General features: G+C 67.3%; 113 protein-coding genes and 1 pseudogene (2 of these 114 cut by a window edge). 81 read left to right on the forward strand and 33 right to left on the reverse strand.

The genetic code is table 11. From position 1 onward, the window contains the following. The 3 genes in view from rpsB to AC5Y39_RS06055 are tightly spaced (at most 11 nt apart) and all read left to right on the forward strand, a layout consistent with a single transcriptional unit that may run on beyond the window. On the forward strand, positions 1 to 845 hold the 3' portion of the coding sequence (gene rpsB, locus AC5Y39_RS06045) for a 30S ribosomal protein S2 (protein ID WP_500016484.1). It extends 7 nt beyond the left edge of the window; 845 of the gene's 852 nt are visible here — the last part of the coding sequence; the start codon falls outside the window, past its left edge; the stop codon is at positions 843 to 845. A gap of 11 nt (positions 846 to 856) precedes the next feature. Further along, on the forward strand, positions 857 to 1,672 hold the full coding sequence (tsf, locus tag AC5Y39_RS06050; RefSeq protein ID WP_500016342.1) for a translation elongation factor Ts: 816 nt from the start codon (positions 857 to 859) through the stop codon (positions 1,670 to 1,672). Between the two features lie 4 nt (positions 1,673 to 1,676). Then, the gene (locus tag AC5Y39_RS06055; protein WP_500016343.1) at positions 1,677 to 3,092 is read left to right on the forward strand and encodes an amidase; all 1,416 of its coding nucleotides are present in this window, start codon (positions 1,677 to 1,679) and stop codon (positions 3,090 to 3,092) included. A gap of 4 nt (positions 3,093 to 3,096) precedes the next feature. Here AC5Y39_RS06055 and AC5Y39_RS06060 read toward each other — a convergent pair whose 3' ends face one another. Next, entirely contained in the window at positions 3,097 to 3,453 is a 357-nt protein-coding gene (locus tag AC5Y39_RS06060; protein ID WP_500016344.1) for a hypothetical protein, read from the reverse strand. A 513-nt stretch (positions 3,454 to 3,966) separates the two neighbouring features. On the opposite strand from AC5Y39_RS06060, the gene pyrH reads away from it, so the two are divergent. From pyrH to AC5Y39_RS06075, 3 genes are read left to right on the forward strand one after another with little or no spacing between them, the layout of a single operon-like run. Further along, complete coding sequence (gene pyrH / locus AC5Y39_RS06065) at positions 3,967 to 4,794, forward strand: UMP kinase (protein ID WP_500016345.1); 828 nt, start codon at positions 3,967 to 3,969, stop codon at positions 4,792 to 4,794. A 37-nt stretch (positions 4,795 to 4,831) separates the two neighbouring features. After that, complete coding sequence (frr, locus tag AC5Y39_RS06070) at positions 4,832 to 5,389, forward strand: ribosome recycling factor (protein ID WP_500016346.1); 558 nt, start codon at positions 4,832 to 4,834, stop codon at positions 5,387 to 5,389. Between the two features lie 23 nt (positions 5,390 to 5,412). Then, positions 5,413 to 6,282, forward strand: a complete 870-nt coding sequence (locus AC5Y39_RS06075) for a phosphatidate cytidylyltransferase (RefSeq protein ID WP_500016347.1) — start codon at positions 5,413 to 5,415, stop codon at positions 6,280 to 6,282. Here AC5Y39_RS06075 and AC5Y39_RS06080 read toward each other — a convergent pair. After that, positions 6,193 to 7,122, reverse strand: coding sequence for a DMT family transporter (locus AC5Y39_RS06080; protein WP_500016348.1), 930 nt, complete (start codon positions 7,120 to 7,122; stop codon positions 6,193 to 6,195). The two genes, AC5Y39_RS06075 and AC5Y39_RS06080, sit on opposite strands and share 90 nt — an antisense overlap. An 86-nt stretch (positions 7,123 to 7,208) precedes the next feature. Here AC5Y39_RS06080 and rlmN point away from each other — a divergent pair, with 86 nt between their 5' ends. After that, complete coding sequence (gene rlmN, locus AC5Y39_RS06085) at positions 7,209 to 8,270, forward strand: dual-specificity RNA methyltransferase RlmN (protein WP_500016349.1); 1,062 nt, start codon at positions 7,209 to 7,211, stop codon at positions 8,268 to 8,270. Positions 8,271 to 8,277: 7 nt separating this feature from the next. Here rlmN and AC5Y39_RS06090 read toward each other — a convergent pair whose 3' ends face one another. Continuing rightward, positions 8,278 to 8,532 (reverse strand): DUF2631 domain-containing protein, encoded by a 255-nt coding sequence (locus AC5Y39_RS06090; RefSeq protein ID WP_500016350.1) that lies wholly within the window; start codon positions 8,530 to 8,532, stop codon positions 8,278 to 8,280. A gap of 79 nt (positions 8,533 to 8,611) precedes the next feature. Then, the gene (locus tag AC5Y39_RS06095; protein WP_500016351.1) at positions 8,612 to 9,907 is read right to left on the reverse strand and encodes a cryptochrome/photolyase family protein; all 1,296 of its coding nucleotides are present in this window, start codon (positions 9,905 to 9,907) and stop codon (positions 8,612 to 8,614) included. A 92-nt stretch (positions 9,908 to 9,999) separates the two neighbouring features. Here AC5Y39_RS06095 and dxr point away from each other — a divergent pair, with 92 nt between their 5' ends. The 10 genes from dxr to AC5Y39_RS06145 all read left to right on the forward strand — a co-directional run bounded on the left by dxr (position 10,000) and on the right by AC5Y39_RS06145 (position 20,713). Further along, the gene (dxr, locus tag AC5Y39_RS06100) at positions 10,000 to 11,199 is read left to right on the forward strand and encodes a 1-deoxy-D-xylulose-5-phosphate reductoisomerase (protein ID WP_500016485.1); all 1,200 of its coding nucleotides are present in this window, start codon (positions 10,000 to 10,002) and stop codon (positions 11,197 to 11,199) included. Continuing rightward, positions 11,196 to 12,407 (forward strand): M50 family metallopeptidase, encoded by a 1,212-nt coding sequence (locus tag AC5Y39_RS06105; protein WP_500016352.1) that lies wholly within the window; start codon positions 11,196 to 11,198, stop codon positions 12,405 to 12,407. Before dxr ends, AC5Y39_RS06105 begins: the two co-directional genes overlap by 4 nt. A gap of 17 nt (positions 12,408 to 12,424) precedes the next feature. Next, complete coding sequence (gene ispG, locus AC5Y39_RS06110) at positions 12,425 to 13,582, forward strand: flavodoxin-dependent (E)-4-hydroxy-3-methylbut-2-enyl-diphosphate synthase (protein ID WP_499910248.1); 1,158 nt, start codon at positions 12,425 to 12,427, stop codon at positions 13,580 to 13,582. Between the two features lie 41 nt (positions 13,583 to 13,623). Further along, positions 13,624 to 14,478: a GNAT family N-acetyltransferase gene (locus AC5Y39_RS06115; protein ID WP_500016353.1), complete on the forward strand. Its 855-nt coding sequence runs from the start codon at positions 13,624 to 13,626 to the stop codon at positions 14,476 to 14,478. Between the two features lie 112 nt (positions 14,479 to 14,590). Next, positions 14,591 to 16,390: a penicillin-binding transpeptidase domain-containing protein gene (locus AC5Y39_RS06120; RefSeq protein ID WP_500016354.1), complete on the forward strand. Its 1,800-nt coding sequence runs from the start codon at positions 14,591 to 14,593 to the stop codon at positions 16,388 to 16,390. 48 nt (positions 16,391 to 16,438) lie between these two features. Continuing rightward, positions 16,439 to 17,035 carry a DUF1707 SHOCT-like domain-containing protein gene (locus tag AC5Y39_RS06125; protein ID WP_500016355.1) on the forward strand — a complete coding sequence of 199 codons (597 nt, stop codon included), beginning with the start codon at positions 16,439 to 16,441 and terminating at the stop codon, positions 17,033 to 17,035. Positions 17,036 to 17,045: 10 nt separating this feature from the next. Continuing rightward, positions 17,046 to 17,906 (forward strand): type I methionyl aminopeptidase, encoded by an 861-nt coding sequence (map, locus tag AC5Y39_RS06130; protein ID WP_500016356.1) that lies wholly within the window; start codon positions 17,046 to 17,048, stop codon positions 17,904 to 17,906. Positions 17,907 to 17,916: 10 nt separating this feature from the next. Beyond that, positions 17,917 to 19,422: a cobyric acid synthase gene (locus AC5Y39_RS06135; protein WP_500016357.1), complete on the forward strand. Its 1,506-nt coding sequence runs from the start codon at positions 17,917 to 17,919 to the stop codon at positions 19,420 to 19,422. Next, positions 19,401 to 20,078 carry a hypothetical protein gene (locus AC5Y39_RS06140; RefSeq protein ID WP_500016358.1) on the forward strand — a complete coding sequence of 226 codons (678 nt, stop codon included), beginning with the start codon at positions 19,401 to 19,403 and terminating at the stop codon, positions 20,076 to 20,078. Before AC5Y39_RS06135 ends, AC5Y39_RS06140 begins: the two co-directional genes overlap by 22 nt. 83 nt (positions 20,079 to 20,161) lie before the next feature. Continuing rightward, positions 20,162 to 20,713, forward strand: a complete 552-nt coding sequence (locus tag AC5Y39_RS06145; RefSeq protein ID WP_500016486.1) for an alpha/beta fold hydrolase — start codon at positions 20,162 to 20,164, stop codon at positions 20,711 to 20,713. 3 nt (positions 20,714 to 20,716) lie between these two features. Here AC5Y39_RS06145 and ngg read toward each other — a convergent pair whose 3' ends face one another. Together ngg and nicT are read right to left on the reverse strand one after the other, a co-directional pair. Further along, complete coding sequence (gene ngg, locus AC5Y39_RS06150) at positions 20,717 to 22,477, reverse strand: N-acetylglutaminylglutamine synthetase (RefSeq protein WP_500016359.1); 1,761 nt, start codon at positions 22,475 to 22,477, stop codon at positions 20,717 to 20,719. A gap of 16 nt (positions 22,478 to 22,493) precedes the next feature. Continuing rightward, positions 22,494 to 23,603, reverse strand: a complete 1,110-nt coding sequence (gene nicT / locus AC5Y39_RS06155; RefSeq protein WP_500016360.1) for a Nickel transporter NicT — start codon at positions 23,601 to 23,603, stop codon at positions 22,494 to 22,496. Positions 23,604 to 23,688: 85 nt separating this feature from the next. On the opposite strand from nicT, the gene AC5Y39_RS06160 reads away from it, so the two are divergent. Genes AC5Y39_RS06160 through AC5Y39_RS06180 form a run of 5 tightly spaced genes read left to right on the forward strand, consistent with a single transcriptional unit; the run spans position 23,689 to position 28,352 of the window. Beyond that, the gene (locus AC5Y39_RS06160; protein ID WP_500016361.1) at positions 23,689 to 24,111 is read left to right on the forward strand and encodes a Fur family transcriptional regulator; all 423 of its coding nucleotides are present in this window, start codon (positions 23,689 to 23,691) and stop codon (positions 24,109 to 24,111) included. Between the two features lie 18 nt (positions 24,112 to 24,129). Continuing rightward, entirely contained in the window at positions 24,130 to 25,491 is a 1,362-nt protein-coding gene (locus tag AC5Y39_RS06165; RefSeq protein WP_500016362.1) for a glutamine synthetase family protein, read from the forward strand. Continuing rightward, the gene (locus AC5Y39_RS06170) at positions 25,478 to 26,209 is read left to right on the forward strand and encodes a gamma-glutamyl-gamma-aminobutyrate hydrolase family protein (RefSeq protein ID WP_500016363.1); all 732 of its coding nucleotides are present in this window, start codon (positions 25,478 to 25,480) and stop codon (positions 26,207 to 26,209) included. The genes AC5Y39_RS06165 and AC5Y39_RS06170 overlap by 14 nt, the downstream gene beginning before the upstream one ends. Then, entirely contained in the window at positions 26,206 to 27,579 is a 1,374-nt protein-coding gene (locus AC5Y39_RS06175; protein ID WP_500016364.1) for an aldehyde dehydrogenase family protein, read from the forward strand. Before AC5Y39_RS06170 ends, AC5Y39_RS06175 begins: the two co-directional genes overlap by 4 nt. Continuing rightward, the gene (locus tag AC5Y39_RS06180; RefSeq protein WP_500016365.1) at positions 27,576 to 28,352 is read left to right on the forward strand and encodes a 3-oxoacyl-ACP reductase; all 777 of its coding nucleotides are present in this window, start codon (positions 27,576 to 27,578) and stop codon (positions 28,350 to 28,352) included. Before AC5Y39_RS06175 ends, AC5Y39_RS06180 begins: the two co-directional genes overlap by 4 nt. Positions 28,353 to 28,439: 87 nt before the next feature. Here the strand turns inward: AC5Y39_RS06180 and mtr are convergent, their stop codons facing one another. Continuing rightward, positions 28,440 to 29,852, reverse strand: a complete 1,413-nt coding sequence (gene mtr, locus AC5Y39_RS06185) for a mycothione reductase (protein ID WP_500016366.1) — start codon at positions 29,850 to 29,852, stop codon at positions 28,440 to 28,442. After that, the gene (locus AC5Y39_RS06190) at positions 29,849 to 30,874 is read right to left on the reverse strand and encodes an alpha/beta hydrolase (RefSeq protein WP_500016367.1); all 1,026 of its coding nucleotides are present in this window, start codon (positions 30,872 to 30,874) and stop codon (positions 29,849 to 29,851) included. Before AC5Y39_RS06190 ends, mtr begins: the two co-directional genes overlap by 4 nt. Before the next feature lie 64 nt (positions 30,875 to 30,938). Between AC5Y39_RS06190 and mqo the strand changes: the two genes are divergently transcribed. The 9 genes from mqo to AC5Y39_RS06235 all read left to right on the forward strand — a co-directional run bounded on the left by mqo (position 30,939) and on the right by AC5Y39_RS06235 (position 42,862). Further along, positions 30,939 to 32,417: a malate dehydrogenase (quinone) gene (mqo, locus tag AC5Y39_RS06195; RefSeq protein WP_500016368.1), complete on the forward strand. Its 1,479-nt coding sequence runs from the start codon at positions 30,939 to 30,941 to the stop codon at positions 32,415 to 32,417. Further along, on the forward strand, positions 32,414 to 32,881 hold the full coding sequence (locus AC5Y39_RS06200; RefSeq protein ID WP_500016369.1) for a GNAT family N-acetyltransferase: 468 nt from the start codon (positions 32,414 to 32,416) through the stop codon (positions 32,879 to 32,881). The genes mqo and AC5Y39_RS06200 overlap by 4 nt, the downstream gene beginning before the upstream one ends. Beyond that, on the forward strand, positions 32,878 to 34,677 hold the full coding sequence (locus AC5Y39_RS06205; RefSeq protein WP_500016370.1) for a magnesium chelatase subunit D family protein: 1,800 nt from the start codon (positions 32,878 to 32,880) through the stop codon (positions 34,675 to 34,677). Before AC5Y39_RS06200 ends, AC5Y39_RS06205 begins: the two co-directional genes overlap by 4 nt. Before the next feature lie 13 nt (positions 34,678 to 34,690). Beyond that, a complete protein-coding gene (gene cobO / locus AC5Y39_RS06210) occupies positions 34,691 to 35,305 on the forward strand; it encodes a cob(I)yrinic acid a,c-diamide adenosyltransferase (RefSeq protein WP_500016371.1) in 615 nt (204 codons plus the stop codon). A 94-nt stretch (positions 35,306 to 35,399) separates the two neighbouring features. Continuing rightward, complete coding sequence (locus AC5Y39_RS06215) at positions 35,400 to 36,752, forward strand: cobyrinic acid a,c-diamide synthase CobB (RefSeq protein ID WP_500016372.1); 1,353 nt, start codon at positions 35,400 to 35,402, stop codon at positions 36,750 to 36,752. Then, positions 36,749 to 37,957 (forward strand): uroporphyrinogen-III C-methyltransferase, encoded by a 1,209-nt coding sequence (gene cobA, locus AC5Y39_RS06220; RefSeq protein WP_500016373.1) that lies wholly within the window; start codon positions 36,749 to 36,751, stop codon positions 37,955 to 37,957. Before AC5Y39_RS06215 ends, cobA begins: the two co-directional genes overlap by 4 nt. A 22-nt stretch (positions 37,958 to 37,979) precedes the next feature. Then, positions 37,980 to 39,533, forward strand: coding sequence for an MFS transporter (locus AC5Y39_RS06225; RefSeq protein WP_500016374.1), 1,554 nt, complete (start codon positions 37,980 to 37,982; stop codon positions 39,531 to 39,533). Between the two features lie 84 nt (positions 39,534 to 39,617). Further along, positions 39,618 to 41,108: an MFS transporter gene (locus tag AC5Y39_RS06230; RefSeq protein WP_500016375.1), complete on the forward strand. Its 1,491-nt coding sequence runs from the start codon at positions 39,618 to 39,620 to the stop codon at positions 41,106 to 41,108. Between the two features lie 11 nt (positions 41,109 to 41,119). Further along, positions 41,120 to 42,862 (forward strand): proline--tRNA ligase, encoded by a 1,743-nt coding sequence (locus AC5Y39_RS06235; RefSeq protein ID WP_500016376.1) that lies wholly within the window; start codon positions 41,120 to 41,122, stop codon positions 42,860 to 42,862. A 3-nt stretch (positions 42,863 to 42,865) separates the two neighbouring features. Here the strand turns inward: AC5Y39_RS06235 and AC5Y39_RS06240 are convergent, their stop codons facing one another. Beyond that, entirely contained in the window at positions 42,866 to 43,336 is a 471-nt protein-coding gene (locus AC5Y39_RS06240; RefSeq protein WP_500016377.1) for a ferritin-like domain-containing protein, read from the reverse strand. Continuing rightward, the gene (locus AC5Y39_RS06245; RefSeq protein ID WP_500016378.1) at positions 43,333 to 43,974 is read right to left on the reverse strand and encodes a hypothetical protein; all 642 of its coding nucleotides are present in this window, start codon (positions 43,972 to 43,974) and stop codon (positions 43,333 to 43,335) included. The genes AC5Y39_RS06240 and AC5Y39_RS06245 overlap by 4 nt, the downstream gene beginning before the upstream one ends. 44 nt (positions 43,975 to 44,018) lie before the next feature. Here AC5Y39_RS06245 and rimP point away from each other — a divergent pair, with 44 nt between their 5' ends. The 6 genes from rimP to AC5Y39_RS06275 all read left to right on the forward strand — a co-directional run bounded on the left by rimP (position 44,019) and on the right by AC5Y39_RS06275 (position 50,186). After that, positions 44,019 to 44,537 carry a ribosome maturation factor RimP gene (gene rimP / locus AC5Y39_RS06250; protein ID WP_500016379.1) on the forward strand — a complete coding sequence of 173 codons (519 nt, stop codon included), beginning with the start codon at positions 44,019 to 44,021 and terminating at the stop codon, positions 44,535 to 44,537. Next, positions 44,534 to 45,544: a transcription termination factor NusA gene (nusA, locus tag AC5Y39_RS06255; protein ID WP_500016380.1), complete on the forward strand. Its 1,011-nt coding sequence runs from the start codon at positions 44,534 to 44,536 to the stop codon at positions 45,542 to 45,544. The genes rimP and nusA overlap by 4 nt, the downstream gene beginning before the upstream one ends. Positions 45,545 to 45,692: 148 nt before the next feature. Next, positions 45,693 to 45,905, forward strand: coding sequence for a YlxR family protein (locus AC5Y39_RS06260; RefSeq protein WP_500016381.1), 213 nt, complete (start codon positions 45,693 to 45,695; stop codon positions 45,903 to 45,905). 101 nt (positions 45,906 to 46,006) lie between these two features. Further along, the gene (gene infB, locus AC5Y39_RS06265; RefSeq protein ID WP_500016382.1) at positions 46,007 to 48,688 is read left to right on the forward strand and encodes a translation initiation factor IF-2; all 2,682 of its coding nucleotides are present in this window, start codon (positions 46,007 to 46,009) and stop codon (positions 48,686 to 48,688) included. Positions 48,689 to 48,724: 36 nt separating this feature from the next. Then, the gene (rbfA, locus tag AC5Y39_RS06270; RefSeq protein ID WP_500016383.1) at positions 48,725 to 49,219 is read left to right on the forward strand and encodes a 30S ribosome-binding factor RbfA; all 495 of its coding nucleotides are present in this window, start codon (positions 48,725 to 48,727) and stop codon (positions 49,217 to 49,219) included. Beyond that, a complete protein-coding gene (locus tag AC5Y39_RS06275) occupies positions 49,197 to 50,186 on the forward strand; it encodes a DHH family phosphoesterase (RefSeq protein ID WP_500048191.1) in 990 nt (329 codons plus the stop codon). Before rbfA ends, AC5Y39_RS06275 begins: the two co-directional genes overlap by 23 nt. A 42-nt stretch (positions 50,187 to 50,228) precedes the next feature. Here the strand turns inward: AC5Y39_RS06275 and AC5Y39_RS06280 are convergent, their stop codons facing one another. Continuing rightward, positions 50,229 to 53,423 (reverse strand): adenylate/guanylate cyclase domain-containing protein, encoded by a 3,195-nt coding sequence (locus tag AC5Y39_RS06280; RefSeq protein WP_500016385.1) that lies wholly within the window; start codon positions 53,421 to 53,423, stop codon positions 50,229 to 50,231. Between the two features lie 155 nt (positions 53,424 to 53,578). Continuing rightward, the gene (locus AC5Y39_RS06285; protein WP_500016386.1) at positions 53,579 to 54,313 is read right to left on the reverse strand and encodes a TetR/AcrR family transcriptional regulator; all 735 of its coding nucleotides are present in this window, start codon (positions 54,311 to 54,313) and stop codon (positions 53,579 to 53,581) included. Between the two features lie 94 nt (positions 54,314 to 54,407). On the opposite strand from AC5Y39_RS06285, the gene AC5Y39_RS06290 reads away from it, so the two are divergent. From AC5Y39_RS06290 to AC5Y39_RS06300, 3 genes are all read left to right on the forward strand, one after another. Further along, a complete protein-coding gene (locus tag AC5Y39_RS06290; RefSeq protein ID WP_500016387.1) occupies positions 54,408 to 55,148 on the forward strand; it encodes an SDR family NAD(P)-dependent oxidoreductase in 741 nt (246 codons plus the stop codon). Then, positions 55,141 to 56,595, forward strand: a complete 1,455-nt coding sequence (locus AC5Y39_RS06295; protein WP_500016388.1) for an MFS transporter — start codon at positions 55,141 to 55,143, stop codon at positions 56,593 to 56,595. Before AC5Y39_RS06290 ends, AC5Y39_RS06295 begins: the two co-directional genes overlap by 8 nt. Before the next feature lie 137 nt (positions 56,596 to 56,732). Continuing rightward, positions 56,733 to 58,055 carry an MATE family efflux transporter gene (locus AC5Y39_RS06300; RefSeq protein WP_500016389.1) on the forward strand — a complete coding sequence of 441 codons (1,323 nt, stop codon included), beginning with the start codon at positions 56,733 to 56,735 and terminating at the stop codon, positions 58,053 to 58,055. Positions 58,056 to 58,072: 17 nt separating this feature from the next. Here the strand turns inward: AC5Y39_RS06300 and AC5Y39_RS06305 are convergent, their stop codons facing one another. The 5 genes from AC5Y39_RS06305 to AC5Y39_RS06325 form a co-directional block, all read right to left on the reverse strand. After that, positions 58,073 to 58,966 (reverse strand): M48 family metalloprotease, encoded by an 894-nt coding sequence (locus tag AC5Y39_RS06305; RefSeq protein WP_500016390.1) that lies wholly within the window; start codon positions 58,964 to 58,966, stop codon positions 58,073 to 58,075. 373 nt (positions 58,967 to 59,339) lie between these two features. Beyond that, positions 59,340 to 59,783, reverse strand: coding sequence for an Hsp20/alpha crystallin family protein (locus AC5Y39_RS06310; RefSeq protein WP_500016391.1), 444 nt, complete (start codon positions 59,781 to 59,783; stop codon positions 59,340 to 59,342). A gap of 83 nt (positions 59,784 to 59,866) precedes the next feature. After that, on the reverse strand, positions 59,867 to 60,166 hold the full coding sequence (locus AC5Y39_RS06315; RefSeq protein ID WP_500016392.1) for a DUF4193 domain-containing protein: 300 nt from the start codon (positions 60,164 to 60,166) through the stop codon (positions 59,867 to 59,869). A 115-nt stretch (positions 60,167 to 60,281) separates the two neighbouring features. Continuing rightward, positions 60,282 to 60,653: an STAS domain-containing protein gene (locus AC5Y39_RS06320; protein WP_500016393.1), complete on the reverse strand. Its 372-nt coding sequence runs from the start codon at positions 60,651 to 60,653 to the stop codon at positions 60,282 to 60,284. Positions 60,654 to 60,781: 128 nt separating this feature from the next. Continuing rightward, entirely contained in the window at positions 60,782 to 62,035 is a 1,254-nt protein-coding gene (locus tag AC5Y39_RS06325) for a PucR family transcriptional regulator (RefSeq protein ID WP_500016394.1), read from the reverse strand. Between the two features lie 497 nt (positions 62,036 to 62,532). Between AC5Y39_RS06325 and AC5Y39_RS06330 the strand changes: the two genes are divergently transcribed. The 7 genes from AC5Y39_RS06330 (at position 62,533) to AC5Y39_RS06360 (ending at position 69,830) form a co-directional block, all read left to right on the forward strand. Next, the gene (locus AC5Y39_RS06330) at positions 62,533 to 63,042 is read left to right on the forward strand and encodes a YflT domain-containing protein (protein ID WP_500016395.1); all 510 of its coding nucleotides are present in this window, start codon (positions 62,533 to 62,535) and stop codon (positions 63,040 to 63,042) included. After that, entirely contained in the window at positions 63,042 to 64,922 is a 1,881-nt protein-coding gene (dnaK, locus tag AC5Y39_RS06335) for a molecular chaperone DnaK (RefSeq protein ID WP_500016396.1), read from the forward strand. Before AC5Y39_RS06330 ends, dnaK begins: the two co-directional genes overlap by 1 nt. 8 nt (positions 64,923 to 64,930) lie before the next feature. Further along, positions 64,931 to 65,452 (forward strand): nucleotide exchange factor GrpE, encoded by a 522-nt coding sequence (locus AC5Y39_RS06340; protein WP_500016397.1) that lies wholly within the window; start codon positions 64,931 to 64,933, stop codon positions 65,450 to 65,452. Positions 65,453 to 65,458: 6 nt separating this feature from the next. Then, complete coding sequence (locus tag AC5Y39_RS06345) at positions 65,459 to 66,367, forward strand: DnaJ C-terminal domain-containing protein (RefSeq protein WP_500016398.1); 909 nt, start codon at positions 65,459 to 65,461, stop codon at positions 66,365 to 66,367. Next, positions 66,364 to 66,690 carry a chaperone modulator CbpM gene (locus AC5Y39_RS06350; RefSeq protein ID WP_500016399.1) on the forward strand — a complete coding sequence of 109 codons (327 nt, stop codon included), beginning with the start codon at positions 66,364 to 66,366 and terminating at the stop codon, positions 66,688 to 66,690. The genes AC5Y39_RS06345 and AC5Y39_RS06350 overlap by 4 nt, the downstream gene beginning before the upstream one ends. After that, positions 66,672 to 69,296 (forward strand): ATP-dependent chaperone ClpB, encoded by a 2,625-nt coding sequence (gene clpB / locus AC5Y39_RS06355; RefSeq protein ID WP_500016400.1) that lies wholly within the window; start codon positions 66,672 to 66,674, stop codon positions 69,294 to 69,296. The genes AC5Y39_RS06350 and clpB overlap by 19 nt, the downstream gene beginning before the upstream one ends. Positions 69,297 to 69,365: 69 nt before the next feature. Continuing rightward, a complete protein-coding gene (locus AC5Y39_RS06360; protein ID WP_500016401.1) occupies positions 69,366 to 69,830 on the forward strand; it encodes an Hsp20/alpha crystallin family protein in 465 nt (154 codons plus the stop codon). 1 nt (position 69,831) lies between these two features. On the opposite strand, the gene AC5Y39_RS06365 is transcribed toward AC5Y39_RS06360, so the two are convergent. Together AC5Y39_RS06365 and AC5Y39_RS06370 are read right to left on the reverse strand one after the other, a co-directional pair. Next, entirely contained in the window at positions 69,832 to 70,596 is a 765-nt protein-coding gene (locus AC5Y39_RS06365) for an ANTAR domain-containing protein (protein ID WP_500016402.1), read from the reverse strand. Between the two features lie 140 nt (positions 70,597 to 70,736). Continuing rightward, positions 70,737 to 71,507: an enoyl-CoA hydratase gene (locus AC5Y39_RS06370; RefSeq protein WP_500016403.1), complete on the reverse strand. Its 771-nt coding sequence runs from the start codon at positions 71,505 to 71,507 to the stop codon at positions 70,737 to 70,739. 23 nt (positions 71,508 to 71,530) lie between these two features. On the opposite strand from AC5Y39_RS06370, the gene AC5Y39_RS06375 reads away from it, so the two are divergent. Further along, on the forward strand, positions 71,531 to 71,794 hold the full coding sequence (locus AC5Y39_RS06375) for a DUF2277 domain-containing protein (protein ID WP_500016404.1): 264 nt from the start codon (positions 71,531 to 71,533) through the stop codon (positions 71,792 to 71,794). Next, positions 71,791 to 72,345 (forward strand): DUF1802 family protein, encoded by a 555-nt coding sequence (locus AC5Y39_RS06380; RefSeq protein ID WP_500016405.1) that lies wholly within the window; start codon positions 71,791 to 71,793, stop codon positions 72,343 to 72,345. The genes AC5Y39_RS06375 and AC5Y39_RS06380 overlap by 4 nt, the downstream gene beginning before the upstream one ends. 23 nt (positions 72,346 to 72,368) lie before the next feature. On the opposite strand, the gene AC5Y39_RS06385 is transcribed toward AC5Y39_RS06380, so the two are convergent. Beyond that, the gene (locus tag AC5Y39_RS06385) at positions 72,369 to 72,953 is read right to left on the reverse strand and encodes a DUF3558 domain-containing protein (RefSeq protein ID WP_499910343.1); all 585 of its coding nucleotides are present in this window, start codon (positions 72,951 to 72,953) and stop codon (positions 72,369 to 72,371) included. Positions 72,954 to 73,057: 104 nt separating this feature from the next. Here AC5Y39_RS06385 and pptH point away from each other — a divergent pair, with 104 nt between their 5' ends. Genes pptH through truB form a run of 3 tightly spaced genes read left to right on the forward strand, consistent with a single transcriptional unit; the run spans position 73,058 to position 75,521 of the window. Continuing rightward, on the forward strand, positions 73,058 to 73,990 hold the full coding sequence (gene pptH / locus AC5Y39_RS06390; protein WP_500016406.1) for an ACP phosphodiesterase PptH: 933 nt from the start codon (positions 73,058 to 73,060) through the stop codon (positions 73,988 to 73,990). Beyond that, on the forward strand, positions 73,987 to 74,646 hold the full coding sequence (pptT, locus tag AC5Y39_RS06395) for a 4'-phosphopantetheinyl transferase PptT (protein ID WP_500016407.1): 660 nt from the start codon (positions 73,987 to 73,989) through the stop codon (positions 74,644 to 74,646). The genes pptH and pptT overlap by 4 nt, the downstream gene beginning before the upstream one ends. Further along, on the forward strand, positions 74,643 to 75,521 hold the full coding sequence (gene truB / locus AC5Y39_RS06400; RefSeq protein WP_500016408.1) for a tRNA pseudouridine(55) synthase TruB: 879 nt from the start codon (positions 74,643 to 74,645) through the stop codon (positions 75,519 to 75,521). Before pptT ends, truB begins: the two co-directional genes overlap by 4 nt. Before the next feature lie 28 nt (positions 75,522 to 75,549). Here the strand turns inward: truB and AC5Y39_RS06405 are convergent, their stop codons facing one another. Next, complete coding sequence (locus AC5Y39_RS06405; RefSeq protein ID WP_499910353.1) at positions 75,550 to 76,254, reverse strand: metal-dependent transcriptional regulator; 705 nt, start codon at positions 76,252 to 76,254, stop codon at positions 75,550 to 75,552. A gap of 136 nt (positions 76,255 to 76,390) precedes the next feature. Here AC5Y39_RS06405 and AC5Y39_RS06410 point away from each other — a divergent pair, with 136 nt between their 5' ends. Then, complete coding sequence (locus AC5Y39_RS06410) at positions 76,391 to 77,365, forward strand: bifunctional riboflavin kinase/FAD synthetase (RefSeq protein ID WP_499910355.1); 975 nt, start codon at positions 76,391 to 76,393, stop codon at positions 77,363 to 77,365. 98 nt (positions 77,366 to 77,463) lie between these two features. Next, complete coding sequence (rpsO, locus tag AC5Y39_RS06415; RefSeq protein ID WP_500016409.1) at positions 77,464 to 77,733, forward strand: 30S ribosomal protein S15; 270 nt, start codon at positions 77,464 to 77,466, stop codon at positions 77,731 to 77,733. 12 nt (positions 77,734 to 77,745) lie between these two features. Here rpsO and AC5Y39_RS06420 read toward each other — a convergent pair whose 3' ends face one another. Together AC5Y39_RS06420 and AC5Y39_RS06425 are read right to left on the reverse strand one after the other, a co-directional pair. Beyond that, on the reverse strand, positions 77,746 to 78,141 hold the full coding sequence (locus tag AC5Y39_RS06420) for a type II toxin-antitoxin system VapC family toxin (RefSeq protein WP_500016410.1): 396 nt from the start codon (positions 78,139 to 78,141) through the stop codon (positions 77,746 to 77,748). Continuing rightward, entirely contained in the window at positions 78,138 to 78,365 is a 228-nt protein-coding gene (locus tag AC5Y39_RS06425) for a type II toxin-antitoxin system Phd/YefM family antitoxin (protein WP_500016411.1), read from the reverse strand. Before AC5Y39_RS06425 ends, AC5Y39_RS06420 begins: the two co-directional genes overlap by 4 nt. 310 nt (positions 78,366 to 78,675) lie before the next feature. On the opposite strand from AC5Y39_RS06425, the gene AC5Y39_RS06430 reads away from it, so the two are divergent. Genes AC5Y39_RS06430 through bla form a run of 4 tightly spaced genes read left to right on the forward strand, consistent with a single transcriptional unit; the run spans position 78,676 to position 83,900 of the window. Next, positions 78,676 to 80,925: a polyribonucleotide nucleotidyltransferase gene (locus AC5Y39_RS06430; RefSeq protein WP_500016412.1), complete on the forward strand. Its 2,250-nt coding sequence runs from the start codon at positions 78,676 to 78,678 to the stop codon at positions 80,923 to 80,925. Then, the gene (locus tag AC5Y39_RS06435; RefSeq protein WP_500016413.1) at positions 80,903 to 82,207 is read left to right on the forward strand and encodes a M16 family metallopeptidase; all 1,305 of its coding nucleotides are present in this window, start codon (positions 80,903 to 80,905) and stop codon (positions 82,205 to 82,207) included. Before AC5Y39_RS06430 ends, AC5Y39_RS06435 begins: the two co-directional genes overlap by 23 nt. Positions 82,208 to 82,210: 3 nt before the next feature. Continuing rightward, on the forward strand, positions 82,211 to 83,017 hold the full coding sequence (locus AC5Y39_RS06440; protein ID WP_500016414.1) for an SDR family oxidoreductase: 807 nt from the start codon (positions 82,211 to 82,213) through the stop codon (positions 83,015 to 83,017). Continuing rightward, the gene (gene bla, locus AC5Y39_RS06445) at positions 83,010 to 83,900 is read left to right on the forward strand and encodes a class A beta-lactamase (protein WP_500016415.1); all 891 of its coding nucleotides are present in this window, start codon (positions 83,010 to 83,012) and stop codon (positions 83,898 to 83,900) included. The genes AC5Y39_RS06440 and bla overlap by 8 nt, the downstream gene beginning before the upstream one ends. A gap of 6 nt (positions 83,901 to 83,906) precedes the next feature. Here bla and ald read toward each other — a convergent pair whose 3' ends face one another. Then, positions 83,907 to 85,022: an alanine dehydrogenase gene (gene ald / locus AC5Y39_RS06450; protein ID WP_500016416.1), complete on the reverse strand. Its 1,116-nt coding sequence runs from the start codon at positions 85,020 to 85,022 to the stop codon at positions 83,907 to 83,909. An 89-nt stretch (positions 85,023 to 85,111) separates the two neighbouring features. On the opposite strand from ald, the gene aldR reads away from it, so the two are divergent. From aldR to AC5Y39_RS06475, 5 genes are all read left to right on the forward strand, one after another. After that, positions 85,112 to 85,624 (forward strand): HTH-type transcriptional regulator AldR, encoded by a 513-nt coding sequence (gene aldR, locus AC5Y39_RS06455; protein ID WP_500016417.1) that lies wholly within the window; start codon positions 85,112 to 85,114, stop codon positions 85,622 to 85,624. Between the two features lie 95 nt (positions 85,625 to 85,719). After that, positions 85,720 to 86,454, forward strand: coding sequence for a 4-hydroxy-tetrahydrodipicolinate reductase (dapB, locus tag AC5Y39_RS06460; protein ID WP_500016418.1), 735 nt, complete (start codon positions 85,720 to 85,722; stop codon positions 86,452 to 86,454). Continuing rightward, on the forward strand, positions 86,451 to 86,915 hold the full coding sequence (locus AC5Y39_RS06465; RefSeq protein ID WP_500016419.1) for a hypothetical protein: 465 nt from the start codon (positions 86,451 to 86,453) through the stop codon (positions 86,913 to 86,915). Before dapB ends, AC5Y39_RS06465 begins: the two co-directional genes overlap by 4 nt. Further along, positions 86,912 to 87,367 (forward strand): flavodoxin family protein, encoded by a 456-nt coding sequence (locus AC5Y39_RS06470; RefSeq protein ID WP_500016420.1) that lies wholly within the window; start codon positions 86,912 to 86,914, stop codon positions 87,365 to 87,367. The genes AC5Y39_RS06465 and AC5Y39_RS06470 overlap by 4 nt, the downstream gene beginning before the upstream one ends. A gap of 15 nt (positions 87,368 to 87,382) precedes the next feature. Then, a complete protein-coding gene (locus tag AC5Y39_RS06475; protein ID WP_500016421.1) occupies positions 87,383 to 87,835 on the forward strand; it encodes a hypothetical protein in 453 nt (150 codons plus the stop codon). Here AC5Y39_RS06475 and AC5Y39_RS06480 read toward each other — a convergent pair. Beyond that, complete coding sequence (locus AC5Y39_RS06480) at positions 87,832 to 88,572, reverse strand: dienelactone hydrolase family protein (protein WP_500016422.1); 741 nt, start codon at positions 88,570 to 88,572, stop codon at positions 87,832 to 87,834. The genes AC5Y39_RS06475 and AC5Y39_RS06480 overlap by 4 nt on opposite strands. A gap of 42 nt (positions 88,573 to 88,614) precedes the next feature. On the opposite strand from AC5Y39_RS06480, the gene AC5Y39_RS06485 reads away from it, so the two are divergent. The 6 genes from AC5Y39_RS06485 to AC5Y39_RS06510 are packed head-to-tail and all read left to right on the forward strand — an operon-like array spanning position 88,615 to position 94,498. Further along, the gene (locus AC5Y39_RS06485) at positions 88,615 to 89,415 is read left to right on the forward strand and encodes a thymidylate synthase (RefSeq protein ID WP_500016423.1); all 801 of its coding nucleotides are present in this window, start codon (positions 88,615 to 88,617) and stop codon (positions 89,413 to 89,415) included. Further along, on the forward strand, positions 89,412 to 89,900 hold the full coding sequence (locus AC5Y39_RS06490; protein ID WP_500016424.1) for a dihydrofolate reductase: 489 nt from the start codon (positions 89,412 to 89,414) through the stop codon (positions 89,898 to 89,900). Before AC5Y39_RS06485 ends, AC5Y39_RS06490 begins: the two co-directional genes overlap by 4 nt. Then, a complete protein-coding gene (locus tag AC5Y39_RS06495; protein ID WP_500016487.1) occupies positions 89,897 to 91,108 on the forward strand; it encodes a winged helix-turn-helix domain-containing protein in 1,212 nt (403 codons plus the stop codon). The genes AC5Y39_RS06490 and AC5Y39_RS06495 overlap by 4 nt, the downstream gene beginning before the upstream one ends. Positions 91,109 to 91,151: 43 nt before the next feature. Beyond that, complete coding sequence (gene thyX, locus AC5Y39_RS06500) at positions 91,152 to 91,904, forward strand: FAD-dependent thymidylate synthase (RefSeq protein WP_500016425.1); 753 nt, start codon at positions 91,152 to 91,154, stop codon at positions 91,902 to 91,904. Positions 91,905 to 91,922: 18 nt separating this feature from the next. Next, complete coding sequence (gene dapA / locus AC5Y39_RS06505; protein ID WP_500016426.1) at positions 91,923 to 92,825, forward strand: 4-hydroxy-tetrahydrodipicolinate synthase; 903 nt, start codon at positions 91,923 to 91,925, stop codon at positions 92,823 to 92,825. Then, on the forward strand, positions 92,825 to 94,498 hold the full coding sequence (locus AC5Y39_RS06510) for a ribonuclease J (protein ID WP_500016427.1): 1,674 nt from the start codon (positions 92,825 to 92,827) through the stop codon (positions 94,496 to 94,498). The genes dapA and AC5Y39_RS06510 overlap by 1 nt, the downstream gene beginning before the upstream one ends. Positions 94,499 to 94,591: 93 nt before the next feature. On the opposite strand, the gene AC5Y39_RS06515 is transcribed toward AC5Y39_RS06510, so the two are convergent. Beyond that, the gene (locus AC5Y39_RS06515; RefSeq protein WP_500016428.1) at positions 94,592 to 95,404 is read right to left on the reverse strand and encodes a mycofactocin-coupled SDR family oxidoreductase; all 813 of its coding nucleotides are present in this window, start codon (positions 95,402 to 95,404) and stop codon (positions 94,592 to 94,594) included. Between the two features lie 3 nt (positions 95,405 to 95,407). After that, on the reverse strand, positions 95,408 to 95,722 hold the full coding sequence (locus AC5Y39_RS06520) for a putative quinol monooxygenase (RefSeq protein WP_500016429.1): 315 nt from the start codon (positions 95,720 to 95,722) through the stop codon (positions 95,408 to 95,410). A 249-nt stretch (positions 95,723 to 95,971) separates the two neighbouring features. Here AC5Y39_RS06520 and AC5Y39_RS06525 point away from each other — a divergent pair, with 249 nt between their 5' ends. Next, a complete protein-coding gene (locus AC5Y39_RS06525; protein WP_500016430.1) occupies positions 95,972 to 98,446 on the forward strand; it encodes an FtsK/SpoIIIE family DNA translocase in 2,475 nt (824 codons plus the stop codon). Positions 98,447 to 98,498: 52 nt separating this feature from the next. Here the strand turns inward: AC5Y39_RS06525 and AC5Y39_RS06530 are convergent, their stop codons facing one another. Beyond that, on the reverse strand, positions 98,499 to 99,011 hold the full coding sequence (locus tag AC5Y39_RS06530; protein ID WP_499948394.1) for an amino-acid N-acetyltransferase: 513 nt from the start codon (positions 99,009 to 99,011) through the stop codon (positions 98,499 to 98,501). Positions 99,012 to 99,053: 42 nt separating this feature from the next. Here AC5Y39_RS06530 and pgsA point away from each other — a divergent pair, with 42 nt between their 5' ends. The 4 genes from pgsA (at position 99,054) to pspM (ending at position 101,831) form a co-directional block, all read left to right on the forward strand. Beyond that, positions 99,054 to 99,686: a CDP-diacylglycerol--glycerol-3-phosphate 3-phosphatidyltransferase gene (gene pgsA, locus AC5Y39_RS06535; RefSeq protein WP_500016431.1), complete on the forward strand. Its 633-nt coding sequence runs from the start codon at positions 99,054 to 99,056 to the stop codon at positions 99,684 to 99,686. 52 nt (positions 99,687 to 99,738) lie between these two features. After that, positions 99,739 to 100,104 (forward strand): transcriptional regulator ClgR, encoded by a 366-nt coding sequence (gene clgR, locus AC5Y39_RS06540; RefSeq protein ID WP_500016432.1) that lies wholly within the window; start codon positions 99,739 to 99,741, stop codon positions 100,102 to 100,104. Between the two features lie 102 nt (positions 100,105 to 100,206). Next, positions 100,207 to 101,019 (forward strand): phage shock protein PspA, encoded by an 813-nt coding sequence (pspA, locus tag AC5Y39_RS06545; protein ID WP_500016433.1) that lies wholly within the window; start codon positions 100,207 to 100,209, stop codon positions 101,017 to 101,019. An 11-nt stretch (positions 101,020 to 101,030) separates the two neighbouring features. After that, on the forward strand, positions 101,031 to 101,831 hold the full coding sequence (gene pspM / locus AC5Y39_RS06550) for a phage shock envelope stress response protein PspM (RefSeq protein WP_500016434.1): 801 nt from the start codon (positions 101,031 to 101,033) through the stop codon (positions 101,829 to 101,831). Here pspM and AC5Y39_RS06555 read toward each other — a convergent pair whose 3' ends face one another. After that, a complete protein-coding gene (locus AC5Y39_RS06555; RefSeq protein WP_500016488.1) occupies positions 101,832 to 102,284 on the reverse strand; it encodes a limonene-1,2-epoxide hydrolase family protein in 453 nt (150 codons plus the stop codon). A gap of 32 nt (positions 102,285 to 102,316) precedes the next feature. Between AC5Y39_RS06555 and AC5Y39_RS06560 the strand changes: the two genes are divergently transcribed. From AC5Y39_RS06560 to AC5Y39_RS06590, 7 genes are all read left to right on the forward strand, one after another. After that, positions 102,317 to 103,480: a glycosyltransferase gene (locus AC5Y39_RS06560; protein ID WP_500016435.1), complete on the forward strand. Its 1,164-nt coding sequence runs from the start codon at positions 102,317 to 102,319 to the stop codon at positions 103,478 to 103,480. A gap of 11 nt (positions 103,481 to 103,491) precedes the next feature. Next, on the forward strand, positions 103,492 to 103,686 hold the full coding sequence (locus tag AC5Y39_RS06565; protein ID WP_500016436.1) for a DUF3046 domain-containing protein: 195 nt from the start codon (positions 103,492 to 103,494) through the stop codon (positions 103,684 to 103,686). 153 nt (positions 103,687 to 103,839) lie between these two features. Next, positions 103,840 to 105,969, forward strand: coding sequence for an intein-containing recombinase RecA (gene recA, locus AC5Y39_RS06570; protein ID WP_500016437.1), 2,130 nt, complete (start codon positions 103,840 to 103,842; stop codon positions 105,967 to 105,969). After that, positions 105,938 to 106,453, forward strand: a complete 516-nt coding sequence (gene recX / locus AC5Y39_RS06575; RefSeq protein WP_500016438.1) for a recombination regulator RecX — start codon at positions 105,938 to 105,940, stop codon at positions 106,451 to 106,453. The genes recA and recX overlap by 32 nt, the downstream gene beginning before the upstream one ends. 48 nt (positions 106,454 to 106,501) lie before the next feature. After that, positions 106,502 to 107,287 (forward strand): SDR family NAD(P)-dependent oxidoreductase, encoded by a 786-nt coding sequence (locus AC5Y39_RS06580; RefSeq protein ID WP_500016439.1) that lies wholly within the window; start codon positions 106,502 to 106,504, stop codon positions 107,285 to 107,287. 11 nt (positions 107,288 to 107,298) lie between these two features. Beyond that, positions 107,299 to 107,769 carry an SRPBCC family protein gene (locus AC5Y39_RS06585; RefSeq protein WP_499948402.1) on the forward strand — a complete coding sequence of 157 codons (471 nt, stop codon included), beginning with the start codon at positions 107,299 to 107,301 and terminating at the stop codon, positions 107,767 to 107,769. Beyond that, complete coding sequence (locus AC5Y39_RS06590; protein WP_500016440.1) at positions 107,766 to 109,391, forward strand: phytoene desaturase family protein; 1,626 nt, start codon at positions 107,766 to 107,768, stop codon at positions 109,389 to 109,391. Before AC5Y39_RS06585 ends, AC5Y39_RS06590 begins: the two co-directional genes overlap by 4 nt. On the opposite strand, the gene AC5Y39_RS06595 is transcribed toward AC5Y39_RS06590, so the two are convergent. The 4 genes and pseudogenes from AC5Y39_RS06595 to AC5Y39_RS06610 form a co-directional block, all read right to left on the reverse strand. Next, a complete protein-coding gene (locus tag AC5Y39_RS06595; protein ID WP_500016489.1) occupies positions 109,352 to 110,125 on the reverse strand; it encodes a glutamate ABC transporter substrate-binding protein in 774 nt (257 codons plus the stop codon). The two genes, AC5Y39_RS06590 and AC5Y39_RS06595, sit on opposite strands and share 40 nt — an antisense overlap. 70 nt (positions 110,126 to 110,195) lie before the next feature. Beyond that, positions 110,196 to 111,071: an amino acid ABC transporter permease gene (locus AC5Y39_RS06600; RefSeq protein WP_500016441.1), complete on the reverse strand. Its 876-nt coding sequence runs from the start codon at positions 111,069 to 111,071 to the stop codon at positions 110,196 to 110,198. Continuing rightward, entirely contained in the window at positions 111,068 to 111,739 is a 672-nt protein-coding gene (locus AC5Y39_RS06605) for an amino acid ABC transporter permease (RefSeq protein WP_500016490.1), read from the reverse strand. Before AC5Y39_RS06605 ends, AC5Y39_RS06600 begins: the two co-directional genes overlap by 4 nt. 39 nt (positions 111,740 to 111,778) lie before the next feature. Further along, positions 111,779 to 112,227 (reverse strand): annotated as a pseudogene (locus AC5Y39_RS06610) (glutamate ABC transporter substrate-binding protein); its annotated part runs 349 nt beyond the window's last position; the annotation flags it as partial.

Here is a 112,227-nt window from a genome sequence, read left to right on the forward strand (position 1 = left end):
TAGTGACCATGAAGCAGCTGCTCGACAGCGGCGCCCACTTCGGGCACCAGACCCGTCGCTGGAATCCCAAGATGAAGCGGTTCATCTTCACCGACCGCAACGGCATCTACATCATCGACCTGCAGCAGACGCTGACCTACATCGATAAGGCGTACGAATTCGTCAAGGAGACGGTCGCGCACGGCGGCACGATCCTGTTCGTCGGCACCAAGAAGCAGGCGCAGGAATCGATCGCCGCCGAGGCCACCCGCGTCGGCATGCCGTACGTGAACCAGCGCTGGCTGGGCGGCATGCTCACCAATTTCTCGACCGTGCACAAGCGGCTGCAGCGGCTCAAGGAGCTCGAGGCGATGGAGCAGACCGGCGGCTTCGGGGGTCGCACCAAAAAGGAAATCCTGATGCTGACCCGCGAGAAGAACAAGCTCGAGCGCAGCCTCGGCGGTATCCGCGACATGAACAAGGTGCCGTCGGCGATCTGGGTCGTCGACACCAACAAGGAGCACATCGCGGTCGGCGAGGCCCGCAAGCTGGGCATCCCGGTGATCGCGATCCTGGACACCAACTGCGATCCGGACCTTGTCGACTACCCGATTCCGGGCAACGACGATGCGATCCGCTCTGCGGCGCTGCTGACCAAGGTGATCGCCGCGGCGGTCGCCGAGGGCTTGCAGGCCCGCGCCGGGTTGGGTAACGGCGACAAGGCGGAGGTCCAAGCTGAGCCGCTGGCCGAATGGGAGCAGGAGCTTCTCGCCAGCGCCACGGCCGCCGCAGCCGAAAACGCACCGCAAGACGCTCCGACGAACCCGGGGCCGACTGCCACCGAAACCAAGACCGAGACCTCCTAGGGAAGGCTGACATGGCGAACTTCTCCGCTGCCGACGTCAAGCGACTGCGGGAGCTGACCGGCGCCGGCATGCTTGCGTGCAAGAACGCGCTGACCGAAAGTGACGGCGACTTCGACAAAGCCGTCGAACTGCTGCGGATCAAGGGCGCGAAGGACGTCGGTAAGCGCGCCGAGCGGTCGACTGCCGAAGGGCTTGTCGCCGCCAAAGACGGCGCGATGATCGAACTCAACTGCGAGACCGACTTCGTCGCCAAGAATGACGAGTTCCAGAAGTTGGCCAACGACATCGTCTCTGCGGCGGTGTCGTCCGGTGCTGCCGATGTGGACGCATTGAAGGCCGCGTCGGTGGGCGACAAGACCGTCGAGCAGGCGATCGCGGACCTGTCGGCGAAGATCGGCGAGAAGCTCGAATTGCGCAGAGTCGCTGCATTCGACGGCAAGGTCGAGACCTACCTGCACCGCCGGTCGGCGGACTTGCCGCCGGCTGTGGGCGTGCTCGTCGAATACGAGGGCAGCGATTCGAACGCAGCGCATGCGGTGGCCCTGCAGATCGCCGCTCTGAAGGCCAAGTATCTGACGCGTGACGACGTGCCCGAGGACGTGGTGGCCAACGAGCGCCGCATCGCCGAGGAGACCGCCCGCAACGAGGGCAAGCCGGAGCAGGCGCTGCCCAAGATCGTCGAGGGCCGGTTGACCGGCTTCTTCAAAGACGTTGTGCTGCTTGACCAACCGTCGGTGTCCGACAACAAGAAGACGGTCAAGGCGCTGCTCGACGAGGCCGGCATCACCGTGACGCGATTCGCCCGATTCGAGGTGGGACAGGCTTAGTCGGGTGCGTGTCCATGCCTTCCGCGACGACGCGTTAGGCGACGACGACGCCCTCGGGCTCGTCTCCCGGCTGCGGGCCGGTGACGTGTCCGCGGTGGAGTTGGTGGACGCGGCCATCGCCCGCGCCGAGGCGGTCAATCCGGCGCTCAACGGCCTTGCGCACGAAGCGTTTTCGCAGGCGCGCCAGCAGGCGGCGGCGGCGTCGCTGTCCGGCTTTTTCGCGGGCGTCCCCACGTTCGTGAAGGACAACGTCGACGTTGCCGGATGGCCGACCATGCAGGGCACGGATGCATGGTCGCCCACGCCCGCCCCAGCGCACGGCGATTTCGCGCGGATGTTCTTGGCGACGGGTTTGATCCCGCTCGGCAAGACGCAGCTCTCGGAGTTCGGGTTCAGCGCCGCCGCAGAACATCCGCGGATCGGGCCGGTCCGCAACCCGTGGAACACCGAGCACACCGCGGGCGCGTCGTCCTCAGGCTCGGGTGCGTTCGTCGCCGCGGGTGTGGTGCCTATCGCGCACGCCAACGACGGCGGCGGCTCGATCCGAATTCCAGCCTCTTGCAACGGTCTAGTGGGACTCAAGCCCAGCCGTGGACGCCTACCGCTGGACAAGCACACCCGCCAGATGCCGCTGCGCGTCGTCCACAACGGGGTGCTAACCCGCTCCGTGCGCGACACCGCAGCGTTCTACCGTGAAGCAGAACGGATCTGGCGTAACCGAAGACTGCCGCCGGTCGGCGACGTCACGCGATCCGGCGTCGAGCGGCTGACCATTGCGGTGGTCACCCGGTCGCTGTTCCGGGAGTCCTCGCCGGAGGTGCGGGAGCTGACCTTGAAGACCGCGAATCTGCTGGAGGAGTTGGGGCATCGCATCCATCACCTTGAAAGTCCGCCGGTACCACCGTTTTTCGCTGACGATTTCCTTCTGTACTACGGCTTCTTGAGTTTCGCACTGGTGCGCAACGGGCGTCGGATGTTCGGGTCGAGCTTCGATCGCACCAAGCTGGACAACCTGACACTGGGTTTCGAGCGGCACGCCGCTCGAAACCTGCACAAACTGCCGCTGGCCATTGCTCGGTTGTCTGCGATGCGACGACGAACCGCCAGGTTGTTTCGCACCTACGACGCGGTGCTGACGCCCACTGTCGCCGATCCGCCGCCACCCGTCGGGCATTTCGACCCCCGCGCCGACTACGAGCAGATCATCACCCGGCTGGTCGACTGGGTTGCGTTCACCCCGCTGCAGAATGCCACCGGCGATCCGGCGATCTCACTGCCGCTCGCGGAATCGTCGGGCGGGCTACCCGTCGGGATGATGTTCAGCGCGGCTCGCGGTCGCGAACGCCGGCTGCTGGAGTTGGCTTACGAGCTCGAAGAGGCGCGGCCGTGGCGACGCATACAGGACTTCCCGCCCACGTGAGCGCCTACCGCGTGGCTGAACGAGACGACCCTGCCTGAGCGTCGGATTCGTGGCCCTCGGACGCGTCGTGCCCGTCGTCAGAATCCGAATCGGAGCTGCCTATCCCCGTGTATTGGCGGATCGTCTCAGCGATCGCTTCCTGATAGCCGTGAATGGTGTCGCCCGGCAAGTTGGCGTAGTTGTTGAGAGTCTTCGGCACGAACTTCGCGTAGTTCGACGGAGTGTCCAGCCAGAACGGGCCCTCGGTCTGGTAGCAGGGTTCGTGACCCCCCTCGTCGCACGACGGGTGCGCCCCGGCCGGCGCGGCCGAAACTATACCGGCGGCTCCGAGGGCTGCAGCGACGACGAACGCACGGATCATGGTTCTCTCCTGGTGTGTGGTTTCACGAATTGGGTCTGCTACTGGCTCGGGGTTGGCTGCAGCGGCTGAGATCCCACCTTCGACGTGGGGCGGACCGTACATGCCCCGGTGCTTCCCACGCAGGGGGTCGGGGCGTCGTTGCCCTTTTTCGATCCGGACGGTCCGCTGCTGTCGCCGCTGCCTGAATCAGAACCGTGGTCGTGGCCTGGATGAGCGATTGCGGTTCCCGTTCCCGGGCCGGCCAGCAGTAAAGATCCAGCGGTCAACACGGCGCTCAGCGCGACAAGCGCCTTGGTGCGAAAGTTCCGTGCCTTCATGCCGGGCCTTCAACCTCCTTCAAACCGATCCGACGCTCGATCCTGAGCACCATCTGACAGCGAGCTGTGAACTACGCGCCGTAGTGGAAGTTAGCATGCCCTAATCGGGGCGCCGTCTTGAGCGGCCGTCGCCGGATCGAGAATCCATGAGTCCGTAGTCGGGAATCGGCGCACCCCGGCCCACCGGCCGGCGCCGATGAGGCAGGATAAGGGTGCCATCGGAACGACCCAGCCGGGCGGGAGCTTCCGGTGGCGCTCTCATGCGGGGCGTGAAGGAGGGGTGATCACGGAGTTCGACGGCACGTCATCCCCCCAGCGCCCGCCGTACCGCCGGGTGCTGCTCAAGCTGGGCGGCGAGATGTTCGGCGGCGGCCAGGTGGGCCTGGACCCCGACGTGGTGCACCTTGTGGCCCGCCAGATCGCCGAGGTCGTCCGCAGTGGTGTGCAGGTGGCCGTCGTGATCGGCGGCGGCAATTTCTTCCGCGGTGCCCAGCTTCAGCAGCGCGGCATGGAACGCACCCGCAGCGACTACATGGGCATGCTCGGCACGGTGATGAACAGCCTTGCGCTGCAAGACTTTCTGGAGAAGGAGGGTATCGCCACCCGGGTGCAGACGGCGATCACCATGGGTCAGGTGGCCGAGCCGTACATTCCGCTGCGCGCCCGTCGTCACCTCGAGAAGGGCCGCGTCGTGATTTTCGGCGCCGGCATGGGTCTGCCGTACTTCTCCACCGACACCACCGCTGCGCAACGGGCGCTGGAGATCGGCGCGGACGTGGTGCTGATGGCCAAGGCCGTCGACGGCGTTTTCACCGACGACCCGCGCGACAACCCGGAAGCCGAATTGCTCACCACCATCACTCACCGCGAAGTCATCGACCGCGGGCTGCGAGTGGCCGACGCCACCGCGTTCAGCCTCTGTATGGACAACGGCATGCCGATCCTGGTCTTCAACCTGCTCATCGACGGAAATATCGCGCGCGCGGTCGCAGGTGAGAAGATCGGAACACTGGTCACCACGTGAGGCCGCGGACCCGAGGAGCGAGACGGAGGATGGCACCGTGATCGACGAAACCCTCTTCGATGCCGAAGAGAAGATGGAGAAGGCCGTCGCCGTGGCCCGCGACGACTTGGCGTCGATTCGCACCGGCCGCGCCAACCCCGGCATGTTCGCCCGCATCTCGATCGACTACTACGGCGCGATGACGCCGATCACCCAACTGTCCAGCATCAACGTCCCGGAGGCGCGGCTCGTCGTCATCAAGCCCTACGAGCAGTCACAACTCGGGGCGATCGAGAAGGCGATCCGCGACTCCGACCTCGGCGTCAACCCCACCAACGACGGCAACGTGATTCGCGTCGCGATCCCGCAGCTCACCGAGGAGCGCCGCCGCGAGCTCGTCAAGCAAGCCAAGGCCAAGGGGGAGGACGCCCGGGTGTCCGTCCGCAACATCCGTCGCAAGGCGATGGAGGAACTGCACCGCATCCGCAAAGACGGCGAGGCCGGTGAGGACGAGGTCAAGCACGCCGAGAAGGAACTCGAGAAGACCACCCATCAGTACGTCGCGCAGATCGACGATCTCGTGAAACACAAAGAGGGCGAGCTGCTCGAGGTCTGACCGACCAGCAGCGACCGAGATCCGTGGCCGAAACCGATCCGTCGACAGGCGCCGACGCGCAGACGAAGCAGAAGAAATCGCGCACCGGGCGCAACCTCCCGGCGGCGATCGCCGTCGGCGCCACCCTCGGCGCTCTGGCCATCGGGGTGCTGCTGTTCGCGCCGACGGGCTGGCTGGTCATGCTGGCCGTCGCGATCCCGATCGCCACGCACGAGGTGATCCGCCGACTGCGCGAGGCGGGCTACGTCATACCGATGGTGCCGCTGCTCCTCGGCGGCCAGGCCATCCTGTGGCTCACGTGGCCGCTCGGCCCCGAAGGCTTGCTCGTCGGCTACGGCGCTACCGTCGTCGTCTGCATGGTGTGGCGGCTAGTCGGTCAGGGCCTGTCCCAGCAGCCGGTGAACTATCTGCGTGACATCTCGGCGACGATACTGCTCGCGACGTGGGTGCCGGTGTTCGCCAGCTGCAGCGCGCTGCTGATCCCGCAGGATCACGGCGGCGAACGGGTGTTCACAGTGATCGCGACCGTAGTGTTCGCCGACATCGGCGGCTACGTCGCCGGCGTCCTGTTCGGCAGGCACCTGATGGTGCCCGCGATCAGCCCGAAGAAGTCCTGGGAGGGACTCGGCGGCTCACTGCTCTTCGGTGTCACCGCCTCGGTGCTGTCGGTGACGTTCCTGCTGGACCGGCCGTGGTGGGTCGGGTTGCCGCTCGGCCTGCTGCTGGTGATCACCGGCGTGCTCGGCGACCTGGTCGAGTCCCAGGTCAAACGTGACCTCGGGATCAAGGACATGGGCGCGCTGCTACCTGGTCACGGCGGTTTGATGGACCGCATCGACGCGATGCTGCCCTCGGCCGTCGCCGGCTGGATCGTGCTGACGCTGCTGGCGTGATCCCCGGGCGTTCAGCCAGCACGCCACCGCTCCGAGCACCAGGCCGACGCCCACGCCGACGTCCGGTCGCTGACCCAGCATCAGCCACGACAACAGGCCCGCGACGGCCGGGATCACACAGAACAGCATCGACACCGTCGCCGCCCCGTACAGGGTGATGGCGCGCACGTACATCGTCATGCACAGCGTCGCGTTGAGCAGCACCACCGCGGCCACCGCAGCCGCGGCATGCCACACGTCGTGAACCACCACCGGCGACACCGACGCGAGCACCAGCACCGGGCCCACGCACGCCGCGTTCTGCAGCGTCGCCGTCGCCCGGAAATCAACGCCGGCGCAGAACCTCTGCTGGTACACACCGCCGGCAGCGATGCCCACCAGCGCCGCTAGCAGCAGCCCGACCGCCGCATCCACACCAGTGGCCTCCAGCCGGCCCGCGCACGCGGCCAGCACCGCCGCGACGCCGAGCAGCAGCGCCACCACGCGCGTCACCGTCAGCGCCTCGCCGAGAAACATCGCCGCCAGCAGCGCCGTGACAACGGGGTTCATCGACACCACCACGGCTCCCAGCACGGCGGGAGCCCCGTGCTGCAGCGCGAGGTACAGACCGACGAACAAAACTCCTTGGGCCAGCAAGCCGCTGACCACGACGTGAACCAGCGCCACACCCGTGGGCCAACTCACACGCGCCACCAGTGCCCACGCGCCCAGAATCGCCGCGGCCAACCCGAACCGGAACACCAGCACCACCATCGGTGACACGGCGGAAACGGCAAGCGCCCCAATGGGATAGCCAAGGGCATAGACGAACGTCAGCGCGGCGGCCGAACGCAGCGGCATGGCAGACACGTTCGCCATGCTGGCGTCGGCAACCCGGCTCGTCCACCGAATTTCGGCCATCGTGCGATGAGATACTGACAATCGTCATGCCCAAATCCTCACCACCGCGGCACTTGGCCGACCTCGACGACGCCGGCCGGGTTGAGGCTGTCATCGACCTCGGGCTGCCGGCGTTTCGCGCCAAGCAACTGGCACGCCAGTACTACGGCCGGCTGATCGCCGACCCGCACCAGATGACCGATCTGCCCGCCGCGGTGCGCGACACAGTGGCCGATGCGATGTTCCCGCCGCTGCTCACCGCGGTGCGCGAGGTCGAATGCGACGGCGGTCAGACGCGAAAGACGGTGTGGCGCACACCAGATGGCACGACATTCGAATCGGTGCTGATGCGCTACCCGCAGCGCAACACGGTATGCATATCGTCGCAGGCGGGTTGCGGCATGGCATGCCCGTTCTGTGCTACCGGGCAGGGCGGGTTGACGCGCAACCTGTCGACCGCCGAAATCGTGGAACAAGTGCGGGCCGCCGCCGTGCACCTGCGCGAGCAGGGTGACCGGTTGTCCAACATCGTGTTCATGGGCATGGGCGAGCCGCTGGCCAACTACAACCGCGTGCTGGCCGCGGTGCGGCGCATCGTCGATCCGCCGCCGGACGGGTTCGGTATCTCGCAACGGTCGGTCACGGTGTCCACCGTCGGTCTGGTGCCGGCGATCCGCAGGCTTGCCGACGAACAGTTGGGCGTGACGCTCGCGCTGTCACTGCACGCGCCTGACGACGAGCTGCGCGACACCTTGGTCCCGGTGAACACGCGCTGGAAGATCGACGAGGCGCTGGACGCCGCCCGGTACTACGCCGATACGACGGGTCGGCGCGTCTCGGTGGAGTATGCGCTGATCCGCGACGTCAACGACCAGCCGTGGCGCGCAGACCTGCTGGGCAAGCGGCTGCACGCGGCGCTCGGCGCGTTGGTGCACGTGAACCTGATTCCGCTGAACCCGACTCCGGGCAGCCGTTGGGACGCCAGCCCCAAGCCCGTCGAGCGGGAATTCGTCCGGCGTGTCCGCGCCCAGGGAGTGTCGTGCACAGTCAGAGACACCCGCGGCCGCGAAATCGCGGCGGCGTGCGGCCAGCTGGCGGCCGAGACCTGACGCGGACCTAACGCGTCAAGCCGCGCCGGCGCAGATACCAATCGCGCCCGACCGCCACCAGGATCAGGGCAGCGAACACGATCAGATACCAGTTCTCCACCCAGCCGACGTGGTTGCCGCGCATCATCAGCAGCAGAAAGCCCGCAATGAAAATGCCGACCCAGTGCCACAGCCTGGGGGCGTCGCCGCTCCAACCCCATTCGGCGGAGGGCACTTCCGCGACGTCGACTCTGGTGCGTCGTTCAACCTCGGTGCTGGCCATGGCCGACATTCTGGCACAGCCCCGCAGGCGTAACGTCTGCTCACCGGCGTCACGTTGCCGGTGGACGCCGGGCTCGTGCTCAAGTGATCTGTCCGTAGCGGCGCAGCGCCTCCTTACGCTCGCGGGCGTGGTCGACGATCGGGTCGGGGTAGTCGGCGCTGCCCAGCTCGGGCACCCACCGGGCGATGTAAGCACCTGCGGGATCGAACTTCTCGGCCTGTGTGGTCGGATTGAACACGCGGAAGTACGGCGCGGCGTCGGTGCCGCAGCCGGCAGACCACTGCCAGCCGTGCTGGTTGCTGGCCATGTCGCCGTCCACCAGCTGCTCCAGAAACCACCGCGCCCCCCACTGCCATGGCAGGTGGAGGTCCTTGACCAGAAACGACGCGGTGATCATCCGCAGTCGATTCGGCATGAAGCCGGTTCGACTCAGCTGCCGCATGCCGGCGTCGACGATCGGGAACCCGGTCTGCCCGGCCTTCCACGCCTCGAACTTGCGCTGCGCGTCCGGGCCGGTGTCGACCTCGATCGCGTCGAAGTTGCGGTTCCAGTTCCACCACGCGCTGTGCGGCCAGTGGAAAAGCACCGCGGCGTAGAATTCACGAAAAGCCAACTCCCGCAAGTACGCAGCATGTCCCTTGCGGCGCGCGTCCAGATCCGCGGCCATGGTGCGCGGATGAATCGTGCCGAACTTCAGGTGCGCCGACATGCGGCTGGTGCCGTCGCGGTCGGGCCGGTTGCGGTTCTCGGCGTAGCCGTCGAGTGCGCCGTCGCGGAACCGCTGCCACTGCCGCAGGGCGGCGCTCTCCCCGGCCGCCACGTCGATCTCGACGCCCGGATCTTCGATCTTCACCGCACCGGTCAGCCCGGCGGGGTCGAGCCAGCGCGCCGAATTCGCGCCGGAGCCGGCCGGTGCACGCCAGCCGATATCGCGCCACCGGTCGAAGTATGAGGTGAAGACCTTGTACGGACTCCCGTCGTCCTTAGTCACCCTGCCCGGTGACACCAGATACGGCGAGCCCGCCGCCTGCAACGGGGTGTCGCCGAGCGCGTCGCGCACCTTCGCGTCACGCCGGCGCCCGAACGGCGCGAAGTCCTCCGAGATGTGCACCGCCGAGGCGCCAATCTCGTTGGCAACAGCGGGGATTCGCTCTTCGGGACGGCCTCGCGTGACGTACAGCCGGCCGTCGAGCCCCTCGCGAAGTTCACGCAGCGAGTCGCACAGGAACTGCAACCGACGTGGGCCCGACGAGTCCTCCAGTCGCGGGTCGAGCACGAAGCAGGCGAGCACGTCGTCGCTGTCGCCCGCGGCGGCGAGCAGGCACGGCAGGTCTTGGAGCCGCAGGTCGCGGCGAAACCACAACAGCGTCGGCACCAGACCCATGCTGCCTGTCGCCCGAGCCTCGTGGGGCGCCGTTGGGTGTTACGAGTTCGGGACGCGTTGTGGCCGGAGCCGACGGCGTGGGCATGGCTCGGCCGGCGGCGCCCCGGGGGCACAATAGGCAGGTGAGCAAGCTGACGCGAGTGCTCATCCTGGGCAGCACCGGCTCGATCGGCACCCAGGCGTTAGAGGTGATCGCAGCCAATCCCGACCGGTTCCAGGTGGTCGGTCTGGCGGCCGGCGGGACCAACGCCCAACTGCTGGCCGAGCAGCGCCACGCCACCGGCGTCACCAACGTCGCCGTCGCGGACCCGGCCGCCGCCGAGGCCGTCGGCGACGTCACCTACAGCGGGCCCGACGCCGCCACCGAACTGGTCCGCAATACCGAGGCGGACGTGGTTCTCAACGCTTTGGTGGGTGCGCTCGGCTTGGAGCCCACCCTGGCCGCGCTGCAGTCCGGCGCACGGCTGGCGCTGGCCAACAAGGAGTCGCTGGTCGCCGGCGGCCCGCTGGTGCTGAAGGCGGCCCGGCCGGGCCAGATCGTGCCCGTCGACTCCGAGCACTCAGCGCTGGCGCAATGCCTGCGGGCGGGACAGGCGCGCGAGGTGGCGAGGCTGGTGCTGACCGCCTCGGGCGGACCGTTCCGCGGCTGGTCGGCGGCCGACCTCGAGAACGTGACGCCCGAGCAGGCCGGGGCGCACCCCACCTGGTCGATGGGGCCGATGAACACGCTGAATTCGGCGTCGCTGGTGAACAAGGGACTCGAGCTCATCGAGACGCACCTGCTGTTCGGCGTGCGCTACGAGGACATCGACGTCGTGGTGCACCCCCAGTCGATCGTGCATTCGATGGTCACGTTCACCGACGGTTCGACGATCGCGCAGGCCAGCCCGCCCGACATGAAGCTGCCGATCTCGCTGGCACTGGGCTGGCCCGACCGCGTGCCCGGGGCGGCCTCTGCCTGCGATTTCTCGACCGCGAGCAGCTGGGAGTTCGAGCCGCTGGACCGCAGCGTTTTTCCGGCCGTCGACCTGGCCCGCGAGGCGGGCAAGCGGGGTGGCTGCCTGACCGCGGTCTACAACGCGGCCAACGAAGAGGCCGCCGCCGCGTTCCTGGCCGGGCGGATCCGCTTCCCGGCGATCGTGCGGACCATCGCCGACGTGCTCGCCAGCGCCGACCAGTGGGCCGCCGAACCCGCTACCGTGGAAGACGTACTCGACGCGCAGCACTGGGCACGGGCCCAGACACGTCGCGTCTTCGCGCAGGAGGTCATACCCGCCCGATGATTTTCGTGATCGGCATCGTGCTGTTCGCAGCCTTCATCCTGGTGTCCGTCGCGCTGCACGAGTGCGGCCACATGTGGGCCGCGCGCGCGACGGGAATGAAGGTGCGGCGGTACTTCGTCGGGTTCGGTCCGACGCTGTGGTCGACGCGGCGAGCCAACAAGCTGGGTTCGACGGAGTACGGCGTGAAGGCCATTCCGCTCGGCGGCTTCTGCGACATCGCGGGCATGACGTCGGTCGAGGAGCTCAAGCCCGACGAAGAGCCCTACGCGATGTACAAGCAGAAGGCGTGGAAGCGGGTGGCGGTGTTATTCGCCGGCCCCGCGATGAACTTCCTCGTCGGGCTCGTGGTGGTCTACGGGATCGCAGTGGTGTGGGGACTGCCGAACCTGAACCCCGACACCCGCGCGGTCGTCGGCGAAACCACATGTGTGCAGCCCGAAATAGCGAAGGGCAAGCTCGGCCAATGCGCCGGCGCCGGCCCCGCCGCCGCCGCGGACATCCGCGCCGGCGACGTGATCGTCAAGATCGGCGACAAGGACGTGCACAGCTTCGAAGACGTCGTCGCCGCGGTCCAGCCGCTGTCGGGGCCGACGCCGGTGGTCGTCGAACGTGGCGGTCAGCGCATCGACACCGTCGTGAACGTCACCCGCACGCAGCGGTTCGTCGGCGACACGGCGTCGCAGGTCGGGGCCATCGGCATCAAGGCTGCGCCCCAACCCGGCCCGACGCAGTACAACGCACTGACCGCGGTGCCCGCGACGTTCGCGTTCACCGGCGATCTCGGGGTGCGGCTCGGTCAGGCGCTGCTGGCGATCCCCACCAAGGTCGGTGCGCTGCTGCACGCGATCGGCGGCGGTGAGCGCGACATGGACACGCCGATCAGCGTGGTGGGTGCCTCCATCATCGGCGGCGACACCGTCGACCATGGCCTGTGGGTGATGTTCTGGTTCCTGCTGGCCCAGCTGAACTTCGTGCTGGGCGCGGTGAACCTGATCCCGCTGTTGCCGTTCGACGGCGGCCACATCGCGATCGCGGTGTTCGAGAAGGTGCGCAACATGATCCGTTCGGTGCGCGGCAAAGCCGCCGCGGCGCCGGTCAACTACCTGAAGTTGATGCCCGCGACATACGTGGTCCTGATCGTGGTGGTCGGCTACATGCTGCTGACCGTGACCGCTGACGTGGTCAACCCGATCCGGCTGTTCCAATAGCTTTCTAGGAGATAGAGATGACCGTCGGCAGCGTTGGCCTCGGCATGCCGAACCTGCCCGCTCCCACGCTGGCGCCCCGGCGCAAAACCCGTCAGCTGATGGTGGGCAATGTCGGCATCGGCAGCGACTACCCGATCGCCGTGCAGTCCATGACCACGACGAAGACCCATGACGTCAACGCCACCCTGCAGCAGATCGCGGAGCTGACGGCGTCCGGTTGCGACATCGTGCGGGTGGCGTGCCCGCGGCAAGAGGACGCCGACGCGCTGGCCGAAATCGCGCGGCACAGCCAGATCCCGGTGATCGCCGACATCCACTTCCAGCCGAAGTACATCTTCGCCGCGATCGACGCCGGCTGCGCGGCGGTGCGGGTGAACCCCGGCAACATCAAGGAATTCGACGGCAGGGTCAAGGAGGTTGCCAAGGCGGCCGGTGACGCCGGTATCCCGATCCGTATCGGCGTCAACGCCGGCTCGCTGGACAAGCGTTTCTTGGCCAAATACGGCAAGGCCACTCCGGAGGCGCTGGTCGAGTCGGCGCTGTGGGAGGCGTCGCTGTTCGAAGAACACGGGTTCGGCGACATCAAGATCAGCGTCAAGCACAACGACCCGGTCATCATGGTGGCCGCCTACGAACTGCTCGCGTCGCAGTGCGACTACCCGCTGCACCTCGGCGTGACGGAGGCCGGGCCGGCATTCCAGGGCACGATCAAGTCCGCGGTCGCGTTCGGGGCGCTGCTGTCGCGCGGCATCGGCGACACGATCCGGGTTTCGCTGTCCGCGCCGCCGGTCGAAGAGGTCAAGGTCGGCAATCAGATCCTCGAGTCACTGAACCTGCGGCCGCGCTCGCTGGAGATCGTCTCGTGCCCGTCGTGTGGCCGCGCGCAAGTCGACGTCTACACGCTGGCCAACGAGGTCACCGCCGGGCTCGAGGGCCTCGACGTGCCGCTGCGGGTCGCGGTGATGGGCTGTGTGGTCAACGGGCCGGGGGAGGCCCGTGAAGCCGACCTCGGCGTGGCTTCCGGAAACGGCAAGGGCCAGATCTTCGTCAAGGGCGAGGTGATCAAGACCGTGCCGGAATCGCAGATCGTCGAGACGCTGATCGAAGAGGCCATGCGAATCGCAGAAGAGCGTGGCTCAGATGCCAGCGGTTCACCGGTGGTGACCGTAAGCTGATGGCGTAGCTTCCGGCCGGAAAGAGCGGCAGAAAGAATCCCATGTCGGCTCCACCGATCCTTCGTCTGGTCGACGAACGGCGTGTCTCGGTGGCGCGCGACGGGGCAGCGGTACAGCGGGTGCTGGACGCCGACCCGGTGGGCAGCTGCATGGTGGCGGCGCGGGTCGCCGAGTACGGCGTCGATCCGGTGGCGATCGGCGGCGAACTGTGGACGCGCCGCGGACCCGACGAATCCCTTTGCTACGCAGGCGCAAACCTGATCCCGCTGCGCGGCACGACGGCCGACCTGCACGCGTTCGCCGACAAGGCGATGGGCGTGGCGCGGCGGTGTTCGTCAGTGGTGGGCCGAGCGGAGTTGGTGCTGCCGATGTGGGGTCGGCTGGAGCACGCGTGGGGGCCGGCGCGCGACGTGCGTGCCCATCAGCCGCTGATGGCGATGGCGACGCGGCCGTCGTGTCTGATCGACGCCGGGGTGCGGCGGGTGCGCGTCGACGAGCTCGAGCCATATCTGGTTGCGGCGATCGACATGTTCATCGGCGAGGTCGGCATCGACCCGCGGCTCGGCGACGGCGGCCGCGGCTACCGGAGGCGCGTCGCGGGCCTGATCGCGGCGGGCCGGGCCTGGGCCCGCTTCGAGCACGGCCAAGTGATCTTCAAGGCCGAGGTGGGCTCGCAATCCCCGGCCGTGGGGCAGATCCAGGGTGTCTGGGTGCATCCGGAGTACCGGGGCCGGGGCCTGGGTATCGCGGGGACGGCAGCGGTGGTCGCGGCTGTCGTCGACAGCGGCCGGATCGCCAGCCTGTACGTCAACGACTTCAACACCGTTGCCCGCGCGGCCTACGCGCATGTCGGCTTCGCCGAGGTCGGCACGTTCGCGACCGTGCTTCTCGACTGAGCCGCGATTTCGGCGCGCGCACGTGCGCTGAGGTCCGGTTTGCGCACCGAAATCGCTGTCGGTCGGTGCGCCTCCGCCGCGGCCGCGTGACCAGTTCGTAACATCAGCCTCAATGGCAACACGAGTAACAACCGTCCTGGCGATCGCCGCCCTGGTAGCGGGCGCACTCGTCGGCTGCACCCCCCGGCCTGACGGACCCGCCCCGGCCGCCCAGCAGTTCTTCGCCGCGCTGGCCACCGGCAACACCAGCGCAGCCGCCGCGCTGTCCGACCGCCCCGACGACGCCCGCGCGGCGCTCAATGCCGCGTGGGCGGGTCTGCAGGCCACCAGCCTGGACGCGCAGGTACTGGCCGCGAGCTTCTACGAGGACACCGGCACCGTCGACTACCGCTACACCTGGCATCTGCCGAAGAACCGGACGTGGACCTACGACGGCCGGCTCTCGATGATCCGCGAGGAAGGCCGCTGGCAGGTGCGGTGGACGCCTGCCGGGTTGCACCCCAAACTCGGCGAGCACCAGACACTTGCCCTGCGCGCCGACGCGCCGACCCGCGCGTCCGTCAACGAAGTCGGCGGCTCGGACGTGCTCAAGCCCGGCTACCTCTACCACTACGAGCTCGACGCGAAACAGGCTGGGCTGCAACTGATGCCGACGGCGCGGGCGGTCGTCGACGCGTTGCGGCCATTCGACAACACGCTGGACCCGCAGCGGCTGGCCGAGCAGGCCAGCTCGACAACCGAGCGGGTGGACCTGGTCACGCTGCGGCCCGACGACAACAACCGCGTCTCGCCCGCGATCGGGCAGCTGCCCGGGGTGGTGGTCACGCCGCAACCGGAGATGTTGCCCACCGACGACGGGTTCGCGCCGGCATTGGTCGCGCAGGTGAAGAAGGCGGTGACAGCCCAGCTCGACGGCGAAGCCGGGTGGCGGGTGGTCAGCGTCAACCAGAACGGTGTCGACGTGGGCGTGCTCAGCGAGGTGCCCGGTAAGCCCGCCCCGTCGGTGTCGATCACGCTGGACCGCTCGATCCAGAACGCGGCTCAGCGCGCGGTCGGCAACGTCGGCAAGCAGGCGATGATCGTCGTGATCAGGCCGTCGACGGGCGCGATCTTGGCGGTCGCGCAGAACGCCGCGGCCGACGCCCAAGGTCCGCTGGCCACGACGGGCCTTTTTCCGCCCGGCTCGACGTTCAAGATGATCACCGCGGGCGCCGCCATAGAACGTGACATGGCCACGCCCAACACCCTGCTGGGCTGCCCCGGCACGCTGGACATCGGGCACCGCACGGTGCCGAACTACGGGAAGTTCGATCTGGGTGTGGTGCCGATGTCGCGGGCGTTCGCCAGTTCGTGCAATACCACGTTCGCCGAGTTGGCCAGCCGGATGCCGCCGCGGGCATTGAGCGACGCGGCCGCGCAGTACGGCATCGGTCTGGATTACGACGTGGCCGGCATCCCGACCGTGACGGGATCGGTGCCGCCGACGGTGAACCTCGCTGAACGGACCGAGGACGGCTTCGGGCAGGGCAAGGTCCTGGTCAGCCCGTTCGGGATGGCACTGGCCGCGGCCACGGTTGCCGCCGGGAAAACCCCTGTGCCCCAACTGATCATGGGCCGGCCCACCGGGGTCACCGGCAAGCGCACCGAGGTGACGCCGCAGATGCTGGACGGTCTGCGACCGATGATGCGGCTGGTGGTCACCAACGGCACTGCCAAAGACATCGCCGACGCGGGGGAGGTCTACGGCAAGACCGGGGAAGCGGAGTTCCAGGGTGGCTCGCACTCGTGGTTCTCCGGCTACCGCGGCGACATGGCGTTCGCGGCGCTGATCGTCGGGGGCGGCAGCTCCGAGTATGCGGTGCGGATGGTCAAGTACATGCTCTCGCAGCTGCCGCCGGACTATCTGGCCTGATCTCGCGCCCGCGAGAGCTGGGCCACCCCGCGGTAACTTGGAGGGGTCATGACCAGTGAACAGCCCCTGGAACTGCGCATCAGCGACGCCGACCGCAACGGCACGCTGCGGCGGCTGGCCAACGCGCTGGCGCTCGGGCTGATCGACATCGACGAGTTCGACGAGCGCTCGTCACAGGTCTCACGGGCACGCACCCGCGGTGAGCTCGACGGCGTGGTGGGCGACCTGCCCGCGCCCGGCGCCATCGTCACGTCGGCCGCCGATCGGGTGGAGCTGCGCGGCTGGGCCGGCTCGCTGCGGCGCCACGGGGAATGGGTGGTGCCCACCCGGCTCGCCCTGGTCCGCCGCTTCGGCTCGATCGAACTCGACTTGACCAAGGCCCGCTTCGCCGGGCCGGTCGTCGTCATCGAACTCGACATGGTCCGCGGCTCGGTCGACATCCGGCTGCCCGACGGCGCGAGCGCGTCCATCGACGACGTGACGGTCTACGGCGGCAGCGCACGCGACCGTCGCAAAGAACCGCCGGCTGAAGGCACGCCACATGTCGCGTTCACCGGCCGCCTGATCCTCGGCTCGTTGACCATCCGTGGGCCGCGGCAGCGGCGTCCGAAGCTGCCGACGCTGCGCGGCCTCGGTAATCGTTAGGCTGGTGGACATGCCTGTTCGTGCTGCCCTGCGCTCCGGCGTGCTCTCACCCACCCGCTCGGTGCCGCCGTCGATTCCGCGGCCCGAGTACGCCTGGAAACCGACCGTGAACGAAGGCAGCGAGCCGTGGGTGCAAAGCCCTGAGGTGATCGAGAACATGCGCATCGCGGGCCGCATCGCCGCGGGCGCACTCGCCGAGGCCGGCAAGGCCGTCGCGCCCGGCGTCACCACCGACGAGCTCGATCGCATCGCCCACGAGTACATGGTCGACCACGGCGCTTATCCGTCGACGTTGGGCTACAAGGGCTTTCCGAAATCGTGCTGCACCTCCCTGAACGAGATCATCTGCCACGGCATCCCCGATTCCACGGTGATCGAGGACGGCGACATCGTGAACATCGACGTGACCGCCTACATCAACGGCGTGCACGGTGACACCAACGCGACGTTCCTGGCCGGCGACGTCTCCGAAGAGCACCGGCTGCTGGTCGAGCGCACTCACGAGGCGATGATGCGCGCGATCAAGGCCGTCAAGCCCGGCCGGTCGCTGTCGGTGGTCGGGCGGGTCATCGAGTCGTACGCAAACCGCTTCGGCTACAACGTCGTTCGCGACTTCACCGGACACGGCATCGGCACCACCTTCCACAACGGCCTGGTGGTGCTGCACTACGACCAGCCGTCGGTCACCACGATCATCGAGCCCGGCATGACGTTCACCATCGAGCCGATGATCAACCTCGGCTCATTGGATTACGAGATCTGGGACGACGGCTGGACCGTGGCCACCAAGGACCGCAAGTGGAGCGCGCAGTTCGAGCACACACTGGTGGTCACCGACGACGGCGCCGAGATCCTGACGCTCGCCGAATGACGCGGCCGCGGTGACCGGGGCGTTGCTGATCGCGGGCACCAGCTCTGATGCCGGCAAGTCGATGGTCGTTGCCGGGCTGTGCCGGCTGCTGGCCCGCAAAGGCGTGAAGGTCGCCCCGTTCAAAGCGCAGAACATGTCCAACAACTCGGCGGTGACCGTCGACGGCGGCGAGATCGGCCGCGCGCAGGCCATGCAAGCCCGTGCATGCGGGCTGGAGCCGAGTGTCCGCTTCAACCCGATCCTGTTGAAGCCCGGCGGCGACCGGTCGTCGCAACTGGTGGTGCGTGGCCGGGTGACGGGCACGGTGAGCGCCGGCGACTACGTCCAGCATCGCGAGCGGCTTGCTGCCGTGGTGGCCGAGGATCTTCAGGCGCTGCGCGACGAGTTCGACGCGGTGATTTGCGAAGGGGCCGGCTCGCCTGCCGAAATCAACCTGCGCGCAACGGATCTCGCGAACATGGGGCTGGCCAGAGCCGCGAACCTGCCGGTGCTGCTGGTCGGCGACATCGACCGCGGCGGGCTGCTCGCGCACCTGTTCGGCACGCTCGCCGTGCTGGATCCGGACGACCAGAAGCTGATCGCCGGCTTCGTGGTCAACAAGTTCCGCGGCGATCCGGCTCTGCTCGAGCCGGGACTGCGGCAGCTCGAAAAGCTCACGGGCCGGCCCACCTACGGCGTGCTGCCCTACGTCGACGAGCTCTGGCTGGACACCGAGGATTCGCTTTCTGTCCTGGCGGACCGGATCGTCGCCAAGCCTCAGCCACCATGCGGTACGCAGTGGCTGACGGTCGTCGCGATCCGTCTGCCCCGCATCTCCAACTCCACCGACGTCGAGGCCCTGGCCTGCGAACCCGGTGTGCGGGTCCAGTGGAGCACCGACCCTGCCACGGTCGCCGGCGCCGACGTCGTGGTGATCCCCGGCACCAAAGCCACGGTGGCAGACCTGGATTGGCTGCGGTCGCGTGGTCTGGCCGAAGCCGTGCGACGCCACGCCGACGCCGGCAAGCCGGTGCTCGGCATCTGCGGCGGTCTGCAAATGCTGTGCAGCACAATCGACGACCGCGTCGAGTCCCGCGCGGGCAGCGTCGCCGGGCTTGGCCTGCTGGACGCCGACGTGCAGTTCTGCCCGGACAAGACCCTGCTGCGCCACCACGCGCCGCTCGCCGGCTACGAGATCCACCACGGGCAGCTGCGCAGGTGCGCCGAAGAAAACTGGTCGGACGTCGGGATCCGGCGCGACAACGTGTACGGCACGCATTGGCACGGGCTGTTCGACAACGACGCGTTCCGGCGCGACTGGCTGACCCTGGCGGCGGCCGCCGCGGGCCGCGACGGGTTCGTCGTGGCTGACGACGTCGACGTGGCCGCCCGGCGCGACGCGCAACTCGATATCCTCGCCGACCTGCTCGGCGCACACGTCGACGTCGATGCCGTATGCGAACTCCTCGCCAGCGGACCACCGGCGCGGCCCGTCGTCACCAGTACTCTGTCAGCGTGTCCAAGCCCCTCGCCCTGATCGCGGCCGTCGCCTTGGCGGTGTCGGTCGCCGGATGCGCCACCACGGTCAGCGGCACCCCGACGTGGCCGGGGGCCAAGCTCGCCAAGGTGTTGCTGACTCCGGCGGACTTCCCGCCGGGTGTCGGCTACGGACGCATCGTCGAGCAGCCCGGCGAGTCCGGCAATGCCGGCGCTCCGCCGCCGATGCTCTCGCGGCCGCAAGGTTGCTCCAACGGCCTCACCGACGTGATCACGTCGCACGCCGAACGCGGTCCCGGCAGCGCGGCGAAGTACAACCTGATCTACGACGGCGCCCGCATCGTGATCACGGTGCTCACCTCGCCGATGAACCTCGACGCAATCGCGGCGGAGGCCGACCGCTGCCAACGGTTCGACACCTATTTCGACCGCGGCTCGCCGCCAATTCCGATCACCACCACCAAGCTGGCGTCGTCGCGGCCGAATCAGCTGGTGTACCAGCAGACAATGGCCCTGCACGGTCTCGACAGCAGCGTCTACGAGTCGTTCGAGAACGTCGGCTCGATGGCGGTGTTCGGAATGGCTTTTCCCACAATGAGACTCGGCTCCGGCCAGTCGTCAGCGCCGAAAGCGTCTCTGCCGCAGACGTTCATCGAGATCGCCGACCGGCAAGCCCAGCGAATGCAAGACGCCTGAGTAGCTGACCGTCTGCTGTCAGACGCGCCAAAACGGCCCGGCGGCGCAGTGAAAACTGTAGCGTCCAACAAGTGCCTTCGACGATGCTCACCGTCGACGGATTCCCGATAACGGTCAGCGCGACCGGTCCTGAGAAAGGACCTGTCGTGACGCTGCTCGGCGGGACGCAGCAAGCGCCCGCGGCTTACGACCCGGTCTGCCACCGGCTGCACACCGCGTCGCTGCGCACCGTCGTCATCGCGCCGGATCGTCGGCTGACGCCGAAATCGGTGGTGGGCATCCTCGACTCGCTGGACGTGAAGTGGGCGGTGCTGGTCGGCGATCGCGTCGGCGGTGAACTCGCGTGGGAGCTGGCCGCGAGCCGGCTCGACCGGTTCACCGGTCTCATCGTGATCGACCGGGGGCATCCGCGCGTCCCCGACTTGACCGGCGTGGTGCGCGACGAGCACTGCCCGCCCGTCGAGGTCAACACCACGGCGATGGTCAGCACGCCGGCCGCACGGGCGGTCGCGGTGGCCAGCCAGCGCTACGTCTACGGCGACTACCGGATCGTCGAGATGTTGGGGCGGCGCCACGCGCAGCAGTCGACAGCGCAGCTGGCCGCCGAGATCGTGTTGCGCACCAGCACCTGGTGACCGTCAGGGCTGCGGCGCTTCCGGAGTCCAGGCCTGCGGCAGCCGGGGGTGCCCGGGGAACAGGAAGTCGATGAATGCCGCGGCGGTCGGCTGTGGCTCGTGGTTGGCCAGCCCCGGGCGTTCGTTGGCCTCGATGAACACGTACTCCTCGCCGCTCACGTCGGGCACCAGCAGGTCGATGCCGGTCACGGGGATGCCGATGGCCTCGGCCATCTTCACCGCCACGCGGCACAACTCGGGACTGACCTTGGCGGTGACGTCGTGGATGGTGCCGCCCTGGTGCAGGTTGGCGGTCCGGCGCACCCGCAGCCGGGTGCCTTCCGGCAGCACGTCGTCGTAGGACCAGCCCGCGTCGCGGACCGTGCCTTCGGTCACCGCGTCGAGCGGGATGCGCGACTCTCCGCCGGTCGCGGCGGACCGGCGCCGGCTCTCGGCTTCGATGAGGTCACGCACGCTGTGCCGCCCGGTGCCGATGATCTCCGCAGGCTTGCGGATCGCCGCGGCGACGACCTTGCCGTCGATCACGACCAGGCGCAGATCTTCGCCGCGGGCGCGCTGCTCGATCAGCACCTCAGGACAGTGCTCGTGCGCTCGTGCCAGTGCCGCGTCGAGTTCGTCGTGACCGTCGACACCGACCGTGATGCCCTTGCCCTGCTCGCCGCGGGTGGGTTTGACGACGACGTCGCCGACCTCGTCGTAGAACTTGTGGTCCTGTTCGTCGAATGTGGCCAGACGCCCGCGTGACACCGTGATGCCGGCCTCCACGGCGATCCGGCGGGTGCGGCGCTTGTCGTCGCAGCGGCTCATCGCGACCGCGGAGGTGAACTCCGACAGCGATTCGCGGGTGACGACGCTGCGGCCGCCGTGGGTGAGGCGTAGCTCGCCGGTCTCGGCGTCGAGCACTTCCACCTGGATGCCCCGACGCAGGGCTTCGTCGGCGATGATGCGAGCGTACGGGTTCAGGTCGTCGACGGTCTCGGGCGTGATCGCGGTGAACAACGGCTCGTTGATCGCGTTCTTGCGCTTGATGCACAGCACCGGCACACGGTGAAAGCCGAGCTTCTCGTAGAGCGCGATCGCGGCGTGGTTGTCGTGCACCACCGACAGGTCCATGTAGGAGCGGCCCAGCCGGCGGTAGTGCTCGGCGAGCGCGCGGGTGAGCGCCTCGCCGACGCCGGGCAGCCCGGCGGCCGGGTCGACGGCAAGCGTCCACAGGCTGGTGCCGTGCTCGGGATCGTCGAAAAGCAGCCAATGGTCCACACCGGTGACGGTGCCGACGATCGCGCCGTCGTTGTCGCGCACGGCGAGAAGATAGGTGACCGCCTCACAGTTGAGGTGGTTGTCCCAGATGACGTCCACCCGGGCCGGCACCATCCCGCAGCGAACGTACACCCGGTTCATCTCGTCGGCGTCGTCGCGAGAATCCAAGGGCCGCACCGTGATTCCGGTGGGCGTCCAATCCAGCGACTCGTCGGTGAACCGCAACCGGTAGGTGTGGCTGGGGTCGATGAACAGCTCGTGCGGACTGCGGGCGACGACGACGTGCGCTTCGCGGGCGTACATGCAGATGTCGCGGCGACCGGGGCCTTCGCGGCGCAGCACCTCGGCGAGTTCGTCGGGATCGGAGAATGTCTGCCCGAACACCAGCCGGCCCCAGCCCAGATCCAGCACCACGTTGTTGGGCATCGCGTCCACCAGGTGTGCTGGCGGCACGTCGTGCAACCCGAGCGTGATGGCCTCGGGGTACTCGTCACCTGCGGCCACCTGACTGACCCTACCGTCAGTGCTCGGTCGCCACCGCCCAACGTTCCTCGATGCGGCCGAAGCGCCAGACCGACACGGCCACCGCCCATGTCAACAGGAACAGCCCGACGATGACGAAGCCCACGACGTTGAGGTCGACACCGGCGACCCAGTCCCAGACTCCGCCGGACAGGCCCAGCTGCTCAGCCAGCAGGCCCAGCAGTTCCACGCTGCCGATCACGAACGCCACCGCAACCGACAGCCCGGTGATCGCGAGGTTGTAGTACACCTTGCGCAGCGGTTTGGAGAACGCCCAGCCGTAGGCGAAGTTCATGAACGTGCCGTCGACGGTGTCCAGCAGGCTCATGCCCGCGGCGAACAGCACCGGCAGGCACATGATCGCGTACCACGGCACCCCGGCGACAGCGCTGGTGCCGGCAAGCACCAGCAGCGCGATCTCGGTGGCGGTGTCGAAGCCCAGCCCGAACAGCAGCCCGAGCGGGTACATGTGCCACGACTTGGTGATCGACCGGGTGAAACGGCCGAACAGTCTGTTCAGCAGGCCGCGACCGTTGAGCTGCTCTTCCAGTGCGGCGTCGTCGCAGGTGCCGCCGCGCATCCGCAAGAAGACCCGCACGATGCCGACCAGGATCACGAGGTTGATCGCCGCGATCACGTACAGGAACAGCCCGGACACGCTGGTGCCGATCAGCCCGGTGTAGTGGTGCAGCGCCGACGAATCGTCTTCCACCGGCCCGACGATCGCCTTGACGCCCAGCGACAGCAGCACGGCCAGGCCGAAGACCACCGTCGAATGACCGAGCGAGAAGAAGAACCCGACCCCCAGCGGGCGCTGGCCGTCGCTCATCAGCTTGCGGGTGGTGTTGTCGATGGCGGCGATGTGGTCGGCGTCGAACGCGTGCCGAAGGCCCAGCGTGTATGCGGTCAGCCCGACGCCGATGCCCAGCGCCTTGTCACCGACCCCGAGGTGCTCCGGGGCCACGAACCCGACGAGCGTGATCCAGCCGACGAGGTGCAGCAGCGCGATGACGCCGAACATCGAGGCCAGCGCGAACCATTCGCGGCGGGTCAGTGCGGCCCGCGCGCGGGCCAGCCAAGAAGGGGGCTGCGGCGGTGCATCGGTCACCACTGTCCGACGGTAAGTCTTCTTGCAAGCGATTCGCAAGAGCGGTTGTCAGTGCCTGGCTTGTCGGCGGTGAGACACTGATCTGGTGAACGGGATCGGCGAGGTGCTGCGGGCGCACGGGCTGCGCCGGACCGCGCCGAGGATCGCGGTGCTGGCCACCCTGCAGCCGGTACACGGGCACCTGTCAGTCGCCGAAATCCATGCGCGCCTTGCCGATTCGGGCCAAGCCGAGGTGCCGGACCTTGCGACGGTGTACCGGACGGTGACCACACTGGTCGACGCGGGCGTGCTGCACGCGCTGACCGTCGAGGGTGGCGTCACCACGTACGGGATCGCGGAGAGTCCGCACCACCACGCTGTCTGCACGCGCTGCGGCACGATCATCGAGGTGCCGGCGCAGCGGCTGACCTCGGCGCTGGAGCACGCGATCGAGGGCAGCTCGTTCACGCTGTCCGATCGGGCCGGCCTGACCCTGCACGGCTTGTGCCCCGAGTGCCAACGGCGCTGAAATGGTTGACTTCCCGACATGGTGAGTGCGCCGTTGAGCCTGCGCGAGCTCGAAGAGCTGATCGAAGACGACGCGATCGACACGGTAATCGTCGCGTTCGCCGACATGCAAGGCCGACTGACCGGCAAGCGAGTTTCGGCGCGGCTGTTCACCGAAGAGGTGGCCGGCCACGGCGCCGAGTGCTGTAACTATCTGCTGGCCGTCGACGTCGACATGAACACCGTCGACGGCTATGCGATGAGCAGCTGGGAGACCGGTTACGGCGACATGGTGATGACCCCGGACTTCGCCACGTTGCGCCTGATCCCGTGGCTGCCCGGCACGGCGCTGGTGCTGGCGGACCTGTCGTGGCACGACGGTCGTCCGGTCACCGCGGCGCCGCGCAGCATCCTCGCCCGCCAGATCGGCCGGCTATCGGAGCGTGGCCTGGTGCCCTACGTGGGCACCGAACTGGAATTCATGGTGTTCGACAACAGCTACCGCGATGCGTGGGCGCGCGGCTACCGCGGTCTGACACCGGCGTCCGACTACAACGTCGACTACGCCATGCTGGCGTCGTCACGGATCGAGCCGCTGTTGCGCGACATTCGCCGCGGCATGGTGGGCGCCGGCATGTATTGCGAAGGCGTCAAAGGAGAATGCAACCGCGGCCAGCAGGAGATCGCGTTTCGCTTCGACCAGGCGATGGTCACCTGCGACAACCACACCGTGTACAAGAACGGCGCGAAGGAGATCGCCGACCAGCACGGCATGAGCCTGACGTTCATGGCCAAGTTCGACGAACGCGAAGGAAACAGCTGCCACATCCACATCTCGCTGCGTGGCGACGACGGGTCCGCGGTGTTCGCCGACTCCGACGACGAACATGGCATGTCGGCGTTGTTCCGCAGTTTCGTCGCCGGGCAACTGGCGACGCTGCGCGAGCTGACCCTGTGCTACGCGCCGAACATCAACTCCTACAAGCGCTTTGCCGACGGGAGCTTCGCGCCGACCGCTATCGCGTGGGGCATCGACAACCGGACGTGCGCACTGCGGGTGGTGGGCCGCGGCGCTGCGATGCGGGTGGAGTGCCGCGTGCCGGGCGGCGACGTGAACCAGTACCTGGCAGTGGCGGCGCTGATCGCCGGTGGCCTGCACGGCATCGAGCATGAGCTGGCATTGCCAGAACCGTTGCGGGGCAACGCCTATCACAGCGACGCGCAACGGCTGCCGAAAACGCTGGGTGAGGCCACGGACCTGTTCGCGGACTCCGCGGTCGCGCGGGCGGCGTTCGGCGACGACGTCGTCGAGCACTACCTCAACAACGCGCGCGTCGAACTCGCCGCGTTCAACGCCGCGGTGACGGACTGGGAGAGGGTGCGGGGCTTTGAGCGGCTCTAGGCCCGTGTTGGGGCTGACGACCTATCTCGAGCAGGCGCAGACCGGCGTCTGGGATGTGCGGGCCAGTTTTCTGCCGCACATCTACCTGGAGGGCGTGACGCAGGCCGGCGCAATTGCGCTGCTGCTGCCGCCTCAGCCGGTCAGCGCCCAGATCACCGACCGGGTGCTCGACCGCCTCGACGGGCTGGTGATCACCGGCGGCAAGGACGTCGACCCAGCCCGGTACGGACAGCCGCGCCACCCGCAGACCGACGAGCCACGGCCCGACCGCGACGCATGGGAATTCGCGCTGCTTCACGGCGCGCTGAGCCGGCGGATGCCGGTGCTGGGCATTTGCCGCGGCGCACAGGTGCTCAACGTGGCTCTGGGGGGCAGCCTGCATCAGCATCTGCCCGACGTCCTCGGGCACTCGCGCCATCAGCAAGGCAACGCGGTGTTCTCCACGTCCAGAATCCGCACCGTGCCCGGAACCCGGCTGGCCGCGCTGATCGGCGAGCAGTCGCAGGAGCAGTGCTATCACCACCAGGCCATCGCCGAACTGGGCGACGGATTGGTGGTCAGCGCGCGCGACGACGACGGTGTGATCGAAGCCGTCGAAATGCCCGGCGACGCTTTCGTCCTCGCGGTGCAATGGCATCCCGAAGAGCGGCTCAACGACCTGCGGCTGTTCGCGGCTGTCGTCGACGCGGCGAGGACGTACGCGGGAGTGCACTCGTGACGGAGGTGATCAACCCGGCCACCGAGGAAGTGCTGTGCACGGTCGAGCCGACCGATGTCGCCGGCGTCGACGACGCGGTGGCCAGGGCGCTCGGTGCCCAAAGGCGCTGGGCTGCAACACCTCCCGCGGATCGGGCGGCAGTGTTGCGTGCGTTCGCGGCCACGGTGGACGCACACGTCGACGAACTCGCAGCGCTCGAGGTCGCCAACTCCGGGCATCCGATCGCGTCGGCCGAGTGGGAAGCCCGCCATGTCCGCGACGTGCTGCAGTACTACGCCGCGAGCCCGGAACGGTTGACGGGCAGGCAAATCCCCGTCGCCGGCGGCCTTGACGTCACGTTCCACGAACCGCTGGGTGTCGTCGGCGTGATCACACCGTGGAACTTCCCGATGACGATCGCGTCGTGGGGGTTTGCCCCCGCGCTGGCCGCCGGGAACGCAGTTGTCGTCAAGCCGGCCGAATGGACTCCGCTGACCACGATCCGGCTGGGCGAGCTTGCGGCAGAGGCCGGGTTGCCTGACGGTCTTTTGCAGGTGTTGCCCGGGGCGGGCGCCGTGGTGGGCGAGCGGTTCGTCACCCATCCCGACGTCCGCAAAATCGTGTTCACCGGCTCCACCGAAGTCGGCACCCGGGTGATGGCCGGGGCTGCCGCACAGGTCAAGCGGGTCACACTCGAGCTCGGCGGCAAAAGTGCCAACATCCTGTTCGACGACTGCGACCTGGAACAAGCCGCCGCGACCGCCCCGTACGGCGTGTTCGACAACGCCGGGCAGGACTGCTGCGCGCGTAGTCGAATCCTGGTGCAGCGCAACGTCTTCGACCGTTTCATGCAGTTGCTGGAGCCGGCCGTCAAGGGCGTCGTCGTCGGCGACCCGACGTCGCGGGCCACCGAGATGGGCCCCCTGGTGTCGCGGGCGCACCGCGACAGGGTCGCCTCCTACGTGCCCGACGACGCGCCCGTGGCGTTTCGCGGCAGTGCCCCGTCCGGCCCCGGCTACTGGTTTCCGCCCACGGTGCTGACGCCGCAGCGGTCGGATCGCGCGGTGCGCGAGGAGATCTTCGGTCCGGTGGTCGCGGTGTTGCCGTTCGACGACGAGGCCGACGCGATCAGGCTGGCCAACGACACTGCCTATGGGCTGTCGGGATCGATCTGGACCGACAACCTGTCTCGGGCGCTGCGCGTCGCGCGGGCGGTGGAATCGGGCAATCTGTCGGTGAACTCGCATTCGTCGGTGCGCTACAGCACGCCGTTCGGCGGCTTCAAGCAGTCGGGTCTGGGCCGCGAGCTGGGCCCTGATGCACCGCTGTCGTTCACCGAGACCAAGAACGTGTTCATCGCTGTAGCAGAGGCGCCGGGGGAGGCCCGATGATCGACCTGACGCAGCGGCTGGCCGGCAAGGTCGCCGTGATCACCGGCGGCGCAAGCGGAATCGGGCTGGCCACCGGACGGCGCCTGCGTGACGAGGGCGCGACCATCGTCGTGGCCGACATCGACCGCGTCGGCGGCCGGGAAGCCGCCGATGAGCTCGGCGGGTTGTTCGTGCCGGTCGACGTCACCGAGGAGTCCGGCGTCAACGCGCTGTTCGACACCGCCGCAACCACTTTCGGCTCAGTCGACATTGCGTTCAACAACGCCGGCATCTCGCCGCCCGACGACGACCTGATCGAAAACACCGCGCCGGCCGCATGGCAGCGCGTGCAAGACGTCAACCTGACGTCGGTGTATCTGTGCTGCCGCGCGGCGCTTCGCCACATGAGCGCCGCAGGGAAAGGATCGATCGTCAACGTGGCGTCGTTCGTCGCGGTGATGGGCTCGGCCACGTCGCAGATCTCCTACACCGCGTCGAAAGGCGGCGTACTGGCGATGTCGCGTGAGCTCGGTGTGCAGTACGCGCGCAGCGGAATACGCGTGAACGCACTGTGCCCGGGTCCGGTCAACACCCCGCTGCTCAAAGAGCTGTTCGCGAAGGATCCCGAGCGGGCGGCGCGCCGGCTGGTCCACGTGCCGGTGGGCCGGTTCGCCGAACCGGAGGAGATCGCCGCCGCGGTGGCGTTCTTGGCCAGCGACGACGCGTCGTTCATCACCGCGTCGACGTTTCTGGTCGACGGCGGCATCAGCGCTGCCTATGTCACGCCGCTGTAGCACCGCCGCGCCGAGCGTGAACGCACGGCGATTTTTCGGCGGTTTTTTCGCCGTGAGCTCACGTTCGGCGAGCCGCCGCGCCCGGCGCTAGTGCCTGCGCGACGGCGGCCACGGCGGCTCACCGCACAGCGCCAGCAGTGCATTCTCGATCACCTCGGGCAATGCCGGGTGAATCCAGTACTGGCCGCGCGCCATGTCTTGTGCGGGCAGACCGAAACTCATCGCCTGCACCACCGGCTGGATCAATGACGATGCCTGGTAACCCATGATGTGCGCGCCGAGAATCAGGCCGGTGTCGTTGTCGACGATCAGCTTCGCGAACCCGGTGGTGTCCTCCATCGCCCAGCCGTAGGCGACGTCGCTGTAGTCCTGCACCTTGACCCTGATGCGGTAACCGGCTGCCCTGGCCTGGTTTTCGGTGAGCCCGACGCTGGCGATCTGCGGGTCGGTGAACACCGCGGACGGCACGTAGCGGTGGTCGGAGGCCACCATCGCATCGGTGTCGTCCCAGTCCTGCAGCAGGTTGTGCCGCACCACCCGCGCTTCGTGGTTCGCGACGTGCTTGAGCTGATACGCGGAGCTGACGTCGCCGAGCGCGAAAATGCCGCGGGCCGTAGTGCGTTGATATTCGTCGACCACCACGCGCCCGCCCGGCTGCACCTCGACGCCGGCCTGCTCGGCGTCCAGCAGGTCGCCGTTGGGTACGCGGCCGGTGGCCACCAGCAGCGCGTCCGCGCGGATGGTCGACCCCTCGTCGCACGTCAGCACCACTTCGCCGCCGTCTTGGCGGGCGTCCACGATCTCGCGGCGCGCGTGGATCTCCCACTTCTTGGCGGCGATGTCGGTGAACCGCATCATGATCGTGTCGTCGTGGCCGCGCAGCAGCGTGCTGCCACGGATCACCAGCGAGACATGGGTGCCCAACGACGAGAAGATGTGCGCGAACTCGGTGGCGACGTATCCGCCGCCGAGGATCACCAGATGCCGCGGAAGCTCGGGGATCCGCATGATCGTGTCGCTGGTGTAGTACGTCACGCCGCGGTCGGCCACCGCCTGGGGAACCACGACGCGTGAGCCGGCGGCGATCACCACCTTGTCGGCGGTGAACTCCTCGCCGCCGTCGACGCGCAGCGTGTGCCGGCCGTTGCGGCTGGGGCCGAACCGGGTGTGCCGGTCGAAGACGGTGACGTTGGGTGACGCTCGCCGATAGTTCTCACCGCCCACGGACAGTGGGTCGATGCGACCGAAGATCCGGGACACGATGTCGGGCCAGCGGACCGCGTCGACGCGTGCGTCGACACCGAAACGTGTTGAGTTGCGCGCGCTTTCGGCGATTTCGGCGGTGTAGACGAACATCTTGGTCGGGATGCAGCCCACGTTGAGGCACGTGCCGCCGAAGATGTTCTGCTCGCAGATCGCGACGCTGAAGTCGTCGTAGCGTTCGTCGAGAATCGTGTTGCCCGAGCCGGTTCCGATGATGGCCAGGTCGAAATGCGTCATGAGCTCCGCCTCGCATCGCTTCGTTCGGGCGACACCGCCGCCGTGTACCAGTCCAGCCAGGCCGCCAGCTCGCGGTAGGCCTGCTCACGCGCGTACGGCAGCGACAAGAACACGTCGTGCTTCGCGTCGGCTACCGGCACCACATTGGTCCGGTTGCCCACGCACCCTGCCCACCGCGCGATCTGCGACACGTCCAGCACCGCGTCACCGCGCTGCATGGACTGCGGGTCATTGGTCTCCGGGACGCTGCGGTCCGACCGCAGGATCAGGTTGGGCACCCCGACGTCGAGGCCGCGGTGCAGCTGCGTCTGCCCGCGACGCACCGCGTTGATCCACCCGGCGGTGACGGGAAAACCGCCCAACGGTTTCCACGCCAGGTTGTAGTCGAACTCACCGCCGTAGTCGCGGTGCAGGCTGGTGCCGTAGCCGCCCTCGCCGGCAGCCCGCAGCACCCGCTTGCTGTCGAACCGCGCCGCCGCCCGGATCGCCGCTGAGGTGATTGCGGCGCGCAGTATCGGCGGGCCGTGCAGGTCGAAGAACGGGCTGTTGAGCACCAGACCGCCGACGCCCAGCCTCGCGATCTCGGCGCGCTGACGCAGCCGGTCCAGCCACAGCGTGACGACCAGCCCGCCGGCCGAGTGGCCGTAGACGAGGATGCGGGCACCGGCCGTCTCGCGTGCGATCACCGCGGCAGCACGCTCGAGTTCTACGTCGTACCGCGACAGGTCGGTGGTGAAGTGCGGGGTCTGCCCGGCGCGCCAGGACCGCCCGCACTTGCGCAAGTCGATGGCATAGAACGCGAAGCCCGCGGCGGCGAACCGGTCAGCCAGCTCGGTGTGGAAGAAATAGTCGGTGTAGCCGTGCACCGCGAGCACGGCGTGCGTCGCCGGCGCCGGGCCGCCGCGGCGGATCAGCGTGGCCACGACCTCGCCCTCGCCGTCGGGGTCGGCGCCCAGTGGCAACGTGCTCTGCCAGCATCCGTTCAGGACGTCAGGCTCCCACACAGCCGCCACGCTGCTCACCTTAATCGCCGCGCACCCTGCTGCCTGGTACGACGCCGCGGCGCCGAGTCGATAACCTTGGACGATGCCGTCAGACGCTAGGGCCAGGACAGACGTCGTGCTGGTGGGGGCCGGGATCATGAGCGCCACGCTGGGCACGCTGCTGCGGCTGGTCGAACCGGACTGGTCGATCACCTTGGTGGAACGCCTCGACGGAGCGGCCGCCGAGAGCAGCGACCCCTGGAACAACGCCGGCACCGGCCACTCGGCGCTGTGCGAATTGAACTACACGCCGCAACAGGCCGACGGGTCGATCGACATCACCAAGGCCGTCAACGTCAACGAGCAATTCCAGCTGTCGAGGCAGTTCTGGGCCTACGCCGTGGAAAACGGTGTGCTCAGCGACGTGCGCAGTTTCTTGAACCCAACTCCGCATGCGAGCTGGGTGATGGGCGCCGACCAGGTGGAGTTCATGCGCCGCCGCCGCGAGGCGCTGGTGCACAACCCGCTGTTCGAGGGAATCGAACTGATCGAAGATCCCGACGAGTTCGCCCGCCGGCTGCCGCTGATGGCCGCCGGCCGCACGTTCCGCGAACCGATCGCGCTGAACTGGGCGTGCAACGGCACCGACGTCGACTTCGGCAGCCTGACCAGAAAGCTGATCGCCTACAGCGTCCAGCACGGCACCGAAGCGCTGTTCGGCCACGAGGTGCGCGACCTGTCTCGTGAGTCCGACGGCACCTGGACCGTGGCCGTGCGCAACAACCGCACCGGAGCCAAGCGCAAGATCAACGCCAAGTTCGTGTTCGTCGGCGCCGGCGGTGCCGCGCTGCGGCTGATGCAGAAGTCGAACATCCCGGAGATCAAGGGCTACGGCGGTTTTCCGGTGAGCGGCAAGTTCTTGCGCACCGACAACCCAGAGCTGACCGAGCAACACCGCGCCAAGGTGTACGGCTTCCCGGCGGTCGGTGCGCCGCCGATGTCGGCGCCGCACCTGGACGCCCGGATCATCAGCGGCAAGTCGTGGCTGCTGTTCGGGCCGTTCGCGGGGTGGTCGCCGAAGTTCCTCAAGCGCGGCCACGTCACCGACCTGCCGTTCTCGATCAAGCCGGGCAACCTGACGCAGCTGCTCAGCGTCGGCGTGAGCGAGCTGAGTCTGGTGCGGTACCTGGTCGGCCAGCTGCTGCTGTCGGAGGAGGACCGCATCGAGGCGCTGCGCGACTTCGTGCCGTCGGCGAAGTCGTCGGACTGGGAGACCATCGTCGCCGGGCAGCGCGTGCAGGTGATCAAACCGAAGGGTGGCAAACGCGGCGTGCTGGGTTTCGACACCACCGTGATCGCGTCGGCGGACGGCAGCATCGCCGGTCTGCTCGGTGCTTCGCCGGGCGCGTCGACGGCCGTGCACGACATGCTCGAGGTGCTCGAGCAGTGCTTCGAGGACCGGTACCAGTCGTGGTTGCCCAAGCTCAAGGAGATGGTGCCGTCGCTGGGCACCAGGCTGTCCGACGAGCCGCGGCTGCGCGCCGAAGTATGGGAGTGGACCCGAAAGGCGTTGGGTGCATGACGGTCACGCTGCACCGCACCTGGGCCAAGGACCTGGACACCGCGACGCTGTACGAGCTGTTGAAGCTTCGGGTCGAGGTGTTCGTCGTCGAGCAGGCCTGCGCGTACCCGGAGCTCGACGGTCGCGACCTTCTGCCCGAAACCCGCCACTTCTGGCTCGAAGGCGCACGCGGTGAGGTGATCTGCACGCTGCGGCTGCTGGAGGAACACACCGGAGGGCACAAGGCTTTTCGGATCGGCCGGCTGTGTACCCGCAGGGAAGCGCGCGGCCACGGTCACACCACCCGCGTGCTGCAGGCCGCGCTCGCCGATGTCGGCGACTTTCCGTGCCGCATCGACGCGCAGACCTACCTCGAAGAGATGTACGCCCAGCACGGATTCGTCCGGGACGGAGACGAATTCGTCGAGGACGGCATTCCGCACGTGCCGATGGTTCGGCCAGGCGCGCGTGGTGTCGCGTCGTGATCTACCCGTTCAGCGCGATTGTCGGCCAGGATCTGCTGCGGTTGGCGCTGGTGCTGTGCGCGGTGCGCCCCGAGATCGGTGGGGTGCTGATCCGCGGTGAGAAGGGCACCGCGAAATCGACTGCGGTGCGCGGGCTCTCGACGGTGCTCGCCGAGGCAGGCTTTGGGTGTCTCGTCGAGCTGCCGATCGGCGCCACCGAAGATCGGGTGATCGGGTCACTGGATCTGCAGCGGGTCCTGCGCGACGGCGAGCACGCCTTCACGCCGGGGCTCTTGGCCCGGGCGCACGGCGGTGTGTTGTACGTCGACGAGGTGAACCTGCTGCCGGACCATCTCGTGGACGTGCTGCTGGACGCTGCGGCGATGGGCCGCGTGCACATCGAGCGCGACGGCGTGTCGTACACCCACGAGGCGAAGTTCATGCTCGTCGGCACCATGAACCCGGAGGAGGGCGAGCTCCGCCCGCAGCTGCTGGACCGCTTCGGCTTGACCGTCGATGTGCGCGCTTCCCGCGACGTCGACGAGCGCGCCGAAGTGATCCGCCAGCGCATGGCGTTCGAGGCGGACCCGGCTGGCTTCGGCCGCCGCTACGCCGAGCAGGACGCGGCGTTGGCACGCCGGATTGCCAAGGCACGCAAGGCGGTTGGCGATGTCGTGCTGCCGGAACGCGAACTGCGGCGGATCGCGGCGCTGTGCGCGGCGTTCGGCGTCGACGGGATGCGCGCAGACCTGGTGGTGGCGCGCACCGCGGTGGCGCACGCCGCCTGGCGCGGCGCCGACGCCGTGGAGGAGCAGGACATTCGGGTGGCCGCGCAGCTGGCGCTGCCGCACCGGCGCCGCCGCGACCCGTTCGACGAGCCGGATCTGGACCCGCAGGCGCTCGACGAGGCGCTGGCTCAGGCGGACGACGAACCCGATCCTGAACCAGACCCGCCTGGCGGTGGAGTAACGAATAACGGAGAGCCACAAGCTGATTCGCATGCTGGGCCATCGCAACCGCGGTCCAGCGCCCCGCCGATCCCGCCGTTTCGCACCCGGCTGCTGACGGTGCCGGGCCTCGGCGACGGTGCGCCCGGGCGCCGGTCGCGCGCCCGCAATAGTTCCGGCGCGGTGATGTCGGCTCATCCGCGTGACGGTTTCGGCATCCACCTTTTCGGCACAGTGCTCTCGGCCGCACGCCGCACGCATCGGCCGGGGCCGCCACGGGTGCATCCTGACGACCTGCACCGCGCGATCCGCGAAGGGCGCGAGGCCAACCTGGTGATTTTTCTCGTCGACGCGTCCGGTTCGATGGCCGCACGCGACCGGATGTCCGCGGTCAGCGGCGCCACGCTGTCGCTGCTGCGCGACGCCTACCAGCGCCGCGACAAGGTCGCCGTGATCACGTTCCGCGGCAACGGCGCAGACGTGCTGCTGCCACCGACGTCTTCGGTGCACATCGCGTCGCGGCGGCTCACCCGCTTCGCCACCGGCGGGAGAACGCCGCTGGCGCAAGGACTTCTGGCCGCGCGTGCGATGGTCGCCAGAGAGCGGGTGCGCGACCCGGCGCGGCGCAGCCTGGTCGTCGTGCTCACCGACGGGCGTGCGACCGGCGGCCCCGACCCGGTCGGCCGGGCCGGTGCGGCCGCGGACCTGCTCGTGGCCGAAGGCGCGTCCGCGGTCGTCGTCGACTGCGAAACCTCGTGGGTGCGCTTGGGTTTGGCCGAACAGCTCGCAGCGCGGCTCGGTGCGCCGACGGTGCGGTTGGCACACTTGCGTGCCGAGGCCCTCACCCACGTCGTCCGCGGCGCTGCCTGAGAAGGAGGTCACCATGCCGCAGGGCCGTCCGATCGCGGTACCCGACGACGGGCTGACCACCCGGGCTCGCCGTCAGGCCCCACTGCTTGCGGTGCACACCGGCGACGGAAAGGGCAAGTCGACCGCGGCCTTCGGCATGGCGCTGCGCGCTTGGAACGCGGGGCTTTCGGTGGCGGTGTTCCAGTTCGTCAAGAGCGCAAAGTGGAAAGTCGGGGAGGAGAACGTGTTCGGCGAGCTGGGCCGGCTCCACGACGAGCGCGGGGTCGGCGCGCCGGTCGAGTGGCACAAGATGGGTGCCGGCTGGTCCTGGGCCCGCAAACACGGCAGCCCCGACGACCACGCGGCCGCGGCCGCGGACGGTTGGGCCGAAATCGCGCGCCGGCTGTCCGAACAGCGCCACGACTTCTATCTGCTCGACGAATTCACCTATCCGCTGAAGTGGGGGTGGGTCGACGTCGACGACGTGGTCGCCACCCTCGCCGGCCGCCCCGGCACGCAGCATGTAGTGATCACCGGCCGTGGCGCGCCCGCAGCGTTGCTCGACGCCGCCGACCTGGTGACCGAGATGACCAAGGTCAAGCACCCCATGGATGCCGGCCGCAAAGGCCAGAAAGGCATCGAGTGGTGACGGCCACCCTTCCCGCGAGCGTGCGTGTCTGCTCATCTTTTGACGGCGTGTCCCGTACCTCGGCGCACGCTCGCGCTGGGCGGTGAGTGACCCGATGACCCCAGCCGTCGTCGTCGCCGCGCCCGCATCGGGAAGCGGAAAGACCACTGTCGCAACCGGTTTGATCGGTGCGCTCCGTCGCGCCGGCCACGCCGTCGCTCCATTCAAAGTCGGCCCCGACTACATCGACCCCGGCTACCACACGCTCGCCGCCGGCAGACCCGGCCGCAACCTCGACCCCGTGCTATGCGGCGAGCAGCTCATCGGGCCGCTGTACCGGCACGGCACCGCGGGTGCCGACATCGCGGTGGTGGAGGGCGTGATGGGGCTGTTCGACGGACGCCTCGACGGCGCGCTCGTCGCAACGGGATCCACGGCCCACGTGGCGAAACTGCTGGGCGCGCCGGTGGTGTTGGTTGTCGACGCCCGTGGCCAGAGCCACAGCATCGCCGCGCTGCTGCATGGGTTTTCGACGTTCGACCCTGCCATCCGGATCGCCGGCGTGATCCTCAACCGCGTCGGCTCGACCCGCCACGAAGAGGTGCTGCGCCAAGCCTGCGGCCACGCCGGTGTCACTGTTCTCGGCGCGATTCCTCGCCACGTCGACTTAGCAGTTCCCTCAAGGCATCTCGGCCTGGTCACCGCCGCAGAACACGGCACATTGGCCGGGAACGCGGTCGACGCGATGACCGAACTCGTCGGCGCACACGTGGACCTGGATGCGGTAGTCCGGTTGGCCGGCAGCACCGTCACCGCCGCCGCCTGGGAACCGGCGGTCGAGCGCGTCGCCGCAGGGGTCACCGTCGCTATCGCCGCCGGCAAGGCGTTCACGTTCGGCTATGCCGAACACGTCGAACTCCTGCGAGCCGCCGGAGCGGACGTGGTCGGCTTCGACCCGCTCATCGACGCGCTTCCCGCCGACGCGGACGCGCTCGTCATCCCGGGCGGGTTCCCGGAGCAGTTCGGTGCTGAGCTGGCCGCCAATGACGTTGCGCGCCAACAGGTCAATGCGCTGGCTGCTCGCGGCGCCCCAGTCCACGCCGAGTGCGCCGGACTGACCTACCTGATGGCGGAGCTCGACGGGCACCCGATGTGCGGCGCGCTGTCCGGCTCGGCGCGCTTCACCGACCATCTGACCCTTGGTTACCGAGACGCGGTCGCCGTCGCGGACTCGTCCCTGCACGCCGCCGGGCACCGTGTCACAGGCCACGAATTCCACCGCACCACAGTGGAATTCGCCGACGCATACCAGCCGGCATGGGTATACCGGGGCCGCAACGGCCCGGTCCGCGACGGCGCAGTGCACCGCGGCGTCCACGCCTCCTACCTGCACACCCACCCGGCGGCCGCACCACAGTCGGTGGCGCGCTTCGTCGCTGCGGCCGCGAGCTCTAGGGTCAACCGGTGACCGAGAACCCGTACCTGGTCGGGCTGCGGCTGGCCGGCAGGAAGGTCGTGGTCGTCGGCGGCGGCAGCGTCGCGCAACGGCGCCTGCCGCTGCTGATCGCCAGCGGGGCCGACGTGCACGTCGTCACCCGGTCCGCCACCCCGGCGGTCGAAGCCATGACCGGAATCACATTGCAGCTCAGAAAGTATCGCGAGGGCGACCTCGCCGACGCCTGGTACGCGATCGCCGCCACCGACGACCCCGATGTCAACGCGGCTGTCGTCGCCGAAGCCGAATCGCGACACATCTTCTGCGTCCGCGCCGACATCGCCCGCGAGGGCACCGCCGTCACACCCGCGTCGTTCGAGTACGAAGGCTTGGAGGTCGGGGTGCTGGCCGGCGGCGAGCACCGGCGCTCCGCGGCGATCCGGTCGGCGATCCGCGAAGCCCTACAGCGCGGTGTCATCACCACGGAGACGCCTGACGTGGTGCACACCGGCGTCGCGCTCGTGGGCGGGGGTCCCGGTGATCCCGAGCTGATCACCGTGCGGGGCCGGCGCTTGCTGGCGCACGCGGACGTGGTGGTCGCCGACAGGCTGGCGCCTGCCGAGTTGCTCGCGGAGCTGCCGCCGCACGTCGAAGTGATCGACGCCGCGAAGATTCCGTACGGCCGCGCGATGGCTCAAGACGCGATCAACGACGTGATGATCGAGCGGGCCAAGGCGGGTCAGTTCGTCGTGCGCCTCAAAGGCGGCGACCCGTTCGTGTTCGCCCGCGGCTACGAAGAAGTGCTGGCCTGCGTCGACGCGGGCGTGCCGGTCACTGTGGTGCCCGGTGTCACCAGCGCAATCGCGGTCCCGGCCCTGGCCGGTGTGCCGGTCACGCACCGCTCCGTGACGCACGAGTTCGTGGTGGTCAGCGGTCACGTCGCACCGGACGACCCGGATTCGTTAGTCAATTGGAATGCGCTGGCCGCGATGTCGGGCACGATCGTGCTGATGATGGCGGTCGAGCGGATCGAGCTCTTCGCCGACGCGCTGCTCAAAGGTGGCCGACCTGCGCAAACCCCGGTGCTCGTGGTGCAGCAGGGCACCACTGCGGCGCAGCGGACCGTCCGGGCGACGCTTGCTGACGCGCCGAAAAAGATTCGGGAAGAAGGCATCCGACCTCCCGCGATCATCGTCATCGGGGCCGTCGCGGGATTCGCGGAATTAAAGAAAAGCTAAGAGTACTGTAAGGTAACTCTCCATGACGGCTCTCAATGACGCGGAGCGGATGTCTCTGGATCGCGCCAATCAGGCCGCCCTCGAGGTGGCCCGGCAGACGAGCTGGTCTCGCCCGGCGTGGTTGCCGTCGCGCCGGTTCATCGCCGCGGTGGTCGCGATCGGCGGCATGCAGCTGCTGGCCACGATGGACAGCACGGTCGCGATCGTCGCGCTGCCCCGGATCCAGGACGAGCTCAATTTGTCCGACGCCGGACGCAGCTGGGTGATCACGGCTTACGTGCTGACGTTCGGCGGTCTGATGCTGCTGGGCGGCCGCCTCGGCGACACCATCGGGCGCAAGCGCACGTTCATCGCCGGCGTCGCGATGTTCACCATCGCTTCGATCCTGTGCGGACTCGCCTGGAACGAGGCCACCATGGTGGTCGCGCGGCTGGCGCAGGGCGTGGGTGCGGCGATCGCGTCGCCCACCGCGCTCGCGCTGATCGCCACCACGTTCCCAAAGGGCCCGGCCCGTAACGCCGCGACCGCCATCTTCGCCGCGATGACCGGCATCGGCTCGGTGATGGGCCTGATAGTCGGCGGCGCGCTCACCGAGGTGTCGTGGCGGCTGGCGTTCCTGGTGAACGTGCCGATCGGGCTGCTGATGCTGTACCTGGCTTATACGACGCTGACCGAGACGCACCGCGAGCCGATGAAGCTCGACGCCACCGGCGCGCTTCTGGCCACGCTGGGCTGCACGGCGGCGGTGTTCGGCTTCTCGATGGGGCCGGAGGCCGGGTGGCTGTCCCCGCTGACCGTTGGCTCCGGCATCGCGGCGGTGGTGTTCCTCGGGGCTTTTGCGCTGGTGGAGCGCACCGCCGACAGCCCGCTGGTGCCGTTCGACCTGTTCCGCGATCGCAACCGCCTGGCGACGTTCGCCGCGATCTTCCTGGCCGGTGGCGTGATGTTCACGCTGACCGTGCTGATCGGCCTGTACGTGCAAGACATCATGGGCTACAGCGCGCTTCGCGCCGGCGTCGGCTTCATCCCGTTCGTCATCGCCCTTGGCATCGGTCTGGGCGTGTCGTCGCAGCTGGTGTCGCAGTTTCCGCCACGGGTGCTGGTGATCGCCGGCGGCGTGCTGGTGCTCGGCGCCATGCTCTACGGGTCGACGCTCAACCGCGGCATTCCGTACTTCCCCAACCTCGTCTTGCCGATCGCCGTCGGGGGCGTGGGCATCGGCATGATCGTGGTGCCGCTGACGGTGTCGGCGATCGCTGGCGTCGGCTTCGACCGGATCGGGCCGGTGTCGGCGATCGCGTTGATGCTGCAAAACCTCGGCGGCCCGGTGATCCTGGCGATCATCCAGGCCGTAATCACCTCGCGCACGCTGTACCTGGGCGGCACAACGGGCCCGGTGAAGAACATGAATGCCGCCCAGTTGCACGCGCTCGACCACGGCTACACCTACGGGCTGCTGTGGGTGGCGGGCGTGGCCGTGATCGTCGGCGGCGCCGCGCTGCTGATCGGCTACACCTCCGAAGAGGTGGCGCATGCGCAGGAAGTCAAGGACGCGCTGGACGCCGGAGAGCTGTAGAGCTCGACATTGGACGCCGGAGAGCTGTAAAGCGCGACAGCGCGTCTCGGCGCGCCAACAGGGCCCTCGGTAGGGTAGGCAGCCATGTTTGCGGCGCGGCGGACCCAGCGTTCGTCGCCGCTCGCCGCCAGCGTCATCGGGATCGCGATCATCGCGATCACCGGCATGCAACTGATGTCGACACTCGACGGCACCATCGTCGTGGTGGCGCTGCCCCGCATGCAGGCCGACCTGGCGTTATCCGACGCCGCTAAAAGCTGGGTCATCACCGCGTATGTGCTGACGTTCGGGGGCCTGCTGCTGTTGGGCGGGCGCGTCGGCGACGCGGTCGGTCACAAGCGCGCATTCGTCGGCGGAGTCGCGGTGTTCACCGTGGCGTCGCTGATCTGCGGGCTGGCGTTCGACCCGGCGATGTTGATCGTCGCCCGTGCCGTGCAGGGCATGGGGGCAGCCGTCGCCGCACCCACCGGGCTGGCGCTGATCGCGTCGACGTACGCCGCCGGTCAGGCGCGCAATCAGGCGATGGCGGTGTCGGCGGCGATGATGGGCCTCGGCTCGGTGCTCGGCCTCGTCCTCGGCGGCGCGTTCACGGTGATCTCGTGGCGGCTGGCTTTCCTGATCAATCTGCCGATCGGCATTGTGATCATTGCGATTGCGCTCACCCGGCTGCTTGAGACACATCGCGAACGGCTCCGGCTCGACGCGGCCGGGGCGGCGCTGGCCACGCTGGCGTGCACGACGGCGGTGCTGATCTTCACCCAAGGGCCGCCGCTGGGCTGGATCAACCCGTGGATCTTCGGCGCGGCGATCGCCACTGTGCTGTTGTTCGGCGGCTTCCTGGTGGTCGAACGCACCGCCGAGCACCCGATCGTGCCGCTCTCGCTGTTCGCCGACCGCAACCGGGTGATGACGTTCGTGTCGCTGTTTCTGGCCGGCGGCGTCCTGTTGACGCTGACAGTGATGATCGGGCTGTACGTCCAGGACGTGATGGGCTACTCGGCATTGCGCGCGGGAACGTCGTTCATCCCGTTCGCCGTTGCGCTCGGGCTCGGCAACGTGGCAGCGGCCCGGGTGGCTCCGCTGATCGCCCCGCGCTGGCTGATCATCGGCGGCGGATCGTTTGTCCTCGGCGCCATGCTGTACGGCTCGACGCTGAACCGCACCATCCCGTACTTCCCGGATCTCTTTGTGCCGATCATTGTCGGCGGCTTCGGCATCGGCGTGATCTCGGTGGTGCTGCCGCTGTGCGCGCTGGCCGACGTGGGCCCGCGAGAGATCGGCCCGGTGTCGGCGATCACGCTGATGGTGCAAAATCTCGGCGGTCCGCTGGTGCTGGTCGTCATCCAGGCCGTGCAGACGTCGCGCACGTTGTATCTGGGCGGCACCACCGGGGCCGTGCGCAACATGACGCCGGCGCAGCTCGACGCGCTCGACCGCGGCTACACCTACTCGCTGCTGTGGGTCGCCGCGGTCGCGGTATTGGTGGGCGTCACCGCGTTCTTCATCGGGTTCTCCGCCAGGCAGATCGCGGCCGCGCAGCATACCCGTGAAGCAGTAGAGGCCGGCGAGCTCTAAGGTTGTCGGCTGTGATCACCCGCATGTCCGAGTTGTTCTTGCGCACACTGCGCGAGAACCCCGCTGATGCCGAGGTGCCCAGCCACAAGCTGCTGATCCGCGGGGGCTACGTCCGGCCCGCCGGGCCTGGCCTGTACACCTGGCTGCCGGTCGGACTGCGGGTGCTGCGCAAGATCGAGCGCATAGTCCGCGAAGAGATGAATGCCATTGGCGGGCAAGAGATTTTGTTCCCCGCGCTGCTGCCGCGTGCGCCGTACGAGACGACGAATCGCTGGACAGAGTACGGCGACAGCGTGTTTCGGCTGAAGGACCGCCGTGGCAACGACTACTTGCTGGGCCCCACGCACGAGGAGTTGTTCACGCTCACCGTGAAAGGGGAGTACAGCTCTTACAAGGACTTCCCACTACTGCTCTACCAGATCCAGACGAAATACCGCGACGAGGCGCGGCCCCGCGCGGGGATCCTGCGGGTGCGCGAGTTCGTGATGAAGGACTCGTACTCGTTCGACGTCGACGAGGCGGGGCTCAAGGCCCAGTACCACGCGCATCGCGAAGCGTACCAACGGATCTTCGACCGGTTGGGTGTGCGCTACGTGATCGTCTCCGCGGTGTCCGGGGCCATGGGCGGCAGCGCGTCCGAGGAGTTCCTGGCCGAAAGTCCGGTCGGCGAAGACACTTTCGTGCGCTGCGTGGAGTCCGGCTATGCGGCCAATGTCGAGGCGGTCACCACACCGGCACCGGATCCACTGCCGTACGAGGACCTGCCCGAGCCGGTGGTGCACGACACCGGTGACACGCCGACCATCGCCACGCTGGTCGACTGGGCCAACTCGGCGTTGGACCGTGCGGTGAGCGCCGCGGACACGCTGAAGAACGTGCTGCTCAAGGTCCGCCAGCCTGGCGGCGACTGGGAATTGTTGGGAATCGGCATCCCCGGCGACCGCGAGATCGACGACAAGCGGTTGGGCGCGGCGTTGGAGCCGGCCGAGTACGCGATGCTCGACGATGCGGACTTCGCCAAGTACCCGTTCTTGGTGAAGGGCTATATCGGTCCGAAAGGCTTGCAGCAGAACGGTGTTCGCTATCTCGTCGACCCCCGCGTTGTCGACGGCACCAGCTGGATCACCGGAGCCGACGCACCCGGCAAGCACGTCGTCGGGCTGGTCGCCGGACGAGATTTCGTGCCCGACGGCACCATCGAGGCCGCCGAGGTACGCGACGGCGACATGTCGCCGGACGGCGCGGGCCCGTTGGTGTCGGCGCGCGGCATCGAGATCGGCCACATCTTCCAACTGGGGCGCAAATACACCGACGCATTTTCGGCCGATGTGCTCGGCGAGGACGGCAAACCGGTGCGGCTCACCATGGGCTCCTACGGGATCGGGGTGTCGCGGCTCGTCGCCGTGATCGCCGAGCAGCACCACGACGAGCTCGGGCTGCGGTGGCCGTCATCGGTGTCGCCGTTCGACGTGCACCTGGTGATCGCCAACAAGGACCCGGCGGCCCGCGACGGCGCAATCGAGCTGGCCCGCGAATTGGACCGCTTGGGCGTCGACGTGTTGCTCGACGACCGCGGCGCGTCACCGGGCGTCAAGTTCAAAGACGCCGAGCTGCTGGGGGTGCCGTGGATTGTGGTGGTCGGCCGGGGATGGGCCGGTGGCATGGTCGAGCTGCGCAACCGGTTCAGCGGCGAAACACGCGAGGTGCCAGTCGACGCTGCGGCGACCGAGATCGTCGACGCGATCTCGGGCTGAGTCTTATTCGGTGCCGCCGGGGAACGGCACGGTGAGCGGCCAGGCACCCACCACCTGTCGCCAATGTGCGGCGCGCACAGCGCATTGGGTCAGTGCCGTGATCGCGAAAGCGCGGTCCTCGGACGACTTCGCATGTTCGAGCACCGCTCGCCATGCCACCGCGTCGTCGGATTCCATCCGAAGGGCGAGGTTCGCCGCGTCCTTCCAGTTCTTGACTGCGATCGGCAGTTGATAGCCGACGGCGGCCACCGGTGCGGCCACGGATCGCGACGCGAGCATCTCGATGGCCGCCTCCCGCCGGGCGCGGTGTTCGGCCAGGGAATCCGACACCAGCTCGTTCATGTCCGGCATCGAATGGGCCGACACGAAGCCGTAGCCATAGATCGTCGCGTGCTCGGCCGCGATCGCGTCGGCGACGGCTTTGTCGTCGGGGGAGTCCGGCTTGTTGGTCGGGGTGGGGTGGGGCGTGGTCATTGCGCTGGCTCCTTCAGTGCCAGCGGCACGGCCAGCGATGCGGCGCACGCGGCCGCGATCGAGCCCACCAGGCCGGACCGGTAGCCGGACAGATCAGCGGCGAGTTTTGTTGCGCTGTCGGCGGATTCGCGGAGAGCTGCGATCACGTCGTCGCGTGACGGCGGCGGCCCGGCAGATGCGGCTGGAGTGGGATTCGGTGGCGACGGCGTCGTCGACGTCTCTTTGGCCACGCGGGCGATCTCTTGGCTCAGCGCCTTGGCGTGTGCGGCGCGTTCGTCGGCGACGACCGTGAGCACCGGGGCGTAGAACGGTCCGGCTGCGGCGGCGGCTGCGCGGGCCATCTGGCTGTCGCGTTGGGCAAGGCCGAGTTGAGATTCCAGTGGGTCGGGCTGGGGCGGCTCAGGCGCGCCGCTGCAGGCGGATGCTGTCGCGCCGAGCGCCGCCAAAGCGGCCGCGCCGATCAGCACGCGTCGCCGACTCAGGTGCGGTGCGGCGCCGGGCATGGCGACATATTGCCATTTCGGCTTGCCAGCACCGGCGAGCGCATGCAGGCAGCGCGTCGAGACCGACCGCGATCGTCGGACCTCGATCGCCGTTTCGAGCCGCGGTTCTGGCGTATCGTTGATGGCTGGCTCCATCTGTTCGGAGCCTGAGCCGGACAACTCAAGATGAGGAGCTCGCCGTGACTGAGCGATCCACCGGGTTGCCGTCGCAGGAACAGGTGATCGAGCTACTCGATAACGAGTTCGCGCGCGCCGGCTACGAGATCGAAGACGTGGTCGTCGACACCAGAACCCGTCCGCCGCGCATCACCGTGATCGCCGACGGCGACGAACCACTGGACCTCGACACCATCGCCGATCTTTCCCGCCGCGCCTCGACTCTGCTCGATGACGTGGACGACGCCGCGACCAGTTACGTCCTCGAGGTCAGCTCGCCGGGCGTCGACCGCCCGCTGACCACGCACAAGCACTTCCGCCGCGCCCGCGGACGCAAGGCCAAGCTCACGCTGGCCGACGGATCGTCGGTCACCGGCCGCATCGGCGAGACCGACGGCGCCGTGCTGCGGCTCGTCGTGCGCGAGAAGGCAGACTGGACTGTGCACGACATCCCGCTTGTCGACATCGCGAAAGCCGTTGTGGAGGTGGAGTTTTCGACGCCGCACCCACGCGAGCTGGCATTGGCCGGGGTGGCCTCATGAACATCGACATGGCCGCGCTGCACGCGATCGAAGTCGACAGGGGCATGTCGGTCGGCGAACTGCTCGAGACCATCAAGTCGGCGCTGCTGACCGCATACCGGCACACCCCCGGTCATCACCCGGACGCGCGGATCGACATCGACCGCAAGACCGGCGAGGTGAAGGTTATCGCCTGGGAAGCCGACGCCGACGGCAACGTCATCACGGAATGGGACGACACCCCCGAGGGATTCGGGCGTGTCGCCGCCACCACCGCTCGCCAGGTGATGCTGCAACGGCTTCGAGACGCCGAGAACGAGAAAACCTACGGCGAGTTCTCTGCCCGGGAGGGCGACGTCGTCGCCGGCGTCATCCAGCGCGACGCGCGGGCCAACGCGCGCGGGCTGGTGGTGGTGCGCATGGGCAGCGAGATCAAGGGCTCCGAGGGTGTCATTCCGGCCGCCGAACAGGTCCCTGGCGAGCGCTACGAACACGGCGACCGGCTGCGCTGCTACGTCGTCGGGGTCAGCCGCGGCGCCCGCGAGCCGGTGATCACACTGTCGCGCACGCACCCGAACCTCGTGCGCAAACTCTTCAGCCTGGAAGTCCCCGAAATCGCCGACGGCTCCGTCGAGATCGTCGCCGTCGCGCGCGAGGCCGGCCACCGCTCCAAGATCGCCGTACGGTCGAAGGTGCCCGGGCTCAACGCGAAGGGGGCCTGCATCGGTCCGATGGGCCAGCGGGTGCGCAACGTGATGAGCGAGCTGTCCGGCGAGAAGATCGACATCATCGACTACGACGAGGATCCCGCGCGGTTCGTCGCCAACGCGCTGTCGCCGGCCAAAGTGGTGTCCGTGTCCGTCGTCGACCCCAACGCGCGCGCCGCGCGTGTTGTCGTGCCTGACTTCCAGCTGTCGCTGGCCATCGGCAAGGAAGGGCAAAACGCCAGGCTGGCGGCCCGGCTCACCGGCTGGCGGATCGACATCCGCAGCGACAACGAGGCCACGCAGGGTCAACCCACGGCGTAGTCAACACTCTGGTGAAACTCCGGCCCGGGTGCCGCTAAACTAGGCCGTGATCCAGCGCGAGACTTCGACTTCCCGACCGGGGCCGGTACGGACCTGCATCGGGTGCCGAAGACGAGAGCTGGCCGCCGAACTACTTCGCGTGGTTGCTGTGTCGATGGGGAATGGCGAGTTCGTCGTGACCGTTGACACCGCAGGTAATCTGCCGGGGCGGGGTGCCTGGCTGCACCCCAACCAGCAGTGCCTTCGCGCAGCGGTCCGACGGCGAGCCTTCGGCCGAGCGCTGCGCATCACCGGTCCACCGGACATATCCGCGGCCGTCGAGCACATCACCACGCTCGAGACCCGGCAACAGAACAGGTAGCGAAGAACATGAGCACACCGTGAAGTCCCGATGACCATGTGTCGTAGCTAAACCCGAGGCGCTGGCCTTTCACAGCCGTCGCCTCGAGAGATGGAGAGGTAGTGGCAGGTAAGGCCCGCGTACACGAGTTGGCGAAGGAACTCGGTGTCACCAGCAAAGAAGTTCTCGCCCGGCTGAGCGAACAAGGCGAATTCGTCAAGTCGGCATCCTCGACCGTGGAAGCGCCGGTCGCCCGGCGGTTGCGGGAGTCGTTCGGCGGCGGCAAAGCAGCTCAAGCTGCCGCCAAGGACGGCAACGGCGCCGCGGCCAAGGCGGTCGCCGACGGCGGTACCGCCGTCAAAGCGGCGCCCGCGAAGGCCGCGCCCACCCCAGCCGCGCCAGCGCCGCCTGCCGTCCCGGCCCCTCCCACCCCGAAGCCGCAGGCGCAACCGTCGGCACCCGCGGCCAGCGCACCGCCGGCCAGCCCGCCGCGTCCGGCGCCCACTCCCGGCGCACCGCGGCCCGGGCCAACCCCCAAGCCGGCCCCGCGCACCCCGCGCGTCGGCAACAACCCGTTCTCGACCGCACAGCCGGTCGATCGGCCGATCCCTCGACCGCAAGCACCTCGCCCCGGCATGCCGCGGCCCGGCCCGCGTCCGGGCGCATCGCCGGGCAACATGCCTCCGCGTCCCGGCGGCGGCGTTCCCGGCCGCGCGCCGCGGCCCGGCGCGCCCCGGCCCGGCACCGGCGGACGCCCCGGCGCGCCGAGCGGCGGGCGGCCCGGTGGTGGTGGTAACTACCGCGGCGGTGCACCCGGCGGCGCACCCGCGGGCGGTGGCTTCCGCGGCCGTCCCGGTGGCGGCGGTCGGCCTGGTCAGCGCGGCGGAGCAGCCGGCGCGTTCGGCCGTCCCGGCGGCGCGCCCAAGCGCGGTCGCAAGAGCAAGCGGGCGAAACGTGCCGAATACGAAAACATGCAGGCCCCGGTTGTCGGTGGCGTGCGGTTGCCCAAGGGCAACGGCGAAACCATCCGGCTGGCCCGCGGCGCGTCGCTGAGTGACTTCGCCGAGAAGATCGACGCCAACCCGGCGGCGCTGGTTCAGGCGCTGTTCAACCTCGGCGAGATGGTCACTGCAACCCAGTCGGTGGGCGACGAGACGCTCGAGCTGCTGGGCAGCGAGATGAACTACAACGTCCAGGTGGTCAGCCCGGAGGACGAGGACCGCGAACTGCTCGAGTCGTTCGACCTCACCTACGGCGAAGACGAAGGCGGCGAAGAGGACCTGCAGACCCGGCCGCCGGTGGTCACGGTCATGGGCCACGTCGACCACGGCAAAACCCGACTCCTGGACACGATCCGCCAGGCCAACGTCCGCGAAGGCGAGGCGGGTGGCATCACCCAGCACATCGGCGCATATCAGGTATCGGTCAACCTCGACGGCAACGAACGGCTGATCACGTTCATCGACACCCCGGGTCACGAAGCGTTCACCGCGATGCGTGCCCGCGGCGCGAAGGCCACCGACATCGCGGTGCTGGTGGTCGCCGCCGACGACGGCGTGATGCCCCAAACGGTGGAAGCCATCAACCACGCGCAGGCCGCCGACGTGCCGATCGTCGTCGCGGTGAACAAGATCGACAAGGAAGGCGCCGACCCGCAGAAGATCCGCGGTCAGCTCACCGAATACGGGCTCATTCCCGAGGAGTTCGGCGGCGACACCATGTTCGTCGACATCTCGGCTAAGCAGGGCACCAACATCGAGCAGCTGCTCGAAGCGGTGCTGCTGACCGCCGACGCCGCGCTGGACCTGCGGGCGAACCCCGACATGGAAGCCCAGGGCGTGGTCATCGAGGCGCACCTGGACCGCGGCCGCGGTCCGGTGGCCACCGTGCTGGTGCAGCGCGGCACGCTGCACATCGGCGACTCGGTGGTGGCCGGCGACGCGTACGGCCGCGTGCGGCGCATGGTCGACGAGCACGGCGAGGACGTCGATCAGGCACTGCCGTCGCGGCCGGTTCAGGTCATCGGCTTCACGTCGGTGCCTGGCGCCGGCGACAACTTCCTCGTCGTCGAGGAGGACCGCATCGCCCGCCAGATCGCCGAGCGCCGCAGTGCCCGCAAGCGCAACGCGATGGCTGCCCGTGCCCGCAAGCGGATCAGCCTCGAGGACCTGGATTCGGCGCTGAAGGAAACCAGCCAGCTGAACCTGATCCTCAAGGGCGACAACGCAGGCACCGTCGAAGCGCTGGAAGAGGCGTTGCTCGGCATCCAGGTGGACGACGAAGTGGAGCTGCGCGTCATCGACCGCGGCGTCGGCGGTGTCACGGAGACCAACGTCAACCTGGCATCGGCGTCGGACGCAATCATCATCGGCTTCAACGTGGGCGCCGAAGGCAAGGCCACGGAGCTGGCCAACCGCGAGGGTGTGGAGATCCGCTACTACTCGGTGATCTACCAGGCCATCGACGACATCGAGAAGGCGCTGCGGGGGCTGCTCAAGCCGGTTTACGAGGAGCGCGAGCTGGGCCGCGCCGAGGTGCGGGCACTGTTCCGCAGCAGCAAGGTCGGCGTGATCGCCGGTTGCCTGGTCACTTCGGGCATCATCCGGCGCAACGCCAAGGCCCGGCTGCTGCGTGACAACGTCGTGGTGGCCGAGAACCTCACGGTGCAGTCACTGCGCCGGGAGAAGGACGACGTCACCGAAGTCCGCGACGGCTACGAGTGCGGTCTGACGATCGGCTACTCCGACCTCAAGGAGGGCGACGTGATCGAGACGTACGAGCTGGTCGAGAAGCAGCGCGGATGAGCCGCTTGCGCGAAGACCAAAAGGCGCGGATCGGCCATGGCTGATCCGGCGCGCGCGCGTCGGCTGGCCAAGCGGATCTCGATGATCGTCGCATCGGCAATCGAATACGAGATAAAAGACCCGCGGCTGGCCGGCGTGACGATCACAGACGCGAAGGTGACCAACGACCTGCACGACGCGACGCTGTACTACACGGTCATGGGGCGCACCCTCGAGGACGATCCCGACTACGCCGGTGCGGCGGCCGCGCTGGAGCGGGCCAAGGGCGTACTGCGCACGAAAGTCGGTGCAGGAACTGGGGTTCGGTTCACTCCGACGCTGACATTCGTGCGCGACACCGTGCCTGACGCGGCCGTTCGGATGGAGGAGCTGCTCGAACGGGCTCGTCAGGCCGACGCCGATCTGGCGAGGGTGAGGCAGGGCGCGAAGCCGGCGGGTGACGCGCAGCCGTACCGTGTGGTAGGAGATAACGGGGGCGGCACAACCGACACGGACGAGCGAGACGACGGTGACCGCGATCGAGACGACTGAAGTATCGAGTACTCGCGTCGACGCGCACGGCGCGGCCGACGCGCTGGCCGGGGTTCGCACAGTCAACATCGTGTGCCACGTACACCCCGATGCGGACAGCGTCGGTGCAGGCTTGGCGCTGGCGCTGGTGCTCGACCGGGAAGGCGTCGACGTGGAGGTCAGCTTCGCGACGCCTCCGGTCCTTCCCGAATCACTGCGAACGCTGCCCGGGTGCGAGTTTCTGGTGCCGCCGGCGGACATGCGCCGCGACGCGGATCTGGTGGTCACGGTCGACGCGCCCAGCCTGCACCGGTTGGGCACGCTGGCCGAGCTGACCGCTTCTGGCAACGCGGTGCTGGTGATCGATCATCACAAGTCGAACGCGATGTTCGGAAACTTGAATTACGTTGATCCGCAAGCGGATTCGACCACCCTGCTGGTCGCCGAGTTGCTCGACGCGTGGGGCAGGCCGATCGACCGCGATGTGGCCACGTGCCTGTATGCCGGGCTGACGACAGACACCGGATCGTTCCGGTGGGCCAGTCCGCGCGCATTGCGGCTGGCGGCCCGGCTCGTCGAAGCCGGCGCGGATAACGCCGCGATATCGCGGGCGCTTCTCGACACGCACCCCTTTGCCTGGCTGCCGATGCTGTCGCGCGTGTTGTCGACGGCGCGGCTGCTGCCGGACGCCGTCGCCGGGCGCGGCCTGGTGTATGTGGTGGTCGACCACGACGAGTGGAAAGCAAGCCGGCCCGAAGAGGTCGAAAGCATCGTCGACATCGTCCGGACCACTCAGCAGGCCGAGGTCGCCGTGGTGTTCAAGGAGATCGAGCCGCAGCACTGGTCGGTGTCGATGCGCGCCAAGTCATTCGATCTGACGCCGGTGGCGGCGCAGTTCGGTGGCGGAGGGCATCAGTTGGCGGCCGGGTACTCGATCGACGGCTCGATCGACGACGTCGTTGCCGCGTTGCTGCACGCTGTCGGCTGACACGTCACGCGCATCTTCGACGATGCAATCTCGCCCGCTCGACTACTCCATGGCGCGAGCCAGTGCGATGTGGCCCGCAAACCCGCAGGATTCGGCGCGCAGGCGATACCGGTCACGGAAATCGCGATAGCGATTCTCTTCGCCACGAGCTTTGGCAAGCATTGCGTTCAACCGCAGTAATGGCAGCTCGTGGTAGACGAACCCGGGTTCCGTCGGCGTCGCCGCCAGGGCGTCGATCGCTTCTTGCGCTTCGTCGAGGTCGCCACCGCGACCCCGATTGAGCAAGGCTTCGACGAGAACGCTGGTGCACCAACCGCGGTTGGTCAGTTCGCCAGATTGAATTTCGTTCTGCAGCACGGCGCGACACAAGCCGACGGCACCGTCGTAGTCGCCGGTACGGATTTTCTCCACTGCGAAATCGATATCGACGCACCACGCGGCAACGATGAGGTTCCGATGTTCGAGCGCTGCTCGACGAGCCCTCTCCAACAGCTGAAAGCCCGACTTGCGGTCGGCGTTCTCGTGGCGCACCGATATCAGCCCGTGGGTGAACTCTGCGTTGGTGAGCGTGAAATCGTCGCCGAATTGCTTGGCAATCTCTAAGGCTTCAGCGGTGTCATGCAGCGCCTGGTCATCGGCTAGCAGCGCTCCGCTCTGCGCCGCAATGTATTTGAACATGACAACGGCGCAGAACGTGAACTTGTCGGTTCTGCGGGCAAGCGCGACGGCGTTGTCGAAGTCCTCGCGCCAACCGGCGATGCCCAACGCACACCGCGCTGACGCACGCATCACGAGTGCGAACGCCAGGGGTGAGCCCACGATCAAGTCGCCCATCGTGGGGTCGCCTCGGGATTCGTCGATTGCACGCTGGCTCAACTCGATGGCCTTGTTCACTTCGCCCACTGCCCACTTGATGATCATCGGCGTCATTAACAGACCGACGGTCAACTCGGAATCACCAATGGAATCAAGCAGTTCGACATGGTAGGAAGCCAAGCGCGAAGCCTCTTTGTACTCGCCGAAGAACTGCATCAAGGTGACGAGTCCGGTCATCCCGATGACCAGGGACCGTTTATCCCCTGCAGCGGTGGCCAATTCGCGTAATTCGTCGAAGCCGGTGTCGTCGAGGCTGCCACTGACCCGCCAGACCGTCGCGCACAACAACGTACGCGGGGCGATGCGCATGCTCATGCGACGGGCATCCTCGGGAGGCAACCGGTCGGCCACCTGACGAGCACGCTCCCAGCTCATCCGCGCACCTAGGATGTCGCGATGGGTGAGGAAGTGTCCGGCCCGCATGTGCCAGTCGAAGGCTGCGTGCAAATCGCCTGCAGCTTCAAGGTGCTCGGCGATCAACGCCGCGTGCTCGTCAGTCGATTCCGGTCTGCGCGCTTGGAGAGCGGCTGCGACCCGCTGGTGCAACTTGGCGCGAGCGGATCTGAGCTGTGATTCATACGCCACTGCCCGGATCAGCGGATGATGGAAGAGATACTCCGGATCATCGGTGAACCCGACTTGATCGATCAGCCGGCCCGCGATCAGGTCGTCGACGGCCGGTTCGACACCCAATGCTCTAACGAGTCCCGAGCTGAATCTGGCGCCGATCACTGAAGCTGCGCTCAACGTGCGTTTGGCCGCCTGATCAAGACGGTCGATGCGAGCGGCGATGGTGGCCTGCAACGTCGGCGGCACAACGACTTCGGCTACCTGTGCTGTCGATTTGTACGCGCCTGGCTTGCCGTGCAGCACACCTCGCTCCGCCAATTCGCGTACGATCTCCTCGGTGAAAAGTGGAGTGCCGCAGGATCTTTCGGCGATCAGCTTGCCCAGCGGCGCCGTCGACGTATCCGGCCCAAGCAACTCGATGATCAACTGAGCCGCGTCCTGATCACTCAGTGGCGCCAGCGTTATGGCTTCAGCGCCACGCGGTTGCGCCAGCGCTCCACAGTACTCAGGGCGGTAGGTGACGATCGTCAGCGAAGGCGTCTGAGCGAACACCTCGAGGACATCGGCAATCATCGACTCACTGACTGCGTCAATCCAATGCGCGTCTTCCACCACGTACACCGCCGGGTTTTTCCGCGCCAACAAGGTGGCTTTCACCAGAGCCGTCAACCGCCGTCGACGTGCATCCGGATCGATCCGATGACGGGGCTCTTCGGCGCCGGCAATCCCCAAGAGGTCCTCGAACAGCAACAGATCGTCTCGGTCCGCGTCACAGAGCAACCGGCGAAGATGATTCCGGGCAGCGTGCGCGTCCAATCCCTCCACTCCGGTTACCGCACGCAGCAATCCTGCGACGGCTTGAAAGGGGATCTGGCTGGTGTGTGACTCGCAGAAGGTTGTGAACACCGCGACACCACGCAGCGCGGCCTTGGCCGAAACCTCCCGCAGCAGACGACTTTTGCCGATACCGGCAGGTCCCACCACGCCGACGACCTCGCCATGTCCGCCGACGGCGCGATCCAACAGGCCCTCGATGACAGACATCTCCTGTCGGCGACCCACGAAGCTCGACTCAGTGCGCCTGATCGGGCGGTCCCGGCGCATGCCGACGAGCCGGTGCGCGGGTATCGACGCGTCAACACCTTTGACGCGAACCAACTCTCGCGGACCGAGAGCCGCGATGTGCTCGACCAGTCGTGCCGTTGATGCGCTGAGCATGACTCCGCCCGCCGGCGCCACCGATTCCATCCGCTGGGCCATCCCCACCTGCTCGCCGACGGTGGTGTAGCCGAACGATCCGGACCCCATCTCACCGGCGATCACCTGCCCGGAGTTCAGTCCGACCCGCAGGAACAACTCCACGCCATCGCGCCTTCGCACGTCGACGGCCAGTTTCTTGGCTTCGTCTTGGATCGCCAGAGCGGCCACGCACGCGCGTACCGCATGATCCTCCAGCGCGACCGGTGCCCCGAACACGGCCATGATCCCGTCGCCGGTGAAACTGTTCACCGTGCCGCCGTAACGCTGCACGACCGCGGCACAACGGCTGGTGAGCTCACCCATGATCTCGCGCAGCCGCTCCGGCCCCACCGCGGCTGCGATATCCATCGAATGGACGACGTCGGCGAACACCACCGTGACTTGCTTGTACTCGGCCGCGTGGGTGGCTGGGGTCAGCCGAGCACCGCACTCGCTGCAGAACTTGGCCGTTGAACTGCAGCGCGCATTGCAAGAACTGCAGATCCGGCCTGCCGGTGCGAGACGACTGTCGCCGTCCCCGCTGGCGCCCACGTCAATATCGTGCATCGCCGGTCAACCGGTGTCTGTCAGATTGCGGTGAAATTCGGCGCCCATTGCGACACGCGGCCGCGGTCGAGAAGTAGGCCCGCTCAAGGGTGGTTCGGATTAGCTCCCCGGCGTCGGCGCACTGCTTGTTGCTGGGTTGACTAATCGCGTGACGTCTGTGGAACGAGGTTGTCGACGATCAATCCGATGGTGAAGTCGAAGCGTTCGTGTTCGACTCCGGATGTAAGTTCGTTGGCGTAGCGGCGCGTGTTGGGGAAGGCGTTCTCGGGCAGCGCCTGCAGACGGCCGATGAGGTCCACGTGGCTCACCACCCACGTGTCATTGGGGTCCTTTTGACGCTGGCGGACTATGGAACGTTCCAGGGCGTAGCCGGCGACGTATAGCGACAGCGCGTCGATCGTCCACGCTGCGACCTGCGGCTCGATGCCTCCAGCCAGCAGGATGCTGAGCATCGTCTCGTTGACCCGAGCGGTATGGAGGTTGCCTGGAACCATTGCGAGCGCGGCGCGGGAGATGCCCGGGTAGGCCAGATACTGATCCCTGATCTGCGCGCACACATCGCGAATCTGTTCACGCCAGCGGCCAGGATCGGGTGCGGGCAGTACCAGCCGGGAACACAGGTAGCCGATCAGCAGGTCGTCGAGGTCGGCCTTGGTGGAGATGTGGGCATACAGCGAAGACGGACCCGTGTTGAGCACGTTGGCTACGCGCCGGATCGTCAAGGCGTCATAACCCTGCCTGCCGACGACCTGCAAAGCGGCAGCGGTGATCCGCTCGAGGGTGATCGGCGGCTTTCGCGGCGCGGCGGCACCGCCCGCCTTGCCCCTGGCCGGGAGGCGCCGCTGTGCATCGCGGCGCTCAGATCGGGAGGCCATTGCGCCATTCTAGATTGACACGAACTTAGTTCGTCGCGTACAAACGGTTCCACATCGACGAACTAAGTTCGTCAAGCGCCTTAGAGGATGTGCCATGTCCCGGAACGTTGCCTTGATCACCGGCGCGAGCCGTCCGCTCGGGCTTGGCTTCGCCGTTGCGAGACAGCTTGCCGGACTGGGCTATCACGTCGTGCTGACAGCCCGCGACGCCACCCGCGCGGAACCGTTGGCTCAACAGTTGCGCCACGACGGGTATAGAGCTACAGCGCTGGCCCTTGATCTGGCCGATCAAACCAGCATCTGCGAGGCCGCCGGTTATCTCACTGCGACCTTCGACCGACTCGACGCTTTGATCAACAACGCCAGCGTCATGCCCGATTTCGCAACACTTTCCGCGCTAGACGCCGACCTCGATGCCGTGCGCTCAGCGCTGGAGGTCGACGTGATCGGCCCGTGGGCGCTGGTGCAGGCGCTGCTGCCGTTATTGGTCGCTGCGCCCGCGGCCCGGATCGTCAACGTGTCCAGTGTTTCTGCGCTGCAGCTCGAGACCGGACTCGATTTAGGCGCCAGCCTTCGCGCGCCGGCCTACTCAATGGCCAAGCACATGCTCAACGCGTTGACCGTTGCCCTGTCCCGTGCCTTTCGCGACACCCCGATCCTTGTCAACGCCGTCGATCCCGGTGAAACCGCCACCCACCCCGAACGCGGCGACGACGCCGACCGGCCCGCGGCCGACAGTGCCCGCGGCATCGTCTGGGCTGCCACGCTCGGGGCTGGCGGACCATCCGGAGAACTCTTCCGCGACCAACAACCACTTCTTCGGCGCCATGAGTGAAGGGACGCACCCGGCACGCCGGTGGTGGATTTTGGCCGTGATCTGCCTGGCCCAGCTGCTGGACGTGCTCGACGTCACGATCGTCACCATCGCGCTGCCCGACGCGCAGAAAGATCTAAGCTTTTCCCTCGGCGACCGACAGTGGATCGTCACGGCCTACTCGTTGGCCTTCGGCGCCCTGCTATTGCCTTTCGGCCGGGTCAGTGACCTGCTCGGACGCCGAGCGATGCTGCTGATCGGCCTGACGGTCTTCGCCGGGGCGTCGGCACTTGGGGGTGCCGCACCGGGATTTGCGGTGCTCGTCGCTGCGCGCGCCGCCCAGGGTGCGGCCGCGGCGATGATCGCCCCGGCCGCACTTGCGCTGCTGTCGACAACCTTCACTCGTCCCACAGAGCGCGCCACCGCTTTCGCCGTTTTTGGCGGCGTGTCGGGATCCGGAGCGGCCATCGGCATGCTGCTCGGCGGTGTGCTCACCAACTATCTCGGCTGGCGCTCGACACTTTTCGTCAACGTCGCAATCAGCCTCGTTGCACTCACCGGCGCCGCCGCCCTAATCACACGCCCACCCAAGACCTTTCACCGCCCCAGCGTCGACCTACCCGACACCGTCATCGCCTCGGCGGGGCTGTTCGCCATCGTCTACGGCCTCTCCAACGCGGAATCACACTCCTGGACGGCGCCGAACACCTGGGCATTCCTAGCCGGCGGCACCCTCCTGGTCGCAATCTTCATGTGGCGCCAGACCCGCGCCGCACACCCGCTACTGCCACCACACGTCATCATCGACCCCACCCGCGGCGGCGCCTACCTCGCAATCTTCATCGGCGGCATCGGCCTGTTCGGCACGTTTTTGTTCCTGAACTACTACATGCAACAGACCCTGCACTATTCGCCCATCACCACCGGGTTCGCATTCCTGCCGATGGTCGCCACCCTCGCGATTACCGGGGGTGTGTGCACCACGCAGCTCTACCCCCGCATCGGCGCGAGGCCCACCGTCGTCGTGGGCATGCTCACCGCCGCCAGTGCGATGCTGTGGCTCACCCGCATCAGCGCCCAAAGCACCTACAGCGCGAACCTTCTGCTACCTCTGATGCTTTTCGGTATCGGCATCGGCGCCATCATCGCCCCCGCCATGAACGCGGGCACCACCGAAATCGAACCGCGTGACGCCGGTATCGCCTCGGCCACCATGAACGTCGCCCAGCAGCTCGGCGGGTCCATCGGTACCGCATTCTTGAACTCGATCGCCGCCTCGGCGCTCGCGCGTCACGCGGCCAGCACCGACGCCACAAACATGGCAGTGCGCGCCTACGGCGTCATTCACAGCTACACCGTCGCGTTCTGGGCCTCAAGTGCCATCCTCGCCACTGGCGCCATAGCCTGCGGCCTCATCATGCCGAGCGGCAAACCGAGCCATGAGCCGACCGTCGCGACACCGACTTAACACGGCGTCCACAACTCTGTTAACGATTCGTGGGGGGCTGAACAGAGATGCCGCCACCCCAGACGGGGCAGCCGTTGCCACGCGCACAGAATGTCACACAGCGCGGTTGCGCATTCGCCGGTTCAGTGAGGGAGAGCATGACGGCGTCGGAGGACTCGACCGCGAGCGCGGGCCGGATCGCGGCGCTGGCCGTGCCGGCACTCGGCGTGCTGGCAGCCGAGCCGCTGTATCTGCTTTTCGACACCGCGGTCGTCGGCCGTCTCGGGGCGTTGGCGCTGGCGGGTCTGGCGATCGGTGGACTGATCGTCAACATGGTGGGTTCGGGCCTGGTCTTTCTGTCCTACGGCACCACGGCAAGGTCAGCCCGCTATTTCGGTGCCGCAGACCGGGCGGCGGCGGTCCGCGAAGGCGTGCAGGCCACCTGGCTGGCCTTGGCACTGGGCGTGTTGTTCGTGGCTGCGGTGCAGGCGGCCGCGGTGCCGGTCGTGTCCGCGATTGCGTCGAAGCCGCCCATCGCCGACGAAGCGCTGTCGTGGCTGCGGATCGCCGTACTGGCCGCCCCGGCGATGCTGATGTCGCTGGCCGGCAACGGCTGGATGCGGGGCGTGCAGGACACTGTGCGGCCGCTGCGGTACGTCGTGATCGGATTCGCGGTGTCGGCGGTGCTGTGCCCGCTGCTGGTGTTTGGCTGGGTGGGCCTGCCCCGCTTGGAGCTGGCCGGCTCGGCCGTCGCGAACCTGGTCGGGCAGTGGGTTGCCGCGCTCTTGTTCGCTCGGGCGTTGCTGGTCGAACGAGTACCGCTCGGGGTCGACTGGCGGGTATTGCGAGCCCAGGTGGTCATGGGCCGCGACCTGTTGGTGCGCACACTGGCATTTCAGGTGTGCTTCGTGTCGGCCGCTGCGGTGGCGGCCCGGTTCGGAGCGGTGGCGGTGGCCGCGCACCAGGTGGCGCTGCAGTTGTGGAATTTCCTTGCGCTCGTGCTGGATTCGCTTGCCATCGCGGCGCAGTCACTGGTCGGCGCCGCGCTGGGGGCGGGACGGGCAAAGCACGCCAAGTCGGTGGCGTGGCAAGTGACGACGTTCTCCGCGGTCGCAGCCACAGTGCTGGCGGTGGTGCTGGCGGCGGGTGTTGCGGTGGTGCCGAAGCTGTTCACTGACGATCGGGCCGTGCTCGACGCCGTCGGCGTGCCGTGGTGGTTCCTCGTGGCTCAGCTACCGGTCGCCGGAGTGGTGTTCGGCCTCGACGGTGTGTTGTTGGGCGCCGGCGATGCGAAATTCATGCGCAATGCAACAGTGCTCAGCGCGCTGCTCGGCTTCCTGCCGCTGATCTGGCTGTCGCTGGTCTTCGGCTGGGGCTTGGCCGGTATCTGGGCCGGGTTGTCGGCGTTCATCGTGCTGCGATTGATGTTCGTGGGTTGGCGGGCGCTTTCCGGCCGCTGGGCCGTCCCCGGCACCGGTTGACACTGCGACGCCGCCGGTCACCACCTCACGGCGTACGCCGGAGCGGCGGCGGACATCTGGTCCGCCAGCCGCTCGAGGCGGGCGATGCGCTCGCGCATCGGCGGATGTGTGGAAAACAATGCTTCCAATCCCTCGCCGCGCAGTGGGTTCGCGATCATCAGATGTGCGGTGCTGGCCAACTGCCCTTCTGCCGGCAACGGCATCAGTCGAGTTCCGGCGTGGATCTTCTTCAGCGCGCTGGCCAGCGCGCCCGGATCGTGGCTCAGCATCGCGCCGTCGGCGTCCGCGGCGAGTTCTCGGCTCCTGCTCACGGCCAATTGGATCAGGGTGGCCGCCACGGGCGCCAGGATCAGCGTCAGCACGCTTCCGAGCAAGCCCGGCCCGTCGTCGTCGTCGCTGGACCCGATCGGCATGAACCACGCCAGATCGGCCAGCATCGTCACCATGCCGGCAAGGGCAGCCGCAATGGTCGACGTCAAGATGTCGCGGTTGTACACGTGCGCCAGCTCGTGGCCCAGCACCGCCCGAAGCTCACGGGCGCTCAGCAGCTCGAGGATGCCCTCGGTGACGCACACCGCCGCATGCCTGGGGTTTCGCCCGGTCGCGAAAGCGTTGGGCTGCCGGATCGGGCTGATGTACAGCCTCGGCATGGGTTGGCCTGCCTGCGTCGACAATTCAGCCACCATGGCGTGAAGCTGGGGAGCCTCGGCCCTGCTCAACGGCCGCGCCCGCATCGCCCGCAGGGCGACGGTGTCGCCGCGGAAGTAGAGGACGAGGTTGATGGCGATGGAGATCGCGGCGGCGATCACGAGCCCCGTGCCACCACCCAGCCAGTGCCCGGCCAGCAAGATCAGCCCGGTGAGCAAGCCCAGCAAGGCGGCTGTCTTCACTCCGTTGGTGTAACGGTGCACGTGCGATACCTCCTTCACGGTCTTCTCGCATACATCAACGCCAGCCGCCCGATGCTGCATTTCCTCCGGAAGCCGTTGCCGCGCAGTCTAATTCGCACAAAAAAAGGGGCCGGCTGCTGCCGGCACCTTGTGTGAACACACTGAGGCGCTGATCGACTCGGCCGCGGACTTCGTCACCGTGTCGCCGGGCGGGCGGATGCGCACGCGAGGCGCGTCCTCGCGGATGGCGCCGTAACCGGTCTGGCCGCGTCCGGTTGCCATTGCGTTTGATCGCCGTCCCCAACCTCCCGCAGCGTCTCAGCACGGACTTCGGGCGGTGACCGCTCCAGCGGGCGGCTGTGGGCGGTCACCCACACACTGGCACCCGTAGAGATCAGGCGCTGATGGCTTGCTTTTCCTTCAGGCCGGTAGCCACCTCGATCTTGCGCGGCTTGGCCTGTTCGGCCACCGGGATCGTCAGCCGCAGCACGCCCTCGGTGTAGTCGGCCTTGATGTTGTCGACATCGAGACCGCTGCCGAGGTAGATCTGTCGGCTGAACACGCCGTGCGGGCGTTCGGAGGCCAGCCACTGTCGGTTGTCCTCCGCGGCGGGCCGTTGCGCGCGCACCGTCAGCACGTCGTTCTCGACATTGATATCGATTGAATCGGCATGTGCGCCGGGCAGATCGAGTTCCACGACGAACTGCTCGTTGTCGCGCCAAATGTCCATCGGCATGACCGCGGGACGAGCCGGTGCGCCTACCGCGCCGCCGAGTAGCTGCTGGGTCAGACGGTCGACGTCACGGAAGAACGGGTCCAACTTCAGCATGATTACCACCTCCTTCGAGCGTCTCGTTCGTTTCTCGTTCTTTCGCCATCGATAACCTGTATCTGCCGCAACATATTCCGATCCGGACTTGTCTAGGCGAGGCAGTCTGCACAGACCGGCTTGTCGTTCGACATCCGGGCGAGCCGGCTGCGGTGCTGCACCAAAAAACAACTGGAACAAGTGAATTCGTCGGCCTTCTTTGGAATCACCCGCACTGCCAACTCTTCGCTGGACAGGTCCGCTCCAGGCAGTTCGAAGGTCTCCGCCAGTTCTGCTTCGTCCGCATCGAGATCAGGCGGGGCCTCGGCACGCCGGGCCGCCAGGTCCTCCAGCGAGGCGTCGTCCGCGTCGTCGATCTCCAGACGCCGCGGCGCGTCGTAATCAGTGGTCATCGCTTTCCCGTCGTCGTGAGTGCACCAGAGCAGGAAGTGTGCAACGCCTCAATCCCGATCGCCTGCACCCGGCGAGGCAAAAAACCCTGCAATCGCTCGTGCTACCGGTACGAACTCAGCCAAGCTCGTCGGGCGTCGCGACGATCTCGAACAGGTCAGTCAACGCCGCGTCGGCCAGCGCCGACGCGACCGGGCCGCGATGCGCTCCGACGAGGCAGAAGCCGATGTCCGATTCGCCGGCCTGCGCGGCCGCAGCCGTCAGCGCATCGAGGCCGTCGACGTCGATGCTCGTGACACCGCCGAGTTCGAGTACCAGCGAATTGGGGCACCGCGTCAGCTCCGCGGCGAGCACCCGGCGCGTCTCTCTGGCGGCGTCTGACTGCAGCGCGCCGCTGACGTGCACCACGCTGGTGTCGGCAGAGAGCCGTTCGACCTGTACGCGGAATAGCCCGAGCCGACCAGGATCGTCGAACGATCGGTGACTCATTGCGCCTCCCGGCGTGCGGTAGCCGTCGGTGATGCGAAGCATTGTGCGCCGCGCGCACACGCCGGCACGCCGTCCTCGCAGATTGAAACACGACCTGGCGGATTGACCCGGATGGTCAGCCAAACCGCTCAGGCGGAGATGTTGGGGGCGAGGAAACGCCAGGCGCGGGTGGCCGCGTGCAAGTTGAAGCGGGTGTCGACGTCACGCAGGTCGTAGCCGGTCAGCTCGCCGATGCGGCGCAGCCGGTAGCGCAGGGTGCTGCGGTGTACGTGCAGGGCCGCGGCGGTTTCGTCGTAGTTACCACCGCATTCCAGGTACTGGCTCAGTGTCGGCACGAACGCAGATCCCTTGTGCTCGTCGTACTCGAGCAGGGTTCCCAGCCATTCGCGCACGTAGTCTTCGACGGAACCGGTGGCCGACGCAGCGTCGATGAGCCGGTAGAACCCGAGTTCGTCGTACGCCGATGCGCCCTGCGGTTCTGACGAATGCAACCTGATGTCAAGCGCCCGAACGGCTTTGGTGAAGGAGGCGGGGAAGTCGGCCGGGCTCTGGCAGCGAGAGCCGATCCCGATCACGGCCGCTGTGTCGCCGAGCCGGTGGCTGACCGCGCGGTGCAGCGCCTGGGGCTCCGGGCGATTGTCCACCAGCATTACCAACATGCCGTCGCGGTGGCCGTGAAAGTAGTCCAGGTGCAGCGCCGTGGCGGCCTGAGTTACGGCGGCCGACAGATCATGTTCGCTGGCGTGAGGGTGACGCACGACGACGACGTAGTGGGCCCCTCGCAAGTCATGCCCAAGTGCGTCGCCTCGGGCGTAAGCCCCGGCGGTGTCGCTTCCGGCCAGCAGATCGTCGAGCAGCTCGCGCCGAAGCTTCAACTCAGTCTCGGCGATGGTGCGCTGATGGGAAAGCTCCAATCCGAGCATGGTGGCTGCGAATTGCAGAGCCGAGAGGTCGTCGTCGTCGGCACGGTGGTGTGGATCGACGAGGGACACCACGCCCAGTACTTCTCCGCGCGCCTGCACCAGAACCGACATCCTGTCTTTGACGCGCAGCGGCCCGGCGTGCGCCGCCAGCGTGTGCAGCAGCCGGTGTCGCCGGGTGGTGTCCGGTTTGGGGTAGCGATGCGGTCGCGGGCCACCCGCCCACGCGGACAGGTTGCCGAACCGGTCCTCTACACAGACGACGAGCCCCGTCAGCTGGGCAAGCATGTCGGCGATGCCCGGTACCCCGGCGCCGACGGCACCGGTAAGCGCGTCATACCTCGCGGTGCACATTCGCAGTCGTCGCACGGTGTTCGCCAGCTTTTCCTCGGTCTGTTGTAGCCGGCGGGCCAACATGGTGGCGTCGGAATCTCCTGCAGGAGAGAGCATTTCGTTGTTCATGGCAGGTTAGTCATGCGTCGAGTGTTCCCCGGGTCGTAATTGAGGGTGCCCTGACCTCAGCCGGCGGACGACTCACTGTCCGGCATCATCACCGCGAACACGGGCACCTGCGAACCAGAGCGCTGCTCGCGGGTTACCCGGATGTGGCCAAAGAATGCGCAGAGGGCCGGTCGGGAAATCTCGACGGGCCGACGGTCTCCTCCCGCTGGCGCGGCTGGATGTTCAACCGCCTGCAGGGTGTAGCCCATTATGCCCAGTCGCCGGCCGAAGGTCAGCGGATATCCGCTTCGCCGACAGCGGAATCGGATGGCACGCCCGTCCCGATCTTCGACTGGTGCTGACAGGACGAGCGGTGCGCCGGATTCTCGGCCCCTCGGGAGCACGCGCCGACAACGCACTCGTTGCCAGACTTCGTATCGCGGCACATTCGGGTCTGCTGTCGACCGCTGGCCGCGATTGAACGATGCACGTCCGGGCCCTCGAAGAACGGGAGTGTCATGACTGACGGAACGACGGTGAACGGTTCGGCCACGCCGCCGCATCAGCGCGCCCGCGAAGTGGTTGCGACGTTCGAGCGGTATGCCGATGCGGAGCGCGCTGTCGACCGCCTCTCCGACGATGGGTTCCCGGTCGAACGGGTAGCGATCGTCGGACGTGAGCTGCAACTGGTGGAACAGGTGTTGGGCCGGATGAACTACGGCGGGGCGGCGCTGCGTGGCGCTGTTTCGGGCGCTCTGGTCGGCGCTCTGATCGGCTGGATCTTCGGCATTTTCAGCTTGGTGCAGCCGTTGATCGCCGGGCTGGTACTGGCGGGGTATGGGCTGGTGTTCGGTGCGATCGTCGGTGCGCTGGGTGGCCTCGCGGTGCATGCATTGCAGCGGGGCCGCCGTGATTTTGACGCGATCAGCGGCCTGGTGCCGCGCTACTATGACGTCGTCGCCGACGTCGATGTCGCCGAGCAGGCTCGAGGGCTGCTGGGCAACCACAACGCGAAGGGAGTTGGCTGATGGCAACCGCGGTAGGTATCGACCTGGGCACCACGAACTCGGTGATCGCGGCCTGGCAGGGGGGCGAGCCGGTGGTGATCGCCAATGCGGAAGGGTCGCGCACGACCCCGTCGGTGGTGGCCTTTACCGAAAGCGGCGAACGCCTCGTCGGGCAACTGGCTCGCCGGCAATCGATCATGAACCCGAAAGGCACTATCTACTCGGCGAAGCGCTTCATCGGCCGGCGCTTCGACGAGATTTCTGAAGAGGCCAAGGCGGTCAGCTTCGACGTCGTGGCGGGCGACAACGGCGCGGCGCGCTTCGAGGTGCGCGGCAAGCAGTACGCCCCGGAGGAGATCAGCGCGCTGGTGTTGCGCAAGCTCGTTGACGACGCCAGCAAGTACCTGGGCGAACGGGTCAAGGAGGCGGTGATCACCGTCCCGGCGTACTTCAACGACGCCCAGCGCAACGCCACCAAGGACGCCGGCCGCATCGCCGGGCTGGAGGTGCTGCGCATCATCAACGAGCCCACCGCCGCGGCGCTGGCCTACGGACTGGACAAGAAGACCCACGAGACGGTCCTGGTGTTCGACCTCGGCGGCGGCACCTTCGACGTCAGCCTGCTCGACGTCGGTGACGGCGTCGTGGAAGTCCGTGCCACTGCGGGTGATTCGCATCTGGGCGGCGACGACTTCGACCGCCGGCTCGTCGACTACCTGGCCGGCGAGTTCCAGCGCGAGTACGGCATCGACCTGCGCAAGGACCCCCAAGCGCTGCAGCGGCTGTTCGAGGCGGCCGAGAAGGCCAAGGTGGAGTTGTCGTCGGTGACGCAGACCCAGATCAATCTGCCCTTCATCACCGCCGATGCCAGCGGGCCCAAGCATCTTGCGACCACGATCATGCGGTCGAAGTTCGAGGACCTCACAGCCGACCTGGTCGAGCGCTGCATGGGACCGGTGAAGCAGGCGATGGGCGATGCGAAGGTCACCGCCAACGACATCGACGAGGTGATCCTGGTCGGCGGGTCGACCCGGATCCCAGCGGTGCAAGCTCTGGTGCGGCGGCTCACCGGCGGCAAGGACCCGAACATGAGCGTGAACCCCGACGAGGTGGTCGCGCTCGGGGCGGCCGTGCAGGCCGGGGTGCTCAAGGGCGAAGTGTCCGACGTGCTGCTCCTCGACGTCACGCCGCTGTCGCTGGGCGTGGAGACTCGCGGCGGCGTCATGACGAAGATCATCGAGCGCAACACCACCATCCCGGCACGCCGCAGCGAGATCTTCACCACCGCCGAAGACAACCAACCATCGGTGGAGGTTGTCGTCTTACAGGGCGAACGCGAAATGGCAAGGGACAACCGCGTTTTAGGTCGGTTCACGCTGCAGAACATCCGGCCCGCCCCGCGCGGCGAGCCACAAATCGAGGTTGTCTTCGACATCGACGCGAACGGTATCCTCAACGTGACCGCACGGGACAAGGACACCGGCGCCGAACAGACCATCACGATCAGCGGGCAGTCCAACCTTGACCAGCGCGAGGTGGAGCGCATGGTTTCCGAAGCAGAGGCGCACCGGCGCGAGGACGAGCAGCTGCGCCGTGAGGTCGAGGCCCGCAACGAACTCGATTCGACCGCATACCAGGTGGAACGCCGCCTGGCCCAGCTCGGCGACTCCGTTGCGCCGCACGAGAAGGCGCGTGCGGAGATGCTGATCTCCGATGCCCGCGAAGCGGTGAAGGACCAGGCGCCGATGGACCGGGTGCAGTCGCTGACGTCGGAGCTGCAGCAGCTGTTGTACGGACTCGGGGCCAGCGCGTCCGGCGGCAACGGTGGTCAGCCGTCCGGCGGAGCCGCACCGGGGCCCAGTGGTGACGACGTGGTCGACGCCGAATTCGACCGGAGCTGACCGGATTCATGGGCAGCCCCGCCGAGCAGTCGAGCAGCGATCGGCACCCCGACGACGATCGGCCGGTCATGGAAAGCCCTGTGCCCGAACCCGATACCGATGCGGAGTTGGCGCGCCTGGAAGACCGCTGGCGGCGCGCCGTCGCCGACTTGGACAATCTGCGCAAGCGCTATGCCCGCGAACTGGAGCGCGAACGCAGCGCAGAACGCAGCCGCGTGGCGGTCGCTTTCCTGCCGGTCGTCGACAACCTGGAACGGGCGATTGGTCATGCGGCGGAGAGTTCGGATCCCGTGATCGCCGGTGTGCGTGCGGTATTGGATCAGGCGCTGGCGGTGCTGGCGCAGCTGGGCTACCCCCGTGATGCCGAGACCGGCGTGCCGTTCGACCCGCAGCGCCATGAAGTGGTCAGTGTGGTCGGTGCCGACGACCAAGAGCCCGGCACCGTCGTGGAGGTGCTGCGGCCCGGTTACGGCACCGGCACACAACAGCTTCGACCGGCGGCGGTGGTGGTCACCGGCCGGAAGGAGTGACGCCCTGTGGCCACCGACTACTACCAGGTGCTGGGCGTATCCCGCGACGCCAGCGCCGAGCAGATCCAACAGGCGTTTCGCACGCTGGCGCGCCGCTACCACCCGGACGTGAACAAAGAGCCGGGTGCCGAGGAACGGTTCAAGCAGATCAACGAGGCCTACCACGTGCTCTCGGATCCCAAGACCCGCAAGCGGTACGACCGCTTCGGGGAAGACTTCCGCCGGATACCCGAGGACTACGACGAGCGTGTGGGTGCGGGATTCGGCGCGAGCGGCCCTGGCGGCCCTCGGGTGCACTTCGGCCAAGGCTTCGACGATTTCAGCGGCGTCGGCTTCGACGACCTGTTTGGCGGCTTGTTCGGACGCAGCAGTGGCGGGTTCGGGCCGATCCCAGGAGCCGACCAGCAGGCCGAATTGGAGTTGACCGTCGAGGAGGCGTACCGCGGCGGCAAGCGCCAGATCACGCTCGACGGGCGTACCTACACGGTCAATATCCCGCGCGGGGTGACCGAAGGCCAGCGCATCCGGCTGGCCGGCGAGGGCGGCCGCGGCACCGGCAACGCGCCGCCCGGCGACCTTTATCTGATCGTGCGCATCCGCCCGGATGCCCGGTTCCGGCTCGACGGTCGCGACATCATCGTCGATCTCCCCGTTTCCCCGTGGGAGGCGGTGCTCGGCGCGACGGTCGCGGTGCGCACTCCCAGCGGCGAGGCCAAGGTGAAGGTGCCGCCCGGGTCGTCGACCGGCAGGCGGCTACGGCTGCGCGGGGAGGGCATGCCCAATCCGCGGGGCAAGCCCGGCGATCTCTACGCAGAGATCAAGGTCGTCGTGCCGTCCCACCCGACGCAGCGCGAACGGCAACTGTTCGAGCAGTTGGCCGCCGAGTCACACTTCGACCCGAGGAGGGCGCCGTGACATCAGGGGGCTCACCTCGCTACGTGCTGACCCGTCGGCCCGTGCTCGGGCTGGATGCGTTTTCCCACCGTGCGGGCCTGCACCCGGACATGGTGCGCCGCTATGTGGCGCTCGGTCTGCTGCAGGGCCGGACCGATGGACGCGGCGAGCTGTGGTTCGAGCCCTCTGCGCTGGCCGTGGTCGCGCGCATCCAGCGGTTACGCGCGGGCCTCGGGCTGAACTATGCCGCGATCGGGTTGGTGCTCGACCTGCTTGACCGTATCGACGAACTGGAAACCGCTTCTCGGGTAAGGAGAGCCGCGACGTGGACATCAATCGATTGACGCAGAAGTCTCAGGAGGCGTTGCAGGAGGCTCAGGCCCTCGCGACGCGGATGGGCCACACCGAGATCGACGGCGAGCACCTGCTGTTGGCGCTGATTGACCAGCCTGACGGATTAGTGCCGCGGCTGCTCGCCCAGGGCGGGGCGGATCCCGCAGCGGTCCACGCCGACGCGGAGCGTGAGCTGAACCGGCGCCCCGCGGTCAGCGGCCCGGGCGCGTCACCGGGGCAGGTGATGATGACCCGGCGCCTGGCGAACCTGCTCGAATCCGCGCAGCGCGAGGCCAAGCGCCTCAAAGACGAGTACGTGTCCGTCGAGCACCTGATGCTCGCGCTGGCCGAAGAGGGCTCCGCCTCGGCTGCCGGACGAATTCTGGCGTCGCACAAGGTTACTCGGGACTCCTTCCTGGCCGCGCTGACGAAGGTGCGCGGCAACCAGCGGGTCACCTCCGCCACCCCGGAGGGCTCTTACGAGGCGCTGGAGAAGTACGGGCGCGACTTGGTCGCCGAGGCCCGTGCCGGCAAGCTGGACCCGGTGATCGGCCGGGACGCCGAGATCCGAAGGGTGATCCAGATCCTGAGCCGCAAGACCAAGAACAACCCAGTGCTCATCGGCGATCCTGGCGTCGGCAAAACGGCGATCGTCGAGGGGCTCGCGCAGCGGATCGTGCGGGGCGACGTTCCGGAAGGCTTGCGCGACAAGACGATTTTCGCCCTCGACATGGGTTCGCTGGTGGCCGGTGCGAAGTACCGCGGCGAGTTCGAGGAGAGGCTGCAGGCGGTGCTCAACGAGGTCAAAGCTGGCGAGGGCCGCATCCTGCTGTTCGTCGACGAGCTGCACACCGTTGTGGGCGCCGGTGCCGCGGAGGGCTCTTTGGACGCCGGCAACATGCTCAAGCCGATGTTGGCGCGCGGTGAGCTGCACATGATCGGCGCCACCACGCTCGACGAATACCGCAAGCACATCGAACACGACGCCGCGCTGGAGCGCCGCTTCCAGACGGTGTTGGTCGACGAACCCGACGTCGAAGACACCATCTCGATTCTGCGGGGACTGCGCGAGCGGCTGGAGATTTTCCACGGTGTGCGCATCCAGGACGGTGCGCTGGTGGCCGCCGCGACGCTGTCGCACCGCTACATCACCGACCGCTTCCTGCCCGACAAGGCGATCGACCTGGTGGACGAGGCGTGCGCGCGGCTGCGTACCGAAATCGACTCGATGCCAGCCGAATTGGACGAACTCACGCGGCGCGTCACCCGGCTGGAGATCGAAGAGGCGGCGCTGGCCAAGGAAACCGACGCGGCCAGCAAGGCGCGATTGGAGGATCTGCGCAAGGAACTGGCGGACCTGCGGGCCGAAGCCGACGCCCGCAACGCGCAGTGGGAAGCCGAACGCCAGGCGATCAGGCGGGTCCAAGAGCTGCGCGGACAGCTCGAACAGCTGCGCCACGAAGCTGAGGAAGCCGAGCGAAACTATGACCTGAACAGGGCTGCCGAACTGCGCTATGGTCGCATCGCCGATGTGGAACGGCGACTGGAAGCCGCCGAGCAGCAACTGCACAGCAAGCAGGGCGACCGGCCGCTGTTGCGCGAAGTGGTGACGGAAGACGAGATCGCCGAGATTGTGTCGGCGTGGACCGGCATCCCAGTGGCTCGCTTGCAAGAAGGTGAACGCGAGAAGCTGCTGCGCCTCGACGAGATCCTGCACGAGCGAGTCATCGGTCAGGACGAGGCCGTGCAGTTGGTGGCGGACGCGATCATCCGGGCGAGGTCCGGGATCCGCGACCCGCGTCGGCCCATCGGGTCATTCATCTTCCTGGGACCCACCGGTGTCGGCAAGACTGAACTGGCGCGCACGCTCGCCGCGGCGTTGTTCGACAGCGAAGACAACATCGTGCGGCTGGATATGAGCGAATACCAGGAACGCCATACCGTGAGCCGGCTGGTCGGTGCACCGCCGGGCTATGTCGGCTACGAGGAGGGCGGCCAGCTTACGGAATCGGTGCGGCGCAAGCCTTATTCGGTCGTGCTGTTCGACGAGATCGAAAAGGCGCACGCCGATGTGTTCAACACGCTGCTGCAGGTGCTCGACGACGGCCGGCTCACCGATGCACAGGGCCGCCTGGTCGACTTCCGCAACACCGTGATCATCATGACGTCGAACATCGGGTCGCACTACCTGTTCGACGGTGTCAGCCCCGACGGCGAGATCAAACCCGACGCGCGGGAACGGGTGATGGCCGAATTGCGTGCGCATTTCCGGCCGGAATTCCTCAACCGGGTCGACGACATCGTGTTGTTCACGCCGTTGTCAATGCCGCAGATCGAGCAGATCGTCGAGCTGCAACTGGCGGAGCTGCGAAACCGCTTGGCGGAGCGGCAGATCGAGCTCGACATCACGCCCGACGCGCGCCGGCTGATCGCCGAGCACGGCTACGACCCGGTCTACGGGGCCCGGCCGTTGCGGCGCTACATCGCGCATGTGGTCGAGACACGTATCGGCCGGGCGCTGCTGCGGGGCGACATCGCAGCAGGCGGCAAGATCGCGCTGAGCGTGGATGACGGTGAGCTGGCGGTCGACTACGCCGAACCCGCTGCCGCGGTGTGAAAGCTTGGGCTCCAACCACATAACAACAACAACGACCACTCAACAACGACGATGAGGAGGGATCCAACTATGACGCTGCCGGTGCGACGTTCGGGCGGGGATGCCGACAGGTTCAGTCCCCTGCGGCAACTCGACGACCTCTACGCCGAGATGGACCGGCTGATGCAGTCAGTGATCAGTGCGGCGCCGGCAGACGGGTCGTGGATGCCCGCCGCCGACGTGATCGAGATGAAAGACGACTACGTTGTCGAGATCGAGCTGCCTGGGGTGCGATCCGAGGACGTCGACGTCGAGATGAACGGCAATGAACTGGTGGTCACCGGAGAGCTCAAGGAGCGCAAGCGCGAAGGGTTGTTCCGGCGCAAGACACGGCGGGTGGGCAACTTCGAGTACCGGGTCACGTTGCCGGCTGACATTCGTCAAGATGGGGTCACCGCGTCGCTCGCACACGGTGTGCTCACCGTGCAACTGCCCAAGGCCAAGAGCAATTCGCGCAAGATCGAGGTCACCACGTCGGAGTCGGCGTCGGGCTGAGCTACCGCCCGCCCGACTGCACAGTGACGAGCAGGTTGCGGGCGACATCGTGCAGCTTGACGTTGTGGTCCTGCGACTGCTTGACGAGCCGCTGGAACGCTTCGTCGGCACTGCAGCCGTGCAGCGCCATCAATACGCCTTTGGCTTGGTCGATCTCGGCTCGCGAGGTCAGCGCGCGTTCCAGTTGGGTGACGGTGTCACGGGACTGCTGCCAGCGCCGGGCATTGGTGATCGCCGCGCCGGCGGCCTCGGTGAACAGCCGCATCAATCCCTCGTCGAACGGGTCGAATGCCGTTGCGGTGTAGCTGTATACGTTCAGCGAGCCGACGAGTTCCAGGTGGTCGGGATCGCCGACGAGCAGCGGAACCGATAGGCACGCCCGCAGTCCCTGACGCTGGGCGGCTTCGCAGAACTGCGGCCAGCGCTCCGAGTGCTCGGTGATGCGGTCGCGCACTGGGCGACGCTGTTCGGCGCATTCGACGCTCGGTCCGCTGCCGGCCTCATGCTGCACGCGCTCGAGGCCGACCACTCGCTCGTCGGTGGCGGCAGCGGTGCGGAACTCGTCTCCGTCGAGCACGGTGATGGTGACGGCGTCGGCGCCGGGAATGGCTTGTGCCGCAGTCGATGCCACGCGCGCCAAGACGCTGTCCAAGTCTTCTTCGGCGGCGAAGATGTCGCGCAGTGCGCCGATGGCGTCCGACGTCGCATCCAACCGGATCAGCGGATCGGGGCGGCCGCCTTGGCGGTCGCCGGATTTGTCACTCACCTGTCATTCTTCTCTCGACGAGTTCGGAAAAAGCACGCCGAGGAGGGAATCGGATCCGGCGAGCCGGAGCGAGTCTGCACGCCATTGGCGATGCCTTCGGCTGCCAGCTCAACCGACAGAATCCTACTGGTCGCGAAGTATCAGTCGTGAACCTGCGCGCGGCCTCTCTTGATGACGGCCTCGCGGTTGGCTGCGATGTCGTCGCTGCTGGCGTTCGTGCGCAGCCATTGCTGTGCCGACTCCTGCTCGATCGCGAAGGCCTCGCGAGACTGCGCTTCGTCGATGCGGTGATACGACGCCAGATATGCGCGTACCGCGGCGCCGTTGTTGTTGACGATCGACGTGGCGACCGCCCGTGCGGTGCTCATCAGTTCGTCGTGCAGCACCACCTCGGTGACCAGCCCGATACGCAGCGCGTCATAGGCGTTCACGTAGTCGCCGGTGAGGCTCATCCGGTAGGCCATGCCGCGCCCGACCAGCTGCGGCAGCCGCACCGACATGCCCCAGCCGGGAAGCAGGCCGACCCGCGCGTGCGTGTCGGCGAATCGGGCGTTCTCCGAGGCGATCAGGATGTCACAGCTCAGCGCCAGCTCGAAGCCGCCGGTTACGCACACCCCGTTGATCGCACCGATCACGGGCTTGGACAGCGCCGGCCACCGCACCTTCGACAGGCTGTCGCGGGAATCGCCGAGGCTGGTGCTGATCTCCTTGAGGTCCACGCCGGCCGAGAACGCCGGATCGGTGCCGGTCAGGATCACCACGTCTACGTCGTCGTCGCTTTCCGCCTGAGCCAGCGCCGCGAACAGCTTGTCCTGCAGCTCCTTGCTGAGCGCATTGCGAACCCGCGGGCGGTTCAGCGTGAGCGTACGGATCCGGTCGGAGGTTTCGATGAGCAGGACGTCGTCGGACATCCGCTGAGCCTATCGTCGTGGACATGTGCCGAAACATCACCGAGCTGCGCGGGTTGCAACCCGCTGCCACCGACGAGGAGATCCAGGCCGCCGCCCGCCAGTACGTGCGCAAGGTCAGCGGAATCACCCGCCCGTCGGCCGCCAACGTGGACGCGTTCGAGACCGCGGTCGCCGAAGTCGCCGCGTCGACCTCGCGGCTGCTGTCACTGTTGCCGCCGCGCAAACAACCGCCGAAGACGGTGCCGCCGTTGCGTCGTCCGGAAGTGCGCGCCCGGCTGCGGGTATGACCCCGACGACGCCCGCGCTCAAGGAATGGAGCGCGGCGGTGCATGCGCTGCTCGACGGCCGCCAGACCGTGCTGTTGCGCAAGGGCGGTATCGGCGAGAAGCGCTTCGACGTGGCGGCGGACCGGTTTCTGCTGTTCCCGACGGTCGCCCACAGCCATGCCGAACGCGTGCGGCCCGAACACCGAGACTTGCTGGCCCCGGCGGCGGCAGACAGCGGAGAGGCCCACGTGGTAGTACGGGCCGGCGCGAGAGTGGTTGCCGCAGTGCAGGTTTCGCGGATCGACGGGTTGCAGGAGATCGAGCCGTTGCACATCTGGACCGACCGGTCGATCCGCGAGGACCGGCTCGACTTCCGCCCGAAGCACCGGCTGACTGTGCTGGTGGTGCAGGCTTGCCCGCTGACGAACCCGGTGCGGCTCGTTCGTACGGCCGATTACGCGGGCTGCACGAGTTGGGTGGAGCTACCGGTGCAGCCGACGTGGGGTCCGCCGGTACACGACGACGCGACGCTGCAGCGAATCGCCGAAGAAGTGCGCTGCGCACTGGATTAAAAGTTCGGCTTGAGAACTTCGGCTCAGAACTTGTAGTACGGCGCCAGCTGCTGGGCCCGGGTCATGTTTTCGGTCGGGCAGTCCACGTCAGGGTTGGAGTAGATCGGCGAGAAGAACAGCGACTGCTGGATCACTCCGTAGCTGGTCTCGAACATCACCATGCAGGAAAACCACCAGCGGTTGTTCCAGTCGGTGGGCTTCATCACCCAGAACCATGCTGCGCGATGCCCTGCGATCGTGGTCTCGACCGCATCGGAGGACAGGCTCTGTTCGTAGCTGCGCCAGACGATCGGTTCGATCGCCATCTGGTAGTTGGCGGCGTCGAAGTGACAGCGCAACCCGTCTTCCGGTTCGGGCGGCGTGAACGCCAGACCGAGCCGCTGGATCACGTCCATCGGGATGTCCTGGCACGGGTCGAACGGGCGCGGATTGTTGAAGTCGATCACCGGCGACTTGATCGTGGTGCTCGGCGTATCCAACGGCACGGCCGTGGACCGCAGCTGCACGTCCGGTGGAGAGGTCAGGCCCCCGGGGGCGGCCTGCCAAGCCACCACCACCGCCGCGACCACCGCACACATCACCGCGAACAGCCGCAGCCTGGTCGCCATCGCAGCCCCTCCGTTCGGCATCCCCGCAGGGGGAGTGTACAAGCGCGACAAGGCGGGCACGACGGTAAACGAGAACCTGTTCTAGTTGGCTACCCTGGTCGGTTGTGGCGACACTTTGGGCTGTCAGTGACCTGCACACCGGTCACGTGGGAAACAAGCCGGTCACCGAGTCGCTGTATCCGTCGTCGCCGGACGACTGGCTGATCGTCGCCGGTGACGTCGCCGAGCGCACCGACGACATCCGCTGGTCGCTGGACCTGTTGCGTCGCCGGTTCGCCAAGGTGTTCTGGGTGCCCGGCAACCACGAGCTGTGGACGACGAGCAAGGACCCGGTGCAGCTGTTCGGCCGCGCCCGCTACGACTACCTGGTCGAAATGTGCGACCAGATGGGCATCCTCACCCCCGAGCACCCGTACGCGGTGTGGACCGGCGAGGGTGGGCCCGCGACGATCGTGCCGATGTTCCTGCTCTACGACTACACGTTCCTGCCGGCCGGCGCGTCGTCGAAGGCCGAAGGTCTGGCCATCGCCCGCGAGGCCAACGTGGTGGCCACCGACGAGTTCGTGCTGTCCTCGGAGCCGTACGCCACCCGCGACGCCTGGTGCCGTGACCGGGTGGCCGTCACGCGGAAACGACTCGAGCAGCTCGACTGGATGACACCGACGGTGCTGGTGAACCATTTCCCGCTGGTGCGCGAGCCGTGCGAGGCGCTGTTCTATCCCGAGTTCTCGCTGTGGTGCGGCACCACCGCCACCGCCGACTGGCACACCCGCTACAACGCGATCTGCTCGGTCTACGGGCACCTGCACATTCCGCGGACCACGTGGTATGACGGCGTACGGTTCGAAGAGGTGTCGGTGGGCTATCCGCGAGAGTGGCGGCGCCGCAAGCCGTATCGGTGGCTGCGGCAGGTCTTGCCCGACCCGCAGTACGCGCCGGGCTACCTCAACGAGTTCGGCGGCCACTTCGTGATCACGCCGGAGATGCGCGCCAATGCGCAGCGGGTGCGCGAGCGGATCGAGGCGCGGCGCAAATGAGTCTGATCACGAGCCTTGTGCCCGAGACGGTGGCCGCAGCCGAGTTGTATTGCGACCCACCGGATCTGGCGCCGCTGGCAGACGAGGAGCCGCTGATCGCGCGGTCGGTTGCCAAGCGGCGCAACGAGTTCGTCACTGCACGCCACTGCGCCCGGGTGGCGCTGGGCAGGCTCGGCATCCCGCCCGTGCCGATCCTCAAGGGGGACAAGGGAGAACCGTGCTGGCCTGACGGCGTGGTGGGCAGCCTGACGCACTGCGAAGGTTTCCGCGGTGCGGTTGTCGGCCGGGCCACTGATGTTCGGTCGATTGGCATCGACGCCGAGCCGCACGACGTCCTTCCCGACGGCGTGCTCGACGCGGTCAGCATTCCCGCCGAGCGGCGGCAGCTGGCCACCCTCCCTCCCGGTCTGCATTGGGATCGAATCCTGTTCTGCGCCAAGGAAGCAACGTACAAAGCGTGGTTTCCGCTGACTCGCCGATGGCTGGGTTTCGAAGACGCCCACATCGTCTTCGACGTCGACGCCGACGGCGCCGGCGGCGAGTTCGTATCGCAGATCTTGATCGACCCGACGGCGTTGTCGGGGCCGCCGCTGAAAGCGTTGCGCGGTCGGTGGTCGGTGCGGCAGGGGTTGGCGCTGACGGCGATCGTGCTGTGAGTGCAGGCCTGGTCGTCGTCGACAAGCCCGCCGGTATGACCAGCCACGACGTCGTGGCCCGCTGCCGGCGGATCTTTTCCACGCGCAAGGTCGGGCACGCCGGCACGCTGGACCCGATGGCCACCGGTGTGCTGGTGGTGGGCGTGGAGCGCGCGACCAAGATTCTTGGCCTGCTGACCACCGAAACCAAGTCGTATGCCGCGACGATGCGGCTGGGGCAGACCACTACCACCGACGACGCCGACGGTGACGTGGTGGCGACGACGCCCGCCGATGCAGTGACCGACGATGCGATCCGCACCGCGGTTGCGTCGTTTCGGGGCGAAATCGAGCAGGTGCCGGCGGCGGTGAGCGCGGTCAAAGTGGGCGGCAAGCGGGCGTATCGGCTGGCTCGCGAAGGCCAGGCCGTCGAGCTGGCTGCGCGCAGGGTGCGGATCGACCGCTTCGACGTATTGCAGATTCGCCGCGCCGACGGGTTCGTGGACGTCGACGTCGCGGTGGACTGCTCGTCAGGCACATACATCCGCGCGCTGGCCCGCGATGTCGGCGCGGCGCTGGGAGTCGGCGGGCATCTGATTGCGCTGCGGCGCACCAGGGTCGGTCCCTTCAGTGTCGAGCATGCTCACACGCTCGAGGAGCTTGCGGCCCACCCGCGGCTGTCGTATTCGCTCGACGAGGCGTGCCTGCTCTGCTTCCCGCGCAGGGATCTCAGTGCCGAGGAGGCCGAATCTGCCCGGCACGGAAGGGCTTTGGCGTCGGCCGGCATCGACGGGGTCTACGCGGCAACGGCTCCTGACGGTACAGTGATCGCGCTGTTGCGTGACGAAGCCGAGCGGACGAAATCCGTGGTGGTGCTGTGGCCGGCAACGCTGTAGCGCCGAGCGTGCACCCGCTGGGGCCGCGTCAGCAGGGAACCACCCAAATCGACTCTGCGGCAGGGTGTCCCAACTCCACTGTGCGGTTACCGGGGTCGCCGTCGTGGCCGTCGTCGATCGCCACCGACAGTGTTCCGGCGAAGTCTCGTCGAGCCAGCACCGTCAGATGCGAGTCCAGCGCGATCCCGACGGAATCGAAGTAGCGCAGCATCTCGGGGTCCGCGTCGGAGATCCGGGCCACCGAGCCGTGGTCGCCGTCTGCGCATTCGGACAGCTGCCGCGCGGGCGGCGTCGGCACCCGGCCGTCGAGCGTCGGAATGGGGTCGCCGTGCGGGTCACGTTGCGGATGACCGAGTTTCGCGTCGATCCGCGACATCATCAGGTCGCTGACCGCGTGCTCGAGTACCTCGGCTTCGTCGTCGACTTCGTCCCAGCTGTAGCCGAGCACCTGCACCAGGAACGTCTCCAGCAGCCGGTGCCGCCGCACCACCGACACCGCGGCGCGCCGGCCACGCTCGGTCAGCGTCACCGCCCCGTACTTCTCGTGCTCCACCAAACCCTGGTCGGCGAGCTTGCGGATGGTCTCGGAGGCGGTACTGGCCGACACCCCGAGCCGCTCGGCGAGCATTTTGGTGCTGATCTTGTCGCCGGACCACTCCTGGACCTTCCAGATAACCCGCAGGTAGTCCTGGGCGACCGACGTCAGCCCACGGGCGTCGTCGGCAGCAGTCACGGGTGAAAGTGTAGGCACTGGCGGGCGATAGCGGGGATGTCGCGCGCGCTCGCGGGTCGGCTCTTCGCGCAAGCGCTCATCGCGCGGGTCGGCTCTTCGCGCGAGCGCTCCTCGCGCGGGTCGTAGGCTTGCCGCTGTGCAGCGCTGGCGCGGTCAGGAGGAGATCCCCACTGACTGGGGCAGATGTGTCCTGACGATCGGGGTGTTCGACGGCGTACATCGGGGCCATCAGGAACTGATTGCGACCGCGGTCAAAGAAGGACGGTCGCGAGGCGTGCCGACGGTGCTGATGACCTTCGATCCGCACCCCATGGAAGTGGTCTTCCCGGGCAGCCATCCGGCCCAGCTGACCACGCTGACCCGCCGTGCCGAGCTCGTCGAGGAACTCGGCATCGACGTGTTCCTGGTGGTGCCGTTCACCGCCGAGTTCATGAAGCTCACGCCGGAGCGCTACATCCACGAGCTGCTGGTGGAGCGGCTGCACGTGGTGGAGGTCGTGGTCGGGGAGAACTTCACGTTCGGCAAGAAGGCGGCAGGAAATGTCGAGACGCTGCGGCAGGCGGGGGAGCGGTTCGGGTTCGCGGTGCGGGCGATGTCGCTGGTCGCCGAGCACCACGACGACCAGACGGTGACGTTCTCGTCCACCTACATCCGGTCCTGCGTCGACGCCGGTGACGTCGTGGCTGCGGCCGAGGCGCTGGGCCGCCCGCATCGCGTCGAGGGCGTCGTGGTGCGTGGTGACGGCCGCGGACGGGTGCTGGGCTTCCCGACCGCGAACGTCGCGCCGCCGATGTATGCGGCGATTCCGGCGGACGGCGTGTACGCGGCATGGTTCACCGTGCTCGGGCACGGGCCCGTTGTCGGGTCGGTCGTGCCGGGCGAGCGGTATCAGGCCGCCGTGTCCGTCGGCACCAACCCGACGTTCTCCGGGCGCACCCGCACCGTCGAGGCCTACGTGCTGGACACTTCCGCCGACCTCTACGGCCAGCACGTCGCCGTCGACTTCGTCGCCCGCATCCGCGGGCAGCGCAAGTTCGCCGAGGTCGGGGAGTTGATCAGCGAGATGGAGAAGGACACCGAGCGGGCCCGCACGATTCTGTCCGCCCAGTGACGTCCTGCTAAACTCGCCGCCGACATGGCGACGTGCTGCAGTCCGCGGCGGCCTCGCCCGATTTCGAAGATCGCGGACCGACGTATGGAGTTGAATTCGTGGCGCTCACTGCCGAACAGAAGAAAGAAATCCTGAAGGAATACGGCCTGCACGAGACCGACACCGGCTCGCCGGAGGCCCAGATGGCGCTGCTGACTCGGCGGATCAACGATCTCACCGAGCACCTCAAGGTGCACAAGCACGACCACCATTCGCGGCGTGGCCTGCTGCTGCTGGTCGGCCGGCGCCGCCGGCTGGGCAAGTACCTCGCCGAGATCGACGTCGAGCGGTACCGGTCGCTGATCGACCGCCTCGGCATGCGCCGCTGACGCTGCCTGCGGTCAATCTCGGGCTGGGCGCACCGGCACGCGGTATCGACTGAACACGGGATCGGCCGTCACGATCTCGAGGTCCTCCAGCGCGGCCTGTGCGACCAGCATGCGATCGAACGGATCTTTGTGTATCGGCGGCAGTTGCGCTACTCGCAGCGCATGGCTGTGAGTCACGGCAAGGGGTACGACGCCGGACCGCCGCATCCGATCGGGCACGTAGTCGGCGGGCGGCTCGGGCAGCGGTAGTTTGCCGAGCTCGTATTTGATCGCGATTTCCCAGGAACTGGCCGACGACAGCACGAGCTCGTTGCCGAGGTCTTCAAGCAGCGCCAGCACCTGTCGGCTGATGCGGGTGGGGTCGGTTTGCAGCCACAACCACACATGGGTGTCGAGCAGCAATCTCACGCTTCGAACGTCTGCAACACGTCGTCGGGCAGAGGGGCGTCGAAGTCATCGGGGACGACGAACCTGCCGACGTCGACGCCGAATTCACGCTTCCGTCGAGCGGGACTCGGCACCAGTACCGCAACCGGCTCACCGCCGCGCACGATGGTGATTTCCTCGCCGGCTTCTACCCGCCGCAGCAGTTTCGAGAAGTGAGTCTTCGCCTCGTGGACGCCGACCTCCATAGCGCCAGGATAGACTAAGTCGTGGACTAAGTCGTCAGACGCCCCGGGCCGGACGGAGCTCGGTGCGAAATAGGGTTGCCACCAGCCCCGGTGTAAAGTAAGGCACGTTCCGAGCCATCCGGCTCGGACTCGCATGTCAGACAGTGGCCAGCCTGCATCGGGCGGTCTTCGGTAGTGGCTGTCGGGCTCCCCATACAGAGTCCGGCCGCTTCGATCGACGGCCGTAGCCGCATCAGGCCGATGCCGTTCAGGTTGCCTGCCACTGCCTTCGTGCGACGACAACCGAACGAAGGAAGGCCCCCGGACTGTCATGTCTGTAGCCGAAATCGACGAGGGCGTTTTCGAGTCAACCGCCACCATCGACAACGGGAGCTTCGGCACCCGCACCATCCGCTTTGAAACCGGCCGGCTGGCCCAGCAGGCCGCCGGCGCCGTGGTCGCCTACCTCGACGAGGAGACCATGCTGCTCTCGGCCACCACCGCGAGCAAGCAACCCAAAGAGCACTTCGACTTCTTCCCGCTCACCGTCGACGTGGAAGAGCGCATGTACGCCGCCGGCCGCATCCCGGGCTCGTTCTTCCGCCGTGAGGGTCGGCCCTCCACCGACGCGATTCTGACGTGCCGGCTCATCGACCGCCCGCTGCGCCCGTCGTTCGTCGACGGCTTGCGCAACGAGGTACAGGTGGTGGTGACCATCCTGTCGCTGGATCCCGACGATCTCTACGACGTGCTCGCCATCAACGCCGCGTCGGCTTCCACGCAGCTGGCCGGTCTGCCGTTCTCCGGCCCGGTCGGCGGCGCTCGCGTGGCGCTGATCGACGGCACCTGGGTCGCGTTCCCCACAGTCGCGCAGCTCGAGCGGGCGGTGTTCGACATGGTGGTCGCCGGCCGCGTGGTGGGTGACGACGTCGCGATCATGATGGTCGAGGCGGAAGCCACCGAGCACGTCATCGAGCTCATCGACGGCGGTGCACAGGCACCCACCGAGTCGGTGGTGGCCGAAGGCCTGGAAGCGGCCAAGCCGTTCATCAAGGCGCTGTGCGCGGCTCAGCAGGAGCTGGCCGATCGCGCCGCCAAGGAGACCGCCGAGTACCCGGTCTTCCCCGAGTACAGCGACGACGTCTACTACGCCGTGTCGTCGGTGGCCACTGACGACCTGACCCAGGCGCTGACGATCCCGGGCAAAGTCGAGCGCAATCAACGCACCGAAGAGATCCGCGCCGAGGTTCTCACCCGACTCGCCGACACCTACGAAGGCCGCGAGAAGGAAATCTCTGCGGCGTTCCGGTCGCTCACCAAAAAGCTTGTGCGCCAACGTATTCTGACTGATCACTTCCGCATCGACGGCCGCGGCATCACCGATATCCGGGCGTTGAGCGCCGAGGTGTCCGTGGTGCCCCGGGCGCACGGCAGCGCGTTGTTCGAGCGCGGTGAGACCCAGATTCTCGGCATCACCACGCTGGACATGATGAAGATGGCCCAGCAGATCGACTCGCTGGGCCCGGAAACCACCAAGCGCTACATGCACCACTACAACTTCCCGCCGTACTCCACCGGCGAGACCGGCCGCGTGGGCTCGCCGAAGCGGCGCGAGATCGGTCACGGCGCACTGGCGGAGCGGGCGCTGGTGCCGGTGCTGCCGTCGGTCGAGGAATTCCCGTATGCGATCCGGCAGGTGTCCGAGGCGCTCGGCTCCAACGGTTCCACCTCGATGGGCTCGGTGTGTGCGTCGACCTTGGCGCTGCTGAACGCGGGTGTGCCCTTGAAGGCGCCGGTGGCCGGCATCGCCATGGGTCTGGTGTCCGACGACGTCGAGCTGGACGACGGCAGCACCGAGCGGCGGTTCGTCGCGCTGACCGACATCCTGGGTGCCGAAGACGCCTTCGGCGACATGGACTTCAAGGTCGCCGGCACCAAGGACTTCGTGACCGCGCTGCAGCTCGACACCAAGCTCGACGGCATTCCGTCGAAGGTGCTCGCCAATGCGTTGGCGCAGGCCAAGGATGCGCGGCTGACCATCCTGGACGTGATGGCCGAGGCCATCGACCGGCCTGACGAGATGAGCCCGTACGCGCCGCGCGTCACCACGATCAAGGTGCCGGTGGACAAGATTGGCGAGATCATCGGGCCGAAGGGCAAGATGATCAACTCGATCACCGAGGAGACCGGCGCCCAGATCTCGATCGAGGACGACGGCACCGTGTTCGTCGGCGCCACCGACGGCCCGTCGGCGCAGGCCGCGATCGACCGGATCAACGCGATCGCCAACCCGCAGCTGCCCAAGGTGGGCGAGCGGTTCCTGGGCACGGTGGTCAAGACCACCGACTTCGGCGCGTTCGTGTCGCTGCTGCCCGGGCGCGACGGGCTGGTGCACATCTCCAAGCTCGGCAAGGGCAAGCGGATCGCGAAGGTCGAGGACGTGGTGAACGTCGGCGACAAGCTGCGGGTGGAGATCGCCGACATCGACAACCGCGGCAAGATCTCGCTGATCCTGGTTTCCGACGACGATTCAGCCGAGGCCTCGCCTGCGCCAGCGGATGCCGCGCACACCGGCCCGTAACGCCGGCGCCGACCTCCGGCGCACCACACTTCCCGGCGGTCTGCGCGTCGTCACCGAATGCCTGCCCGGCGTCCGCTCGGCGTCGGTGGGTGTCTGGGTGGGTGTCGGGTCCCGCGACGAAGGGCCCAGCGTGGCGGGGGCGGCGCATTTCCTCGAGCACTTGTTGTTCAAGGCGACGCCTACCCGCACCGCGGTGCAGATCGCGCAGGCCGTCGATGCGGTCGGCGGTGAGCTGAACGCGTTCACGGCCAAAGAGCACACCTGCTACTACGCCCACGTGCTCGACGCCGATCTCGAGTTGGCGGTCGATCTCGTCGCCGACGTGGTGCTCAACGGGATCTGCTCGCCCGACGACGTCGAACTCGAACGCGACGTCGTACTCGAAGAACTCGCGATGCGCGACGACGATCCCGAGGACGCGATCGCCGACGTGTTCCTGAGCGCACTGTTCGGGTCGCACCCGGTGGGCCGGCCCGTGATCGGCACGCATGAGTCGGTATCGGGAATGACGCGCGCACAGCTGCATTCGTTCCATGTGCGGCGCTATACGCCCGAGCGGATGGTGGTGGCGGTGGCCGGCAACGTCGAGCACGACCACGTCCTGTCGTTGGTACGCCAGTACTTCGGTGCCCGGTTGCAGCGTGGGCGCACTCCGGTACCGCCGCGCAAAGGCGCCGGGCGGGTGCCGGGGCGCCCGACTTCGAAGCTGTGTCCACGCGATGCCGATCAGACGCACATGATGCTCGGAGTGCGCTGTCCCGGGCGGCACTGGAAGCATCGCTGGGCCCTGGCGGTGCTCAATACGGCGATCGGTGGAGGGCTCAGTTCTCGGCTGTTTCAACAGATCCGTGAGGAACGCGGGCTCGCGTACAGCGTGTACTCGACGGTCGACACGTTCGCCGAGAGCGGGGCCCTGTCCGTCTACGCGGCATGCCTGCCGGACCGATTCGGTGACGTCGTCGACGTCACCATGTCGGTACTCGACGATGTCGCGCGGGACGGGATCACCGCCGAGGAATGCCGCATCGCGAAGGGCTCGCTTCGCGGCAATCTGGTTCTTGGGCTTGAGGATTCGGCGTCGCGGATGAACCGGATCGGCCGCAGTGAACTGAACTACGGCGAGCACCGCAGCATCGAGCACACGCTCGGCCAGATCGACGGCGTCACTCTCGACCAGGTGAACGCCGTGGCGCGGCGGGTGCTGGCCGGACCGTTCGGGGCCGCGGTGTTGGGGCCGTACAAATCGAAACGTCAACTGCCGCAACGGCTGCGGAAGATCTGAGAAATGGACATCGAAGGCAAGGTGGCAGTTGTCACCGGCGGGGGGTCGGGTATCGGGCGAGCGCTGGCCATCGCGCTCGCTGAGTCGGGTGCGCGTGTGGTGGTCGGTGATGTCGACGGCCGGGCGGCGCAGCGGACGGCCGAGTCGATCTCGGGGGATGCAGTGGCATGCGAGGGCGACGCCAGCGTGGAGGCTGACATCGCCGAGCTGATCGATTTGGCCACAACGGAATTCGGCGGTGTAGACATTTACGTCGCGAACGCGGGCATCGGTGGAGCGCCCGGGCTGGGCACCGGCGACGAGGACTGGGACCGGGTGCTCGACGTGAACCTGCGTGCGCATATCCGGGCAGTCAGGCAGCTGATTCCGGCCTGGGTGTCGCGCGGCTCCGGCTACTTCGTGTCGGTGGCGTCGGCCGCCGGGCTGCTGACTCAACTCGGTGCCGCCGGGTATGCGGTGTCCAAACATGCGGCGCTCGCCTTCGCGGAGTGGTTGGCGATCACCTACGGCGACGACGGCGTGGGCGTCAGCTGCGTCTGCCCGATGGGCGTGGAGACCGCGCTGCTGACCGAGCTGCGTGAATCCCCTGATAGCGATGGGAGATTGGCGGGCAGGTCGGTCACTAGTGCGGGTGAGGTGCTGACGCCGGAGATGGTGGCTAGGGCTACGTTGGATGCCGTGCGACAGAACAGGTTTCTGGTGTTGCCCCACCCGGAAGTGCTGGACATGTTCCGGATGAAGGGCTCTGACTACGAGGGGTGGATCGCCGGAATGCGCCGGTATCGCCGGAGTTTGACCGCCGATGGCTGAGCTGTCGCGGCGCGGACTGCTCCTCGGTGCGCTGCTGATAAGTGCCGCCGGGTGCAGTGTGAAGTCGACGCTGGCCGACCCGGCCGAGCCGCTGCCTGCGCTCGACGAACAGATCGCGGCTCTGGAACGTCGGCACAACGCCCGAGTGGGGCTGTTCGCGTCGGACCTCGCGTCGGGGCGCTCAGCTGAGTACCACGCCGACGACACGTTCGCGATGTGTTCGACGTTCAAGGGCTACGCCGCGGCGAGCGTACTGCAACGCTGCGACCACGGAGAACTGCATCTGAGCGACGAGGTATTCGTCGATCCGCAAGCGGTCGTGCCCAATTCGCCCGTCACCGAACCACAGGCCGGGCATGCGATGACACTCGGGCAGCTGTGTGCGGCAGCGCTGCAGCGCAGCGACAACACCGCAGGGAACCTGCTGCTGACCACAATCGGTGGGCCGGGTCAGATCACCGCGTTCGCGCGCAGCATCGGCGACGAGCAGACGCGCCTCGATCGCTGGGAGACCGAACTGAACACCGCGCTGCCGGGGGATCCGCGCGACACGTCGACCCCGCGGGCGCTGGGCAATGGCTACCGCGATCTATTGACCGGCACGGCGTTGACGGTGTCCAGTCGCCAGCAGCTCGACGATTGGATGCGGGCCAATGTGACGTCGAGTATGCGCGCGGGACTGCCGCAGGGATGGACCAGCGCCGACAAGACGGGCAGCGGCGACTACGGCAGCACCAATGACGTCGGCATCGCGTACGGGCCGGATGGACGCAAGCTGTTGCTGGCGATCATGACCCGGACGGCCGGTGACGATCCGAAGGCGGACAACGACCGGGCGCTGATCGGCGAGCTGACTTCGCTGGCCTTCTCCGCTCTCACCTGACGCCGGCTAACCTAACACGGCCGCCGGGTCGGTGAAGGGCAGGCCGAGGTCATGCGCCACCTGCTTGTTGAGCAAGGCGCCCTCGTGCGTCGAAAGTCCCTTCGCCAGTGCAGGATTCGCTCGGCATGCATCGCGCCAGCCGCAGTCCGCGAGTGTGATTACGTAGGGCATCGTGGCGTTGATGAGCGCGAATGTTGACGTGCGGGGCACAGCACCAGGCATGTTGGCGACGCAGTAGAAGACGGTGTCGTGCACGATGAAGGTCGGCTCGTCGTGGGTGGTGGGTCGGGAGTCCTCGAAGCAGCCGCCTTGGTCGATGGCGACGTCCACCAGCACCGCGCCGGATTTCATCTGCGCCACAAGGGCATTGGAGATCAGCGTGGGTGCTTTCGCGCCGGGGACGAGCACCGCACCGATCACCAGGTCAGCGCGCTTGACCGCGCCCTCCAGCTCGAGGGTTGACGAATAGCGGGTGTTGATGCGTCCGCCGAACTCCGCGTCGAGGGCGCGCAGCTTGGCGACGTCGACGTCGAAAACGGTGACGTGTGCTCCCATGCCGCAGGCGATGCGCGCGGCGTTGTAGCCGGCAGTGCCGGCGCCGATCACCACGACATCGGCGGCCCCGACGCCAGGCACGCCGCCCATGAGTACGCCGCGGCCGCCGGTCGGTTTCATCAGGTGGTATGCGCCCACCTGAGTGGCGAGTCGTCCGGCGACCTCGCTCATCGGTGCCAGCAAAGGCAACGCACCCTCGGGTGTCTGCACCGTTTCATATGCGATCGCAGTGACGCCCGAGCGCAGCAATGCTTCGGTGCACGGCTGCGACGCCGCGAGGTGCAGGTAGGTGAAGAGCGTTTGACCGCGGTGCATCAACGGGTATTCGGCTTCGATCGGCTCCTTGACCTTCAGCAGCAGAAACGCGTGTTCCCAGACGCGTTCGGGGTCGGCGATGATCTGGGCGCCCGCGGACTTGAAGTCCGTGTCGGAGATCGACGAGCCATGGCCGGCGCCCGCCTGGACGACGACGTCGTGTCCGCGGCGAGTGAGCTCGGCTACTCCAGCCGGCGTGATCCCGACCCGGTATTCGTTGTTCTTGAGTTCGGTGGGGACGCCGACGCGCATGCTGGCTCCTTGATCGGCCGGTGACCCAATTCTGAAGAACATTCGTCGGCTGCGCAATCACACCGCAGGAAATTCTGTAGAGTCGCGGTGTGGCACAAGTATCCTCGGAGATCAAGGCAGACCCCGAGGGGCGGCCGAAGAATGTTCAGCCGCAACTCGACGACGTCGACCGGCGAATTCTCGGCGTCCTGCACGACGATGCGCGCATTGCCAACAGTGCGCTGGCGGAACAGGTCGGCATCGCGCCGTCGACATGCCATGGCCGCCTGCGCCGGTTGCAGGACATCGGCGTCATCCGCGGCTTCTACACCGACGTCGATCCCGCGGCGATCGGCCGGCCGCTGCAGGCGATGATCGCCGTGAGCCTGCAGTCGAGCGCCCGCGGACGCATCCGCCACTTCATCGCCGAGATCCGCAAACTGCCGCAGGTGATCGATGTGTACTTCCTGGCCGGAGCCGACGACTTCATGCTGCACGTCGCCGCGTGCGACACCGAGGACCTGCGGGCGTTCGTCGTCGAAAACCTCAACGCAGACCCCGATGTCGCCGGCACGCAGACGTCGCTGATCTTCGAGCACCTGCGCGGCGGCGCACCCTTGTAGAGCGCGAACGTGCGTGAAAATGCCAGCTACGACGGCGTGTCGCTGTACAGACACGCTCGCTCGCGGGGCTGGGGGCTGGCAGTAGGCTGCACGGCATGCGAGTCGGAGTACTGGGCGCCAAGGGAAAGGTCGGTGCGACGATGGTCGCGGCCGTCGAGAAGGCCGACGATCTGACGCTTTCCGCGGAGGTCGACGCCGGTGATCCGCTGTCGCTGTTCGTCGACGCCGACACCGAAGTCGTCATCGACTTCACCCATCCCGATGTCGTGATGGATAACCTGAAGTTTTTGATAGACAACGGAATTCACGCAGTTGTCGGCACGACCGGATTCACCGACGAACGATTGCGGCAAGTCGAAGAATGGCTTGGAGACAAGCCTCAGACGGCGGTTCTGATTGCGCCGAACTTCGCGATCGGCGCGGTACTGTCGATGCGCTTCGCCCAAGAGGCGGCCCGGTTCTTCGAATCGGTCGAAGTCATCGAACTGCACCACCCCAACAAGGCAGACGCGCCGTCGGGCACCGCGACGCGCACCGCAAAGCTGATCGCCGAGGCGCGAAAAGACCTGCCGCCCAACCCCGATGCCACCTCGAGCGCGTTGCCAGGGGCACGGGGCGCCGACGTCGACGGCATCCCGGTGCACTCCGTGCGGCTGGCCGGGCTCGTCGCGCATCAGGAGGTGCTGTTCGGCACCGAAGGGGAGACGCTGACCATTTGTCACGACAGCATCGACCGCACCTCGTTCGTCCCCGGCGTGCTGCTCGCGGTGCGGCGCGTCAGGGAAAGGCCGGGTTTGACCGTCGGCATCGAACCGCTGCTCGACCTGTGAACGACGCACGCCGCATCCAGCTGCTGATCGGTTTCTTCTGCGTCGCGCTGATCGTCTACTTCGTCATGCTGGGCCGGATCGCCACCGCGCTCGTCGTCTCGGGCCGAGCCGCAGCGATCGGGCTCGGCCTGGCACTGATGGTTCTTCCGCTCATCGGGCTCTGGGTGATGGTCTGCACGCTGCGTGCCGGTCTTGCTCACCAGCGCCTGGCCCACCTCATCCAGGACGACGGCATGGAGCTCGACGTCAGCGCGCTTCCGCGGCTGCCGTCCGGTCGGATCCGCCGCGATGCGGCTGACGCGCTGTTCGACACTGTCCGTGAAGAGCTCGACCACGATCCCGACGACTGGCGCCGGTGGTATCGGCTGGCTCGCGCCTACGACTATGCCGGTGACCGGGCTCGGGCCCACGAGGCGATGAGCAAGGCCGTCGACATGCAAGCCCGTGAGCCCAGACGATGACCAAGACGCTGCTGGTCGTGCATCACACCCCGTCGCCGTCCACCCGCGAGCTCCTGGAAGCTGTTCTTGCCGGGGCCAACGACCCCGACATTCAAGGCGTCGACGTAGTGGTGCGGCCGGCACTCGCGGCCACCTTGCCCGACATGCTGCACGCCGACGGCTACCTGTTCGGTACGACGGCCAACTTCGGGTACATGTCCGGTGCCCTCAAGCACTTCTTCGACACCGTCTATTACCCAAGCCTCGATCACGTCGCCGGGCGGCCGTATGGGCTATGGGTGCACGGCAACAACGACACCGTCGGCGCGGCGGCGGCCGTCGAGAAGCTCGCCACCGGACTGGAACTGGCCAAGGCGGCCGGGACCCTTGAAGTCACCGGCGCAGTGACTTCGGCAATGCGCGAACAGGGCTATGAACTCGGTGGCACGCTGGCCGCACTGTTGATGGAGTGACGAGAGGACTGCCTCATGCCCGGTCTTGCCGAACTCGCAATCGGCGCCGCGCCCCTCGCCGGGGGAGCCATGCTGGGTTTGGCGGCCGGCCAGCTGAAGGGCCCTGACTTTCGAGGCACGATCAAGCAAGACATCGAGTTGTTGCAAGCCCTGCCGCCCGAGCAAACTGCTCGCCGTGCCGCGCTGCAGCGCACGATCGACCAGCGCATCGACGATCTCGTCGAGGCCAATGAACGCACTCGCCGACTCAGAGCCGCCGCTGCCGGCTACCAGGGCAACTGGCGCGACATCATCCTGTTCATCTCCGCGGTGTTGTTCACCATCATCTGGTGGACCAAGGACAAGCACGGCAACAACTGGCTGCCAATGCTCGTGGTACTGATCGCCATCTGCGTCGTTTCCGCGTTCTACGCATTCCGCGGCATGCGCCGCAGCCTGGCGGCGCTGCTGCGCCATCCGAAGCGCTAGCCCGGCAGCGCCGCCTCGAACAAGCGCTGCAACGCAAGCCAATGCCGCTCGGCGGCTCGCGGGTTGTACGGTACGTTGTCCGGCACCGCGAAACCGTGTGCGGCAGGGTAGGTCTCGATCGTGTGCGGCACCCCGGCGGCCTCGAGTGCCTTGTCCAGAATCTCCGCCTGCTCTGCTGTGAACGACCCGTCGTTCTCGGCTGCGGCCACGTACACGGTCGCGGTCATCCGATCGGCAAGCAGATGCGGACTGTCTTCGCCGTCGGTGACCAGCCCGCCGCCGTGGATCGACCCGGCCGCCGCGACCCGATCAGGCACCCGGCCCGCGACGATCACCGAGATCCGCCCGCCCATGCAATAGCCGCACACGCCGAACCGGTCCCCGCGCACCTCGGGCCGCTGCTCGAGAAAGTCGAAGAACGCGGCCGCGTCGGAGGCCATCATGTCCTGACTGATGCTGCCGATCATCCCGAACAGCCGCTTGCGCTCAGCCGCGTCGCTGAACGCGGTCTTCAGGTCGAACGGCCGCCAGCCGGGGTGGCGGTAGTAGACGTCGGGCAGCAGCACCGCGTAACCGAACCCAGCCAGCGTGTCGGCCATCTCGTGGAACGTGTCGCGCACGCCGCCGGCGTCCGGGTACATGACGACGGCCGGCCACGGACCGCTGCCGTGAGGCGTGTGCAGGGTGACGGGGCAGGAGCCATCCGGGGTGCTGACGGTGGCGGCGACGCTCGGCATGGTTCCGTTCTACCTTCCATCCCGACAAGTAAGCTGACCGACGTGCCGATCGCCACGCCCTACGAGGATCTGCTGCGCCTGGTGATGGAGCGGGGAACGCCGAAATCCGACCGCACCGGCACCGGCACGAAGAGCCTGTTCGGTCATCAGCTGCGCTACGACCTGTCCGCCGGATTCCCGCTGATCACCACCAAGAAGGTCCACGTCAAGTCGGTCATCTACGAGCTGCTGTGGTTTCTGCGCGGCGACTCCAACGTCGGCTGGCTGCGCGAGCACGGCGTCACGATCTGGGACGAATGGGCTTCGGAGACAGGGGATTTAGGGCCGGTCTACGGCGTGCAGTGGCGGTCCTGGCCGACGCCGAGCGGTGAGCACATCGACCAGATCAGCGCGGCGCTGGAGTTGCTGCGCACCGACCCGAACTCCCGGCGGATCATCGTTTCCGCGTGGAACGTGGCCGACATCCCGAAGATGGCGCTGGCGCCGTGCCATGCGCTGTTCCAGTTCTACGTCGCCGACGGCCGGCTCAGTTGTCAGCTGTACCAGCGCAGTGCCGATCTGTTCCTCGGCGTGCCGTTCAACATCGCCAGCTATGCGCTGCTCACCCACATGATGGCCGCGCAGGCCGGGCTGGAGGTGGGCGAGTTCGTCTGGACCGGCGGCGACTGCCACATCTACGACAACCACGTCGAGCAAGTCACCGAGCAGCTGAGCCGCGAACCTCGCCCGTACCCGGAACTCGTTCTCGCGCCGCGGGATTCGCTGTTCGACTACACCTACGACGACGTCGCGATACTCAACTACAACCCGCATCCGGCGATCAAGGCGCCCGTGGCGGTATGACGCACGTTGGGCTGATCTGGGCCCAAACGAATACGGGTGTGATCGGCCGGGCGGGCGGCATCCCGTGGCGCCTGCCTGAAGACATGGCCCGCTTCAAGGATCTCACCATGGGCCACACCGTCGTGATGGGCCGGCGCACCTGGGAGTCGTTGCCGCCCAAGGTTCGTCCGCTGCCGGGGCGCCGGAACGTCGTCGTCACCCGACAACCCGACTACGTCGCCGACGGAGCCGACGTCGTCACATCACTGGACGATGCGCTCACTGTCGGCGAGCAGGTGTGGGTGATCGGCGGCGGGGAGATCTATCCGCTGGCGCTGCCCCACGCGTCGGTGTGCGAGGTCACGGAGATCGACCTCGACATCCCGCGGCAGGACGACGACGCGGTGGCTCCGGTGCTCGACGAGAGCTGGGTTGCCGAGGACTCGCAGTGGCAGTCGAGCCGCAGTGGCCTGCGCTACCGGTTCAGCACCTACCGTCGGCGATGACGGTCCTCACCCGCGATCACGCGCGTCGGATCGCGGTCGCCGCGCAAGGATTCGCCGAGCCCGTACCCGCACGCGTCACCCGTGCGCATCTGCGTCGCTTGATAGCGAGAATCCAAGTGCTGCAGCTTGATTCGGTGTCGGTAGCGGTCCGAGCTCATTACGCGCCGGTGTTCAGCCGGCTGGGACCCTATGATCGCGAGCTGCTGGACCGGGCGGCGTGGAGTCACAGTGCTCGCTCGCCGCGGTTGCTCGTGGAGTACTGGGCGCACGAGGCCGCGTTGATGGCGGTCGACGACTGGCCGCTGATGCGCTGGCGGATGCGCCAGTACCGGTACGGCCGCTGGGGCAAGCACATCGTCAAGGCCAATCCACAGCTCGCCGAGGACATCATCGCCGCGGTCGCCGAACTCGGCCCGGCCACCGCTGGGCAGATCGAGGAGCATCTCGAATCCGAGCCGCGGCGCGCCAAAGGAGCGTGGTGGAACCGCAGCGACACCAAATGGGTGGCTGAGGCCTTGTTCGCGTCGGGAGTACTGACGACGGCGAGGCGCGTGGGTTTTGCACGTCACTACGACCTGACCGAGCGGGTGCTGCCGCCGGAGGTGTTGGCGCGCCGTGTCGACGACGAGGAGGCTATCCGGCAGCTGACGCTGCGGGCGGCGACCGCACTGGGTGTAGGTACTGAGGCTGACATCCGCGACTACTTCCGGCTGTCAGCCCGCCAGGTCAAGCCTGCGATCGCCGCGCTGGTGGCAGCGGGTGAGCTGCAACGCGTCGACGTCGAGGATTGGGCGGCGCCTGCGTATCTGCGTACCGGGCAGACCGTGCCCCGTCGCGACCGCGGCACGGCGCTGCTGTGCCCGTTCGACCCACTGATCTTCTTCCGGCCCCGTGTTGAGCGGGTGTTCGGTTTCCATTACCGCATCGAGATCTACACGCCCGCGGCCCAGCGTCGATACGGCTATTACGTATGGCCGTTCTTGCTCGACGGCCGGCTGGTCGGCCGCGTCGACCTCAAGCGCGCCGACGACAAACTGCACGTCGTCGGCGCTTTCGTCGAGCCAGGGGAGTCGCCGTCGGGAGTCGCCACCGCGTTGGCCGAGCAATTGCAGAAGATGGCGATGTGGCTCGGGCTGAGCGAAGTGACCGTCGGCGAGCGGGGCAACTTGGTCGGCGAGCTGCGATTTCGGTGCGCAAAACGGCGCTGAGCGCCTGTTTGCGCACCGAAATCGCCGGTTAGGCTTGCGCACCGTGGCCCAGACCGCGCCGCTGAAGGTGCAGCTGATCGCGAAGACCGAGTTCGTCGCGCCGCCCGACGTCCCGTGGAGCACTGACGCGGACGGCGGGCCGGCGCTGCTCGAATTCGCCGGCCGCGCCTGCTACCAGAGCTGGTCGAAGCCGAACCCGCGTACGGCGACCAACGCCGCATACCTGCGGCACATCATCGACGTGGGGCACTTCTCGGTGCTCGAGCATGCGTCGGTGTCGTTCTACATCACCGGGATCTCGCGCTCTTGCACCCACGAGCTGATCCGCCACCGGCACTTCTCCTACTCGCAGCTGTCGCAGCGCTTCGTCCACGAGCGCGAATCACAGGTGGTGCTGCCGCCGGGCATCGAAGACGATCCGGAGTTACAGCAGCTGTTCCTCGACGCGGCCGACGCCAGCCGGCACGCGTACACCACGCTGCTGGACAGGCTCGAAGCCAAGTTCGCCGACCAGCCGAACGCCGTACTGCGACGCAAGCAGGCCCGCCAGGCCGCGCGGGCGGTGCTGCCCAACGCCACCGAGACCCGCATCGTGGTCACGGGCAACTATCGGGCGTGGCGGCACTTCATCGCGACGCGGGCGAGTGAGCACGCCGACGTGGAGATCCGCCGGCTGGCAATCGCCTGCCTGCGCCAGCTCGCCGACGTCGCGCCCGCGGTGTTCGCCGACTTCGCGATCACCACGCTTGCCGACGGGACGGAGGTCGCGACGTCTCCTCTGGCAACCGAGGCTTGACGGGTAGCCTAAGTGCCTGTGAGCACCAGCGGAATGGACGTCGGCGCGCGACTTGGCACCGTGCTGACCGCGATGGTGACGCCTTTTACGCCAGACGGCTCGCTGGACCTGCCCGCCGCTGCGCGGCTGGCCACCCACCTCGTCGACTCGGGTTGCGACGGGCTCGTGGTTTCGGGCACCACCGGCGAGGCGCCCACGACCTCCGATGAGGAGAAGATCGCGCTGCTGCGCGCGGTTCTGGAAGCCGTCGGCGACCGCGCCAAGGTGACCGCCGGCGCCGGCACCTACGACACCGCGCACAGCATCAAGCTGGCCAAGGCATGCGAAGCCGAAGGGGCGCACGGCCTCCTCGTCGTCACCCCCTACTACTCGAGGCCGCCGCAGTCCGGACTGGTCGCTCACTTCACCGCCGTTGCCGACGCGGTGAATGTGCCGGTGGTGCTCTACGACATCCCGCCGCGGTCGGTGATTCCCATCGAATTCGACACCATCCGCACACTGGCCGACCATCCCAACATCGTCGCCGTCAAGGACGCCAAAGGCGATCTGCACGGGGCCGCCGAGATCATCGCGTCGACCAAGCTGGCGTACTACTCCGGTGACGACCCGCTGAACCTGCCGTGGCTGGCCATGGGCGCCATCGGCTTCATCAGCGTGATCTCCCACCTGGCCGCCGGCCAGCTGCGAGAGTTGTTGTCCGCGTTCGAATCCGGAGACGTCGCGACAGCCCGCAAGATCAACCTGTCGCTGAGCCCGCTGTGCGACGCGATGAAGCGGCTCGGCGGTGTCACCATGGTCAAGACCGGCCTGCGCCTGCAGGGCATCGACGTCGGCGATCCGCGGTTGCCCCAAGTCGTCGCCAGCCCAGCAGAAGTCGAGGCGCTGGCCGCCGACATGCGCGCCGCTGCGGTCCTGCGCTGATGGCCGAGCTCACGCCGCCGGGGCCGTTGGCGCCCGGCGCGCTTCGCGTGACGGCACTGGGCGGGATCGGCGAAATCGGCCGCAACATGACCGTTTTCGAGCACCTCGGCCGGCTGTTGATCGTGGACTGCGGGGTGCTGTTTCCCGGTCACGACGAACCTGCGGTCGACTTGATCCTGCCCGACCTGCGCCACATCGAAGACCGGCTCGACGACGTGGATGCGCTGCTGCTCACCCACGCGCACGAAGACCACATCGGCGCCATCCCGTACCTGTTGAAACTGCGCGGCGACATCCCCGTCGTCGGTTCGAAGTTCACTCTGGCGCTGGTCGCCGAAAAGTGCCGGGAACACCGCCTCAAGCCCACGTTGATCGAGGTCTCCGAAGGGCAGAAGCAGCGCTACGGCGTGTTCGAGTGCCGCTTTTTCGCGGTCAACCATTCGATCCCTGACGCGTTGGCCATTGCGATCGACACCGGCGCCGGCACCGTTCTGCATACCGGCGACATCAAGTTCGACCAGTTGCCGCTGGACGGTCGCCCGACCGACCTGCCCGGCATGTCGCGCCTCGGCGACAGCGGCGTGGATCTGTTGCTCGTCGACTCCACCAACGCCGAAATGCCGGGTGTCGGCCCCTCGGAAAGCGAGATCGGGCCCGCACTGCACCGGCTGATCCGCTCGGCCGACGGTCGCGTGATCGTCGCATGCTTCGCATCCAATGTGGCCCGGGTGCAACAGATCATCGACGCGTCGGTGTCGTTGGGCCGCAAGGTGTCATTCGTCGGCCGGTCGATGGTGCGCAACATGGGCATCGCACGCGAGCTGGGGTTCCTGCAGGTCGCCGACGACGACGTTGTGGACATCGGCGCCGCCGAGGAGATGCCGCCCGAGCGGGTGGTGCTGATCACCACCGGCACACAGGGCGAGCCGATGTCGGCGCTGTCGCGGATGAGCCGTGGCGAGCACCGCAGCATCACGCTGACCGCAGGCGATCTCATCGTGCTGTCGTCGTCGCTGATTCCCGGCAACGAAGAGGCGGTGTACGGCGTCATCGACGCATTGTCGAAGATCGGCGCTCGCGTGGTCACCAATAATCAAGTGCGAGTGCATGTTTCGGGTCACGCTCACGCGGGGGAGTTGCTGTTCCTGTACAACGGGGTCCGGCCGCGCAACGTGATGCCCGTGCACGGCACCTGGCGGCATCTGCGGGCCAACGCCGCGCTGGCTGCCAAGACCGGTGTGCCCGACGAGTCGATTCTCTTGGCGGAGAACGGTGTCAGCGTCGACTTGGTCGCAGGCAGGGCGCGCATCTCCGGAGCGGTGCACGTCGGCAAGATGTTCGTCGACGGGCTGGTGTTGGGCGACGTCGGGGACGCGACGCTCGGCGAGCGGTTGATCCTGTCGTCTGGCTTCGTGGCGGTGACGGTGGTGGTGCGTCGGGGGACTGGTCGGCCGGCCGCGCCCGTGCATCTGATGTCGCGCGGTTTTTCGGAAGACCCCAAGGCGCTGGAGCCGGCCATGCGCAAAGTCGAAGCCGAGCTGGAACTGCTTGCGCAGGAACGGATCACCGAGCCCACGCGGATCGCCCAGGCGGTGCGGCGCACCGTCGGCAAATGGGTGGGCGAGACATACCGTCGTCAGCCGATGATCGTGCCGACGGTCATCGAGGTCTGAGCCACCACGCCAGATGCCGAAACGGTGTTCCACGTAGCGTGTTCTCGTACTTCGACGCGGTGGCTACCGTCTGGGCGACGCGATTCGACGGCGTCAGCGCTTGTTGACGTATCCGGCGTCGACGGGCAGTGTCACGCCGGTGATGTAGCGGGCAGCGTCGGACACCAGAAACGCCACCGCGTTGGCGATGTCCTCTGGCTGCAGCACGTCGACGGGCAACGCATTGCCCATGTCGACGTCGGCCGTGCCGGCCACCTCCTCGAGCCATCCGCGGATGAACTCGTTGTTGATCATCGGGGTGTCGACGCCGGCCGGGTGTATGGAATTCACCCGGATGCGGTGCGGCGCAAGGTGATTCGCGTACACCCGCATCAGCCCGACCATCCCGTGCTTGGCGGCTGCGTAGCCGATGGACCCGGGATCCTCGCTGCCACCGCCGACCAGTCCCATCACCGAGCTGATCAGCACGATCGACCCGCCGCGGCCCTGCTCTACCATGACGGGCTTCGCGGCCTCCACGGTATGGAACACGCCGGTGAGGTTGACGTCGATCACGTCGCGCCAGCCGTCTTCACCGGCTTGCATCGGGGCGATTCCGGCATTGGCAACGACGATGTCCAGCCCGCCGAGTTCGTCGACCCCTGCCCGCAACGCGGTGGTCAACCCGGCCGCGTCACGCACGTCGGCCTCTCTGGCGACAACGCGTGCCCCGGTCTCCTCCACCAGCTTCACCGTCGCAGCCAGGTCGTCGGTAGTGGCCAAAGGGTAAGGGACCGAGGCGATCTGGTCGCACAGGTCGACGGCGATGACGTCGGCGCCTTCGGAGGCCAACTTCACCGCGTGGGCGCGGCCCTGCCCGCGGGCCGCGCCGGTGACAAACGCGACCTTTCCGTCCAGCGAACCCATTCGCTAGCCCCGCAGCGTGCCCTTGGCCGGATCGCCCGCAGGCACCGGTTGCAGCATCTTGATGTCGGGCGCGCCGTCCAGGTGCTCGCCGACCTCACCGAACAACGTCGCGATCGCGGGTGCGGTGCTGTGCGTCTTGAGCGCCTCCTCGTCGGACCACTGCTCGACGAACACGAACGTGCCATTGCCCTCGTGCAGCGCGTACAGCTCACAGCCGGGCTCCTGGTGCACCGCTTCGATCGCCCGCTTACACGCGTCGCGCACGGTGTCGACGGACTCGGGCTTGGCGGTCATGGTGGCGACGACGACAACGGCCATGTGACTCCTTGGTTCAATGCGGATGAGGTCCGCTTCACCGTAACCGGGAGCACTTCGTAGCGACCGTGCCACTCCGCCACAACGATTGCGCAACGCCGGTGCCCTTCGCTGGTCGGCATGTCCACCATCTACACGCAAGTCGGCGGAGCAAAGGCCCTGGTCGTGACCGCCAAGTGGGCGTAACGAGACACTCTTGTAACCAGTGTGGCTAATGGTGCGATTGAGGCCCATGCGACTAGGCTTGCCGACATGCCAAGCAAGACCGCAGCCCGCTCGGGAAGCCGAACGACCAGGTCAAAGGCCAGTTCGCGAAGCGGCTCGCGGCCGGCACCGCGCAGGAAACCGGTCAATCGGCGCAAGCCGGCCGGCCGCGGATCCGTCGCCGCCGGAGCGTTTGCGGTGGGGCGCGGCGCGCGGGCGACGTGGCTGCTCGTCGCCCGGGCTACCGGCACAGCTGCACGGTCGGTGGGCCGGGCCCACGACATCGAGCCGGGTCATCGCCGCGACGGCATTGCGCTGGCACTGATCGGCGTTGCGGTGCTGATCGCCGCCAGTAGCTGGTTCGACGCCGCCCGACCTGTCGGCCTGTGGGTGGATACGGCGCTGCGCACGCTGATCGGCTCGGCCGTGGTGCTGCTGCCGATCGTCGCGCTTGCCGTCGCGGTGACGTTGACCCGCACCGAACCCGACCCGCAGGCGCGGCCCCGGCTGGTTCTGGGCTCGACCATGATCGCGCTGCCCGCTCTCGGGCTCTGGCACTTGTGGTCCGGTTCGCCGTCGACACCTGCCGGTCGCCAGCACGCCGCCGGCTTCGTCGGGTTCGCGATCGGCGGGCCGCTGGAGGACGGTGTGACCGCGTGGATCGCCGCGCCGCTGCTGTTCATCGGGGTGCTGTTCGGCGTGCTGCTGCTCTCGGGCACCACCGTCCGTGAGGTGCCGGCGACGATGCGCGCGATGTTCGCCGTTCGAGGTCTGCCGGCCCGGCACTACGACGACCACGACGACGACGACCACGACGACTACGACGACGACTCCTCCGAATACGACGACTACGACGAGGCGCAGGCGTCGAAACCGGCTTACGGCGGATACCCGAACGCCGACGCCTACCCGCTCGACGAGGACACGCCGACCATCCCCGAGCCTCCCGTCGCGGCGGAGCAGCCCGTCGAGACCAAACCGCGCCGCCGCGCGAAGAAGCCCGCCGCCGCGGATCTCGCCGCGCTCGACCGGGTGGTCGAAGGCCCTTACGTCTTGCCGTCGCTGGATCTGCTGATCCCCGGCGATCCGCCGAAGCGGCGCAGCGCAAGCAACGACCACATGGTCGAGGCGATTACGTCGGTGCTGCAGCAGTTCAAGGTCGACGCCGCCGTCACCGGATGCACCCGTGGCCCGACCGTCACCCGCTACGAGGTGGAGCTCGGGCCCGGCGTGAAGGTCGAGAAGATCACGCAGCTGCAGAAGAACATCGCCTACGCGGTGGCCACCGAGAGCGTCCGGATGCTCGCGCCGATCCCCGGCAAATCCGCCGTCGGCATCGAGGTGCCCAACGTCGACCGCGAGATGGTGCGGCTGGCCGACGTGCTCACCGACCCGTCCACCCGTCGCGACCACCATCCGCTGGTGATCGGACTCGGGAAAGACATTGAGGGCGAATACGTTTCGTGGAACCTTGCCAAGATGCCCCATCTGCTGGTGGCCGGTTCCACCGGTTCGGGCAAGTCCAGCTTCATCAACTCGATGCTGGTGTCGCTGCTGGCCCGCGCCACCCCGGAGGAGGTCAGGATGATCCTGATCGACCCCAAGATGGTGGAACTGACGCCGTACGAAGGCATTCCGCACCTGATCACCCCGATCGTCACGCAGCCGAAGAAGGCGGCGGCCGCGCTGGCATGGCTGGTCGAGGAGATGGAGCAGCGCTACCAGGACATGCAAGCGTCGCGGGTGCGCCACATCGACGACTTCAACGCCAAGCTCAAGGCCGGCCAGATCACCACGCCGCTGGGCAGCAAGCGTGAGTACCAGCCATACCCCTATGTGGTGGCAATCGTCGACGAGCTCGCCGACCTGATGATGACCGCGCCGCGCGACGTCGAAGACGCAGTGGTGCGGATCACGCAGAAGGCCCGCGCCGCAGGCATCCATCTGGTGCTGGCCACGCAGCGCCCGTCCGTCGACGTCGTGACCGGGCTGATCAAGACCAACGTGCCGTCCCGGTTGGCGTTCGCGACGTCGTCGCTGACCGACAGCCGGGTGATCCTCGACCAGCAGGGCGCCGAAAAGCTGATCGGCATGGGCGACGGGCTGTTTCTGCCGATGGGCGCCAACAAGCCGATCCGGCTGCAGGGCGCCTACATCACCGACGAAGAGATCCACGCTGTGGTCGCCGCCTGCAAAGCCCAGGCCGAGCCGCAGTTCACCGAGGGCGTGACCGATGCCAAACCGGCCTCGCAACGCACCGACGTCGACCCCGACATCGGTGACGACATGGACGTGTTCCTGCAGGCGGTCGAGCTGGTGGTGTCGTCGCAGTTCGGGTCGACGTCGATGCTGCAGCGCAAGCTGCGGGTCGGGTTCGCCAAGGCTGGACGGCTGATGGACCTGATGGAGACCCGCGGCATCGTCGGCCCCAGTGAGGGGTCCAAGGCCCGCGAAGTGCTGGTCAAACCCGACGAACTCGCCGCGACGCTGGCGTCGATCCGCGGCGTCGACGCCGCCGAGTAGCGATTTCGGTGCGTTTGGCGGCGCTGAGCGCCGGTTAGCGCCCCGAAATCGCCTACAGCATCAACAGCATTCGCGAGTTTCCGAGAATGTTGGGCTTGACGTAGGACAGGTCGAGAAACTCCGCCACACCTGTGTCGTAGGAGCGGCACATCTCCTCGTAGACCTCCGCGGTGACGGGAGTGCCTTCGATCTCGACGAAGCCGTGCTTGCTGAAGAACTCGGTTTCGAAGGTGAGCACAAACACGCGCTGCAGCTCCAGTTCGCGCGCGACGCGGAGCAACTGGTCGACGATCGCGTGGCCGATGCCCTGGCCCTTGACCTTCGGGTGCACGGCGACGGTGCGCACCTCGCCCAGGTCGGACCACATCACATGCAAAGCGCCGCAGCCGATCACTTCTCCGTCGAGCTCGGCGACCCAGAATTCCTGGACTGCCTCGTAGAGGGTGACGAGGTTCTTCTCCAGCAGGATCCTGCCGGCGTAGATGTCGACCAGGTCCTTGATGGCCGGCACGTCGGATGTTCTAGCCCGCCGGATCACCAGGCCGTCGGGACGCGCGTCGCTCACACACCGAACATATCGGCTGCGTGCAACGGATATTCTGATGCGGTGCCAGTGCCCACCTCACGTGACCCGGCGGCGGCGACCACGTCACCGACGGCGCGGCTGGTCAATATCGCCAACGTGCTCACCGCTGTCCGGCTTGTGCTGGTGCCGGTGTTCCTGTTCGCCCTGTTCGCCGACGGCGGCTATGAAAGCCGTTGGCGGATCGCGGCATTCGTGATCTTCGCGGTGGCCATGATCACCGACCGGTTCGACGGTGCGTTGGCCCGCAGCTACGGGATGATCACCGAGTTCGGCAAGCTGGCCGATCCAATAGCCGACAAGGCGCTCTTGGGCGCGGCGCTCGTCGGGCTCTCACTGCTGCGCGAATTGCCCTGGTGGGTGACGGTGGTGATCCTGGTCCGCGAAATCGGGGTCACCGTCCTGCGGTTCGCCGTGTTGCACCGCGGCGTGATCCCGGCAAGTCGCGGCGGCAAGCTCAAGACACTGGCGCAGGCGGTCGCGATCGGGCTGTTCATCCTGCCGCTGTCCGGGCTGTGGCACACCGTCGCGGTGGTGATCATGGCCGTCGCGATAGTGCTCACGGTGGTCACCGGAATCGACTACGTCACGCAGGCGGTCAAGGGCGCACGCCGGGCTGAGGATCGGGCCGCCGGGAACCATCCGGCGGGCGGCTGACGTTGCCAAGGAAGAGGTCGTACGTAGAGATCCGCCACTGAAGGAGTGCACCATGGCAGCGTTGCTGCGCGAGGTGATCGGCGACGTGCTTCGCCGCGCCCGCATGTCGCAGGGGCGGACCCTGCGTGAGGTTTCCGACTCGGCGCGAGTGAGCCTGGGCTATCTGTCCGAGGTGGAGCGGGGACGCAAAGAAGCGTCGAGCGAATTGCTGACTGCGATCTGCGGCGCGCTGGACATCCCGCTGTCCGAGGTGCTCACGGATGCCGGCCGCCAATTGGAGCGCCAGGAGCGCGCCGACATGGCCGACGTTGTCACCACGGCGGCCAACATCGACGAGGCAACCAAGGTGGTCATCCCGCCGGTCATCTCGTTGACGGGTGACGAGGGCGTGCCCGAAGAGCAGATGGCGCTCGCCTGACCCCCTGCGGTTGACGGCGGGAAACGGATAAATTGGCCACACGCCCGTTGTCTAGGCCCGACAGCACGACACCAACTCCAGAAACGAAGGTGGAACCGACTCATGGCCAACCCGTTCGTCAAGGCGTGGAAGTACATGATGGCGCTGTTCTCGTCCAAGGTCGACGAATACGCCGACCCGAAGGTCCAGATCCAACAGGCCATCGAGGAGGCGCAGCGCCAGCACCAGGCGCTCACCCAGCAGGCCGCCCAGGTGATCGGCAACCAGCGTCAGCTGGAGATGCGGCTCAACCGCCAGCTCGCCGACGTGGAGAAGCTGCAGGTCAACGTGCGGCAGGCGCTGACGCTGGCCGATCAGGCCACCGCTGCAGGTGACGCGGCCAAGGCCAACGAGTACAACAACGCCGCGGAGGCGTTCGCCGCACAGCTGGTCACCGCCGAGCAGAGCGTCGAGGACCTCAAGGCGCTGCACGACCAGGCCCTCAACGCTGCCGCGCAGGCCAAGAAGGCGGTCGAGCAGAACGCGATGGTGCTGCAGCAGAAGATCGCCGAGCGCACCAAGCTGCTCTCTCAGCTGGAGCAGGCCAAGATGCAGGAGCAGGTCAGCGCGTCGCTGCGGTCCATGAGCGAGCTGGCCGCGCCCGGCAACACGCCGAGCCTGGACGAGGTGCGGGAGAAGATCGAGCGCCGCTACGCCAACGCGCTGGGTCAGGCCGAGCTGGCGCAGAACTCGGTGCAGGGCCGGATGCTGGAGGTTCAGCAGGCGAGCGTGCAGATGGCCGGGCATTCGCGGCTCGAGCAGATCCGGGCGTCGATGCGGGGTGAGGCTCTGCCCACTGGCGGCACCACAGCGTCGCCCACGCCGGCCACCCCGGCCACCGAACCGGCGCAGCAGAATCCCCTCAGCCAGCAGTAAGGACCGTGTCGATGGCGGTCAAACCTCGAAGCGCCTACCGCTCGATGTGGCAGCGGGGTGTCGACACCGTCAGCGAGTATGCCGACCTGCTGGCGCACACGATCAAGCGTGCTGCCGATCCGCGGGCGCGGCTACTGCGCAAGCGCCGCTGGGCGGCGCGGCTGACGCTGTTGTTCACCGGCACGTTCTTGTTTTGGGCGATGGTGACGGCGTTACTGGCGTCGTGGAGCACCCCCGCGTGGGCGCTGCCCATCCCGGGCGCGTTCGCGGTGGGATCGGCCTGGCTGGCGACGCTGCTGGGCTTGCGGTGGCGCTGGCTGCATAAGGAACCACTGCCCGCACCCCGCCCGGGGGTGGTGCGCCGGCTGCCTCCGTTCGGTTCGGCCGCGCGGCAGCCCATGGCCGCGCTCGCCGCGGCAGAACGCGGCATGTTCTCGTTGCTCGGGGTCATCGAGCGCGCTGAGCTGTTGCCGCCCAATGAGATTCACGAAGTGACCCGAACCGCCAACGAGGCAGCCGCAACGATGGCGGCAACGGCCCGCGACATCGTCTCGATGGAGAAGACCATGCGCGCCACCCCGTCGTCACGCGTGTCGCTGAGCCCGACGATCCACGCTTTCGCCCAACAGCTCGACCATGGCGTGCGCCAGTACCACGACATGGTCAACGCCGCCGCGCAGCTGGTGTCCACGTCGAGCTCGCCGATGTCGCGTCAGCAGTACCGCAACGAGCTCGTCGGCGCCACCGACCGTCTGCTCGGCTGGGCGCAGGCCTTCGACGAACTCAACGGGCCTCGACGGCTGATCGGCTAGCTACAGCGACCGCCGCAGCGGCGGGATCGCGATAGCGAGCAGCCCGCGCACGACCGCCTTGAGGAAGTCCACCGCGTCGAAGTAGTCGCGCCACAACGTGATTCGGCCGTCGCGGACCTCGAACACGCCGCACACCCAGAACTGCGCCTGGAACGGGCCGAACGCCAGCACGTCAGTGCGTTCGGTGAGCACAGACGAGCCTTCGGTGGCAATCCGGTGGAACTTGACGTCGAAACCCGCGCTGGGCCGGCTCAGCCCCCGCATGAGTTTCATCGTGCGCGCGCGGCCGCGAACCCTCGAGTAGCCGACGTTCTCGTAGACGACGTCCTCGGCGAGCGCGGCGTCGGCGGCGTCGAAATCCTTGTCGCGCAGGGCATAGAGAAAGCGCTCGACGACGGCCGCCGGGTCGGTGGTCACTGGACGGTCGGGCAGCTGATCAGTCATGCCCGCCAGCCTAGGAGCATTACGTGTGGCAGGGTAGGCCGGTGCGTGTGGCCGTGGTCGCCGGGCCGGATCCGGGGCACTCGTTCCCGGCGATCGCGTTGTGCTTGAAGTTCCTGGCCGCCGGTGACCAGCCGACGTTGCTGACGGGCGTGCAGTGGCTGGACACCGCGCGCGCCGCGGGTGTCGACGCGATCGAGCTCTTGGGCCTGGACCCCACCGAGCTCGACGACGACCGCGATGCCGGCGCGAAAATCCACCAGCGGGCAGCCCGGATGGCGGTGCTCAACGCGCCGCGCCTTGCCGACTTGGCACTGGACCTGATCGTGTCCGACGTGATTACCGCCTGCGGAGCGCTGGCCGCCGAGATGGTCGGCGTGCCGTGGATCGAATTGTCTCCCCATCCGTTGTATCTGCCGTCGAAAGGCTTGCCGCCCATCGGAAGTGGGCTCGCGCCCGGTGTCGGAATCCGCGGTCGCGTGCGAGACGCCGTGATGCGCCGCCTGACGGCGCGCTCGCTGCGGGAGGGGCAGCGGCAACGCGCGGCGGCTCGGGTGGCCGTGGGCCTGCCGGCGAAGGGTGTCGATCCGCTGCGGCGGCTGATCGCGACCCTGCCGGCGTTGGAGGTGCCTCGGCCGGATTGGCCGGCCGAGGCTGTGGTGGTGGGGCCGCTGCACTTCGAGCCCACCGACGTCGAGTTGTCGCTGCCGCCCGGCGACGGGCCCGTCGTCGTGGTGGCGCCGTCGACGGCGCAGACCGGTGCGCTGGGCTTGGCGCAGGTAGCGCTGGACTGCTTGATTCCGGGCACGACGCTGCCGGACGGGGCGCGGGTGGTGGTGTCACGGCTTGCCGGTGAGGATCTGCAGGCGCCGCCGTGGGCGGTCATCGGGCTGGGGCGTCAGGACCGGCTGCTGTCGTGTGCCGACGTCGTCGTGTGCGGCGGCGGGCACGGGATGGTGAGCAAGACGCTGCTGGCCGGTGTGCCGCTGGTGGTGGTGCCCGGAGGCGGCGACCAGTGGGAGATCGCGAATCGCGTTGTGCGGCAAGGAAGTGCGCGGCTGGTCCGGCCGCTGACCGCCGAGGCGCTGGCATCGTCGGTCGGGGAGGTGCTGGCGTCACCCGGTTACCGTGCGGGCGCGCAGCAAGCCGCCGCGAGCGTCGCTGAGGTGGCAGATCCGGTACGGGTGTGCCGCGACGCGGTGGCGTAATTTGGGCTTCGATGCGGCTGACGGAATTCCACGAGCTGGTGACTAATCAGTTCGGTGCCGCGTATGGAGCGTCGGTGCTTGTCGACCATGTGCTGACCAGTCTGGGAGGACGCACAGCGGCGCAGGCGATCGAGGACGGTGTCGATCCGCGTGACGTCTGGCGGGCGCTGTGCGCCGACTTCGACGTGCCCCGTGACCAATGGTGAGTGGCTCGGCGTGTCAGCTTGAGTCGAACAGGTGTTCGTCTAAGGTGGTCGATGTGCGGCGGACGGGACTTGTCGGTGGTCTGCTCTAGCGTCGCGACCAACTGATCGAGACCTCGATCAACCGAACATCACTACTTGAGAGAGGCATCACTCATGACGCAGGCCCCTGACCGCGAAAAGGCGCTCGAACTGGCGCTGGCCCAGATCGAGAAGGCGCATGGCAAAGGCTCGGTGATGCGCCTCGGCGACGAGGTGCGCCAGCCCATCTCCGTGATCCCGACGGGGTCGATCGCGTTGGATGTCGCACTGGGCATCGGGGGGCTGCCCAAAGGCCGGGTCATCGAGATCTACGGCCCGGAGTCCTCGGGTAAAACCACCGTCGCTCTGCATGCGGTGGCCAATGCACAGGCTGAGGGCGGCATCGCGGCGTTCATCGATGCCGAGCACGCGCTGGACCCCGAATACGCCAAGAAGCTCGGCGTGGACACCGAGTCGCTGTTGGTGAGCCAGCCCGACACCGGCGAGCAGGCGCTGGAGATCGCCGACATGCTGATCCGTTCAGGCGCGCTGGACATCATCGTGATCGACTCGGTGGCGGCGCTGGTGCCGCGCGCGGAGATCGAAGGCGAGATGGGCGACAGCCACGTCGGTCTGCAGGCCCGGCTGATGAGCCAGGCGCTGCGGAAGATCACGGGCGCGCTGAACAACTCTGGTACGACCGCGATTTTCATCAACCAGCTGCGGGAAAAAATCGGTGTGATGTTCGGGTGCGGATCCTATGACACCCGCGTCCAGTTGGCCGACGGCACCACCGAGAAGATCGGCAAGATCGTCAACCAGAAGATGGACGTCGAGGTGTTGTCCTACGACCCGGACACCGACCGGATCGTGCCCCGCAAGATCGTGAACTGGTTCAACAATGGTCCCGCCGAGCGGTTCTTGCAGTTCACCGTCGAGAAGTCTGGCGGAAACGGCAAGTCGCAGTTCGCCATGACGCCTAACCACCTCATCCGCACGCCGGCTGGTTGGACGGAGGCTGGTGACATCATCGCGGGCGATCGTGTGATGGCGAGCGAGCCGCATCTGCTCAGCGAGCAACAGTTCCAGGTGGTGCTCGGTTCGCTCATGGGAGACGGCAACCTTTCACCGAACCGGCGCAACCGCAACGGTGTGCGGTTCCGGTTGGGACATGGCGCCAAGCAAGTGGACTACCTGCAGTGGAAGACCGCCCTACTGGGCAATATCAAGCACACGATGAGAGTGAACGACAAAGGCGCTCACTTCGTGGACTTCACTCCGTTGCCGGAACTAGCTGAATTGCAGCGTGCGGTCTATCTCGGCGACGGCAAGAAGTTCTTCTCCGAGGAGTACCTCAAGGCGCTCACCCCGCTGGCGTTGGCGATCTGGTACATGGACGACGGCTCTTTCACTGTGCGGTCGAAAGGAGTGCAGCAGCGCAGCGCTGGGGGCAGTGGCCGCATCGAGATCTGCGTTGAGGCGATGAGCGAAGGTACCCGAATGAGATTGCGGGACTATCTTCGTGACACCCATGGCCTCGATGTCAGGCTCCGTCATCTGGGCAAGGCTGGTAAGGCAGTGTTGGTGTTCTCCACGGAGGCCACAGCGAAATTCCAAGAGTTGGTGGCGCCTTACATCGCGCCGTCGATGGAGTACAAGTTGCTGCCTCGTTTCCGCGGACAGGGCACGGTGACGCCGCAGTTTGTCGAACCCTCGGAGCGGCTGGTACCCGCGCGCGTCCTCGACGTCCACGTCAAGCCGCGCACTCGGTCGATGGACCGCTTCGACATCGAGGTCGAAGGCTCGCACAACTACTTCGCCGACGGGGTGATGGTGCACAACAGCCCCGAAACAACAACGGGTGGAAAGGCATTGAAGTTCTACGCCTCAGTTCGCTTGGATGTCAGGCGAATTGAGACATTGAAGGACGGCACCGACGCGGTGGGCAACCGCACCCGCGTCAAGGTCGTCAAGAACAAAGTTTCGCCCCCCTTCAAGCAGGCCGAGTTCGACATCCTGTACGGCAAGGGCATCAGCCGCGAAGGCTCGCTGATCGACATGGGGGTGGAGCAGGGCTTCATCCGCAAGTCCGGTTCGTGGTTCACCTACGAAGGCGAGCAGCTGGGCCAGGGCAAGGAGAACGCCCGCAACTTCTTGCTCCAAAACGTCGACGTGGCCAACGAGATCGAGAAGAAGATCAAGGAGAAGCTGGGCATTGGCGCCGTGATCACCGATGACGTACTGCCCGCCCCCGTCGACTTCTGAGAAGCGCGAGGAGCAGGCGCGGGCACTGTGTCTGCGTCTGCTCACCGCGCGGGCCCGCACCAGGGCGGAGCTGGCCGCACAGCTGAAGAAGCGTGGCTATCCCGATGACGTCAGCGCCAAGGTGCTGGATCGGTTGGCCGAAGTCGGTCTGGTCGACGACGCTGGGTTCGCCGAGCAGTGGGTGCAGTCACGCGGAGCCAACGCGTCAAAAGGCAAGCGCGCGTTAGCCGCCGAGTTGCGGACCAAGGGTCTCGACAATGACGTCATCGAGGCGGCGCTGGGTCGGCTCGATGCGTCAAGCGAGCATGACAGGGCCGTCACGCTGGTCCGCACGAAGCTGCGCCGGGAGAACCTCGACGGCGACCAAGCCAAGGTCATGCGGCGGCTGGTCGGAATGCTGGCGCGGCGCGGCTACAGCGAAGCCCTGTGCTTCGACGTCGTCAAGACCGAGCTGGCGCTAGAGCTCGAGCGGCGGCAAACGTAGACGCTCGGCAGAGCGTTTGGCGAGGCTGGCGCAGGGTAGCCAGCCGAGATGGAAAACCGCCTCGCCTTGGTGACGGGCGCCTCGAGCGGGATCGGATACGAACTGGCCCGATGCTTCGCCAGAGATGGATACGACCTGGTCCTGGCCGCTGACGAGCCGGCCGTAGTCGCACGAGCCGACGAGCTTGCCGACGCTGGCGTGCGAGCCCGTGCCATCCAGGTGGATCTGCGGCATCCCGAGGGCGTCGAACATCTCTACCGCGCGGTCGCCGAAGCCGAGCGCCCGCTTGACGCGGCGGTGCTCAACGCCGGTATCGGCCGAGCCGGGCCTTTTCTCGAGGGGAGTCTGGAGGACGACCTCGCGATCGTCGCGTTGAACGTGCGCTCCACGGTCCATCTGGCCAAGCTGGTGATCAAAGACATGGCTGCTCGCCGAGCCGGCAGGGCGTTGTTCACCTCGTCGATCGTGGCGGGAATGCCGGGATGGGATCAGTCGATCTACAACGCGTCGAAGTCGTTCGTCCAGTCGTTCGCCCTGGCTCTTCACGACGAGTTGCGCGGCACCGGAGTCAGCGTCACCGCGTTGATGCCTGGCCCTACAGCCACCCGCTTCTTCGCGCGCGCCGGTATGACCGATACCTTGCTCGGCCGTATGCCCAAAGAAGACCCACGGCGAGTGGCCGAGCAGGGCTATGCCGCCATGATGCGCGGCGATCGAAAGGTCATTGGCGGGTCATGTATTTCGAAAGCTGTAGGCGTCACTAACTGGTTCTTGGCCGACTCGGTGAAGTCGGCTGCGAACCGGTTGATCCTCACCCGAACAGGAAGCCACTGAAAGGACGCAGAATGACATCGCCGAAAGAAGCCGACAGCCCACTGACCGCGACGCGGGACACGACGGCAACGCGTCAGCGGGTCTGGGAGGTGATCGCGGACGGCTGGACGTATTCGCAATGGGTGGTCGGCAACACCAGGATGCGGGCAGTCGATCCTCGCTGGCCCGCCCCGGGCAGCAAGATTCACCACACGATCGGCATTTGGCCGGTGGTGCTTAACGATGAGACCGAGGTCGAGTCGTGCAAACCGGAGGAAGAGATCGTTCTCCTCGCGAAGGGCAGGCCGTTCGGCGGGGCGCGAATAACGTTGCGGCTCTTTGATACTGAAGACGGATGTCGGATCGACATGGCCGAGGTCCCCGTCGGCGGTCCGCTCAGTTGGGTGCCGCGTCGACTGGCGCTGGCCGCGGCATGGCCCAGGAACAAGGAATGCTTGCGCAGGCTGGCTGCTTTGGCCGAACGCCGCAGTGAGCCTCAGTGAGCGGCCGAACGGCTGATGCGGTCGTCATCGGTGCCGGCCACAACGGGCTGGTGGCCGCCGCGATGCTTGCCGACGCCGGCTGGGATGTGCTGGTGCTCGAAGCACAGGCTGCGCCGGGCGGCGCGGTCAAGAGCGCCGAACTGTTCTCGGGTTACATCAGCGATTTGTACAGCGCGTTCTACCCGCTGTCGGTGGTGTCCCCGGCACTGCAGGCGCTGAACCTCGAAGATCACGGGCTGCGGTGGACTCATGCCCCAGCCGTCGTCGGACATCCAAGCTCGGCAGACGACGAGGATGCGCCGCTGATCTACCGAGACCTGCACCGCACTGTGGCCGAACTCGACCGACGCCATCCGGGCGACGGGCAGCGGTGGGCCGAGCTTTTCGAGCAGTGGCAAGACATCAAGGACGGCCTGCTGGCAACCTTGTTTGCGCCGTTCCCCCCGATTCGCGGTGCAACCGCGCTTTTGCGCAAACTCGGGGCATCCGGCGCCCTCGATCTGGCCCACATGCTCATGCTGCCCGCCGGCGTGATGGCTGAGCAGCTCTTCGGCGGCGAGGCGGCCCGGCTTTTACTGTTGGGCAACGCAATGCACGCCGATGTGCCGATCGACGCTCCCGGCAGCGGAGTGATGGGGTACCTGCTGATCATGATGGCCCAAGACGGTGGCTGGCCGGTACCCGTCGGAGGCGCCGGTCAGCTGGCGGCGGCGCTGGTCAACAGGGCGACATCCGCCGGCGCCCAGATCCAGTGCGGCCGCGAGGTCGTCGGGATCGACGTACGCGGTGGCCGCGCCGTCGGAGTGCGCGTCGCAGACGGCACGACGGTGCACGTGCGCCGGGCCGTGATCGCCGACACGTCTGCGCCGCGGCTCTTGTGCGAACTGCTCCCTGCCGACGCGATCCCCGACGCGGTGTCTCGCGGTATGAGCCGATTCGTCTGGGACACACCGGTTTTGAAGATCAACTATGCGCTGGACTCCGTGATCCCATGGCGGTCCAAGGCCTTGAACGAAGCGGGCACGGTACACCTCGGTGCCAACCATGACGGGCTGGTGCGGTGGATGGCCGACTTGAACACCGCCACCGTTCCACAGCGCCCGTTCATGTTGTTCGGGCAGATGACCACCGCCGATCACACCCGCTCACCAGCGGGCACCGAAAGCGCTTGGGCCTACACGCATCTGCCTCGCGGAGTACTCGATGACGCGTCCGCCGACCGACTGTCGCAGGCCGTCGACGAAGTGCTCGAAGAACACGCGCCCGGGTTCAGCGAGCACGTCGTCGGCAAAGTCACTCAGCGGCCTTCCGACCTCGAGGCCAGCGACGCCAACTTGCACGGCGGAGCGGTCAACGGTGGAACGTCGCAGCTGTACCAACAGTTGATCTTTCGGCCTGCCCCTGGATTCGGCCGAGCCGAGACGCCGGTCGAAAACGTCTTTCTCGGCAGTGCGGGCGCCACCCCGGGCGGGGGAGTGCACGGTGTGTGCGGCCGCAATGCCGCTCGTGCGGCGCTGATGTCCGACGGTGCGCGCGGTTGGCCGCGACGACGGCTGAGCCGGGCGCTGCGCAGAGGCAAATCTCAGTACCGGTCGATTCGCGGCGGCGGCGGCGCCTTGTAGCCGGACGGCCCCAGGTTCTTGTCGAACGCCGCCTGCCATGCGCCGCTGTCGATCATCTTCTGCAGCGCACCATTGATCTTCACCCGAAGATCATTGTTGTCCTTCGCCAGTCCGATTCCGTACAGCTCCAGCGAAAACGGCTGTCCCACAAGCTTCATCGTGCCGGGATCCTGTGCGGCGTAGCCGGCCAGGATCACCGCGTCCGTCGTCACCGCCTCTACCATGCCGTCCTTCAACGCCTGCACGCACGCCGAGTACGTGTCATACAACCGCAGCTGCACATCCGGATACTTCTGCCTGATCCGCTGCGCCGATGTGGAATCCGGCACCGAGCACACTATCCGGTTGCCGGTCAACGACTCTGGGCCGACGATGTAGTTGTTGTCCGCACGCACCAACAGGCTTTGGCCGGACTGGAAATAAGGTCCGGCGAAGCCGATCTTCTGCTTACGCTCTGGCGTGATCGAATACGTGCCCACGACGTAGTCGACCTCACCCTGCTCGATCAGCTGTTCCCGGTCTGCCGGCCGCGCTTCCTTCCACTCGATCCGGTCATCCTGGTATCCGAGTTGCCCGGCCACATACCTCGCCACATCCACGTCGAAACCGCTCATCGAGCCGTCCGGCTTCCTCAGCGACAAACCCGGTTGGTCGTATTTCACGCCGATCGCGATCTTGTCTGCACTCGACGGCGTGACCACGAAGATCACCACGGCGGCGATGACCGCGAGCACGACGGCGCCAAGTATCAGCAGGCCGCGGCGGCCGAGCAGCTTGTCTCTCAAGAACTTTCCCCCTGCAGCTCTACGCTCCGGCCGTGTCCATTTCGGCCGTTCGTGTGACCGGCGCCGTCGCCGCAGCGGTCCGGCTACGACGACGCAGCCTAGCCTCCAGCCGGCCGGCAAGCCATGACAACGTCACGTTCGCCATGATCATCAGCACGGCGATCACCGCCAGAGCCGGCACATAGTTGCTGTACTGCGCACCGATCAAGGTGCCCTGGCGGACCATCTCGAGGAACGTGATCTGGTAGCCGATGGCCGTGTCCTTCAGCACCACCACCAATTGCGAGACCAGCGCGGGCAGCATCGCCGTGATCGCCTGCGGCAGCAGAATCAACCGCATGGTCTGGCCGGGACGCAGACCGAGCGCCAACGCGGCCTCGGACTGGCCGCGGGGCAGCGCATTGACGCCCGCGCGCACGATCTCGGCGATCACCGCGCCGTTGTACAACGTCAAGCCCGTCACCACACCGGCCAACGCCAACTGCTTGGACGGGAAAACGTCGTACAGCGCATACAGGAAGTACGCGAAGATCATCATGATCAGTACCGGCACCGCGCGGAAGAACTCGACGACGGTGCCGGACATCCAGCGGATCACTCGCGATGTCGACAACCGGCCCACACCCAGCACCACACCCACCGCGAAGGCGAGCACGATCGATATGGCCGCCGCCGTCAACGTTCCTTGGACGCCGGGCAGGATGTAGGTCTGCCACAGATTTGCCGTCGTGAAAGGTCGCCACTTCTCTGCGCTCAGTTGATCTTTCGTGTAGAGCCGGGCTATCACAACCCACACCACTGCAGCCAGCGCCACAACGATGACCACGGAGATGATCCAGTTGCGTGCCACGGCGCGAGGCCCTGGCGCGTCGTAGAGCACTGTCGATTCGCTCACCGCGTTACCGCCAAACGTCGTCCGAGATACGTGAAGAGCACACCCAGCGGCAAGGTCAACACCACGAAGCCGGCCGCGAAGATCCCGCCGACTGCAAGCAGTGCCGCGGTGTTTTCGATCATGTCTTTCATCAGCAGCGCAGCCTCGGCCACACCGATCGCCGAAGCGATCGTGGTGTTTTTGATGAGCGCGATGAGGACCGAACCCAGCGGCGCGATCACGGCCCGAAAGGCCTGCGGCAACAGGACTATTCGCAAGTTCTGACTGAACGTCAGCCCCAGCGAACGCGCCGCCTCGGCCTGTCCGAGCGGCACGGTGTTCACCCCGGCCCGCACCGACTCGCACACGAAGGCGGCGGTGTAGATCGCCAACCCCAGCACGGCCAGCCGAAAATTGCTGTCTTCGATGAAGGTCGGCGATTTCCCTGAGGCGAACGTGATTCCCAGGGTTTGTGCCAAACCGAACGAGCAGAACAAAAGAATCAACGTCAGCGGCGTGTTGCGCAGGATGGTGACGTACGCCGCGCCCAGCCACCGCAGGATCGGCACCGGCGAAAGGCGCATCGCGGCAAGCAGTGTGCCGAGCACCAGCGCACCAACCGCTGAGTAGAGGGCGAGTTTGATCGTGGTCCAGAAGGCGTCGATGATCTGGCTGCGATACTGCGACAAGACTTGCGAGCCGGCCTCGGCCGCTGGACGCGCCACATACCGATCGATTTTCGGCGGCGGCGGAGGCGTATAGCCCGACGCGCCGAGATTCTCGTCGAAGAACTTCTGCCACTGCCCGGTGTCGATCATCTTCTGCAGCGCATCATTGATCTGCGTACGCAGATCGTCGTTGTCCTTGGCGACCCCGATGCCGTACAGCTCGGTGGAGAACGGTTTGCCGGCTAACTTGAGGACACCTGGGTTCTGCTGAACGTATCCGGCGAGAATGACGCCATCGGTGGTGACGGCGTCGACGGCCCGGTTCTTGAGCGCCTCCACGCACAGTGAGTAGGTGTCATAGCGCTGCAGCTGTACCTTCGGATAGTTGTCCTTGATCCGTTGCGCCGGTGTTGAACCCGCTACCGAACACAGCTTCTTGTTGTTCTCCAGCGACTGCGGGCCGACGATGTCCGTCTCGTCCGACCGCACGAGCAGGCTCTGCCCGGTCT

The sequence above is a fragment of the Mycobacterium sp. NGS39 genome (assembly GCF_059812765.1).

What these genes read in the sequence shown, in the direction of transcription:
- tsf (WP_500016342.1), top strand. Translation starts at nt 857, where the DNA reads ATGGCGAACTTCTCCGCTGCCGACGTCAAGCGACTGCGGGAGCTGACC.
- AC5Y39_RS06060 (WP_500016344.1), bottom strand. Translation starts at nt 3,453, where the DNA reads ATGATCCGTGCGTTCGTCGTCGCTGCAGCCCTCGGAGCCGCCGGTATA.
- pyrH (WP_500016345.1), top strand. Translation starts at nt 3,967, where the DNA reads ATGAGGCAGGATAAGGGTGCCATCGGAACGACCCAGCCGGGCGGGAGC.
- AC5Y39_RS06080 (WP_500016348.1), bottom strand. Translation starts at nt 7,122, where the DNA reads ATGCCGCTGCGTTCGGCCGCCGCGCTGACGTTCGTCTATGCCCTTGGC.
- rlmN (WP_500016349.1), top strand. Translation starts at nt 7,209, where the DNA reads ATGCCCAAATCCTCACCACCGCGGCACTTGGCCGACCTCGACGACGCC.
- AC5Y39_RS06090 (WP_500016350.1), bottom strand. Translation starts at nt 8,532, where the DNA reads ATGGCCAGCACCGAGGTTGAACGACGCACCAGAGTCGACGTCGCGGAA.
- dxr (WP_500016485.1), top strand. Translation starts at nt 10,000, where the DNA reads ATGGCTCGGCCGGCGGCGCCCCGGGGGCACAATAGGCAGGTGAGCAAG.
- AC5Y39_RS06105 (WP_500016352.1), top strand. Translation starts at nt 11,196, where the DNA reads ATGATTTTCGTGATCGGCATCGTGCTGTTCGCAGCCTTCATCCTGGTG.
- ispG (WP_499910248.1), top strand. Translation starts at nt 12,425, where the DNA reads ATGACCGTCGGCAGCGTTGGCCTCGGCATGCCGAACCTGCCCGCTCCC.
- AC5Y39_RS06115 (WP_500016353.1), top strand. Translation starts at nt 13,624, where the DNA reads ATGTCGGCTCCACCGATCCTTCGTCTGGTCGACGAACGGCGTGTCTCG.
- AC5Y39_RS06120 (WP_500016354.1), top strand. Translation starts at nt 14,591, where the DNA reads ATGGCAACACGAGTAACAACCGTCCTGGCGATCGCCGCCCTGGTAGCG.
- AC5Y39_RS06125 (WP_500016355.1), top strand. Translation starts at nt 16,439, where the DNA reads ATGACCAGTGAACAGCCCCTGGAACTGCGCATCAGCGACGCCGACCGC.
- map (WP_500016356.1), top strand. Translation starts at nt 17,046, where the DNA reads ATGCCTGTTCGTGCTGCCCTGCGCTCCGGCGTGCTCTCACCCACCCGC.
- AC5Y39_RS06145 (WP_500016486.1), top strand. Translation starts at nt 20,162, where the DNA reads ATGCTCACCGTCGACGGATTCCCGATAACGGTCAGCGCGACCGGTCCT.
- AC5Y39_RS06165 (WP_500016362.1), top strand. Translation starts at nt 24,130, where the DNA reads ATGGTGAGTGCGCCGTTGAGCCTGCGCGAGCTCGAAGAGCTGATCGAA.
- AC5Y39_RS06180 (WP_500016365.1), top strand. Translation starts at nt 27,576, where the DNA reads ATGATCGACCTGACGCAGCGGCTGGCCGGCAAGGTCGCCGTGATCACC.
- mtr (WP_500016366.1), bottom strand. Translation starts at nt 29,852, where the DNA reads ATGACGCATTTCGACCTGGCCATCATCGGAACCGGCTCGGGCAACACG.
- mqo (WP_500016368.1), top strand. Translation starts at nt 30,939, where the DNA reads ATGCCGTCAGACGCTAGGGCCAGGACAGACGTCGTGCTGGTGGGGGCC.
- AC5Y39_RS06200 (WP_500016369.1), top strand. Translation starts at nt 32,414, where the DNA reads ATGACGGTCACGCTGCACCGCACCTGGGCCAAGGACCTGGACACCGCG.
- cobO (WP_500016371.1), top strand. Translation starts at nt 34,691, where the DNA reads ATGCCGCAGGGCCGTCCGATCGCGGTACCCGACGACGGGCTGACCACC.
- AC5Y39_RS06215 (WP_500016372.1), top strand. Translation starts at nt 35,400, where the DNA reads ATGACCCCAGCCGTCGTCGTCGCCGCGCCCGCATCGGGAAGCGGAAAG.
- AC5Y39_RS06225 (WP_500016374.1), top strand. Translation starts at nt 37,980, where the DNA reads ATGACGGCTCTCAATGACGCGGAGCGGATGTCTCTGGATCGCGCCAAT.
- AC5Y39_RS06230 (WP_500016375.1), top strand. Translation starts at nt 39,618, where the DNA reads ATGTTTGCGGCGCGGCGGACCCAGCGTTCGTCGCCGCTCGCCGCCAGC.
- AC5Y39_RS06240 (WP_500016377.1), bottom strand. Translation starts at nt 43,336, where the DNA reads ATGACCACGCCCCACCCCACCCCGACCAACAAGCCGGACTCCCCCGAC.
- AC5Y39_RS06245 (WP_500016378.1), bottom strand. Translation starts at nt 43,974, where the DNA reads ATGGAGCCAGCCATCAACGATACGCCAGAACCGCGGCTCGAAACGGCG.
- nusA (WP_500016380.1), top strand. Translation starts at nt 44,534, where the DNA reads ATGAACATCGACATGGCCGCGCTGCACGCGATCGAAGTCGACAGGGGC.
- rbfA (WP_500016383.1), top strand. Translation starts at nt 48,725, where the DNA reads ATGGCTGATCCGGCGCGCGCGCGTCGGCTGGCCAAGCGGATCTCGATG.
- AC5Y39_RS06285 (WP_500016386.1), bottom strand. Translation starts at nt 54,313, where the DNA reads ATGGCCTCCCGATCTGAGCGCCGCGATGCACAGCGGCGCCTCCCGGCC.
- AC5Y39_RS06290 (WP_500016387.1), top strand. Translation starts at nt 54,408, where the DNA reads ATGTCCCGGAACGTTGCCTTGATCACCGGCGCGAGCCGTCCGCTCGGG.
- AC5Y39_RS06295 (WP_500016388.1), top strand. Translation starts at nt 55,141, where the DNA reads ATGAGTGAAGGGACGCACCCGGCACGCCGGTGGTGGATTTTGGCCGTG.
- AC5Y39_RS06300 (WP_500016389.1), top strand. Translation starts at nt 56,733, where the DNA reads ATGACGGCGTCGGAGGACTCGACCGCGAGCGCGGGCCGGATCGCGGCG.
- AC5Y39_RS06315 (WP_500016392.1), bottom strand. Translation starts at nt 60,166, where the DNA reads ATGACCACTGATTACGACGCGCCGCGGCGTCTGGAGATCGACGACGCG.
- AC5Y39_RS06320 (WP_500016393.1), bottom strand. Translation starts at nt 60,653, where the DNA reads ATGAGTCACCGATCGTTCGACGATCCTGGTCGGCTCGGGCTATTCCGC.
- AC5Y39_RS06325 (WP_500016394.1), bottom strand. Translation starts at nt 62,035, where the DNA reads ATGAACAACGAAATGCTCTCTCCTGCAGGAGATTCCGACGCCACCATG.
- AC5Y39_RS06330 (WP_500016395.1), top strand. Translation starts at nt 62,533, where the DNA reads ATGACTGACGGAACGACGGTGAACGGTTCGGCCACGCCGCCGCATCAG.
- dnaK (WP_500016396.1), top strand. Translation starts at nt 63,042, where the DNA reads ATGGCAACCGCGGTAGGTATCGACCTGGGCACCACGAACTCGGTGATC.
- AC5Y39_RS06340 (WP_500016397.1), top strand. Translation starts at nt 64,931, where the DNA reads ATGGGCAGCCCCGCCGAGCAGTCGAGCAGCGATCGGCACCCCGACGAC.
- AC5Y39_RS06360 (WP_500016401.1), top strand. Translation starts at nt 69,366, where the DNA reads ATGACGCTGCCGGTGCGACGTTCGGGCGGGGATGCCGACAGGTTCAGT.
- AC5Y39_RS06370 (WP_500016403.1), bottom strand. Translation starts at nt 71,507, where the DNA reads ATGTCCGACGACGTCCTGCTCATCGAAACCTCCGACCGGATCCGTACG.
- AC5Y39_RS06375 (WP_500016404.1), top strand. Translation starts at nt 71,531, where the DNA reads ATGTGCCGAAACATCACCGAGCTGCGCGGGTTGCAACCCGCTGCCACC.
- AC5Y39_RS06380 (WP_500016405.1), top strand. Translation starts at nt 71,791, where the DNA reads ATGACCCCGACGACGCCCGCGCTCAAGGAATGGAGCGCGGCGGTGCAT.
- AC5Y39_RS06385 (WP_499910343.1), bottom strand. Translation starts at nt 72,953, where the DNA reads ATGGCGACCAGGCTGCGGCTGTTCGCGGTGATGTGTGCGGTGGTCGCG.
- pptT (WP_500016407.1), top strand. Translation starts at nt 73,987, where the DNA reads ATGAGTCTGATCACGAGCCTTGTGCCCGAGACGGTGGCCGCAGCCGAG.
- AC5Y39_RS06425 (WP_500016411.1), bottom strand. Translation starts at nt 78,365, where the DNA reads ATGGAGGTCGGCGTCCACGAGGCGAAGACTCACTTCTCGAAACTGCTG.
- AC5Y39_RS06430 (WP_500016412.1), top strand. Translation starts at nt 78,676, where the DNA reads ATGTCTGTAGCCGAAATCGACGAGGGCGTTTTCGAGTCAACCGCCACC.
- AC5Y39_RS06435 (WP_500016413.1), top strand. Translation starts at nt 80,903, where the DNA reads ATGCCGCGCACACCGGCCCGTAACGCCGGCGCCGACCTCCGGCGCACC.
- AC5Y39_RS06440 (WP_500016414.1), top strand. Translation starts at nt 82,211, where the DNA reads ATGGACATCGAAGGCAAGGTGGCAGTTGTCACCGGCGGGGGGTCGGGT.
- bla (WP_500016415.1), top strand. Translation starts at nt 83,010, where the DNA reads ATGGCTGAGCTGTCGCGGCGCGGACTGCTCCTCGGTGCGCTGCTGATA.
- ald (WP_500016416.1), bottom strand. Translation starts at nt 85,022, where the DNA reads ATGCGCGTCGGCGTCCCCACCGAACTCAAGAACAACGAATACCGGGTC.
- dapB (WP_500016418.1), top strand. Translation starts at nt 85,720, where the DNA reads ATGCGAGTCGGAGTACTGGGCGCCAAGGGAAAGGTCGGTGCGACGATG.
- AC5Y39_RS06470 (WP_500016420.1), top strand. Translation starts at nt 86,912, where the DNA reads ATGACCAAGACGCTGCTGGTCGTGCATCACACCCCGTCGCCGTCCACC.
- AC5Y39_RS06475 (WP_500016421.1), top strand. Translation starts at nt 87,383, where the DNA reads ATGCCCGGTCTTGCCGAACTCGCAATCGGCGCCGCGCCCCTCGCCGGG.
- AC5Y39_RS06480 (WP_500016422.1), bottom strand. Translation starts at nt 88,572, where the DNA reads ATGCCGAGCGTCGCCGCCACCGTCAGCACCCCGGATGGCTCCTGCCCC.
- AC5Y39_RS06490 (WP_500016424.1), top strand. Translation starts at nt 89,412, where the DNA reads ATGACGCACGTTGGGCTGATCTGGGCCCAAACGAATACGGGTGTGATC.
- AC5Y39_RS06495 (WP_500016487.1), top strand. Translation starts at nt 89,897, where the DNA reads ATGACGGTCCTCACCCGCGATCACGCGCGTCGGATCGCGGTCGCCGCG.
- AC5Y39_RS06510 (WP_500016427.1), top strand. Translation starts at nt 92,825, where the DNA reads ATGGCCGAGCTCACGCCGCCGGGGCCGTTGGCGCCCGGCGCGCTTCGC.
- AC5Y39_RS06515 (WP_500016428.1), bottom strand. Translation starts at nt 95,404, where the DNA reads ATGGGTTCGCTGGACGGAAAGGTCGCGTTTGTCACCGGCGCGGCCCGC.
- AC5Y39_RS06520 (WP_500016429.1), bottom strand. Translation starts at nt 95,722, where the DNA reads ATGGCCGTTGTCGTCGTCGCCACCATGACCGCCAAGCCCGAGTCCGTC.
- AC5Y39_RS06525 (WP_500016430.1), top strand. Translation starts at nt 95,972, where the DNA reads ATGCCAAGCAAGACCGCAGCCCGCTCGGGAAGCCGAACGACCAGGTCA.
- clgR (WP_500016432.1), top strand. Translation starts at nt 99,739, where the DNA reads ATGGCAGCGTTGCTGCGCGAGGTGATCGGCGACGTGCTTCGCCGCGCC.
- pspA (WP_500016433.1), top strand. Translation starts at nt 100,207, where the DNA reads ATGGCCAACCCGTTCGTCAAGGCGTGGAAGTACATGATGGCGCTGTTC.
- pspM (WP_500016434.1), top strand. Translation starts at nt 101,031, where the DNA reads ATGGCGGTCAAACCTCGAAGCGCCTACCGCTCGATGTGGCAGCGGGGT.
- AC5Y39_RS06565 (WP_500016436.1), top strand. Translation starts at nt 103,492, where the DNA reads ATGCGGCTGACGGAATTCCACGAGCTGGTGACTAATCAGTTCGGTGCC.
- recA (WP_500016437.1), top strand. Translation starts at nt 103,840, where the DNA reads ATGACGCAGGCCCCTGACCGCGAAAAGGCGCTCGAACTGGCGCTGGCC.
- recX (WP_500016438.1), top strand. Translation starts at nt 105,938, where the DNA reads ATGACGTACTGCCCGCCCCCGTCGACTTCTGAGAAGCGCGAGGAGCAG.
- AC5Y39_RS06580 (WP_500016439.1), top strand. Translation starts at nt 106,502, where the DNA reads ATGGAAAACCGCCTCGCCTTGGTGACGGGCGCCTCGAGCGGGATCGGA.
- AC5Y39_RS06585 (WP_499948402.1), top strand. Translation starts at nt 107,299, where the DNA reads ATGACATCGCCGAAAGAAGCCGACAGCCCACTGACCGCGACGCGGGAC.